Here is a 107,773-nt window from a genome sequence, read left to right as displayed (position 1 = left end):
ACTTCGCCTCGTTCTACCCGAATCCCCGCAAGGCGGACGACGTGATCGCGGCGGTCGGGCTCGAGGAGAAGGCCGATACGCTCATCCGCAAGCTCTCGGGCGGTCAGCGCCGCCGCGTCGACGTGGCCCTCGGCATCATCGGCCGGCCCGAGCTGCTGTTCCTCGACGAGCCGACCACCGGGTTCGACCCCGAGGCCCGCCGCCGCTTCTGGGAGCTCATCCGCTCCCTCCGCGCGGAGGGCACGACGATCCTGCTGACGACCCACTACCTCGACGAGGCCGCCCAGCTGAGCGACCGTGCCGCCGTCATCGCGGGCGGCGTCGTCGTGGCATCCGGCCCGATCGCCGAGCTCGGCGGCGCCGACTCCCGCACGCCGATCGTGCGGTGGCGGGTGAACGGCGAGCTGCGCGAGCAGCGCACGACCGAACCCGGTCTCGTCGTGCGCGACCTGATCGACGAGCTCGGCCGCGAGCCCGACGCCCTCGAGATCATCCGCCCGAGCCTCGAGGACGTCTACCTCTCCCTGCTCGAGAAGCACCTCGGCGAGCACGGCACGACGGATGCCCCGGCCCACACCGCGACGGAGGCGGCACGATGACCACGCAGCAACTCACCCGACCGGCGGCGCCCGCGCGGCTCGCGAACCCGCCCGCCCGCACGCTGGCGCTCGGCCTGGCCCGCGCCCGCTACGAGGTGCGCGCCTACTTCCGCCTCGGCGACACCGTCTTCTTCACCTTCCTCTTCCCCGCGCTGCTGCTCACGATCTTCTCGACCGCGTTCAGTGAGGGCACGTTCGGCAGCCCGGGCAACGAGGTCGACGCGGCGCAGTACTACCTGCCCGGCATGCTCGCCGCGGGCATCCTGCTCAGCGGGCTTCAGAACCTCGGCGTCGACATCGCGCTCGAGCGCAGCGACGGCACGCTGAAGCGCCTCGCCGGCACTCCCCTGCCGGTGACGAGCTACTTCCTCGGCAAGCTCGGGCAGGTGCTCGTCACCGGACTGCTTCAGGCGGCGCTGCTGCTCGCGCTCGCGGCCGTCGTGTTCCGCGTCCCGCTGCCGACGGATGCCGCCGCGTGGGCCACCTTCGCCTGGGTCTTCGTGCTCGGGGTGCTGACGAGCGCGGTGCTCGGCATCGCGATCAGCGCCGTGCCCCGCAGCGGCAAGAGCGCGAGCGCCGTCATCATCCCGATCACGCTCGTGCTGCAGTTCGTGTCGGGCGTGTACCTGCCGTTCGATCAGCTGCCCGAGTGGCTGCAGCAGGTGGCATCCGTCTTCCCGCTGAAGTGGTTCGCGCAGGGCATGCGCAGCGTCTTCCTGCCCGAGGAGTTCGCGGCGCTCGAACCCTCCGGCGAGTGGGACCTCGGGCTCGTCGCGCTGGTCGGCGCCGCCTGGCTCGTCGTCGGGCTCGTGCTGACCCGCTTGACGTTCCGGTGGATCCGCAAGGACAGTTAGCCCGTGCAACAGAACGTCAAGGTGTGGAGCGGCGTCGTCCTCGCGGCGACGGCGCTCTTCGCCGGCGTGATCGTCGCCGCCGACGAGGGCCTCGCGCGCTCGATCGGCGGCGCGGTCGCGCTCGCCCTCTTCCTCGCGACGTGGTTCCTGTTCGGCCGTCGCGGCATCGGCGACGTCGACGGCTGCGGCCAGGACCCCCGCGCATCGACGACGGCGACCGTGCTGACGATCGGGGCGCTCGGCATGGGCGTCGCGAGCCTGCCGGAGCTCGCGCTCATGCAGGGCATCGTCTACCCGCTGGTGTGGACCTACTCGTTGAGCCGCCGCCGGGCGCTCGTCGCCAACGCGGTGAGCGCGGTCGTCGTCTTCGTCGCGTTCGTCGTCGCGCTCGGGCCGGCCGAGGGCCTGTTCAGCGGACTCGTCACCGCGGTCGTGTCGCTCGGCTTCAGCCTCGGCATGGGCTTCTGGATCTCGTCGATCGCCGAGCGCAGCACCCGCCGGCAGGCGCTCATCGACGAGCTCACCGCGACCCGCGAGCAGCTCGCCGAGGCGCACCGCGACGCTGGCGTGCTCGCCGAGCGCGAGCGGCTCGCCCGCGACATCCACGACACCGTCGCCCAGAGCATCACCGGGGTGGTGCTGCTCGCGCAGCGCGCCCGGCGCGAGCAGCAGTCGGCGGATGCCACGCTACCCGAGACCCTCGCCGTGCTCGAGGAGACCGCGCGCGCGGCGCTCGTCGAGGCGCGCTCGGTCGTGGCGGCGCTCGCGCCCGTGGAACTCGGCAGCGGCGGCATCCGCCCCGCCCTCGTGCGACTCGGCGAGCGCTTCGAGCGCGAGACCGGGGTGACCGTGATCGTCGACGCCCCCGAGGGCGCGGAGTTGCCCCGGGAGAGCGAGGTCGTGCTGCTGCGCTGCGCGCAGGAGGCGCTCGCCAACGTGCGGAAGCACGCCCGTGCCCGCCGCGTCACCGTGAGCTTCGGCATCGACGCCGGCCGGGCCGAGGTGATCGTGCAGGACGACGGCGTCGGGTTCGACCCCGCGGCATCCGCGCCCGGCTACGGGCTCGACGGGATGCGGGAGCGGCTCGCGCTCGCGGGCGGGCGCCTCGCGCTCGACAGCGGCGAGGGCGGCACGCGCGTCGCGGCGTCGCTGCCCGTGGCGGCCGTCGCGCAGCCGGAGGTCGCCCGGTGATCCGGGTGCTCGTGGCGGACGATCACCCCATCGTCCGCGGGGGCATCGTCGCGCTGCTCGACTCGGCCGACGACATCGAGGTGGTCGGGCAGGCCGCCGACGGGCTCGAGGCCGTGTCGCTCGCCGCCGGTCTCGAACCCGACCTCGTGCTCATGGACTTGCGGATGCCGGGCATCGAGGGCGACGAGGCGACCGCGCGCATCCTCGCGGCGCGGCCCGAGACGAAGATCGTCGTGCTGACGACGTACGAGTCCGACGAGGCGATCCTCACCGCGATCGAGGCGGGGGCGAGCGGCTACCTGCTGAAGGCGGCGCCGCAGGAGGAGATCCTCACGGGCATCCGCTCGGTCGCGGAGGGCGGCGTCGCCCTCGCGCCGCGGATGGCCGCGCTGCTCGTCAACCGGGTGCGCCGCCCCGTCGGGCCGAGTCTCAGCGCGCGCGAGTCGGAGGTGCTCGCCCTCGTCGCGGAGGGGCTCAGCAATCCGTCGATCGCGAAGCGGCTGTTCGTGTCGGAGGCGACCGTGAAGACCCACCTGGCCCACGTGTTCGAGAAGCTCGAGGTGAGCGATCGCACACGCGCGGTGACCCGGGCCATGGAGCTGGGGCTGCTGCCGCGGCGCTGAACCGGCTGTCGCTGACGGAGGAGTTCTCGCGGTTTCCGGTCCGAAATCGACCGGGAACGCCGATCTCTCCTCCGTTGTCGACCGCGCTACCCGGCGACGAGCTCGCGCAGGCGGATCGCGTCGAACGGGGCGTGCACCTTCGCGTCGTTGTCGAAGTACACGTAGACGTCGAGCCCGGCGTCGCGCCAGGCACGGATGTCATCCGCCCACCGCGTCAGCTCCTCGTCGGTGTAACCGCTCGTGTAGAGCTCCTGCGACCCGTGCAGCCGCACGTAGACGTGGTCGCTCGTGACGTCGGTGAGCAGCGGCCAGCGGCCGGCGGTGTCGGCGACGACGAGGCCGATGTCGTGCTCGCGCAGCAGCTCCGGGACCTCCGGTCGGGTGAAGCTCTCGTGCCGCACCTCGAGGGCGTGCCGGATGGGCTGCTCGGTTTCCGCCTCGAGCACCGTGCCTCCGCGCGGCTCCTTGTCGTAGCGCGCGGCGAGCGTCGCCGCCTCGGTCGTCGTGCGGGGCAGCTGATCGAAGAACGCCGCGAGCACGTCGGGCTCGAACGGCACCCTCTCGGGCAGCTGCCAGAGCACCGGCCCGAGCGTCGGCCCCAGCGCGAGCAGGCCGCTCGCGAAGAAGTTGGCGAGGCCGCCCTCGACGCCGCGCAGCCGGCGCATGTGCGTGATGAAGCGGCCGCCCTTGACGGCGAACACGAAGTCCGCCGGCACCGCCTCGCGCCAGCGGCGGTAGCTTGCCGGGCTCTGCAACGAGTAGAAGGAGCCGTTTATCTCGACGCTGTCCATGCGCTCGGCTGCGTACTCGAGCTCGCGCCGCTGCGGCAGTCCCTTCGGGTAGAACACCCCGCGCCAGGAGGCGTACCGCCAGCCGGAGATCCCGATCCGCACGACGCCCGCCATGCTCCTGCGGTACCCCGATGGGCGGCGGATGCCTCGGGGCGAGCTCACCTGGCGGCGACTGTACGGGAACTGCTGTGCCGCCCGGCTCGAAGCGGCGGTTTCCGTACATTCGGCGCTCCGAGCGTGAGGGGGCTCGGGCATGCACCCTGCATCGGGCGCGCTCGCGCCGGCGGCATCCGACCCCGCCACGAAGCGGCGAGCCCGCCATCGACAGATGGCGGCGTCGGGGGCCGATGGCGAGGTTGCGACGGATGCCTCGCGGCCGGGAGCAGAAGACGGTTGGATGTGCCTGTGGGCGCCAGCACCGGAGGCCGGACGGAGAGCGGGACGAACCGCGCGGTCGTCGCGCTCGGGGTCGCCGCCGTGGTCTCGTGGGCGCTGTCGTACTCGTGGCTAATCGGCGTCGTCGTGCCGATGCCCGCGTTCGAGTACGAGGTGTCGCCGTGGCTCGTCGTCGAGATCGCCGCGGTCGTGCTCGGGGTCGCCGCGGTCGTGGTCGCGCTGGTCGCGGCTGGCAGGGGCGGCACGAGTCGCCGGGCGCGGGTGTGGGCGTGGATCGGCGGTGCCGCCGCCCTGCTCGCCGGCGTGAGCCTCGCGTGGGCGGCGTGAGCGGCTGCTGAGGGGTTGCGTCTCGATACGGCCGCTGCGCGGTCGGGATGAGCGGCTGGTCTCGATATGGCCGCCGCGCCGCCTACTCGACCGACGGGAAACGGGCGAAGCCGACGGGAAAGCCGCCTACCGGCGGGCCGGCGCTACAGGCTGATGCCGATGAGGTTCGGCTCCGGCTCGAGGTGAACCCCGAACTGCGAGAACACGCGGATCTGCACGTAGCGCGCGAGCTCCGAGATCTCCTCCGCGGTGGCGCCGCCCCGGTTCGTGAGCGCGAGGGTGTGCTTCGACGAGACCGCGGCGCGGGAGCCGGGCAGGGCGAAGCCCCGGCCGATGCCGGCGCGCTCGATCAGCCACGCGGCGCTGAGCTTGACCCGGGCCGGCTGCACAGCGCGCGGGGCGGGAACCTCGCCGAGCGGAAGCACGAGGTCCTCGGGCTCCGGATCGACGGGCCAGCGCGGCGCGTCCTCGGGCAGCTTGCGCGCCTCGTTCTCGGGCACGATCGGGTTGGTGAAGAAGGAGCCCGCGCTCACCGAGTCGGTGTCGTCGGCGACGAGCACCATGCCCTTCCTCCGGCGCAGCTCGAGCACCGCCCGGCGCACGTCGGCGAGCGGCACGGTGTCGCCGAGCTGCACCCCGAGCGCGGTCGCGAGCTGCGGGTACGCGACCGGCGTCGAGACGCCGCCGGTGTCGGCGAGGTCGAACTCGACCGCGAGCACGATGCCGCGGCGGCCGCGCTTCAGCGCCGAGGTGCGATAACCGAGGGCGAGGTCGACGGCGCTCAGCATCATCCGGTCGCCGGTCTCGTGATCCAAGAAGTCGATCGCCGCGAGGCTCGACGAGACCTCGGCGCCGTACGCGCCGATGTTCTGCACGGGCGAGGCACCGGTCGACCCGGGGATGCCGGACAGCGGCTCGAGCCCCGCCCAGCCCTGCTCGACGGTGTAGGCGACGAGCGCCTCCCAGTCCTCGCCGGCCTCGACGCGGATGCGGGCACGACCGGGCGCCGCGTCGAGGCGACGGATGCCGCGGGTCTCGACCTTCAGCACGGTGCCGTCGAACCCGTCGTCGCCGACCAGCAGGTTGGAGCCCCCGCCGAGCACGAGCCACTCCTCGTCCGTCGCCCACACCTCGAGGGCGGCGTCGACGAGCTCGTCGGTGGTCGAGGCGCGCACGAGGCGCGCGGCCGGACCCCCGACGCGCAGGGTGGTGAACTCGGCGAGTGACGTCATCGGCGGACGAGCACCTGGGCCTTGCCGAGCACGGTCTGGCCCTCGTACGTCACGGTGAGGTCGACGCGCACCGAGTCATCCGTCACCGCGCCGACCTTGCCGACGACCGAGACGGTCGCGCCGGTGGCGGGGTCGACGACGACCGGGCGGGTGAAGCGCACCTGGTAGTCGGCGACGCGACCGGGGTCGCCCGCCCAGTCCACGACCGGCTGCACCGCGAGCCCCATCGTGAGCATGCCGTGGGCGAGCACGCCCGGCAGCCCGACCGAGGCGGCGACGTCGTCGCGATAGTGGATCGGGTTGAAGTCGCCGGATGCCCCGGCGTACCGCACGAGCGAGTCGCGCGTGAGCTCGTAGGTGGCCTCGGCCACGACGTCGCCGACGGTGGCGTCCTGCACGGAAGTCATGCGTCCCCCCTCACGACGAGCGTCGAGATCGCGGTGACGACGTGCTCGCCCGCCGCGTCGACGATCTCGGACTGCGCCGTCACCATGCTGTTGCCGCCGAGGCTCTTGACGCTCGTCACGGTGAGCGTCGCGGTGAGCTCGTCGCCGGCGACGATCGGGCGGGTGAAGCTGAAGCGCTGGTCGCCATGCACGACGCGCGAGAAGTCGATGCCGGCACCGGGCTCCGCGAGCAGCTGGGCGAGCGTGTGCTCCTGCACGACCACGGCGAAGGTGGGCGGGGCGACGACGTCGGCGTAGCCGGCCGCGCGGGCGGCCTCGGGGTCGAGGGACAGCGGGCTCGTCGCGAAGACGGCGCGGGCGAACTCGCGCACCTTCTCCCGCCCGACGAGGTAGGGCGCGACGGGCGGGAAGGTCCGCCCCTGCAGCTCCGGGTTCACAGGCACCCGACGAGTTTAGAGGCGGCGGCTCCGTCGGAGGGGGCTGGCGCTCCTCCGGGGGCCCCGACGTAGTGTCGAAGAATGCTGCACAGAGACGTCGCCCCGGGCATCCACCGCATCGAGCACGCGGACACCAACTTCTACCTCGTGCAGGACGGTCAGCGCCTGCTGCTCGTCGACGCCGGCCTCGCGAAGTCGTGGCGGCACCTGCTCGACGCCGTGCACGAGCTCGGCCGCCGCGTCGAGGACATCGAGGCCGTCGTGCTGACGCACGGGCACTTCGACCACGTCGGCGTCGCGGAGCGGGTGCGGAAGACGTCGAAGGCGACGGTCTACGTGCATCCCGAGGACGACCACCTCGCCCGGCATCCGTACCACTACCAGCACGAGCACTCCCGCACCGCGGCCATCGTGCGCCACCCGAAGGGACTCGGACCGCTCGGCAAGATGCTCCTCGGCGGCGCGATCGGCATCCAGGGAGTGCGCGACACCCGCTACTTCGGAACCGGGGTCTCGCTCGGCGTGCCGGGGTCGCCGATCGCGATCCACGTGCCCGGGCACACCGACGGCAGCGTCGCGCTGTGGTTCGAGGAGCAGAGCGCACTGCTCACGGGCGACGCCCTCGTGACGCTCGACCCGTACACGGCAGAGAAGGGGCCCCGAACCATCTCGGGCGCCGCGACGAAGAACCATCTGGACGCCCTCGCCTCTCTCACTCATCTGACGGAAACGAACGCCAGACTCGTGCTGCCCGGGCACGGAGAGCCGTGGACCGAGGGCATCGCGTCCGCGGTCGAGCTGGCCCGGACTCCGCACGACTGAGGAGAAGGATCGACATGGCGGAGCAGAACTACCTCGAGGACCCGAAGGTGCGCGAGGTCATCGCCAACGTGAACGCCTCGCACAACCGTCTGCCCGTCGACCAGGTGCTCGCCGTGCTGCACGAGTCGCTGCGCTCCGTCACCCCCGACAGGCAGGAGCCGATCCCTCACCCCGAGGTGACGCGGATCGCCGAGCAGATCAGCGAGGGCACCTGGAAGCAGGTCTGATGGGCTTCGACGAGGACTTCCTCGGCGAACGGATGCCGCTGCCGGCGGCCCCCGGCGACTCGATCACCCTCGACTACGAGCACTTCACCGTCGAGCAGAGCGTCGAGCGACGGCTCGCCTTCTATGCGGCGGTCAACATCGACGGCTCCGCCCTCGTCGAGCTGGAGCGCGGTGACGACTGGCGCCTCGACGAGCGCGCGGGCGACGCCCAGCTCGGGCCGGAGCTGTACGCCCGCAACGACCTCGACCGCGGCCACCTCGTGCGCCGGCGCGACCCGGTGTGGGGGCCGCGGGAGGTCGCCCGGCGGGCGAACTCCGACACGTTCCACTACACGAACGCGGCTCCGCAAGCCGCCGGCTTCAACCAGTCGAAGGAGCTCTGGCTGGGGCTCGAGGACCACATCCTCGAACACGCGCGCCGGTACGACGGCCGGCTGAGCGTGATCACCGGTCCGGTCTTCGCCGACGGCGACCCGCTCTACCGGGGCGCCCTCCTTCCGCGCCGTTTCTTCAAGGTCGCCGCCTGGCACGACGGCAGCGGCCTCGCCGCGACGGCGTACCTGCTCGACCAGTCCACGCTGCTCGCCGGACTGGGCCTGCGCCAGGCGCTGCCACCGCTCGGCGGGTTCCGCACCTTCCAGGTGCCGGTGGCCGAGATCGCCGAGCTGACCGGACTCGCCATGCCAGAGCTGACCGCCGCCGACCGGCTCGTGCCCGCGGGGGTGCGGCCCGGCGCCGGCTGGCGCGAGCTCACCTCCTACGCGGACGTCGCGCTCTAGACGCTGCGCGGGAGCACCGTCAGCACGCGCTGGATGTGGTCGCGGAACTCCTCCATGTAGGTGCGGAGGAACTTCTCGGTGCTCTCGTCGTGGATGGTGCCGTCGTCGCCGTAGATCTCGGGCTTGAAGTAGATGTAGGCCTCCGGCGCGGTCATCTGCCGGGCGTTGCAGAAGCTCAGCACGCCGCGCAGGCTCTGCTGGGCGACGGCCGTGCCGATCTGACCGATCGAGGCGCCGATCACGGCGGCGGGGATGTGGTCGAACGAGTTCTGACCCCACGGCCGCGACGCCCAGTCGATCGCGTTCTTGAGCGCCCCGGGGATCGACCGGTTGTACTCCGGGGTGACGAACAGCACGGCATCCGACCGCCCGATCGCCTCCTTGAGCTCGACGGCGGCGGGCGGGTAGGCGTCGTCGTAGTCGGGGCTGTAGAGCGGGAGGTCGCGGATGCCGATCTCGGTGAACTGCAGCTCCTCGGGAGCGATCCGGATCAGCGCGTTCGCGAGGACCCGGTTGATGGACTTCGAGTAGAGGCTGCCGACGAAGTAACCGACTTGATACGTGCGCACTCTTCGCACGCTATGCCGCCCCACTTCGTCGGGTAAGGGGCTTGCGGATGCCTCAGGGCGCGGGAACGGGTACGAGCCGAGCGCTCGCGACCCGGCGCGCTCCCGCCGCGATCACGGCGACGCTGGCGAGGGACGCGAGCCCGACGATCCCGAGGGCGAGTCCCGCGACGATCCCGTCAGGCCGCACGATCGACTGACCGATCAGCGCCTGGTAGGTCACGAGCGCGATGCCCGCGGCGTAGGCGAGGGTGCCGATCGCGACGAGGCGCACGCGCACGGTGGCATCCGCAAGCGCCGGCACCCGCCGGGCGGCCAGCTCGAGCGCCCAGCAGGCGAGCGGGATGGCCTGCAGCGCGTGCATGCCGACGAAGTGCGGGATGCGCAGGTCGCCGCCGACGGTGCTCCAGCCGAGGATCGGCAGCCCGGGGCCGCCGTCGGGGAGGCCGACGGTGTGAGCGCCGGCGATGCCCCGGAAGTCGGCGAGCTGCGCGGTGGTCGGGGCGGTCATGAGGAACGCGAGGGCCATGCCCGCGAGGCCGAGCACGACGGCCGACCGCACCGCGAGGGAGCGCGCGGGGTCGCCGAGGGGTGCACGGAAGAGGGCGATCGCCACGACGATCTGGGCGACCCAGACGATGCCGATGAGCGTACCCATGCTGCTCCACAGCGCCGTCGCGAGCGGGCTCGAGACGTTGAAGTGGCTCGTCGTGCCGAGCGCGGCCGCGCCGGTGATGATGACGAGTTCGAGCGCGAGCCCCACGGCGGCGACCGTGCCCGCCCACCAGGCGATGCGGCTCCTCCCCGGCAGCAGCGACAGCAGCCAGGCGAGCGTGAGGGCGTAGATGAGCGTCGACAGGGCGAACTTGAGGGGCTTCGCCCACAGGGGCAGGCCGGTGACCTCACGCGGGTCGACGACCAGCCCGACGAGGGCGACGACGGTCAGCGCGGCCATCGCCGCGCCGAGCAGCAGGAGCGGACGGTGGTAGGAGCGGAACGCGGTGACCATGCCTCGACGCTAGGGACGTGCGGGCGCCGGGTCTTTCCCCCGATCGGATGATTCGCGCTCCCCCGATCGGGATGACCCGCGCTCCCCCGGTCGCCCCTGGGCGACGTCGGCGGGACGACGTACAGTGTTCTGCGCAGGGCCGGCTGCTTCGACGTATCGACTCGACTACGGGAAGCAGGAATGTGGGAACCGCCCTGGCCGCCGATCCAGATCAGCGACTGCGAATGGGTCGTCGTGCGTGACGATCCGAGGCGTCCGGCCGCGCTCATCCGGCGCATCGACACCGACCCGCCGCACTTCCGCGTGGTCACCTGGGCCGAGCGGTCGGAGGACCGCCGGCTGGTCGGCCGCTTCACGTCGCTCGCGGCGGCCGACCGGTCGCTGAAGTTCCGCGTGCCCGAGGGTGCCGGCCCCGGCCCGTTCCAGGGCTACCCGAAGTGGGTGCCGCTGCACCCGTGGCACCTCATCACGCAGGTCGACAGGTACCGCGGCTGACGCCGGCGCCCTCCGCTCGCTGAGCATCGGCTGAACGTCCGCCAGCGGAGGTTTGGAGCACGCTCAGGAGTGGGACAGCAGGAGGGACGACCTCGAGAAAGTAGGAGAGCCATGCCTGACGTGCTCGAAGACGGCTTGCGCACCGTCGTGAACTTCGTTCCCCAACTGCTGCTGTTCCTCGTCATCCTGATCGTCGGGCTGATCGTGGCGAAGCTCATCTCGAAGGGCCTCGAGAAGGTGCTCGAGCGCGTCGGCTTCGACCGCCTGGTCGAGCGCGGCGGCGTGAAGAAGGCGCTCGAGAAGTCGCAGTTCGACGCCTCCGACATCATCGCGAAGATCGTCTACTACGCCCTCGTCCTCTTCGTGCTGCAGTTCGCATTCGGTGTCTTCGGCCCGAACCCGGTCAGCGACCTGCTCGAGGGCATCATCGCCTTCCTGCCGCGCATCGTCGTCGCGATCATCATCGTCATCGTCGCCGCCGCGATCGCCGCCGGGGTCAAGACGCTGCTGCAGAACACGCTCGGTGGGCTCTCCTACGGCCGGATCGTCGCGAACATCGCGTCGATCTTCATCATCTTCCTCGGCATCACCGCGGCCCTGAACCAGGTCGAGATCGCCACGACCGTGACCACCCCGGTGCTCATCGCGGTGCTCGCGATCATCGGCGGCATCCTCGTCGTCGGCGTCGGCGGCGGTCTCATCAAGCCGATGCAGTCGCGCTGGGAGACCTGGCTCGCCAAGGCCGAGCAGGAGGCGCCGCGCGCCAAGGCCGAGGCGGATGCCGCGCCGAGCGTGACCGAGCAGGTGCGCCAGGCCGCGCCGACCGCGAAGACCCCGCGCGCACCGCGCAGCCGCAAGACCTCCACCGCGACTCCCCCGCCGCCGCCCGCGGTGGCCGACCGCGTGGACACCCAGACCCCTCCGCCGCCCGTCGACCCGACGACACCGCGCGGCTGAGTGGACGCGACCCGGCGACCCGAACGCCGGGAGCACCACCGAGGGGGCTGGGACCGCGAGGTCCCGGCCCCCTCTACATGTCAGCTCAGCGTGCCGCCCGACACGAGCAGGTCGACGCCCTCGTGGGCGAGCACTGCCTCGACGGCCACGCGCAGCCCGCGCACGAGTTCGGTCAGGTCGGGGGCGAGCGCGTCGTCGCCCGCGAGCTCGGTGGTCGCGGGCACGTGCACGAAGCCGGAGCGGAGCCCCGGCAGCCCCTGCAGCGTGTAGAAGACGTGGTTGCAGACGAACGTGCCGGCCGAGTTCGAGACGGATGCCTGCAGGCCCGCGCCGTGCAGGGCGGCGACGATCGTCTTGATCGGCAGGGTGCTGAACCTCGCCGGAGCGCCGTCGGCCTCGATCGGGACGTCCACCGGCTGCGCGCCGTCGTTGTCGGGGATGCGGGCGTCGTCGACGTTGATCGCGACCCGCTCCACCGTGATGCCGCGACGGTTCGCCGCGAGGCCGGTGGCGATGACGACGTCGGGGTGGTGCTGTTCGATGGCGGCGAGCAGCGCGTCATCCGCGCCGTCGAACGAGACGGGCAGCCGCGCGGCGACGAGCGTCGCGCCGCCGCTCCACTCGCGCACGAGGCGCTCGACCGCCTGCCAGGACGGGTTGACCGGGTCGCCCGCGAAGGGTTCGAAGCCGGTGAGCAGCACGGTGGTCATCGGGCCAACCATAGCCGCCGCGGGGCCGCGCACCGAGGCCGCAACTGGTCGTGTAAGCGCTTTCTTCGAGACGCGAAAGCACGTACCATGGCGACACCGAGCGCGGGGAAAGCGCTTGCTGCACCTCGAGGAGACGTATGACGAAGACGCTCGTCACCGGCGGATCAGGACGCCTGGGGCGCACGGTCGTCGCCGAGCTCGCGGCCGGCGGACACGACGTGGTGCCCGTCGACCGCGTCATCCGCGACGACGGCCCCGCCCGGGAGGTCGCGGTCGACCTCACCGACGAGGACGCGACGCTCGCGCTGTTCGAGGCCGAGCGCCCGGACGCCGTCGTGCACCTCGCCGCCATCGCGGTGCCGTTCTCGGCGCCGGAGGGCGTCATCCTGCGCACGAACGCCGCCCTCGCGATGTCGGTGCTCGGGGCGGCGGCCGCGGTCGGCACCCCGGCGGTGCTCGCCGCGAGCAGCCCGACGGTGATCGGGTACGGCAACCCCCAGGGCTGGCTGCCCGTGCACCTGCCCCTCGACGAGACGCACCCCGTCGCGCCGTGGAACGCCTACGCCCTGTCGAAGCTCCTGATCGAGCAGACGGTGGGCATGTTCGCCCGCAGCACGAGCGGCCAGGTGTGGGGCGCGTTTCGTCCGTGCTTCGTGCTCGCCCCCGAGGAGTGGAAGGGCGCTCCCACCCAGCAGGGGCACACGATCGCCGAGCGATTGGCCGACCCCTCGCTCGCCGTGGTGTCGCTGTTCAACTACGTCGACGCCCGCGACGCGGGGCAGTTCGTGCTCCGCTGGATCGAGGCGGCCCGGCCCGAGCTCAACGGCGAGGTCTTCTTCGTCGGGGCGGATGACGCCCTGTGCACCGGCGACGTGCGCGAACTGCTGACCGCGTCGTACCCGGCACTCGCACCGCTGCTCGCCGACCTGCCCGCCGACGGGCCGCTGTTCACCGCGGAGAAGGCCGAGCGCCTGCTCGGCTGGGCGCCGACGCGGTCGTGGCGCAGCGAACTCGAGCGCGTCACGACCTAGCGGCCGCCGCTAGGCGGGCGACACCCGCAGTACCCGGAGTCCCGCGCGCTCGATCGCGGCGAGCGCGCGAGTGCGTCCGACCCGCCGCCACCGGGCTGCCTGCGGCGGCCGCACCCCGCCCGCCTCGACCTGCAGCAGGATCTCGGCGGCGAGCGGCCGCAGCACCCGGCGCGGCAGCAGCCGGCTCGGTCCGCGCTGGATGACGGCGACCCGCACCGCACGGTCGGTGAGGTACCGGCTCGTCTCGCGCACCGCCTGCGTCGCCTTGTAGAGGTCGGAGCGCGCAGTCTCGTGGCGGAGGGCGAGCACCGCGACGTCGGCGCGCTGTTCGGGAGGCAGGTCGCGCGAGTCATCCGGTTCGAGGATCTCGACCCCGCCCTCCTGGAGCCCGTGCCGGAAGGCCTCGAGCAGCCCCTCGGCGTCGCCGTAGAGCAGCACCCGTGGTGCGCTGTCCTGCGTCGGCGCGGTCACCCCTTCTTCCTACCGCCTCAGCCGAGGGGACGGTGGCGCTGCTGCTGCCCCATCTCCCCATAGGGGTAGTCGGCGGCGGGCGGAGCGCTCACCTCGTCGAGGCGCGACCGCTCGGACTCGTCGAGCTGCACGTCGGCGGCACCGAGGTTGGTCTCCAGCTGCTCGACGGTGCGGGCGCCGAGGATCGGCGCGACGACGCCGGGCCTGCCGCTCAGCCAGGCCAGGGCGACCTGGGCGAGCGGCATGCCGCGGGCCTCGGCGATGTCCTGCACGGCGGCGAGCACGTTCCAGGTGCGCTCCTGCCCGCTGCGCCGGTCGTAGGCCTCGACGCCGCGCTGCGGATCCTCACCGAGCCGCGTGGCTCCCGTCGGCCGCTCGTCGGCGCGGTACTTGCCGGTGAGCCAGCCTCCGCCGAGCGGCGACCAGGGCAGCAGTCCCAGCCCGGCGTCGAGCGAGGCGGGCACGACCTCCCACTCGATCTCGCGCACGAGCAGGCTGTACTGCGGCTGGTTCGACACGAGCGGCACCCGGCTGCCCGCGAGCGCGACGGCCTTGGTCAGCTGCCAGCCGGTGAAGTTCGACAGCCCGGCGTAGCCGATCTTGCCGCTCGCGACGGCGTACTCGAGGAAGCCGAGGCTCTCCTCGAGCGGGGTCACCTGCTCGAACGCGTGCAACTGGTACAGGTCGACGTGGTCGACGCCGAGCCGGGTGAGGCTCGCGTCGAGCGCACGGCGGAGGTGGCGGCGCGAGATGCCCGCGTCGCGCGGTTCGACGCCGACCGGGAACCGGCCCTTCGTCGCGAGGAAGACCGAGTCGCGCCGCGCGGGATCGAGGTCGCGCAGCCAGCGGCCGATGATCGCCTCGGACTCGCCCGCGCTGTAGACGTCGGCGGTGTCGACGAGGGTGCCGCCGTGGTCGAGGAACGTGTCGAGCTGCTGCCGCGACACCTCCTCGGATGACTCCGAGCCGAAGGTCATCGTGCCGAGCGCGTAGGAGGAGACGACCGCGCCGGAGCGGCCGAGGGTGCGGTACTGCATAACCGAGCAGTTCCCCTATGTGGCGAGCAGTACACCGCGAGTGGTGGATCATATGACCGTGAGCGACACTCGCACGGACCGCGGGACGGACATGCTCGTCGTGATGGACGCGCTGCTCTCGGCGCAGGCGCGCTCGCAGCGGGAGAGCCGCGGCGAGTCGCTCAGCGTTCTCGAGCGCTCGGCGTACCGGGCGATCGTGGAGCACTACGACCGCGACGAGCCGCTGACCCCCGCCTCGCTCGGCGTCATCCTCGGGCTGCGCTCCGGGTCGGTGACGGCCCTCGTCGACCGCCTCGAGCAGGCGGGTCTCGTCGTGCGCCACCGCCGCAGCACCGACCGGCGGCTCCGCACGCTCGAGCCGTCGCCGGATGCCGAGACGCGGCTGCCGCTCGACTGGTTCTCGCGGCTCGTGGTGGACGCCGTCGAGGAGCTGCCCGTCGACGAGTGGGAGGTGTTCCTCGGCACGCTGCGCTCGATCATGGAGTCGATCGAGCAGGCGGAGGCGGAGCAGCGACGCGCGCCCCGGGTGTCGCAGAGCGAGCGGCGGTGGGAGATCTCCGGGCGACAGCTCGACAGCCTGAACGAGAGCGGCTGACCCCACTCTCCGACCGCCGGCGCTCTGTGCTGACTTCCAGGCGGTGTTGCCACGGTGAAAGCATGTACCGGGTCTCGTACGCCAACGGCGACTTCTTCACCGACGACCGCATCGCGCTCGCGCTCATCAAGTACGCGAACGTGCTCGCGATTGTCGACTCCGCCGACGTCGTCGAGATCCCCGGCGTCGACACCGACGGCAAGGTGCGGCGCATCCACCTCATCATCGGGCCGGCGAGTCAGATCGTGATGATGGAGACCGACCTCGACCACGTCGAGCTCCCGGTCGACGAGGCGGTGCACAATCTCGCCCGCCGTGCGCGTCAGCGCCTGCCCTCCTCTGAGGGCATCGGCGACTTCGGCCTCGATCCCGCGGATCCCGCCGCGACCACTCAGCCGGGCGAGCAATAGAGTTGCGGCAGGAAACGGCACGGGGCGCAGAGGAGGGGACAGCGCATGGGCACGCTCTCCTATGACGGAGCGACCGTCGAGTTCGACGATCGACTACTCGCGCACCTGCAGATCGTCATCGTGAACAAGTTCCGGCGCAACGAGAGCTTCGCGATCTCGTGGCTGAACTCCCTCGCCGACGGCGACGGGCGCTCGTCGATCTGGCTGACCCCGACGACCCCGGCGTTCTTCCGCTTCGCCGGGTCGCGGGCGATCGCGATCGACCAGAAGTGGGTGCAGGTGCTCAGCGAGTCCGCGAACAGCTCGACGGGGCTGATCGTCGTGGATGCGGAGCAGAAGCTGATGCGCGGCGCCAGCATCGTGCGCTGGCCGTAGCGCCGCGGAAACCAACGGCAGAAACGACAAAAGGCCCGGATCTCCGGGCCTTTTGTAGCGAGGGCGGGACTCGAACCCGCGACACCACGATTATGAGCGAACCTTTATCAGCGGTTTCTGCGGAATTGCCCCTGCGGGTTCTCCCCACGAACGTCTTGGCACTGTCTAGCGGCGCCTGACACCCGTTGCTGTCGAATGTGCGTGATAGGCGCGGGGTGGAATTACTAGATGTCGTCGCCAACCGTGGGTCGAGACGGCAAGGGAGAGCTGCAAACGAGGACGGCCGATGCCAATCAGCGCAGCATTCTCTGGAAGGCGAAGGGCAACTTTTCCCCTGTGAGCGCCTCGAGTGGCTGAGGCTATAACCTCTGCCTCAGCAGTGAAATTGATGACGCCGTGTGCCTCTTTTGCGCACCCTTCTAGCCGACCGCGGGAGGAGGACCCGCCGCTCGAGCCGCCCCTTCAGAGAGCAGGGCGGGCGGATACATTCCGGGGCATAACCGCTCAGAATCCACAGGAACCCCCCGGACGGCAATCCCGAGGTTTTCTTTACTTACGTGCTCGTGGTTCAAGTACCGAGCATGAAGAAGGGCGCCAAGCGACGCCTGCGACGCCGCACGAATGCGTACTGCGCCCACCACCAGACGAACGGGTAGTAGAACACCCACCACATCATGACGAGAGAAGCGGCCATCGGCCACCAGAGCAAAACAATGAGAGCGGTGATCACAGGGCTGCGACGGCGGTACACGAACTGGACTGTATTGGTTGGCCGCCATCGCAAGCGAATCCTCAGCTGGATTGCCCGGACTCCACCACCTTACCCGCACGCAACGAGCCGTGAGTAACGGGCAACGTCAGCGTCGGTGTCCCCAGTTAAGGGGCGCGCAGCAGGGCGGCTACTCCTATGGCGCAAACACATGGGAACGTCGCGCCGTGCGCAGACATCGTCCACCAGCCGATGAATCAGCGCGTGCTCGAGATCGCGTTGGGGAACCATCAGCCGCGCGGTCCTTCACAGGCCCTGGGCGCGGGCTTCAGACGGGACCGCTGAGACGTACACCGAAGCCTCGACCGGCTCGAGCACGAGCGAGCACGGGAGCAGCGCCTCATCGATCGATGTCGAGATTGTGGTCTAGAACGAGCACGCCGTCGCGGTGCGGCGGAAGACACCGACAGGACGGGACGACAAAGCTCGGCTTTGGGGCTCGGGGCGCGAGCACGTTCCGGTAACACAGGGACTCCTCGACGCTCACGATGCGAGTCGAAGTAGCGGCGCGGACCTTCCCACGGGTCCTGCCGCGCGTCGAGATAGCACGCGTTCGCGAGCGTCGTCCTGCAGAATTCAGGCTTTGAGCGAGATAGCCGCCGACCCCCTCAAAGTTTCATCGCACTGCTGCCATGGCGAAAGCTTTTTCGATGCTAGCGTGAGCCACTTCACATGTAATCCACAGGGGTTTTTATGCATCTTGCAATCTCTCGCTGTCTGGCAACGGCCGTTGCTGCCGCCGTTGTCGGCGGCAGCATCATCGCAGGGGCAGCGCCCGCTTCGGCGGCGTCGTCCTCTGCGACTCAGCTACTCAACTTGCTGGTGGTGGCTCCCGCCTCCACCAGTCCGGCGTACAACCGGGACGAATTCCAGCATTGGATCGACGCGGACGGCGACGGTTGCGACACCCGTTCGGAGGTTCTTCAGCAGGAGTCTACGGTTCCCGTGACCTTCTCGTCAGGATGCACTGTTGCGACCGGCCAATGGAATTCCTGGTACGACGGGACTACCTGGACCTTTGCGTCGGACGTCGACGTTGATCATTTCGTTCCGCTCAGCGAAGCATGGTCGTCTGGCGCCTCCGCGTGGACGCCGGAGCAGCGTCGCGCCTTCGCCAACGACCTCGACTTTGGACCTTCGCTCGAAGCAGTGACCGATAACGTCAATCAGTCCAAGAGCGACCGAGACCCCGCACAATGGCTGCCGCCGGTGACGAGCACGCACTGCGATTACGCAAGGAACTGGGTCCAGGTCAAGTACCGGTGGAACCTCACGATCGACACCTCCGAGCGTGCCGCTCTACAGAACCTCCTGGCCGGCCCCTGCGGTTCGGCAGCGATCGAGGTGCCGGCTAGGGTCGACGTTCCCACTCCTACCAATAGCCCCGCCGGTACGGCCACCATCACCGCTGGGCAGCAGCTCATCGGCGGCCAGTCGCTTCGCTCGCCCGACGGCCGCTACGTCCTGGCCTTTCAAACTGACGGCAACCTTGTCGCCTACGCACCGGGCAACCGAATCCTGTTCAGCTCCGACACGTGGGGACACTATGGCGCTGTATTCAAGATGCAGGCCGACGGCAACGCCGTCATCTACGCCAGTAACGGCCGTCCCATCTGGGACTCGAAAACCTGGCGAGACCCAGGCGCGCGTCTGACCGTTCAAAACGACGGCAACACCGTGCTCTACCGCACCAACAACACGGCCGCCTGGTCTACCGGCTGGGACCGCGTTGGCCTACGACCGGGGGACAGCCTGCTCCCTGGGCAGAGAATCACGTCTCCTAATGGTCGGTACCACCTAACGCTGCAGCGCGATGGCAACACCGTTGTATACGCGTCCGCGACTGGTCGCCCGCTCTACTCCGCTGGCTCTTACGGAGCGACGACCCTGCGGATGCAGGGCGACGGCAACCTGGTCGCCTACTACGGCAACGGCGCAGCCGCTTGGAACACCAACACCTGGCGCGAGGGAACCTCCTGGGTGAACATGCAGGACGACGGCAACTTGGTCATCTACCGAGCCGACGGCAGCCCCTCCTGGCGCTCAGGCTGGGATTCCGGCCAGTGGGCCGGGTCTCCTACGCCAGGCACGTATCTGCCCCGCCCCGTCGTCTACACCCCGCCGGCGACGCAACCCCAACCCCAACCCTCGGTCTACTACGCGAACTGCACCGCGGTGCGCAACGCGGGCAGAGCACCTCTGTACCGGGGCCAGCCCGGCTACCGATCCGCGCTCGACCGCGACAACGACGGCATCGCCTGCGAGTGGAGCTAGCTAGTACAGGAGCCCGGCCTCTCGTCCGTCCGCAACTCTGCGGGCGGACGGGAGGCTGAGCCTTCAATGTCGCCCGGCAGCAGACAGGGCAGCAGAGCGCCGCGCCCTCGAAACCTCAGCCGGAGCCAAGGAGACGGGCGGCAAGCGTGCCGCTGCGGCACTCGACGTTGTGTCCGCGGACCAGTGTGCGGGGTGGCGCGACTGTAACGCAAAGAAGCCCCGGAAATCCGGGGCTCCTGTAGCGAGGGCGGGACTCGAACCCGCGACACCACGATTATGAGCCGTGTGCTCTAACCACCTGAGCTACCCCGCCGCGGTCTTGCTGGACCGAGCCCCGAGTCAGGATTGAACTGACGACCTTCTCCTTACCATGGAGATGCTCTACCACTGAGCTATCGGGGCCTGCCGCTCTCGCCTCCCGGCGATTGCAACCGTAAGAGCGTAGCACCCGCGCGAGCGTGTTTCGCACACCGTCACTGGATGCAGAACTCGTTGCCCTCCGGATCCTGGAGCACCCAGTGGTACTCGGGGTGCGGGCCCCACATGCCGTCGACGAGCCGCACCACCGTCGCCCCGAGCGCGACGACGCGGTCCTTCTCGGCGTCGACCTCGGCAGGGGCCGCCCGGCGATCGGGGAAGGTGCGCAGGTCGAGGTGCACGCGGTTCTTGCGCTCCTTCTTCTCGGGCACGCGCTGGAAGAACAGCCGCGGCCCCGAGCCATCCGGACTCTCGGCTATCCACCGGTCGGCGAGCTGGTCCTCGGTCATCCCTGACGAGAGCAGCTGCCGGCGCAGCTCGTCCGGGTACTCGACCGGCGGATAGCCGAGCACGTGCGACCAGAACGTCGCGAGCTCGCGCGGGTTCTCGCAGTCGAAGGTGATGTTCGAAACGGATGCCACAGGGCACTCCTTCCCTCGCCTCCGACGGTAGGACGCACCGGCGACATCCGCCAGGCCGCCGCTACTCCCCCGCGAAGGCCGGCAGCGTCACGCCGCGCAGCTTCCAGGCGGCGAACGCGGCGCCGCCGGAGATGAGGTGCACGCCCGAGCCGGTCTCGAAGAACTCGACGTCGCCGACGATCGGGGTGCCGCCCGTCGGCACCGCGTGCGCGGGCAGCACGACGGTGGTCGCCGCGCGGCTCGCGAACACGAGCACGCTCTCGTCGGCGGTCTCGCGCACGAACACGACGGCGTCGTCCTCGATCCACAGCCAGCGGAGGCCGCCGTCGTTGAGCGAGCCGTGCTCGCGCCGCATCCGGATCATGTCGGCGTAGAGCCCGATGATCGGCTCGGCCTTCTCGGCGTCGTGCCACGGGATCGGCGTGCGCGACGCCTCGCCGTTGAAGCCCTCGAGACCGAACTCGTCGCCGGCGAACACGACGGGGATGCCGGGCATCGCCATCGAGAGCCCGAGCGCGACGGGCACCCGGTCGGCACTCGCGACGGAGCGGAAGCGCGGGGTGTCGTGGGTGTTGAGCGCGTTCATGTTGTGCAGCCGCACCCGCCACGGGAAGCTCGCCGCGAACTGCTTGTGCGCGGTGTAGAACTGGTCGCCCGTGTAGGAGGGCACGCGCTCGTGCGCGAAGCCGATGCCGCCGAGCGCCGGGCTCAGCGGCTCGGCGAGCCAGCCCCACAGCGGGCGGGTGAAGTTCGCGTAGGTCATCGCGCCGTGCCAGGCGTCGCCCTGGAAGTCGAGCGTCGCGTCGTTCGTCGACTCGGCGAGCAGCAGCGTGTCGGGGTCGACGTCGACCATCGTGCGGCGGATGGTCTGCCGCACCAGGTGGTTAAGGTCCTGGTCGAGGTAGCGCCCGGTCATGTTCGCGACGTCGATGCGCCAGCCGTCGAGGTCGTACGGCTCCTGCAGCCACGTGCCGACGACGGAGTCCGGGCCCTCGATGAAGCGGTGGCGCAGCTCCGTGGAGTTCCAGTTGAACTTCGGCAGGCTCGGCACCCCGAGCCAACCGACGTACTTCGTCTGCTCGTCGTCGAGCCAGAGGTAGAACGCGCTCTCGGGAGCCGAGGTGTCGCCGTAGGCCCGGCGGAACCACTCGTGGGCGTCGCCGGAGTGGTTGGAGGTGAGGTCGCCGATCACCTTGAAGCCGCGCTCGTGCGCGGCGGCGGTGAGCCGCACGAGGGCCTCGTCGCCGCCGAGCAGCGGGTCGACCTCGTCGAAGGTCGACGCGTCGTAGCGGTGGTTCGACCGCGCCGGGAAGACCGGGGTCAGGTAGATCGTCGTGACGCCCAGCCGCTCGAGGTGGTCGAGGTGCTCGACGATGCCGTCGAGGTCGCCGCCGTAGAACTGGAACGGCGTCTCGGGCCCGCGCCCGACGACGGGCTCGTCCCACTTCGCGGGGATCGCCCACTCCGGCAGCTCGCGGTCGTCGGCCGCGGCGGAGCGCGCGAAGCGGTCGGGGAAGATCTGGTACAGCACGGTCGAGCGGCCCCACGACGGCGGCTCGGGGTAGGCGATGAGCTTGAAGTCCTCGACGTCGAGGGTCTCCGTCCAGTGCACGCCGGTCGCGTTGACCCACGCGTCGCCGCCGTCCTCGAGCGTCACGAGGAAGCGGTAGCCGTGCACGGGGTTCTCGACCTCGACGCCGGCCTCCCACCACGTCCAGTCGTCGACCGTGGCGACGACGGATGCCTCGCTGTACCGCGGCTCCCGGTCGGGGTTCGATCGCGTGTGCACGCTCTTCACCGCGCCGAACACGGCGGGGATGCGCAAACGCACGCGCACGACGTCGCCGAGCAGCGGCGCCTGGGTGGAGACGTAGAGCGGGGACCCGTCGTGGTGCGGCTCGAGAGCGAGGTTGCGATGCACCCGGAGACGATAGCAACGCGAGGCGAGCGGAGGTTGGGGCGAAAGGCCCCCTGGCGTTCGTCAGGGTCGCTGCGGCTACGTTGGAAACATGTCGAACGAGTGGTGGCGCTCCGCTGTCATCTACCAGGTCTATCCCCGCTCCTTCGCGGATGCCTCCGGTGACGGGATCGGCGACCTCGCCGGTGTCACCGAGCGGCTGCCGCAGCTGAAGGACCTCGGGGTCGACGCCGTGTGGCTGTCGCCCTTCTACACGTCGCCGCAGCGCGACGCGGGCTACGACGTCGCCGACTACACCGACGTCGATCCGCTGTTCGGCACGCTCGACGACTTCGACGCGATGCAGGCCGAGGCCAAGCGGCTCGGCCTCAAGGTGATCGTCGACCTCGTGCCCAACCACTCCTCGAGCGAGCACGAGTGGTTCAAGGCGGCCCTCGCGGCCGAGCCCGGCTCGCCCGAGCGGGCGCGCTACATCTTCCGCGACGGCCGCGGCGAGAACGGCGAGGTGCCGCCCAACAACTGGCTCTCCGTCTTCGGCGGCCCGGCGTGGACGCAGATCACTGACGCCGACGGGAAGCCCGGGCAGTGGTACCTGCATCTGTTCGACGGCTCGCAGCCCGACTTCGACTGGAACAACCCCGAGGTGCACGAGCTGTTCCGCGGGGTGCTGCGTTTCTGGCTCGACCGGGGCGTCGACGGGTTCCGCGTCGACGTGGCGCACGGCATGGTCAAGCAGGAGGGGCTGCCCGACGTGCATCCGCTCGTGCAGCTGGGTGACGACGAGCTCACGGCCGACCTCGAGGAGGACCAGGCCGAGGAGACAGCCGCCGAGAAGGAGACCCTCGTCGCCGAGTTCGCCGCCGAGAGCCCCTACTGGGGCCAGGAGGGCGTGCACGAGATCTTCCGCGACTGGCACAACGTGCTCGCCGAGTACGAGGGCGACCGCGTGCTCGTCGCCGAGGCGTGGGTCTCGCCGCTCGAGAAGCTCGCCAAGTGGGTTCGCCCCGACGAGATGAGCCAGGCGTTCAACTTCGGCTACCTCGAGACTCCGTGGAACGCGGCCGAGGTGCGCGCCGTCATCCGCGACTCCCTCGAGGCGTTCAGCGCCGTCGGCGCCCCGAGCACCTGGGTGCTCAGCAACCACGACGTCATCCGGCACACGACACGCTTCTCCGCCGACCCGCTGCCGCCGCAGGGTGCCGGCATCGGCCCGAAGACCCCGACGAAGCTCGACGAGCAGCTCGGCCTGAAGCGCGGACGCGCCGCGTCGATGCTCATGCTCGCGCTGCCCGGCAGCGCGTATGTGTACCAGGGCGAGGAACTCGGCCTGCCCGAGGTCGTCGACCTGCCCGACGAGGCGCGCGAGGACCCGACGTTCCACCGCACCGGCGGCGAGCTGTACGGGCGCGACGGATGCCGCGTGCCGGTGCCCTGGACCTCGACCGGCGACTCCTACGGCTTCAGCCACTCCGGCCGCTCGTGGCTGCCGCAGCCGCCCGAGTGGGCGACGTACGCGCGCGACGCACAGGAGGGCACCGAGGGCTCCACGCTCGAGCTCTACAAGCAGGCGCTTCGCCTGCGCGCCGAGCACGGCCTCGGCACGGGTTCGCTGACGTGGCTGGACGGCTACCCCGACGCGGTCGTCGCGTTCACGAACGGCGACCTCACCGTGATCGCGAACATCGGCACCGAGCCGGTCGGGCTGCCCGGCGGCGAGATCGTGCTCGACTCCGGCAAGGGGACGCACGGGTCGCTGCCCGCGGACACGACCGTGTGGATCCGCACCGCCTGAGGGGCGCTGCGCCGATCACGCACTCGACCGCGGATCATGCATGCGATCGGGTGCGTGATCCGCGGTCGGGTGCGTGTTTCGTTCGGGCGCGTGCTTCGTTGGGGCGGGCTAGTACTCGCCCGCTCCGCTATGCCGCCACCGAACGGTGACCCCGCCCACTTCTGAGTGCGGGTTCGCAGGTCGAATGCCGGTTAGCAACGGCTCGAGACCGTGCGCGGCCGGGCGCTGCGGCACCCGAACATCTGAAATGCGAGCGTGACGGCATGCTTCCGCGCCAACGACATGCGGCGTCATGCCGTTTACGCGCGCGGATGCCGTCCGCGACCGTATCGGCGACGACTCGTGCCCGTGCGGGGCGGCGCGCCGCCGCCCTCGAGCATCCCGGGCCGCTTGGCCTAACCCGGCAAGGAGACGCCGACCTCCCCGCTCGGGGCTCGGCGGCATCCGCTCGACTAGTTGGCGTTCGCGCTCATCCAGGCGAACGGGTCGACCGGCACGCCGTCGAGGTGAATCTCGAAATGCAGGTGCGCACCAGTCGAGGTTCCGGTGTTGCCGACGTTGCCGACCTGCTGGCCGACGCGGACCGTGTCGCCGACGTCGACCGTGATCGTGTTGAAGCCCATGTGCGCGTAGAGGCTCTGGACGTCCTGGCCGTTGACCTCGTGCTGGATGACGACGTAGTTGCCGAAGCCGCTGTCGGTCTCGGACTTGGTGATGACGACACCGTCGGCGATCGCCTGGATCGGGGCGCCCTCGCCGGGCACGAAGTCGAGGCCCTTGTGGTTCGCGGAGCAGGCGGCGCAGGGGCGGTCGCGCATGCCGAAGCCGGCGCTCATGGGCACGCCCGCGGCGAAGGGCCACTGGATGGTGCCGTAGGGGTTGTTGGTGAACGACCCCTTCTGGTTGTCGATGCGGAACTTCTGCACGAACGACGAGACCGTGTAGTCGTCGCGGAGCGCCGTGGCGGGAGCCGCGCCTCCCGAGGCCTGGATCGTGACACCGGCGGTGGCGCGGGCGGCGCTCGCCTCGGCGACCGAGGTCCCGTCGACGAAGAACGCGTTCGCGGGCAGCGACGTCGCGACGAGCAGGCCGCCCGAGAACAGCATCGCGAGTACGCCGACGAACTTGGAGGCGGTGCGGCGACGACCGCCGACCGGGCGGTGCGGCACCTGCTCGGCGACGCCGATGCCGTGCGGGCGCCGGATGCCGCGGCGCGGCGTGTGCCGGGCACGGCTGCCCTCGTGCAGCTGGCCGCCCTCCTTCTCGCGCACGCGGCGCGAGTGGGCGATGCCGGCGTCGTGGGCACGGGCGGGAGCGGTGGGGTCGACCGGCAGCGTGGCATCCGGGACCTCAGCCTCGGGCGCCTCGGCGGCGGCGACCTGCTCGGCACGGCCGCGAACGGCGGCGCGCTCGCGGCGGGCACGGGTCTCGGCGCGCTCGGCACGCACGTGGGCGGTGGCCGCACGGGCGGCGCGGGCCTCCGCGCGGGACTTCGGGGCCGGCGGGGTCGCGACAGTGGGGATCTCGACGGTGGCGGTGATCGGCTCGCCCGTGTTGAACAGGGCGTCGAGCTCGGCGGTGGTGATCGCGCTGGGCACGTCGGTCTTCTCGGCCGCGGGCACCTCGGCGCGGCGACGCAGCGGGAGCGCCTCAGCCGGCGCGGCGGGAGCGGCCTCAGCAGCGGCGCCGGGCGCGGGCTCCGCCACGACCGCGGCGCGGCGGCCGGCGGGCTGCGGGCGGGTCTCGTCGACCTGCTCCTGCTCCTGCTCGCTCGTCACGTCGACGACGGCGGAGGCGGCTGCGCGCTCGGCTTCGCGCATGGCGCGACGGGAGGGGTAGGTCATCTCGGAGATCGTTCCGTCGGAGCGAGGGGTGGCACCCTCGCCTGCCGTCGCCCGCACGGGGCCGACCTCCGTCGTCATCCCTAGACGCCCTCGCTCAGGAGGGGACGGAGAAGCACCGGGACCGTGGTCGAGGTGCTGAGCATGGCGCTTCTTCCGTACGTGAGGCTGATTGGCAGTGGTGGTTCAGGTCGTTCTCACCGCTCTCTGGGCTGACCAGAGGTAACGGATTGGTAAACGACGCTAACAGAGGTCCGAGGTCGAGCCAAACGCATCGACCGGCGTGTGACCCGATCTGGGGTACCCCGTTCGGGGGACACCGTAGCCTCTCATATCCCGGCGGCGATGATCTCCCGCTCGAGTTCCGCGGCGAGCTCCGCGTGCGTCGCGAGGGTGAACTGGTCGCCCGCGCGGCGCCCCTCGAGCCCCGTGACGCTCGCCCCGGCCTCCTGCGCGATGAGCACTCCGGCGCCGTGGTCCCACGGCTTCAGGCCGCGTTCGAAATAGGCGTCGAGACGCCCGGATGCCACGGCGCAGAGGTCGAGCGAGGCGGCGCCGAGCCGGCGCAGATCCCGCACGCGGGTCATCAGGTTGGCGAACCGGTGGGCCTGGTCGCCGCGCTTCTCGGCCTCGTAGCTGAAGCCGGTGGCGACGAGCGCCTGACCGAGCGGCGGCGCGGGCGGCACGTGCAGCCGGCGCTCCCCCAGGTACGCGCCCTCGCCCCGGGCAGCCGTGTACACCTCGCCGATCGAGGGGTTCACGACGACCCCCGCGAGCGCGGTCCACGTGGCGGGGTCGGGCTCGCCCTGCACGACCGCGATGCTCACGGCGTAGAACGGGATGTCGTAGAGGTAGTTGACGGTGCCGTCGATCGGGTCGACGACCCAGGTGATCCCGCTCGTGCCGCCGGCCGCCCCGCCCTCCTCGCCGAGGAAGCCGTCGTCGGGACGGGCCTCCGCGATGCGGGCGCGGATGAGGTCCTCCGACTCGCGGTCGGCGAACGTCACGACATCCGTGATCGAGCTCTTGCTCTCGGCCACCTCGACGCCCTCGGCACGTCGGCGACGCACGAGCTCCCCCGCCTCGACGGCGATGGCGGTGGCGAGTTCGAGCAACTCGGCGGGCTGGGTCATCTGCGTACTCCGCTCTTCGAGAGAACTGGGCTGTTCGAGGCTGTTCGAGTGGATCGGGCCGTCCGAGTCATCCGGGCTGTCAGAGCGAGCCGGGCTGTTCGGGCGAGGCCGGAACGACGAAGGCGGGCCGGGGCGGACTCTCGTCCGCGCCGACCCGCCTGTCTGCTGGTGGCGAGTGAGGGATTCGAACCCCCGAAGGCTACGCCGGCTGATTTACAGTCAGATCCCTTTGGCCGCTTGGGTAACTCGCCGTGGCGCGCCCAGCCGCGATGGTTCGAGCGACCGAATGCGCTCGACAAGGATACAGGCAGCCGAGGGTGCCCGATGCACACGGGCGCTCTCCGCCCCCGGCGTCCGTTCCCTTACGCTGGAACGCATGGCAGATTCCTCGTTCGACGTCGTCAGCAAGGTCGACAAGATGGAGGCCGACAACGCGCTCAACCAGGCGCGCAAGGAGGTCGAGCAGCGCTACGACTTCAAGGGCGTCGGCGCCTCGATCGAGTGGAGCGGCGAGAAGATCCTCATGAAGGCCGCCAGCGAGGAGCGGGTCAAGGCGATCCTCGACGTCTTCGAGACGAAGCTCATCAAGCGCGGCATCTCGTTGAAGAGCCTCGACGCCGGCGAGCCCTTCCCGAGCGGCAAGGAGTTCCGCATCGAGGCGTCGCTGAAGAACGGCATCGAGTCGGACCAGGCGAAGAAAATCAACAAGTTCATCCGCGACGAGGCGCCGAAGAGCGTCAAGAGCCAGATCCAGGGCGACGAGCTGCGGGTGACGTCGAAGAGCCGCGACGACCTGCAGGCGACCATCGCGCTGCTCAAGGGCGCGGACTTCGACCTCGACCTGCAGTTCATTAACTTCCGCTAGTCCACGCCGTGCCCGAGCAGCCCGACCTCGGCGTCATCCGGGCGGCGATCGACGAGCTCGACGAGCGGATCGTCGCGCTCATCGCCGAGCGGCAGCACCGGGTCGAGCAGGCGGGGCTGGTGAAGCGCGGGCAGGATGCCTCGGCCATCGCCGCGCCCGCGCGGGTCGAGGCGGTCATCGAGCGCGTGCGCGGACGGGCCGAGGCGGCGGGAGCATCTCCGGACGTCGTCGAGGCGGTCTACCGGGCGATGATCGCGGAGTTCATCCGACTCGAGCACGGCGTCGCCGGCACCGACGGCGCGCGCTGAGGCATCCGTCCCGCCCGTTCTGGGGCGAAGGGCGTCCAGCCCGCTCTCCCTAGACTTCGAGCATGGATGCCTGGATCACGACCGCCCTGATCGTGCTCGCCATCCTGGTCGATCTCGCCTTCCGCGTGATTGCGCTCGTGGCCGTGCCGATCAACCGCAAGCCGGCGACCGCGACCGCCTGGCTGCTCGCCATCTTCCTCATCCCCTATCTCGGGTTCCTGCTGTTCCTGCTGATCGGCAGCACGAAGCTGCCCAGCGGGCGGCGCAAGAAGCAGCGCGAGATCAACCGGTTCATCCTCGAGACGACCGAGGGCATCGAGCGCGTGCGCCGCGACGCCCCGTGGCCGCCGTGGTTCGAGACCGTCGTCGACCTCAACCGTCGGCTCGGCGCGATGCCGCTCGTCGGCGGCAACACCGCGCGGCTGCTCCCGAACTATGAGGAGACGATCGCCGAGCTCACCGAGGCGGTGCGGGGCGCGAAGAAGTACGTGCACATCGAGTTCTACATCCTCGCCCTCGACGACACGACGGCCCCGTTCTTCGACGCTATGGAGGACGCCGTCAAGCGCGGCGTGCGGGTGCACGTGCTGCTCGACCACATCGCGACCTGGCGCTACCCCAGCTACCGGCGCACGATCCGCAAGCTCAAGCAGATCAAGGTCGACTGGCGGCTGATGCTGCCGATCAAGCCGCTGCAGGGCAAGTTCCAGCGGCCCGACCTGCGCAACCACCGCAAGCTCCTCGTCATCGACGGCAGCGTCGCGTACACCGGCTCGCAGAACATGATCGACTCCGGCTACCAGAAGCGCGGCAACCGCCGGCGCGGGCTGCACTGGAAGGACCTCATGGTGCGCTTCGAGGGGCCGATCGTCGCCGGCATCGACGCCCTGTTCATCACCGACTGGTACTCCGAGACCGACGAGCTGCTCGTGCGCGAGACCGAGCCGATGCGCCCCGCGGATGCCCCGGACATGCTCGACTGCCAGGTCGTGCCGAGCGGCCCCGGCTTCGAGGGCGAGAACAACCTGCGCCTGTTCAACACCCTGATCTACAACGCGACCGAGCGGGTCGTGCTGACCAGCCCGTACTTCGTGCCCGACGAGTCGATGCTCTACGCCGTGACGACCGCCGCGCAGCGCGGCATCGAGGTGGAGCTGTTCGTGTCGGAGATCGGCGACCAGCCGCTCGTCTACCACGCCCAGCGCTCGTACTACGAGGCGCTGCTGCGCGCGGGCGTGCGCATCTGGCTGTACCGCGCGCCGACGGTGCTGCACGCCAAGCACTTCACGATCGACGACGAGGTCGCCGTCATCGGCTCGAGCAACATGGACATGCGCTCGTTCACCCTCAACCTCGAGATCTCGGTGATGGTGCGCGGGCGCTCGTTCGTCGAGCAGCTGCGCGGCATCCAGCAGTCCTACCGCGAGGCGAGCCGCGAGCTCACGCTCGACGAGTGGCTGAACCGCCCGATGCGCGTCGCCGCGCTCGACAACGTGGCGCGCCTGACGGCGGCGGTGCAGTAGGCCGACTGCTCTCTAACGGAGGAGAAATCGGCTTCGCGAGTCGGAATCCGACCGAAAAGGACGGAATCTCCTCCGTTGGGCGCACCCCCGGTGTCGAGTAGCCCGCGCAGCGGGCGTATCGAGACCCCGGGCAGCGCGAGGGTCTCGATACGAGGCTGCCGCGCTACTCGACCGCCGGGCAGGGTGGCCTAGCGGCTGACCGGCACCGAGCGGCGGCGGCTGATCTCCACCATCTCCTCGCGCGGCACGACCTTGACGCGCTGGCGCCCCTCGGCCTCGCCGAGCGCGAGCTCGTGCTGGTCGAGCGCGTGCCATCCGGAGAGATCGGTGTACTCGATGCCACGGCTCTCGAGCAGCTCGACGACGGATGCCTCGTCGGGCTGCGCCGGGGTCCACCAGTTGCCGCCGTCGTTGACGAGGTTGCGGATGGTCTCCATCGCGTCGGACTTGGTGTGCCCGATGAGTCCGACGGGCCCGCGTTTGATCCAGCCGGTCGCGTACACGCCGTGCACGAGGGCGTTCTCGTCGTCGACGACGCGGCCCTCCTGGTTGGGGATGACGCCGTGCTTGTGGTCGAACGGGATACCCGGCAGCGGCGACCCGAAGTAGCCGATCGCGCGGTAGATGGCCTGGATCGGCAGCTCACGGATCTCGCCGGTGCCGACGACGCCGCCCTGCCCGTCGGGCGCGGTGCGCTCGTACCGGAAGCCCTCGACCCGGTCGGTGCCGAGCACCTCGAGCGGCTTCGCGTAGAAGTGCAGGTGCAGGCGGCGGGAGGCCTGGCCGACCTCGCGCTTGCGCCACTGCGTGAGCACCCGGTCGATGACGGTGATCTGCTTGTTGGTCGCGATCGCGTTGCGCGAGGCCTCGTCGTAGTCGAAGTCCTCGTCGTAGACGATCATGTCGACGTCGCGCAGCTCGCCGAGCTCGCGCAGCTCGAGCGGCGTGAATTTCACCTGCATCGGGCCGCGGCGGCCGAAGACGTGCACGTCGGTGACCGGCGACTTCTTCAGGCCCTCGAAGACGTTCGCGGGGATCTCGGTGGGCAGCAGGTCCTCGGGGTGCTTCGCGAGGATGCGGGCGACGTCGAGCGCGACGTTGCCGTTGCCGATGACCGCGACCTCCTTGGCCTCGAGCGGCCACTCGCGGGGGTAGTCGGGGTGGCCGTCGTACCAGCTGACGAAGTCCGCGGCGCCGTAGCTGCCGGGCAGGTCGATGCCCGGGATGTCGAGGTCGGCGTCCTTCACGGCGCCGGTCGCGAAGATGACGGCGTTGTAGTGCTGCTTGAGGTCGTCGAGCGTGATGTCGCGGCCGTAGAGCACGTTGCCGAAGATGCGGATGTCACCGCGGTCGAGCACCTCGCGCAGCGCGTTGATGATGCCCTTGATGCGCGGGTGGTCGGGGGCGACGCCGTAACGCACGAGCCCGTAGGGCGCGGGCAGGTGGTCGAACAGATCGATCGAGACGTCGAAGTGGCGTTCGGCCTTGAGCAGGAGGTCGGCGGCGTAGATGCCGGCCGGGCCGGCACCGACGATGGCGACGCGCAGTTTCACGGGTGATCCTTTCTGGGGCGGGCGCTCCCGCTCGCCCGGCTCCAGGCCGGACGGGGACGCGCCCGACTCACGACGAGCGTTCGACGATCTGCTCGGCGAAGCGGGTGAGAGCCTTCTTCACGGGCCCCGCGGGAAGGGGGCCGAGTGCGGCGATCGCCTCGTTCGCCCAGCGGTGCGCCTCAGTGAGGGTACGACGAGTTACCTCGTGTTCGCGGAGTTCGGCGATGGAACTGCTGAAACCCTCAGCCGGAGCGTCCGGGTCGAAGGCGGCCTCGACCTCGCGCTCGATGCGGGCGAGGAGGCCGGCGGCGGAGGCATCCGTCTCGGCCTGCTCGCGGAGGTAGAGGAGCGGCAGCGTCGAGACGCCGGCGCGGAGGTCGGTGCCGGCGGTCTTGCCGGTCTTCTCGGGCTGCGGCGAGAGGTCGATGACGTCGTCGATGAGCTGGAAGGCGACGCCGACCTTCTCGCCGAACTCGACGACGGGCTCGCGCAGCGCCTCGTCGGCGCCGGAGAACATGATGCCGACCTCGGCCGCGGTGGAGATGAGCGAGCCGGTCTTGTCCGCGAGCACCTGCAGGTAGTGCTCGATCGGGTTCTCGCCGTCGCGGGGGCCGATGGTCTCGTGCAGCTGGCCGAGGCAGAGCCGCTCGAACGTCTTCGCCTGCAGGCGCACGGCTCCCTCGCCGAGCGAGGCGATGAGCGTCGCGGCGCGGGCGAAGAGCAGGTCGCCCGTGAGGATCGCGACGGAGTTGCCCCACACGTTCTGTGCGCTCGGGACGCCGCGGCGCATCTGCGCCTCGTCCATGACGTCGTCGTGGTAGAGCGAGGCGAGGTGGGTGATCTCGACGGATTTCGCGGCCGTGATGACGTCGTCGGTCGCGCCGGTGCCGAGCTGCGCGGTCAGCAGGGCGAGGGTCGGGCGCACGCGCTTGCCGCCCGCTTCGAAGAGGTAGCGGCTCGTGACATCCGCGAGGTCGTCGGTGAACTGCAGTTCCTCGAGCAGACCCTCCTCGACCTTCGCGAGCCCCTGGTCGATGGCGTCGGCGAAGGCACGCTCCTCGCGGCTGGCGAAGAGCTTCTCGTTGAACCCCAGGGCCGCGCTCAGCGTGCTCTTGCTGCGGCGAGCGAGGGGCACGCTCGGATTCACGGTTCTCAGCCTACTAACGGGGGTCGGAGGATCTGTCGGGTTCTGTCGCGCCCTTATTCGGTGCGCGAACCCTTGGCGGCGGCCCGCTTGCGGACCGAGAGGCGCACCTCCTGGGCGGGCTTGCGTCCACGGTGGAGCGCGACGATGCCCGCGGTGAGGTTGCGGTAGGCGACGCGAGTGAAGCCCGCGCCCCGCAGCCAGCGGCTGAGCTCGAGCTGGTCGGGCCACTCCTGGATCGACTCGCCGAGGTAGGTGTAGGCGTCGGGGTTGCTGCTCGCGACGCGCGAGACGGTCGGCATGACGCGCTTGAGGTAGAAGCCGTAGCCGGCACGGATGAGCGTGGCGGGCGGCTGCGAGAACTCGCAGATCACGACGCGTCCGCCGGGCTTGAGCACGCGGTACATCTCGGCGAGCGCGACCTGCGGCCGGTTGACGTTGCGGAGGCCGAAGGAGATCGTCACGGCGTCGAACTCGTCGTCGCCGAACGGCAGCACCTCGGCATCCGCCTCGACGAACTCGATCTCGGGGTGGCGGCGACGTCCCTCGGCGATCATGCCCGGCGAGAAGTCGACGGCGGTGACCTCGGCGCCGCTCTTGGCGAGCGCGGCGGCGCTCGTGCCGGTGCCGGCGGCGATGTCGAGGATCTTCTCGCCCTTCTCGGGGGCGATGGCCCGGACCGTCGCGAGGCGCCAGATCGCCGCGTTGCCCACGCTCAGCAGCGCGTTCATGCGGTCGTACTTCTTGGCGACTCCGTCGAACATCGCGGAGACCTCCTGGGGCTCCTTGCTCATGTCCGCTCTGGTCACCCCGGAATTCTACAGAGGGGTCGAACGCCTAGGCTTGACGGGTGCCCAGGCTGCGCGTGACGACAGAGCGCATCGACGATCCGGGGCGGATCCTCCGGCGCCTCGACCCCCGGCATCCGCTGCTCTTCCAGCGGCGCGGGCAGGGGCTCGCGGGCGTCGGCGAGGCGCTGCGCCTCACCTTCACCGGGCCCGACCGCATCACGGATGCCGCCGCCGCGTGGCACCGCGTCGTGGCCGACGCCACGGTCGACGACCGCGTCGGCGTTCCCGGAACCGGCCTCGTCGCGCTGGGAGCGTTCGCGTTCTCCGGCCGCTCCGAGGTGTCGAGCGTGCTCGTCGTGCCGCGCGTCACGGTCGGCCGCACCGACGAGGTGAGCTGGGTCACCCGCGTGAGCGTCGACGGCGAGGAGCCGGATGCCGCGGTGCCGCCGCGCACGCCGCTCGGACCCGAGTTCCGCAGTCCGCTGCATCCGGGGCGCATGTCGGCCGACGACTACGAGCGCGCGGTCGCCGCGGCGCTGTCGCACATCGAGCGCGGCGACGTGGAGAAGGTCGTGCTCGCCCGCGACCTCGCCGGCCGGGTGCCGCGCGAGGCGGACCTGCGCCTCGTGCTCGAGCAGCTCACCACCGCCTATCCCGACAACTGGACCTTCTGCGTCGACGGCACCCTCGGCTCGAGCCCCGAGCTGCTCGTGCGCGTCGACCGCGGCGTCGTGCAGGCGCGCGTGCTTGCGGGCAGCACCGCCCGGGGACGCGACGCCGAGTCGGACCAGGCGGCGGCCGCCGCACTCGCCACGAGCACCAAGGACCTCGACGAGCACCGCTACGCCGTCGAGAGCGTGCTGTCGGCGCTGACCCCGCACACGCGCGCGCTCGCGTCGATGGAGCAGCCGTTCACCCTCAAGCTGCCGAACCTGTGGCACCTCGCGAGCGACGTCGAGGGCACGCTCACCGACGGGTCGACCTCGCTCGACCTACTCTCTGCGCTGCATCCGACCGCCGCGGTCGCGGGCACGCCGACGGAGGCCGCGCTGTCGCTGATCGACGAGCTCGAGCCCTTCGACCGCGGCCGCTACGCGGGGCCGATCGGGTGGGTCGACGCGAACGGCGACGGCGACTGGGTGATCGCGCTGCGCTCGGCGCAGGTCTCCCCCGACGGCGAGGTCACCGCGTGGGCGGGTGCCGGCGTCGTGGCGGAGTCGGTGCCCGAGCGGGAACTCGCGGAGACCCGCATGAAGTTCCGGCCGATCGTGGAGGCGTTCGGGTAGAGCGCGGCCGGGACCCCGCCGCCGACGGCATCCGGAGTGCATGGCGGCATGGTGCAGCATGCCGTTTAGCCCGTCGGATGCCGTTGGGTGCGAGGGTCTCGATACGCCCGCTACGTCGGCTACTCGACCGCCGCGGCGGGCAGCCCCTACCGCTCGAGCGGCACCTCGATGAGGGTCGGCGCCGCCGTCGGGCTCAGCGCCTGCTCGAGGTCGCCGCGGTTCTGCACGAGGCGGTACTGCCACCCGTACGCCTCGGCGAGCGCCGCGAACGACACCTGCTGCGGCGTGAGCAGCACCCGCTCGAAGTCCTCGGCGGGTGCGGTCGCGGCGACCTCGAGCCCGTCGAAGATCGTGCCTCCGCGGTCGTTGCCCACGATGACCTGCATCCGCGGCCGTTTCTCCCCGGGCGCCGCGAGCAGCGCGCCCACGTCGTGCAGGGCCGCGAGGTCGCCGAGCAGCACCCGGGTCACGCCTGGCCGCGAGGCATCCGTCTGCGAGGCGAGCGCGATGCCCGTCGCGGTCGCGATCGTGCCGTCGATGCCGGCGAGCCCGCGGTTGGCGTGCACGCGCAGCTTCTTGCCGGGCACGACACGGTCGGCTTCGCGGATGAGGCGCGAGGCGCCGAGCACGAGCCGGTCGTGCGGCCACGTCGCCGCCCACACCGCCTGCACGAGCGCGCGCCGGTCGACGCGGGCGCGCACCCGGGCGAGCTCGGCGCGGCGGAAGTCGGAGTTCGTGGCGCTCTCGTCGGCGCCGACGGCGCGGGTGTCGTCCGCGAGCAGCGCCCGGCTCGCCGCGACCCACCGGCCGGCCCAGCCGCGCGGCTCGGGCTCGCCCTCGTAGGCGAGCGCGTCGACGAAGCGCGCCACCCGGTGCCCCGGGTTGTAGTCGTCGACGCCGGGCGAGCGCACGACGATGACCTCGACGTCGGCGCGGCCGAGCAGCGCCGGGACCTCCCGCGACAGGGTGGGGTGCCCGAACACGATCGCGCGCCGCACCTCGCCGCCGAACTCGGCGAGCACTTCGCGGTACGCGGCAACCAGGTTGGGGCCGAACCGGGCACCCGAGGCGACCTCCGCGAGCAGGGGCGCGCCGAGCGCGTGGGCGAGTTCCTCGGCGGCGGGGCCGGCGCCGGTGCCGGCGATGACGACGGTGCCGGATGCCGGTTCGAGCAGCACGGGCGCCGCGTCATCCGGAGCCGGGGCGGGCGCCGGCGCGACCTCGGGCGTGGGCACGACCGCCGACAGCGGCTCGCGGAAGGCGAGGTTGAGTTGCACGGGTCCGGATGCCGCCTCGGCGAGCGCCCACTGCACGACCTCGGTCGCGGGCGGTGCGTCGGGCGGGGCGGGGAAGTCGCGCGACGCGACGACCGCGGAACCGAACACGCCGAGCTGGTCGGTGGTCTGGTTCGCGCCGATGCCGCGCAGCTCGGGCGGACGGTCGGCGGTCAGCAGCACGAGCGGCGCCCCGGAGTGCCGCGCCTCGAGCACGGCGGGGTGCAGGTTGGCGACGGCGGTGCCGGAAGTGACGACGACGAGCACCGGCGTGCCCGTCTCCGCGGCGAGGCCGAGCGCGGTGAAGCCGCCGACCCGCTCGTCGATGCGCACGTGCAGCGACAGTGCGCCCTGCCGCTCGAGCGCGGCGGCCGCGAGCGCGAGCGCCTGCGAACGGGAGCCGGGGCTCAGGACGACGTGCCGCACCCCCGCCGCGACGAACTCGGCGAGCAGGCTCGTCGCGAAGTCACTGGCGGGTGAGGCGCTGCCGTCACTCCTTGGGCTTGTCATCGTCGAGGTCGGCGAGCTCCTGCTCGAGCCGGCGCAGCCGCTCCTCGCGCTCGCGCTCGTCGGCGAGCTTGCGCAGGAAGTTGGGGTCGTCGTCGGGGGCGACGACGCGGCGCTCGGGCTTGCCGGGGCGCCAGATCTTGCCGAGGGTCAGCCACAGGATGCCGCCGAGCGCCGGCAGCACGACGACGAGCACGGCCCAGCCCCACTTCGGCAGGGCCCGCATGCGGTCGCGCGGCGTCATGAGCACGTCGACGAACGTGTACACGGTGAAGGCCACCGCGATCGCGACGAGTCCGAACACCAGGCGTGCCATGCCCGGAATTGTAGGCCTGCCTGCTTCCCGCCGCTTGTGCGTGCATCACGGTCCGGTCACGGTCCGCACCGCAGCGGCGCAGGGCGGTCGCACCTAAACTGTCGGCCGTGAACTCGTGGGTCGGCTACAGCATCCTCCGCGTCCTGTTCTTCGCGGTGCCGCTCGCCGCCATGCTCCTCACGGGGCTCGAGCCGTGGATCGCGGGCGTGCTCTCGGCGATCATCGCCTTCTGCCTGTCGTACATCCTGCTCGGGCGCCGCCGCGACCGGCTCGTCGCCGACCTGCGCAGCAAGCGCGGCAAGCCGACCACGACCGACGACGAGGCCGCGGAGGACGACGTCGCCGAAGCGCGCACCGACGCGGATGCCGCGGCGGCGCGCTACCGGGAGGGCGAGGAGCTCGGCCCGACCGCGTCAGAACGCGATCGCGGCGGCGAGACCCGCACCGAATAGCAGCACCGTCAGGCTCGTCACCTGCAGCGCGGTGATGAGCTCGCGCGAGGTCTTCGCCGTCAGGGTGATGACGATGGCCGGCACCGCGGCGAGCAGTGCCAGATAGACGTACGGCGCCCGCGCGTAGAAGAGCGCGAAGAACACCAGGATGCCGAACGGCGCCAGCATGAAGAAGGTGTAGAGCACCCGCGCCCAGGTCGGCCCGAGGAGCACCGCGAGCGTGCGCTTGCCGGCGAGGCGGTCCTGGTCGATGTCGCGGATGTTGTTGACCATGAGCACCGCGCAGGCGAGGAACCCGATGGCGACGCCGGCGAGCCAGCTCTCGATGTTGACCGTGCCGAGCTGCACGAACGTCGTGCCGACGGTGGCGACGAGCCCGAAGAACACGAAGACGAAGACCTCGCCGAGGCCGAAGTAGCCGTAGGGCCGCTTGCCCCCGGTGTAGAAGTAGCCCGCGACGATCGCGGCGGCGCCGACGGCGAGCAGCCACCACTGCTCGGTGCGGATGACGATCGCGAGCCCTGCCACGGCGGCGAGCCCGAAGAAGACGAGCGCGACCGTCAGCACGGTGCGCGGCTTCGCGGCTCCGGAACCGGTCAGGCGGGAGGGGCCGACGCGGTGCTTGTCGGTGCCGCGCACGCCGTCGGAGTAGTCGTTGGCGTAGTTGACGGCGATCTGCAGCAGCACCGAGACGGCGAGGCAGGCGAGCGCGAGCTTCCAGCGGTAGCCGCCGGCGACCGCGGCGGCGGCGCTGCCGAGCAGCACCGGGGCGACCGCGACGGGCAGCGTGCGCAGGCGAGCGCCGCCGATCCAGTCCGCGGCCGTCGCCTTGCGCGCGACCGGCGCGTTCGGGCGGCCGCCCGGACGGCCGCTCCTGCCCTTCGCGGCGGGGCGGTTCTGCGGACGGCGGCTCGTCTTGCTTGCTGGCACGCCGAGATTCTAGGCGGGGGCATCCGCGCTCCCGCCGCCGCCCCGCCTGACCGGCCGCAGGGCGGCGGGTGCGAATGCTGGCAGTACGCCCTGTGAGTTTGCGCCGCGGCCGCGTTTGGGAGTGCCATGGAGAGATGAGCACTCCGGTCACGCCCGATACCGCCGAGCACGGTACGGCGCTCAAGCGCGTCATCACGGGTCCCCTGCTGTTCTTCTTCATCGTGGGAGACACGCTCGGCGCCGGCATCTACTCGCTCGTCGGCACGATGGCGGCGGATGTCGGAGGCGTGCTGTGGCTGCCGCTGATCATCGCCCTCGTGGTGGCGCTGCTCACGGCGGGCACCTACGCGGAGCTCATCACCAAGTACCCGCACGCGGGCGGTGCCGCCCGCTACGCGGAGCGCGCGTACAAGAAGCCGTACGTCACCTTCATCGTCGGCTTCCTCATGTGCGCCTCGGGCATCACGACGGCGGCGTCGCTGGCGAACGCGTTCGCGGGCGACTACCTGTCAGCGCTCGTCGACGTGCCCGCGATCCCCGTCGCGATCGCGTTCATCGCCGCCCTGACCCTGATCAACCTCCGCGGCGTCAAGGAGTCGCTCGGCACCAACGTCGGCGCCTCGCTCATCGAGGTGACCGGCCTCGTGATCGTCATCATCGCCGCGGCGATGGTCGTCGCCGCCGGCACCGGCGACCCCAGCCGCGTCTTCCAGTTCAACCCCGAGGTGCCGCCGGTGCAGGGCGCGTTCGCGGCCTCCATCATCGCGTTCTTCTCGTTCCTCGGCTTCGAGGCCGCGGCGAACATCGCCGAGGAGGTCAAGGACCCCTCCCGCGTGTACCCGCGGGCTCTGTTCGCGGCGCTCGGCACCGCCGCCGTCATCTACCTGCTCATCGCCCTCGGCGCGGCCGTCGTGCTGCCGATGGACGAGCTCGCCGGGTCGACCGGCCCGCTCCTCGCCGTCGTGAGCGCGAGCCCGATCGCCGTGCCGGACTGGCTCTTCGCGATCATCGCCCTCATCGCGATCGCGAACGGCGCGCTGCTGTTCATGGTGATGGCGAGCCGGGTGGCCTACGGCCTCGCCGAGTCGGGCCTGCTCCCGAGCGCGTTCGGGCGGGTGCTGCCGAGGCGCCGCACCCCCTGGGTGTCGATCCTCGTGGTCGGCGGCGTCACCGCGGCGCTCACCCTCGTCGGCGACATCGGGCTGCTCGCCGAGACGACCGTGCTGCTGCTGATCCTCGTCTTCATCTCGGCGAACATCAGTGTGCTCGTGCTCAAGAAGGACAAGGTCGACCACAAGCACTTCTCGATCCCGCGGGTCTTCCCCGTGCTCGCGACGCTCGCGAGCCTCGTGCTGCTGACCCAGCAGTCGATGGGCGCCTGGATCGGCGCGATCGGCTACGCGGTGATCGGCACCGTGCTCTACCTGATCGCGCGGGCGACCCGGAAGGGGCGGCCGGCTGAGCTGACGGAGAACGTCAACGGCTGACCGGCCGCGCCCCCGCGTCAGTCGGTGACGTCCTCGGCGTCCTCGAGCGTCTCGGGACGCAGCAGCGCCGCGGCCCCGACGATCTCGAAGCCGAGCACGCGGCCCTCCTCGTCGAGGTCGATGGTGATCTCGCCGCCGGGCACCTCGACGACCAGGCTCTGCGCGGCCTCGTCGTCCTCGATCTCGGGCACGAGGTACACGTAGGCGGCGTCCGCCTCGGTGTCGATCGCGACGTGGGGAACGCTCATGCTGGTGTCTCCTTGTTCTGCGCCAGTGCGGCGATGGACCGGCGGTCGGGCTTGCCCGTCGGGGTCTGTGGAAGCGCGTCGACGGTGATCACGTCGACCGGTCGAGCGGCAGCGCCGAGCGCGTCGCCGACGGCCGAGCGGATGCCGGCCAGGTCGGACGGGCCGGTCGTGACGACGACGGGGCTCTGGCCCCACCGGTCGCTCGGCACCGCCACGACGACGCTGTCGGCGTGGCCCGGCAGCCCGCGGACGACGCGCTCGATCGCGGCGAGCGACACGTTCACGCCGCCGGAGACGATGACGTCGTCGACGCGCCCGGTCACGGTCAGCCGCCCGTCGTCGTCGAGGAACCCGGCGTCGCGGGTGCGGTACCAGCGCTCGCCGGTCTCGTGCGGGAACGCCTGCTCGGTGGCATCCGGCCGCCCGAGGTATCCCTCCGCGAGGGTGGGGCCGCCGAGCTGCACTTCGCCGTCGACGATGCGCACCCGGGTGCCGGCGAGAGGCAGGCCGTCGTAGACGCAGCCGCCGCAGGTCTCGGTCGCGCCGTAGGTGAGGGTCAGCGCGACGCCCTTCGCACCCGCGTCGGCGACGAGCGACCCCGGCGTCGCCTGACCGCCGACGAGGATGCGGCGGAAGCGGCGCAGTGCCTCGACGCCGCGGTCGTCGGCGAGCAGCCGCGCGAGCTGCGCCGGCACGAGCGACGTGTAGCGGTCGGGGGCGTCGAGCCGGGCGGATGCCTCGGCGAACGCGTCGACGGTGAAGCGCTCCCCCTCGACCGCGACGGGAGGGAGGCCGAGCGGACTCGTCACGGCGCGGGTCAGCACGTTGAGCCCCGCGATCGACGCGACAGGCAGGGCCAGCAGCCACTGGCCCGGCACGCCGAGCGCGGCCTCCGAGCCGGCGGCGCCCGAGAGCACGGCCTCGGTGCTGAGCGCGACGAGCTTCGGGTCCGCGGTCGAGCCGCTCGTGCGCACGACGAGCGCGACCTTCTTCTCGACCTCGTCGGGCACCGCGCCCTCGCCGACGTGCAGGGCGGGCCCGCCCGCGAGCGCGTCGCGCAGCGCCGCGTGCACCTCGAGCGCCTCCGCGGTGGGCGGCAGGGTGCGGAGCGGTCGGGTCACGGGATCAGTAGTGCCAGGGGAACGGCGACCAGTCGGGGTCGCGCTTCTCGAGGAACGCATCTCGGCCCTCGACCGCCTCGTCGGTGCCGTACGCGAGCCGGGTGGCCTCGCCGGCGAAGACCTGCTGGCCGACGAGTCCGTCGTCGACGGCGTTGAACGCGTACTTCAGCATGCGGATGGCGGTGGGCGACTTGCCGAGGATCTCCCGCGCCCACTCGACCGCGGTCGTCTCGAGCTCGGCGTGCGGCACGGCCGCGTTGATCGCTCCGGTCTGCAGGGCGCGGGTCGCGTCGTACTCGCGGGCGAGGAAGAAGATCTCGCGCGCGAACTTCTGCCCCACCTGGCGGGCGAGGTAGGCGCTGCCGTAGCCGGCGTCGAAGGAGCCGACGTCGGCATCCGTCTGCTTGAAGCGTCCGTGCTCGAGGCTCGCGATCGTGAGGTCGCAGACGACGTGGAGGGAGTGGCCACCGCCCGCCGCCCAGCCGGGAACGACCGCGATGACGACCTTGGGCATGAAGCGGATGAGCCGCTGCACCTCGAGGATGTGCAGGCGACCGAGCCGGGCGCTGCCCGCGGCATCCGCACCGGCGCCCTCGTACTGGTAGCCGGAGCGCCCGCGGATGCGCTGGTCGCCGCCGCTGCAGAACGCCCAGCCGCCGTCTTTCGGGCTGGGGCCGTTGCCGGTGAGCAGCACGACGCCGACCTTCGGGTTCTGCCGGGCATCGTCGAGGGCCGCGTAGAGCTCGTCGACGGTGTGCGGGCGGAAGGCGTTGCGCACCTCGGGCCGGTCGAACGCGACGCGGGCTATGCGCCCGTCGCTGGAGAGGTGGTACGTGATGTCGGTGAGGGCCTCGAAGCCCGGAACCTCACGCCACAGGGTCTCGTCGAAGAGCTCGGAGACGGGCATGACTCCAGCCTAGGAGAGCAGCGACTGCACCGCGTCGAGCAGCACCCGCGCGACGACGGGGTTGGCGAGCACGGCCACGACCCCGGCGGCGACGGCGAGGCCGACGCGGCGCCCGCGGACGATGGCGACGATCGCGGCCAGCACCGCGACGGCGCTGAGCCCGCCGCACACGACGGCGGTGATCGTGGCGGCCTGCCACGCGCCGCCGAGAGCGAGGGTGAGGCCGGCGGCGTGACCGGCGACGACGAGCACCGCGGCCGCGACGGCGAGCGCGAGGGCGCCGCGGCCGGTGCGGGCACGCCGCTTGCGGGCGGATGGCGCCGGGGTGGCGGCATCCGGCGTCCCGCCTGTCAGGGGTGCGGTGGGCGCTTGTGCTGCGGGCTCGGTGCCCGAGCCTGGCGGCGGTGGCGCGGGCTCGTCGGCACGAGGTGACGGTGCCTGCGCCGAGGGTTTGGCGCCGGCCGGCTCGACGATGCGCGGCGCCGCGGCCTGCTCGTCGGGGTTCGTCACGGGGCCATTGTGCCGGTTGCCGCGGCATCCGTCGGTCCGGTCGCTTCACGGCAGGGCCGCTAGCCGCCTCAGTTACTCCTAGCTGCGAATATCCGCGGCTGGAACTGACAACTGCGGCTGGTAGCACCGCGGACCGCCCGCCGCGCCCTGCGACACTGGGGAGCATGCTCCCCCCGCTCGCGGACGTGCTCGCCGATGCGCACGTCGTCGCCCTTCCCCTGACCACCCGGTTCCGCGGACTCGACGTACGCGAGGCCGTCGTGCTGCGTGGTCCCGAGGGCTGGACCGAGTTCTCCCCGTTCGTGGAGTACGACGACGAGGAGTCGGCTGCGTGGCTCGCTGCCGCCATCGACTTCGGCTGGCGCACCGCGGCGCCGGCCCGCCGCGACGAGGTGCGGGTCAACGCGACCCTGCCCGCCGTGCGGCCGGAGGACGTGCCGGGCGTGCTCGCGCGCTTCCCCGGCTGCCGCACCGTCAAGGTGAAGGTCGCCGAGCGCGGCCAGGGGCTCGCCGACGACGTCGCCCGGGTGGCCGCGGCCCGCGCGCACCTCGGCCCCGAGGGCCGGGTGCGCGTCGACGCCAACGGCGCCTGGAACGTCGACGAGGCGGAGCGGGCGATCCACGCGCTCTCGCCGTTCGACCTCGAGTACGTCGAGCAGCCGTGCGGCTCCGTCGACGAGCTCGCCGAGATCCGGCAGCGCACGAAGTACCTCGGCATCCCGATCGCGGCCGACGAGAGCGTGCGCAAGGCGAGCGACCCGCTGCGCGTGGCCCGCGCCGAGGCCGCGGACGTGCTGCTGCTCAAGGCGCAGCCGCTCGGCGGCATCCGTCGCTCGCTCGCCCTCGCGGCGGAGGCCGGCCTGCCGGTCGTGGTTTCCAGTGCACTGGACACGTCGATCGGCATCTCGATGGGCGCGCATCTCGCGGCCGCGCTGCCAGAGCTCGAGTACGACTGCGGGCTCGGCACGGCGGCGCTACTGGCGGCGGATGTCACGGAGCAGCCGCTGCTGCCCGTCGACGGCGCCATCCCGGTGCGCCGGGTCGAGGTCGCGCCGGAGCTGCTCGAGCGGCACGCGACCGACCCCGAGCGGGAGCGCTGGTGGCTCGACCGGCTCGAGCGCTGCTGGCAGGTGCTCGACGACCGGGTGTGATCGATTGCGGAGGCGTTTCCGCCTCTGCAGGCTCGGAGTCGACGCGGCGGGGTGGGAACGCCTCCGGTATCGACGCGGGGGTCTCGAGATCCCCGCTGCGCGGCTACTCAACCGCGCGGGGGTTTGGCTAGACCAGCGCCGGGTGGCCGATCACAGGCCGCTGTAGGCGTGCAGTCCCTTGAAGAAGAGGTTCACGATCGTGAAGTTGAAGATCACGGCCGAGAAGCCGACGATCGCGAGCCACGCGGCCCGGTTGCCGCGCCAGCCGCGCGTCGCACGGGCGTGGATGTAGCCGGCGAAGAGCACCCAGATGACGAAGGTCCAGACCTCCTTGGTGTCCCAGCCCCAGTAGCGGCCCCACGCGCGCTCGGCCCAGACGGCGCCGGCGATGAGGGTGAAGGTCCAGAACACGAAGCCCACGACGTTGACGCGGTAGGCGAGGTTCTCGAGCGTCTCGGCATCCGGCACCCGCTGCAGCCACGACGGGCCGGCGGTGCCGCGTCCCTCGCGGCGGGCCTGCACGAGCTGCACGACGCTGAGCGCCGCACCGAGCGCGAAGAACGCGGTGCCGAGGATCGCGACGAGCACGTGGATGACGAGCCAGACGCTCTGCAGGGCCGGCGGCAGCGGCACGACGTCGACGTAGAAGCCGACGGTCGCGACGCCGAGCGCGAGGGTCGCGAAGCCCGTGATGTACGCGCCGAGGAAGCGGAGGTCGCGCCACACCTGCACCGCGAGGAAGACGCCGATGATGATGACGGTCGCCGTGATGGCGAACTCGAACATGTTGGCCCACGGCACCCGCGACGCGGCGATGCCGCGGAGGATGACGCTCGCCAGGTGCACCGCGAACGCGAGGGCGGTGAGCGAGAACCCGACGCGCTCGAGCTTCGAGATCGGCGAGCGCTCGGCGTCGGCCGAGGCCTCGGGCTTCGCGTGACCGATCGGATGCCGGCCCGGCACCGTGCCCGCGGACACGAGCACCCGCTCGCTCGCCTCCTTCGTGACCTTCGTGCGGGCGGCGGCGCGCTGCGCGAGGTCGAGCGTGAAGCAGATGAACGCGATCGTGTACACCGCCATGGCGGAGTACACCCCGACGAGCGAGAGGGAGTCGAGGGTCTCGGTCACCCCCGAATTCTACGCCCGTGTAGAGAATCGCCGCCGGGCGGGGCGACGGCCGCCGGGCGTCCTGCGAGGCGAGGTCACACCATCGCGACGAGGCGGCCCCATGGCACCGCGTGACCTCGTCGGTTGGGCGAAATCCCGGGCGAAAAGCCGGTGCTAGGCGCCCGGCTTCTCGAGCGCCTTGCGGTGCCGCTCCGCGACATCCGCCACCGCGCGCTCGAGCCCGGGGTCCTCGCCGCGGGCGAGGCCGGCGTACTCGAGCCGCACTCCCCCGTCCGGCCCCTCGGTGGCCTTGATCCACACGCGGCGGCGCGGGATGAACAGGCTCGTCAGCAGTCCCGCGACCGCGAGCACGGCGAAGATCAGCACCCAGCCCTGGGTCGGGTCGCGGTGGATGTCGAGCGACACGTAGCGGTCGACCTGCTCGAAGGTCACGGTGCCGAGCCCGTTGGGCATCTCGACGGTGTCGCCCTCGGCGAGCACGAGCGACTCGATGTCGGTGCCGCGACCGGTCAGCTGCGTCATGTCGTCGGTCTCGAGCGCGTAGACCGAGCGCGGGATGCCGTCGTCGAGCTGCAGGTCGCCCGTGTAGAGCTGCAGGGTCAGCACGGGATTGCGCAGATCCGGATGCGTCGAGGCGAGCGCGCCCGTCTCGAGCTCGCTGGCCGTCGGGTAGAAGAACCCGATCATGCCGAGCTGCTCGCTCAGCCCGTCGGGCACCTTGACCACGCCGATGCTCGTGAGCTGCGCGTCCTGCGGCAGGAACGGCACGGCCTCGCGGAACACCACATCGCCGTCGGCGTTGCGCACCGTGATCGTCGGCGCGAACCCGTTGCCGAGCAGGTAGATGTCGTTGCCGCCCTCGCGCAGCGGCTCGTTGACCTTGATCGTGCTGTCGACGCCCTCGGGCGCGCCCTGGTCGTACACGCGCACGTTCGCGGTGAAGTCGAGCGGCTGACCGTACGCGTTGAGGTTCTGCTCCTCGTACTCGACGTCGAGGCTGTCGAGCTCGATCCGGTAGGGGTTCAGCGTCTCCTCGCCGAACCAGCGGCCCGGGTTGAACGAGTCGTAGGCGAGCAGCGTGTTGGTGAAGCTCTGGCCCTCGACGATGATCTTCTGCCCGGTGTAGCCGAGCCCGCCGCCGAGGCCGACGCAGATCAGCACGCCGACGAGCGCGGAGTGGAACACGAGGTTGCCGGTCTCGCGCAGGTAGCCGCGCTCGGCGCTGACGCTGTCGCCGTAGCGCTCGGTGCGGTAGCCGGCGCGGCGCAGCACCTGATCCGCGGATGCCACGGCGCCCGCGACATCCGTTCCGCCGAGCTCCTGCGTGCGGAAGCCCTCGAGCCGCTGCAGGCGGGCCGGCGTCTTCGGCGGACGCGAGCGGAGCGCCTGGAAGTGGTGCTTGGTGCGGGGCAGCACGCAGCCGATGAGGGAGATGAACAGCAGCAGGTAGACGGCGGAGAACCACACCGAGCCGTAGACGTCGAAGAGCTGGAAGAAGTCGAGCACGCGGGCGAGCTCGACGTCGTTGTCGTAGTAGGTCTGCACGCCGTTGGGGTCGGCGCTGCGCTGCGGCACGAGCGATCCGGGGATCGCCGCGATCGCGAGCAGCAGCAGGAGGAACAGCGCCGTGCGCATGCTCGTGAGCTGCCGCCAGAAGAAGCGGAGGTAGCCGAGCGGACCGAGCTTGGGCTGGTTCACCGTCGGCGCCGCGCTGCCGACGTAGTCGTCCGGCCGCAGCGGGTCGGTGACGGTGTCAGACGAGCGTGACAAAGGCGAGACCTTCCAGCCAGGAGACGAACATGCTCCACAGTCCCGAGACCATGAGCACGCCGATCGCGACGAGCACGGCGCCGCCCGCGAGGTTGATCGCCCGGATGTGCCGCTTGACCCAGCCGAGGGCGTTCTCCGCCCAGCCGAGTCCGGCGGCGATCGCGAGGAACGGGATGCCGATGCCGAGACAGTAGACGATGCCGAGGAGCGCCCCCCGTGCCGGGTCGGCGCCCTGCAGACTCAGGGCGCTGATCGCGGCGAGCGCCGGGCCGGAGCAGGGGGTCCAGCCGATCGCGAAGATGACCCCGAGCAGCGGCGCCCCGGCGAGGCCGGTGCGCGGCCGCCAGTCGGGCTTGATCGTCTTCTGCAGGAACGTGAACTGCCCGATGAAGACGAGTCCCATCACGATCACGACGAGCCCGGCGATGCGGATGATCGCGTCCTCGTAGCGCAGCACGAACGCGCCGAGGGTGCCGGCGAGGGTCGCGATCGCGACGAAGACGACGCTGAAGCCGAGGATGAACAGCAGCACGCCGAGCAGCAGCCGGCGCCGCGACATCCGCCCCTCCGCCACGCTCGCCCCGCCGAGGAAGCCGAGATAGCCCGGCACGAGCGGCAGGATGCAGGGGCTGAGGAACGAGATCAGTCCGGCGAGCAGAGCCAGCGGAAGCGCGAGCAGCAGCTGACCGGAGTAGACGATCTCGGTGACGGAAGCCACGTACTACGCGCCTTCGGCGAGCGCGTCCGACACGAGCGTGCGGAGAATCGACGGCTCGGTGACCTGACCCGTGATGCGGGCGGCGATGCGCCCCTCCTTGTCGAGCACGAGCGTCGTCGGCACGGCGTTCGGGGCGATGTCGCCGGCGAACGCGAGCTGCACCTCGCTCGTCTGCGCGTCGAGGATCGAGGGGTAGGTGATGCCGAACTCCTCGGCGAACGCGAGCGCGGTCGGCGCCTGGTTGCGCACGTTGACGCCGATGAACGTGGCGCCCTGCGCCGCGAATTCGTCGTTGATGGCCTGCAGGTCGGCGGCCTCAGCCCGGCAGGGCGGGCAGTCGGCGTACCAGAAGTTGACGACGACGACCTCGCCGAGGTGGTCCTCACTCGACCACGTCTCGCCGGTCTCGGTCTCGCCGCCGAAGCTCACGGGCTCACCGCGGTCGGCGGCCGCGACCTCCTGCACGACGCCGTCGCCGGAGATGTAGTTCGCGTCGGTGCCGTCGGCGTACTGCTGGGCGAGCTCGTCGTTCGAACTGCAGCCGGTGAGCAGCAGCGCCGCCGCGACCACCACGGCGGCCGCGTTCCTGAATCGGTTCGTCATACCGCTCCGAAGTCGACGGATGCCGCGAGCAGCTCGGCAGCCGGGTCCTGGTAGTCCACCTCGACGAAGCGGTCGCCGCGGCGCTCGAGGGTGGTGATGCTCGACAGAGCGCAGCGCCGTCGCCGCGGGTCGTGGGCGAGGCGCTTGCCCTGCACGGAACGGGCGACCATCCAGATGGGCAGCTGGTGGCTCACGAGCACGACCTCGCCACCGGGGGCGGCGATCCAGGCGTCCTCGGCGGCCGCGAGCATCCGGGCGGCGATCGACACGAACGGCTCGCCCCAGCTCGGACGGAGCGGGTTCGCGAGGAAGGGCCAGTTCGCCGGGTTCGCGAGCACCTGCGGGCCGAACTGCGCGCGGCGCCCCTCGAAGCGGTTGAACGGCTCGATCAGCCGGTCGTCAGTCTGGATGGGCAGCTTGAACGTGTCGGCCCACGGCTGCGCCGACTCCTGCGTGCGCTGCAGCGGGCTCGAGTAGACGCCGGTGATCTGGCGGCCGGCCATGCGCTTGGCGGCGGACGCGGCCATCTTGTGACCGAGCTCGGAGAGGTGGTAGCCGGGCAGACGGCCGTAGAGCACGCCCTGCGGGTTGTGCACCTCGCCGTGACGCACCAGATGAACGAGTTCGGCAACCACGGCCGTAAGTGTACGGAGCGGTTCTCGGAGCCCGCTCGCTGTGGCCACCCCGCTCACTAGGATTGACGTCCGTGACCGAGCGCACCCTCATCAAGAACCTGGCCGCCCTCGAGGACGGCCCCGTCAGCGTCTCCGGCTGGGTCGAGACCGTGCGGGATCAGAAGAAGGTGCAGTTCGTCGTGCTCCGCGACGAGTCGGGCGCCGTGCAGCTCGTCAACCCGCGCACCGACGACACCGCCGAGGTCGCCGCGACCATCAGCGAGCTCAGCCAGGGCTCCTTCATCACCGTGACGGGCGACCTCAAGCACGACGAGCGCGTGAAGCTCGGCGGCATCGAGGTCAAGATCGCGACGCTCGATGTCGTCTCGAAGGCGATCCCCGAGACCCCGATCGCGGATGACACATCGATCGACAAGCGGCTCGACTGGCGCTTCCTCGACCTCCGCCGCCCCGAGCAGAACCTGATCTTCCGCGTGCAGACGACGTTCGAGCACGCGCTGCGCACCTGGTGGATCGAGAACGACTTCATCGAGATCCACACCCCGAAGCTCATGGCCTCCGCATCCGAGAGCCGTGCAGAGCTCTTCGAGGTGGAGTACTTCGAGGGCAAGGCCTACCTCGCGCAGAGCCCGCAGTTCTTCAAGCAGATGGCGCAGCCCGCGGGCTTCGGCAAGGTGTTCGAGATCGCCCCCGCGTTCCGCGCCGACCCGTCGTTCACCTCGCGGCACGCGACCGAGTTCACGAGCATCGACGCCGAGATCAGCTGGATCTCGTCGCACGAGGACGTCATGAACATGCACGAGGAGCTCATCGTCGCCGGCCTGACCGCGGTCAAGGAGAAGCACGGCGCGGAGATCCAGGAGCTGCTCGGCGTCGAGGTCACCGTGCCGTCGCGCCCGTTCCCGCGCATCCCGCTCGCCGAGGCGAAGCAGATCGTGGCCGACCGCGGCTACGTCGTGCCGCGCGCCGACGCCGACATGGACCCCGAGGGCGAGCGCCGCATCGCCGCCTACGTGAAGGAGGAGTTCGGGCACGAGTTCGTCTTCCTGACGGACTACGACGCGAGCATCCGGCCGTTCTACCACATGCGTCACGAGGGCGACGCGGGCCTCACGAACAGCTACGACCTCATCTTCAACGGCGTCGAGATCTCCACGGGAGCGCAGCGCGAGCACCGCGTCGAACTGCTTGAGGAGCAGGCCCGCGAGAAGGGTCTCGACCCCGAGGAGCTGTCGTTCTACCTCGACTTCTTCCGCTACGGAGTGCCGCCGCACGGCGGCTTCGGCATGGGCCTCAGCCGCGTGATCATGCTGCTGCTGCACCAGTCGTCGATCCGCGAGGTCACGTACCTCTTCCGCGGTCCGACGCGGCTGCTGCCGTAGGGGGCGGATGACTCGGGGCGGGCGCCGGTTGGGTGCTCCGCCTTCGGGTGCTCCGCCTCCGGCGTGGCGTCTCCTGTGTAGCGCCTCCCGGTGATCCGTGTTGCGCAGTTCGTGCCGAGTAATGCACTTGTTACTGCGCAGCTCGGCAGGAACTGCGCAGCTCGCGCGCCCGGCCACGCGGCGCCGGCTCCGGCTCGGGCATCCGTGAGATGCGCGTTCCTCGGTGAGTGGCGAAGTCATGGAAGCGCCAGTCAGCGATGAACGCGCCACTCGCGCCTCGGCGACGGTGCGCGTTCAGCGGGGCGGATGACTCGGGGCGGGCGCACCGACTGTTCACCCTGGGCGTTGCCCGGATGCGGCATGATCACGCCGTGAACATCCTGCTGCCCGCGGTCGCCCTCTTCTGCGCCCTGCTCCTCGCGCTCGTCGCCTTCCAGGTCGCGCTCATCGCCGGCGCCCCGCTGGGGCATCTCGCCTGGGGCGGGCAGGACCGCGTGCTTCCGCGCTCCAAGCGCATCGGCAGCGCCTCGTCGATCGTGATCTACGCGCTCATCGGCTGGGTCGCGCTCGCACGCGTCGGCATCGTGTGGCCCGGCCCGGACAACCCCGTGATCGTCGTCGCGATGTGGGTGATCACGGTCTACCTGGCGCTCGGGATCGTGCTCAACCTGATCTCGCGCAGCAAGCCCGAGCGGCTGCTCATGACGCCCACCGCCGCGGTGCTGGCGCTGCTGGCGTTCGCGATCGCGGCGAGCTGAGGGGCGGCGGGCGCGAGGGTCTCGATACGCCGCTTCGCGGCTACTCGACTGCTGGCTGGTCGGGATCGGTCGGGTACAACGCAGCGTCGCGCAGCACCTGCGGCGTGTGAAGCATCCGCGGATGCCGCGTCGGACGGCAGCGCGGCGGCGCTAGACCTCGAAGTCGATCGCCGCGCGGGAGGCGACGATCTGCTTCATGAGCGCCACGACCTTCAGGTGCTCCGGGTGGTCGCCGTAGGCCTTCAGCGCCGCGGCATCCGTGAACTCGGCGACGAGCGCGAGGTCGGAGTTGCGGTCGATGTCGACGGTGTTCGACGCGACCGTGAACGACTGGATCTCGGGGATCATCGCCGGCAGCGCCTGCAGCGCGGCGGCCGCGCGAGCGCCCTGCTCGAGCCGCTCGGCATCCGTCTCGCCGTTGAACGTCCAGAGCACGATGTGCCGGATCATGCGGTCGCCTCCTGAAGGGCGGCGGTCAGACGCGTGGGGTCGACCCGCCAGATGGTGTGCACGCGGTCGTTGATGAGCACGACGGGGATCTCCTCCGCGTACTCCTCGAACAGCGTCTCGTCGTCGAGGATCGACAGCTCCTCGTAGCTCGTTTCGAAGCCCGCGGACACCCGCTGCACCACCTGGCGCGCGTCGTCGCACAGGTGGCAGCCGGGCTTGCCGACGAGAGTGATGCGGGCGGTCGTCACGCTCCGAGCCTAGAACGGATGCCTCGGCCGGATGCCAGCGAAGGCATTCGAGCGCTCGCCCGGGTCCCGGGCGGACGCCGACCCCGGGTCATCCGGTCCCGGGTACGCCGACCCGGAGTCATCCGGCGCCGGAAACGACGAAAGCGCCGTGCCCTGACGGGCCGGCGCTTCCGAGGAGAAGTAGCGACTACTTCTTGTTGCGACGCTGGTGACGGGTCTTGCGAAGCAGCTTGCGGTGCTTCTTCTTCGCCATGCGCTTGCGACGCTTCTTGATGACAGAACCCATGGGAACTCCACTCGTAATTCGAAACAGACACCCGGTCCGTGTCGAACCGCGGAAAATCTAGCGCCCCATGCTATCAAACCCGCCGCGGCGGTTGAGGCGTGACGCGTTCAGCCCGCGTCGGAGATCCGCGGCTGCACGGCCTGCGCGACCGCGGACTCGGGGATGCGGAAGGAGCGCCCGAAGCGCACGGCCGGCAGTTCGCCGGAGTGCACGAGGCGGTAGACCGTCATGTTCGAGACGCGCATCATCTCGGCGACCTCGGCCACCGTGAGGAAGCGCATCTCCGAGAGATCGCGCGCCATCTCGTGCTCCTTCGCCCCGCCTAGTCCGGAGCCTCGAAGTCCATCCACTCGGGTGTGACGGATGTGACTGAATGCACAGGATAGAGGCTTCTGTGACTGGAGTCCATCCGCCTACTGATCGGTGTGACGCAGCTTCTCCTTCAACTTCTTCGCCGCCGCGGATGCCTCGTGCAGCACCTCCGACGCCTTGGCCTGGGTGTCGGCGAGCGCGCGCCCCACCGCGGAGCCCGCGTCGCCGGGGCGCTGCAGGCTCTCGCGCGCCTGCTGCATGCTCTCCCGCGCCTGCTGGATGTTCTCGCGGGCGAGCTGCAGGTTCTCGCGGGCCTTCTGCAGCGACGGCGGCAGCTGCACGCCGGCCCACGCCGCGAAGACGGCGCTGCCCGCGTCATCCGCGTCCTCCTCGCGCTCGCGGCGCACCGCGGCGGTGTCGATGAACGGGCTGAGCCACGCGTCGATCTCGTAGAGCGGCGTCGCGTCGAGCCGCAGGGTGTGCTCCTCGTCGGTGCCGCCGATGCGCAGCAGGCCCGCGTCCTCGAGGGTCGTCACGCGGGCGAGCGCCGCGTCGTCGGGCACACCGAGGCGGCGGGCGAGCTCGGAGACGGTCATCGTTTCGCCGTCTCCGGTGGCATCCAGCACCTCCCGCAGCGTCGTGCGCATGTCGGGGTCGGCGATCAGCGAGAAGAGGTCGGCCATGGTTTCGACGCTAGCGAGATTGGGCCGGGAGTAGCATGACAACTCGTTCCGGCCACCAGTGGACGAGGAGATCGGCATGCAGGCGCGTCCGGCTGCTCGAACCAACCCCGTCGCCCGGGTGCGCGACCGCTTCGACGACTTCGCCACCGCGAGTCCGTCGCGCTTCGCGATCCTGATCTTCGCAGCGCTGATCGCCGTGACCACGATCCTCCTGCTGCTGCCGATCTCGCGGCGGGGCGAGGGCTCCGCGTCGTTCGCCGACGCGCTCTTCACCGCGATCTCGACGATCTGCGTGACCGGCCTCTCGACCGTCGACATGTCGACTCACTGGACCCCGTTCGGACACGTCGTCATCGTCATCGGCGTGCAGATCGGCGCCGTCGGCGTGCTGACGCTCGCGTCGATCCTCGGCCTCGTCATCTCGCGGCGGCTCGGGCTCAAGCAGCGGCTCATCGCCGCGGGCGACAGCAATCCGCTGCGCATCCACCGCGGACCGGTCGCCGAAGGTCAGGCCGTGCGCCTCGGCGAGATCGGAAACCTGTTGATCACGGTCGCGCTCAGCGTCGTCGTGATCGAGGCCGTCGTCGCCGTGCTGCTGTTTCCGACCGTGCTGCTCGAGGGCTACGGGTTCGCGGATGCCGCGTGGATCGCCGTCTCCTTCTCGATCATGGCCTTCACCAACACGGGCTTCACACTGCACCCCGACGGACTCGCGCCGTTCGCGGCGGACCCGTGGTTCCTCGGGCTGCTCATGGTCGCGGTGTTCCTCGGCAGCATCGGCTTCCCGGTCATCCACGCCCTGCTGCGCCACCCCACGAAGCCGCGCCGATGGTCGCTGCACGTCAAGCTGACCCTGACGACGTACCTCGGGCTCTTCGTGCTCGGCACGCTCGCCTACTTCGTGCTGGAGTTCACCAACCCCGCCACGATCGGCGGGATGGACCCCGGGCAGCGCGTGCTGCAGTCGACGTTCCTGTCGATGATGACCCGCTCGGGCGGCTTCGCGACCTTCGACACCGCCGACCTGCACGGCTCGAGCCTGCTCGTGACCGACATGCTCATGTTCATCGGCGGCGGCTCCGCGTCGACGGCGGGCGGCATCAAGGTGACGACCCTCGCCATCCTGTTCCTCGCCGCCTACGCCGAGGCGCGGGGCAGCGACAGCATGGAGGCGTTCGAGCGCCGCATCCCCTCCGACGTGCTGCGCGTCTCGGTCAGCGTCGTGCTGTGGAGCGCGACGATCGTCGCGCTGGCCTGCATCATCCTGCTGCAGCTGACGAACCAGCGACTCGACTACGTGCTGTTCGACGTGATCTCGGCGTTCGCGACATCCGGTCTGACCACCGGGCTCACCGCCGAGGTGGACGATCCGGGCAAGTACGTGCTCGCCGCGACCATGTTCATGGGCAGGGTGGGTACCGTCACCCTTGCGGCCGCCGTGGCCGCGTCCGAGCGGCGCCAGCTGTACAGGCGGGCGGAAGAGAGGCCGATCGTTGGTTGAGAAGATCCCCCACAACGCCCCCGTGCTCGTGATCGGGCTCGGTCGCTTCGGGGCGGCCACCGCCGGCCAGCTCGACCGGCTCGACCGCGAGGTACTGGCCGTCGACGTCGACGCCGGGCTCGTGCAGAAGTGGTCCGAGCGCGTGACGCACGCCGTCCAGGCGGATGCCCGCAACATCGACGCCCTTCGCCAGATCGGCGCCCAGGACTTCCAGATCGCGGTCGTCGCGGTGGGCTCGTCGATCGAGGCATCCGTGCTCATCACCGCGAACCTCGTCGACCTGAAGATCCCGCAGATCTGGGCGAAGGCGATCAGCTCGTCGCACGGCAAGATCCTGGCCCGCATCGGGGCGAACCACGTGATCTACCCCGAGACCGAGGCCGGCGAGCGCACGGCGCACCTCGTCTCCGGCCGGATGCTCGATTTCATCGAGTTCGACGACGACTTCGCCATCGTGAAGATGTACCCGCCGAAGCCGGTGCGCGGCGTACCGCTCGCGGAGTCGCAGATCCGCCGCAAGCACGGTGTCACGGTCGTCGGCGTGAAGAGCCCGGGCGCCGAGTTCACCTACGCGACGGGCGAGACGGTGATCTCGAACCACGACCTCATCGTGGTGACGGGCCGCTCGAGCGACATCGAGCGCTTCGCGTCGCTGACCGCGTAGGCGCGTCCAGCACCTCGCCGGCGCAGCCGGCGTGTCGAGGCCCAGACGCCGCAGGAGACCGCACCCAACCAATAACCCCGCCAACTGCTGGTGGCGGGGTCGCAGGTCGAGTGCGAGTTCGCGCTCGCCGCGGCGCTACCGCGAGGCCGGAGTGCGCGCCCTGAGCGAGACACCCGGAGGGCTGCGGGAGTACGCGCTACTTCCCCGCTGCGATCTCGCCCGCACGGCGGATCGCCGCGGCGAGCGCCTCGTCGAACGTGTGCGCGAAGTCCGCGCGCTCCATCACCGCGATCGCCTGCTCGGTCGTGCCCTTCGGGCTCGTGACCTTGCGACGCAGCTCGCGGGGCTCCTCGCCTGTCGCCGCGAGCAGCTCCGTCGCTCCGCGGAAGGTCTGGCGCACCATCGTCTGGGCCTGCTCCGCGGTGAACCCGAGGTTGCGGGCGGCGAGTTCGAGCTGCTCGATGAGCAGGTAGACGTAGGCCGGTCCGGACCCCGACACGGCGCTCAGCGCGTCGAGCTGCTCCTCGGGCACCCCGAGCACGGAGCCGACGCACTCGAAGACGGAGCGCGCGAGCGCGGCATCCGTCTCGCTCACCCGGCTGCCGGCGCTGAGGCCGGTGACCCCGAGCCGCACGAGCGACGGGGTGTTCGGCATCGCGCGCAGCACCGGGTTCGGTACGAGCTCCTCCATCGTCGCGAGGCGCACGCCCGCGGCGACGCTGACCACGACGGCCGCCGGGTCGAGCACCGGCGCGAGCTCGCGCAGCAGGTCGGCGATGCCGAACGGCTTGACCCCGAGCACCACGAGCCGGGCGCCGTCGACGGCGCGCGCGTTGGCATCCGGATCCGACTCGGTCGCGTACGAGGTCACGCCCTCTTGCTGCAGTGCGGCGGCCTTGACCTCGGTGCGGTTGGTGACGCGGATGCCTCCCTCGACCTGCACCTCGGGAGCGAGCAGCCCCTGCAGGATCGCGCCTCCCATCGAACCGGCTCCGAGGATCGCGATGGGCGGGAGGGTCAGCGACACAGCGTCAGTCTAGGAGCGGCCCAGGTGGGACGAAGCCTCAGTTGTACGGTGAGAAGGTGAGTGCATCCGGTGGGACCAAGGCGATCATCGCGGCCTTCTCGGCCAACCTCGGAATCGCGGTGACGAAGTTCATCGCGTTCCTGTTCTCGGGGTCGAGTTCGATGCTCGCTGAGAGCGTGCACTCCGTCGCGGATTCCGGCAATCAGCTGCTCCTGCTGCTCGGGGGCAAGCGCGCCCGCCGGGCAGCCGACGCGGAGCATCCGTTCGGCTACGGGCGGGCCCGGTTCGTCTACGCGTTCATCGTCGCGATCATCCTGTTCAGCGTCGGCGGCGTGTTCTCGATCTACGAGGGCGTGGAGAAACTGCTGCACCCGGAGCCGCTCGAGAACGCGTGGCTGCCGATCGTCGTGCTGCTGATCTCGATCGGGCTGGAGAGCTTCTCGTTGCGCACCGCCGTGCGGGAGTCGCGCCCGCACAAGGGCAACGGCACGTGGGTGCAGTTCATCCGGCGCTCGAAGGCCCCCGAGCTGCCCGTCGTGCTGCTCGAGGACATCGCCGCGCTCACCGGTCTCGTGCTCGCCTTCCTCGGCGTCGGGCTCACGATCGTGACCGACAACGCCATCTGGGACGGCATCGGCACCATCTGCATCGGTGTGCTGCTCGTGCTCGTCGCGATCGTGCTGGGCTTCGAGACCGCGAGCCTGCTCGTCGGCGAGGGCGCCACCGCCAAAGACACGCACCGCATCCGCCAGGCCATCGCCGGCACCGCGGACGTCGAGCGCATCATCCACATGAAGACCCTCTACCTCGGCCCCGACGAGCTGATGGTGGGCGCGAAGGTCGCCTTCAACCGCGAGAAGACGATGTCGGATGTCTCGTACTCGATCAACCAGATCGAGGAGGCGGTGCGCGCTGCGGTGCCGGTCGCACGCGTCATCTACATCGAGCCGGACGTGTACGTGGACCCCACCGCGGCGATCCCGGAGACCGACTCGATCATCATCAAGACGACCGACTGAGGCGGTTGGTCCGGCGGTCGCGGCGCGAGCGGCGTATCGAGACCTCGCACGTCGATAGCAGAGGCACTTTGTCTCATCCGCGTCCACTTCCGACGTGAGCGGGGCGGAACGCCTCCGTTGTCGATGCTTCGGGAGGAGAAAGCGCGCGGATCGGTCGGGAATCGACCGAGATCGCGGGTTTCTTCTTCGTTGGCCGCGCCAGCGGGTCTCGATACGCCCGCTGCGCGGGCTACTCGACCACCGAGAGGGGCTGCGAGGCGCCGCCGCTACTCCGCGGTCGGCCGGTGCGCGTCATCCGCGACGCCGCGCCGCTCGCCGAAGAACTCGAGCAGCACGGCGGCGCACTCCTCCGCGAGCACCCCCGCGTACACCTCGACGCGGTGCGGCAGCCGCCGGTCGCGCAGCACGTCGTAGACGCTGCCGACCGCGCCGGCCTTCTCGTCCCACGCGCCGAACACCACGCGGGGGATCCGTGCCGCGAGGATCGCCCCCGCGCACATGACGCAGGGCTCGAGCGTCACGACGAGCGTGGTGTCCTCGAGGTGCCAGTCGCCCGAGGCATCCGTCGCCGCCCTGATCGCCACGATCTCGGCGTGCGCCGTGGGGTCGTGCAGCTTCTCGCGCTCGTTGCGTCCGGTGGCGAGCACGCGCCCGGACGCGTCGAGCAGCACGGCGCCGACCGGCACGTCGTCGGTGCGCAGGGCCGCGGATGCCTCGGCGAGCGCCTGCCGCATCGCCGGCTCGAACTCGCGCACGCCGACCCCTTCCACCGCCCCAGTATCTTGGACCCTATGCGCCTCCACGTCGCCGACCACCCGCTCATCACCCACAAGCTCTCCGTGCTGCGGGACAAGCGGACGCCGTCGCCGACGTTCCGGAACCTCACCGAGGAGCTCGTCACGCTGCTCGCCTACGAGGCGACCCGCAACGTGAAGACCGTGCCGATCACGATCGAGACCCCCGTCACGACGACGCAGGGCGTCGAGATCGCCCGTCCGGCGCCGCTCATCGTGCCGATCCTCCGCGCCGGGCTCGGCATGCTCTCGGGCATGACCGCGCTGCTGCCGACGGCCGAGGTCGGCTTCCTCGGCATGGTGCGCAACGAGGAGACCCTGCAACCCGACATCTACGCCGAGCGCCTGCCCGACGACCTCACCGGACGCCAGACCTTCCTCATCGACCCGATGCTCGCCACCGGCGGCTCGCTCATCGCGGCGATCAAGTACCTGACCGACCGTGGGGCGACGGATGTCACCGCGGTCTGCCTCCTCGGGGCGCCCGAGGGCGTCGCGGCCGTTGAAAAGGCCGTCGACGGGCTCGACGTCACCGTGGTGCTCGGCGCGCTCGACGAGCGCCTGAACGAGCACGGCTACATCGTCCCGGGGCTCGGTGACGCGGGCGACCGCCTCTACGGCACGGTCTGAGGCTCCCGCTTCGCAGGCAGAGGCTCGAGGTTTCCGAGCGCGGCACACGCCTTTCCGCACGGATGCCGCGATGCGTCGCTGCCGCCGTCATCGGGATCCCGCGTTCTGACCAGCACAATCGAGCCGCCCACTGCGCACCTCGAGACTCCGCCGCGCCCTGCTCCGAGCCACGCCGCTCGCTCCGCCGGTTGACGAACCCCCGCAGCGTGGGTAACACTTTGGGGCTATGACCCAGTACGCGCACGCCCTGACCTCCTTCGAGGCTTCCAGGACTGCCGACATGATGATGTCGGCGCGCATGGTCATGTGCTGTCGAATGTGTGCGTGATCCGCACCCTTCGCCCGAGTTCCTCCCACTCCTGAGGACTCCCCCGGTGCTGGAGCATCCGCCGTCGCGTTGACGGCTGCCCGCTCGCACCGGCTCCGCCGTAGCCCGGCTCTCGACAGCACACCCGCCCGCGGTTCCGCGAATCCGCGCCGCGGCGCACCCACCGGAGGATCATCCGCAATGTCTCTCACCATCGACACCCGCAACGCCGCCCGCCCCGACTACACCGCCGCCCGCACGCTCGCCTCGGTCCCGTCGGCTCCCGCCGCCCCGGCCGCGCGTCCCCGCCCCGTGCCGGAGGGCACCGAGGCGCGCGGCTTCGTGCTCTACGTCGGCATCGACGAGGAGAAGGCCGCCGCCGACGGCACCTCGCTCGCCGCGATCGTCGAGGCCATCAAGCGCGTCACCGCCGAGCTCGCGCCGAGCGCGCAGACGCACGCCGCCGTCGCCCTCGCCCCGGCCGGTGCCGGCGGCCGCGACATCGACGTCGTGCGCCTCGCCCTGCAGGACCCCTCGGCGCTCGCCAAGCACCGCGCCCAGACCGAGCCCTCCCCCGAGGACCGCGCGCAGACCGGTGTCGTCATCGACGTCTCGCGCAAGCGCGTGCTGCTCGACGAGGTGCCCGCCGGGCTCACCTACAAGGAGTTCGAGCTGCTGCAGTACCTCGTGCTGCGCGAGGGCCAGACCATCGAGCGCACCGCGCTGATCGAGGCCCTGTGGGCGAACGGCGACGAGGAGAAGCCGAACGAGCGCACGATCGACGTGCACGTGCGCCGCCTGCGCGCGAAGCTCGGCGCCTACGGCGACATCGTCCGCACCGTGCGTGGCGCGGGCTACCGCTTCGACCGTCACGCCGACGTGTCGATCCGCCTGTCGTCGACGCCGAGCCCGGACGTCTTCTGATCCGGATGCCGCCCAGCGCCTGACCCGGATGCCGCTCGGCGTCCGTTCAGGGCGCGACTCAGCCTCTGATCCGGATGCCGCCGGGCTCTGATCGAGGCAGCCGCGGACCCGGATGCCCTTTACCTCGGCATCCGCGGCTTAGCGCCTCCGCCGGCGAGCGCTCACGGCTCGACCGCCGGCACCGACGTCTGCTGGTGGAACGCGAGCTTCCACGTGTCGCCCTGGCGCACGTAGGTGCTCGCGAGGCGACCGGCGAAGGCCTCGGCCTCCGGGCTGCGGAACGCCATCACCCGGTAGTGCAGCACCGCGACGTCCTCCGTGATCGACACGACCGAGGCATCCGTGATGTCGAACCGCTTCCACGGCTCCGACTCCCGCAGCGTCTCGATCACGTCGTCGCGCCCGAGCGCCGAGCCGTTGGCGACCACCATGACCCCGTCCTCGGTCATCAGGTCGCGGTAGAAGTCGGCGCCCGACTCGGTGGTCAGCGCCTCCCAGCCCGCTCGCTCCAACTGCTGCAGATCGTCGATGAGTGCCATGCCTTCGACGCTATCGAGCACCCCTCACATAAGAAACCGGGGCGGGACAAATCCGGGACAATTCCGGGGTTGTGCGCCACCGGCGAACTTCGCTAACGTGATCGATCGCCGACACATTCGAAAGGAGCCTGGCAATGATTATGCACATCGGAATCAGCACCGCCGGCTTCATCGGCGTCTTCCCCGCCTGATCGGTCGAGCTCCCCGCTCGTCACCCGTCAGACGGTGACGATGCTGCTGAAGCTCCCGGTCCCCGCGGCTTCCCCCGCGCACCGGACCCGTCCCGTCCACGACCGCGCCCGGCCCGCCGGTCCTCCCCGCCGCTGATTCGCGGCGTCCTTTTCTCGACGCCTCATAGGCGTTATTCGGCGTGCCCGCACGCCTGTCTGCAGAAAGAATCAAGGTGAATACCGTTATCGCCCCGACGACAAGTCGGACGAACAACACATCCCTGTCCCTGATCCGCCGCATCGACGGTCGGGAGGCCCTGCTCGACCGCATCGCGCTGCGTCTCGGCACCGCGCTCGTCGCGTGGAGCCGTCGCCCCTACGTCGTCGCACCCAATCGCGAGGAGCTCACGCTCCGCCGGGAGCAGCACGAAGCCCGGCTCCAGCGTGAGGCGTACGCGCAGCAGCAGTACCACCTGCTGATCCCGCGTCGTTGATGCAGCCCCACCTCACCGCCGCAGGCGGCACCACCCCGGATGCCGCGGGCCCCGAGTCCTCTCCGATGCCCGCGGCATCCGCTCGTTCAGCCCTACCCTTCCCTCATGCGCCGACTCGCCGCGCTCGCCGTTCCGGCGCTGCTGCTCGCGGGATGCTCGGCGCCCGCCGCTGCCCCGCCCGCGGGCGTCGCGGTCTCTGTGCAGCAGAACCGCAGCGACGTCGCCGCGGGCCGGCTGCAGATCCGGGTCGAGAACACCGGCCCTGAGGAGTTGCGGCTCACCCGCGCGGTCCTCACCGAAGAGCGCTTCGACTCCCCCGCCGTCTGGGAGGGCGACACGACCCTCGCGCCGGGAGCGGCGCGCATGCTGCCGGCGCCCCTGCCCGACGCAGCGTGTGCCACGGATGCCGGGAGCCCGACCGTCGAGCTGACCTTCTCGACTCCGGATGCCGCGGGCACGGTCGCGGTCGCCGCCGCCGACCCCTTCGACATGGTGGCGACGGTCACCGGCGCGGAGTGCACGGCCGCGGAGGTGGCCGAGGCCGCGGACCTCAGCCTGACCGGGCTGCACACCGACGGCGGCGTCGCCGTGTTGTCGCTCGCCATCGCCCCGCGCGCCGACCGGGAGCTCGTCGTCGACTCGGTCGCGCGCACGATCCTGCTGCAGCCGGAGGACGGCTCGGCCGAGTGGACCGTCGACGCGAGCGAGGGCGTGGTCGAACTGCGGGCGGTGCCGGCCCGGTGCGACCCGCATGCCGTGGCGGAGGACAAGGTGGGCACGCGCTTCCGGGTGACGGTCGCCCTCGACGGCGAGCCCGCGACGGTCACGGTCGCGGCATCCGAGGAGCTCAAGCACCGCATCTACGAGTACCTCGGAAACTCCTGCGGCTGGTGACGCCGCGAACCGGCATCGAATCGCCGGAAAGGCTTGCGATCGCATGCCGCTTTCGCGAACAGATGCCGTTCGAGCAACGAGCCGCCAGTAGGCCGGCCGGCCCGCCCGGCGCCAGGCCCCGAGACATCCGCAGAAAAAAGTTCGCACCTCATGTCGATCTCGACCCGCGCCGTTCGACGCCATAGTAAGAGGGCGCAAACGGGCCCCTCGAACGAAGGAGATCGAAATGACCAAGTACATGCTCATCATGCGGAACAGCGCCGAGGCGACGGAGTCCTACAAGGACATCCCGTTCGAGGAGATCATCAACGCGATGGGCGCCTACAACGAGTCCATGATGAACGCGGGCGTGCTGCTCGCGGGCGAGGGCCTCTCCGACGCGAAGGAGGGCTTCGTCGTGGACTTCGGCGGCGAGACCCCGAGCGTCACCGACGGCCCCTACGGCGAGATCCACGAGCTCTTCAACGGCTTCTGGATCATCCAGGTCTCCTCGAAGGAGGAGGCCATCGAGTGGGCGAAGCGGTGCCCGCTCGGCCCCGGCAACAAGCTCGAGGTGCGCCGCGTCACCGACGAGAGCGACTTCGAGGACTTCTCCGACAACGAGTACATCCAGAAGGAGGCCGGCTGGCGCGAGGAACTCGGGACCGTCTGATGGACGTCCGGGCAGGGGTCGACGCCGTCTGGCGCATCGAGGGGGCGCGCATCATCGCGACGCTCGCCAGGATGACGGGCGACGTCGGCCTCGCCGAGGACCTCGCGCAGGAGGCCGTCGCCGACGCGCTCGTGCAGTGGCCCGAGTCGGGCATCCCGCAGAACACCGGCGCCTGGCTCACCGCGATCGCGAAGCGCAAGGCGATCGACCACTGGCGCCGGCGCGAGCGGCTCGACGACCGATACCGCGCGATCGCGCACGACCTCGAGGAGGCGTCGGATGCCGAGTGGCAGCCGATCCCCGACGACGTGCTGCGCCTCGTGTTCACCGCCTGTCACCCCGCGCTCGCCCGCGAGGCGCAGGTCGCCCTGACCCTGCGCACGGTCGCGGGTCTCACGACCGAGGAGATCGCGCGGATGTTCCTCGTCCCCGTCGCGACGGTGCAGCAGCGCATCGTGCGGGCGAAGAAGACGCTCGCGGCGGCGAAGGTGCCCTTCGAGGTGCCCGACCCGAACGAGTGGCCCGCGCGCCTGGCATCCGTGCTCGGCGTCGTCTACCTCGTCTTCACCGAGGGCTACGCGGCGACGAGCGGCGACCGCTGGGTGCGCCGCGAGGTCGCCGACGAGGCGCTGCGGCTCGGGCGGGTGCTCGCCGGGCCGATGCCCCGCGAGCCGGAGGTGCACGGGCTCGTCGCCCTCATGGAGTTCCAGGCGTCGCGCTTCGCCGCTCGCACCGCGCCCGACGGCAGCGCCGTGCTGCTCGAGCACCAGGACCGCACGAAGTGGGACCGGGCGCAGATCGCCCGCGGCCGCGCGGCGCTGGAGAAGGCGGATGCCACGGGCAGGGGCCGCGGCCCCTACGGGCTGCAGGCCGCGATCGCGGAGTGCCACGCCCTCGCCCCGAGCGTTGCCGAGACCGACTGGGAGCGCATCGTGCTGCTGTACGAGGCGCTCGGCCGCCTGGCCCCGAACCCCGTAGTCGACCTCAACCGCGCGGTCGCGGTGTCGATGGCGACCGGCCCGGCGAGCGCGCTGCGCATCGTCGACCAGATCGCGGATGCCGGGCAGCTCGCCGGGTCGCACCTGCTGCCCAGCGTGCGCGGAGAACTGCTCGCGCGACTCGGCCGCGTCGAGGAGGCGCGGTCGGAGCTGACGACGGCCGCGAACCTCGTGCGCAACGAGCGGGAGCGCGACGTGCTGCTAGTAAAGATCGCCGCCCTCGACGCGGGCCGCTGACCGCCGGCGCAGCGCGAGCTCGCGCAGCCCGAGGAACAGCGGGAACGTGAACGCGATCGCGGTGACGAAGCTGCCGATCACGAGCAGCCAGGCGCGCCGGCCCCAGCCGAGGCGCCCACCCTCGACGACCATGAAGATGCTCGCCGCCGTGGCCGCGACCAGCAGGTCGACGGTCGCCGACCCCATCGCCGGGTTGCCGAACAGCGACGCGCCGAGGCTCAGCCCGCGCTCGTCGGTGGCCCACTGCACGTTGAACACCGCGGTGCCGATGAGCCCGGCCGCGGCGAGCGCGAACCAGACGACCGCGAGCACGACGTGATCGCGGCCGCGCCGCGTCATCCTGCTAGCTCCGCCACTCGTGCGGGATGAGCGGCCGTTCCGCGCGTGCCTTGAGCTGCTGCACCGCCCACGAGTTGCCGTCGGGGTCGCTGAACCCGAAGAACGTGCCGCCGTCGCGCTCGTCGATCACGACGATGTCGCTGCACTCGACACCGCGGCTCGCGAGCTGCTCACGGGCCGCGTGCGCGTCGGCGACGACGAGCTGGGTGCCCTTCAGCGAGCCGGGCGCCATCTCCTTCTGCATCGGCAGCGACCCGATGACGATTGAGCAGCCCGACCCGCGCGGGGTCAGCTGCGCGACCTGCATGTACTCGTTGCGCGTGAAGTGGTCGAGGTGGAAGCCCACCTTGTCGCGGTAGAACTCGACGGCCCGCTCGAGGTCCGAGACGGGTACGATCACCACCTCGAGCGTCCAGTCCATCTCGGGCATCCGGGCTCCCTCCGTCTGCCCCGAACGCTAGTGAAGAACGGATGCCTCGGCCAGGGGTGCGTCGTCGCATGTGCGGAGTATCGTGCGGTCCACCGACGAAGGGAGAGCGGATGTCGTTCCAGGCCTACCTCGACACGATCGAGGCCAAGACGGGGCTCACGCCCCGGCAGTTCCTCGAACTCGCCGCCGAGCGCGGCTTCGGACCGGGCACGAAGGCGGGGCCGATCCTCGAGTGGCTGAAGAGCGACTACGAGCTCGGGCGCGGCCACGGCATGGCGCTCGTGCACGTCATCACGAAGGGCGACCGCATCGACGCGAAGCACGTCGGCACCACCGGCACGCACCGCGACGAGAGCGACACCCTCTGGCTCGACGGCGCGGCGACGAAACCACGATGAAGTACACGTTCGACGCCGAGCTCTGGCGGTGGGAGGCCCGGCGGGAGCTCTGGACGTTCCTGAGCGTGCCGCCCGACGAGTCGGAGGAGATCACCGAGGTCGCGGGCGAGCTGCGCGGCGGCTTCCAGTCCGTGCGTGTCGACGTGACCATCGGGTCGTCGCACTGGCGCACGTCTATCTTCGCCGCGGGCACCGAGGACGGGACGTACTGGCTGCCGATCAAGAAGAAGGTGCGGGAGGACGAGGGGCTCGTGCTCGGAGACACCGTCACCGCGACCCTCGAGCTCGTCGACTTCTGAGCGCGTTGGCAGCCCGACGCCGCCCGCTGGCATCCGCGCGACGGCCGAGGTCGGTGGCAGGCCCTACCGTTGACCCGTGACCACCACCGCGCCCGCCAAGCCGGGCCTCGACGTCAAGGTGCTCGTCGCGATCGTCGTGACGGTGCTCGCCTGGGCATCCGCCTTCGTCGTCATCCGCGGCGTCGGCGACGAGATCTCCGGCGGCGCGCTCGCGCTCGGGCGGCTGCTCGTGGGCACGGCGGCGCTGGCACTGCTGCTCTTCAAGACGCGGTGGGTGCGGATGACGCGACGCGACTGGATCTTCGTCGCGGCGTTCGGTCTGCTGTGGTTCGGCGTCTACAACGTCGCGCTCAACATCGCCGAGACAACTCTCGACGCCGGCACGACCGCGATGGTCGTCAACATCGGGCCGCTGCTCATCGCCCTCGGCGGCGGGCTGTTCCTCGGCGAGGGCATCCCCCGCTGGCTCGCGATCGGGGCGGGCGTCGCGTTCCTCGGCGTCATCCTCATCGGCATCGCGACGCGCACCTCGTCGCTCGACCTCGCGGGCGTGCTGTGGGCGCTGCTCGCCGCGTTCACCTACGCGATCGGCGTGCTGTTCCAGAAGCCGCTGCTCGGACGGGTTCCCTCGGCGCAGGTCACCTGGCTCGGCTGCGTGATCGGCGCGGTCGCCTGCCTGCCGTTCAGCGGCGCCCTCCTCGCCGACCTCGCCGACGCCTCGCCGAGCGCGATCGTCGGCATGGTGTGGCTGGGGCTCGTGCCCACCGCGCTGGGCTTCACGACGTGGGGCTACGCGCTGCAGCGGATGCCCGCCGGGCGCCTCGGCGTCACGACGTACATTGTGCCGCCGCTCGTGATCGTGCTCGCGCTCGTGTTCTTCGCCGAGGTGCCGCCCGCCCTCGCGGTGGCCGGCGGCGTGCTCTGCCTGGCCGGCGTCGCGCTCTCGCGCCGCAAGGACCGGCCGCGCGAGGCGGTCTAGCCGCGGCGATCAGGTCAGGTGGTCGTACTTCCCGCTGACCCAGTCGATGTGGCGCTGCGCCGAGTCTTCGATGACGCGCGCCGCCCCGCGGGGCACGTGGTTCTCGAAGTTGCCGTAGACGCGCTCGAACTTCAACTCCGCGAGCTGGTCGGCAATGCGCCGCACGACCGCAGCCGAGAGCGGCAGGTTGTTGGGGTAGCTGCGCATGAAGCTGACGCTCTTGCGGTCGGCGTTGGGGAAGATCGTGTCGCCGGCGAGCAGGATGCTCGCGCCGTCCATCCCCGTCGCCGTGATCACCGCGCTGCCGGGGAAGTGTCCGCCGACCTGCAGGAGGGTGACGCCGGGCACGAGCTCGCGACTGCCCGACCAGTACTCGAGCGAGTCATCCGGCCGCTGCACCCACTCCCGGTCGGCGTCCGCGACGAGCACCGGCACCCCGCCGAGCGCGCGGCTCCACTCGACCTGCACGCCGAACATGTGCGGATGACTCGACGCGATCGCGACCACCGGGCCGAGCTCGCGCACCTGCGCGACGATCTCGTCGTCGAGGTAGCCGAGCGGGTCCCACAGCACGTTGCCCTCGGGACGCACGACGAGCTTCGACCACTGGCCGATCCCGACGCCGGGCTCGGTGCGCAGCGCCACGAGCCCCGGCTCGAGCTCCTGCAGGAACGCGCGGGTGCCGTTCTGCCGCAGCTCGTCGAGCGTGGTCCAGAGCTGACCCTCCTCCGGCACCCACTGCCGCTCGTCGGCGCAGATGGGGCAGACGTCGGGCGTGGTCGCGGTCTCGACCGCGCAGGTGACGCAGAGGGTGACACTCACCCCTTCATGATGCTCTGATCCGCCGGCTCGTCGGCAGCCCCGTTGACATCGGCGCGGAGCGCTGCGTCGAGCGCGCCGCCGAGGTCGCGGTGCAGGTCGTCGACGTGCTCGACGCCGACGCTGATGCGCACGAGCCCCACGGGGATCGTCTGCGCCTCCCCCGCCCACCGGCGACGGCGCTCGAGCGTGGTCTCGACCCCGCCGAGGCTCGTGGCGTGGCGGGCCAGGGAAGTCGCGGCGACGAAGGCGTCGGCCGTGGCGGCATCCGGAAGCACGACCGACAGGATCGTGCCGAAGCCGGGGTAGCGGATGTCGGTGAGCGCGCCGTGGCCCTCGAAGCGGCGCACCAGCTCCTGCGCGTTCTGCTGCGCGCGTTCGAGGCGCAGCGGCAGGGTGCGCAGTCCGCGGAGCGCGAGGTACGCCTCGAGCGGCGACGGGATCGCACCGTGCAGCGAGCGGCGGGTCGTGAGTTCGGCGAGGAGAGCGTCGTCGCGCGTCACGACCGCGCCCATGATGACGTCGCTGTGGCCGGAGATGAGTTTGGTGGCCGAGTGCAGCACGATGTCGGCGCCGAGTTCGAGCGGCTTCTGCAGCATCGGTGTGGCGAAGGTGTTGTCGGCGACCACCAGAACCCCGGCACTCCTCGCGGCGTCGGCGAGCCGAGCGATGTCGGCTACCTCGAGTGCAGGGTTGGTCGGGCTCTCGATCCAGAGCAGCGCCGCGCCGTCGAGGGCGGCGACGACGGCGCCGGTGTCGGCGATGTCCACCTTCGTCACGGCGAAGCGCCCGCGCCCTTCACCGAGGGTCAGCTGCCCGAGCGTGCCCTGATAGGAGTGCCGCGGGACGACGATCCGGCCGCCGATGGGAACCAGATCGAGCACGGCCGCAGTCGCCGCCTGGCCGGAGGAGAATGCGAGGCAGCGGCCACCCTCGAGCGCGCCGAGGGTCTCCTCGAAGGCGGTCCAGTTCGGGTTCCCGTACCGTCCGTACTCGAGGTCGCCGCCGGCGATGTAGGTGGACGCGAGCACCAGCGGCACGTTGAGCGGCTGGTCGGGCTCGTTCGCGGGCCGACCGACGGCGACGGCCAGGGTCTCGGGGTGCAGGTTCTCGTGCGGTGCGCTCACCCCGTAATTGTCGGGCACCCGGGCGGTGCGCGACGAACCGTGACGGTGGTGCCCGTCCGGCGTGGCACGCAGGGCGCGATCCCGGCCGAGAATTCTTCGCCGCCCTGTCGATCACGGCCGGGCTCGCTCGTCATCCCTTCGAGCCGCTGGATCGAGCGGCACCCCACAGGAAGGATGACCCCATGCGTTACACACTGCTGCTGCACTACCCCGAGATGGCCGGGGAGCTCGACGAGGCCGCGATGCAGGAGGGCCAGCGCGCGTTCGCGGCGTACACCGCCGCGCTACAGGGCGCGGGCGCGCTGATCGCCGCCGAGGTGCTGCAGCCCTCGACGAGCAGCACGACACTGCGACAGGTCGACGGCGAGCTCCGCATCCAGGACGGCCCGTTCGCCGACACGAAGGAGCAGCTCGGCGGCACCGTCGTCATCGACGTACCCGACCTCGACGCGGCACTCGACTGGGCGCGGCAGGCTCCGAACATCGCGTGGGGCGCCGTCGAGGTGCGACCGGGCGCCGTCTACACGGTGGAGGGCGAGTGGCGCCCGAACGCCTGACTCAGGAGACGCGGATGGCGCGGGCGGCGGCCGAGCTGGCTGCCCGCGCCTCCTACGGACGCCTCGTCGCCTTGCTCGCGGCGCCGACCGGCGATCTCCAGCTCGCCGAGGACGCAGTGTCGGCCGCCTTCGAACAGGCGCTGCTGACCTGGTCGGAGGTTGGCGTGCCCGACAACCCGGAGGGATGGTTGCTCACCGTGGCCCGCAACCGGCAGCGCGACGTGTGGAAGTCGGCAGCGCAGCGCACCTCCGCTCCGCTCGACGAACGGTTGAGCGCGGACCCGCTCCGCGACGTGGACCCGCTCGCGATCGGGGACAAGCGGCTCGAGCTGCTGTTCGTCTGCGCGCATCCGGCGATCGATCCCGGCATCCGCACGCCCCTCATGCTGCAGACCGTGCTCGGCTTCGACGCGGCCGAAATCGCCGCCGCGTTCGACGTGCCCTCTCAGACGATGGCACAGCGCCTCGTGCGGGCGAAGCGACGCATCCGCGAGGCACGCATCCCCTTCGTCGTGCCCGACCGCCGCGCCATGCCAGAGCGACTTCCCCCGGTGCTCGAAGCGATCTACGGCTGCTACTCCCTCTCCTTCGCCGACCGACGGGATGCCGCGGCGCCCGAGTCGCTCGCGGGCGAGGCGCAGTACCTCGCGGTCACGCTCGCGGCACTCCTCGACGACGAGCCGGAAGCGTGGTCGCTCGCGGCCCTCATCACGCTGTCGCTCTCCCGCGCCCAGGCGCAGCGGACGCACTACGTTCCGCTCGACGAGCAGGATCCGTCGAGCTGGGACGCCGCCCTCATCGAGGAGGGCGAGCGCTACCTCCGCAGAGCCGGCGGCGGGGTTCCCGGACGCTTCCAGCTCGAGGCCGCGATCCAGGCGGTTCACGCCGCGCGGCGGAAGACGGGTGTCACGGACTGGCCGGCCCTCCGCACGCTGCACGAGGCACTCCTCCGCGTCGCGCCCACGCTCGGCGCTCAAGTCGCGCTCGCCGCCGCGATCGCCCGCTCGGACGGACCCGACGCGGGGCTCGCGGCGCTGCCCGTCGACGCGCAGCGCTTCCAGCCGTACTGGGCGGTACGCGCGGCGCTGCTCGCCGAGACGGGAAGGGCCGCAGAGGCATCCGCCGCCTTCGACCGGGCCGCCGCGCTCACGAAGCATGTCACCGTGCGCGCCCACCTCGAGGCGCGCGCTAGAGCCCTCCGGACACCTTGAGCACCGCGCCGGTGGTGTAGCTCGCGTCCGGGGAGAGCAGCCACGCCACGGCGCCGGCGATCTCGTCCGGCCGGCCCGCGCGCCCGAGCGGCACGGTCGGCGCGACCTTCGCGGGCCGCTCGGGGTCGAGATGGAACTCCGTCCACACCGTGCCCGGCGCGACGGCGTTGACCCGGATGCCCGGGGCGAGCTCCTTCGACAGCCCGACCGTCAGCGCCTCGACGCCGGCCTTCGCCGCGGCGTAGTGCACGTACGTGTTCGGTCCGCCGAGGGTCGCGGCCACCGACGAGATGAGCACCATCGCGCCGTCGTCCGTGAGCGCCGGAATCGCCCGCCGCGCGGTGAGCACGGTGCCGAGCAGGTTCACGTCGAGGTCGCGGCGCAGGTCGTCGACGGATACCTCGGCGAGCGGCCCGACCGCGGTGACCGCCCCCGCGTTCGCGACGACCCCGGTGACGGTGCCGAGCGCGGACGCGGCCTCGAAGAGGGCGTCGAGGGATGCGGCATCCGTCGTATCGACAGCGACGGCGAGCGCCCGGCGGCCGGCTGCCTCGACGTCGGCGACCACGGCGTCGGCCGCTGCGCGGTCGCGGCGGTAGCCGACGACGACGTCGTGCCCCTCCTCGGCGAGGCGCCGGCAGACGGCGGCGCCGATGCCCCGACTGCCGCCCGTGACCACCGTGAGAGTCATGCTCCGACCCTAGGCCGCCCCGCGGGGCTCTAAAGTTTCTCAGGTGTCGAAAGTTCTGAGCAGTCTGCCCGTCGGTGAGCGCATCGGTATCGCCTTCTCCGGAGGCCTCGACACCTCCTGCGCGGTGGCGTGGATGCGCGACAAGGGCGCCATCCCCTGCACCTACACCGCCGACATCGGCCAGTACGACGAGCCCGACATCGAGGCGGTGCCCGGCCGCGCAGGCGAATACGGCGCCGAGATCGCGCGTCTCGTCGACGCCAAGGCGGCGCTCGTCGAGGAGGGCCTCGTCGCCCTGCAGTGCGGCGCCTTCCACATCCGCTCCGGCGGCAAGACCTACTTCAACACCACCCCCCTCGGCCGCGCCGTCACGGGCACGCTGCTCGTTCGCGCGATGAAGGAGGACGGCGTCGACATCTGGGGCGACGGCTCCACCTACAAGGGCAACGACATCGAGCGGTTCTACCGCTACGGCCTCATGGCCAACCCGCGGCTGCGCATCTACAAGCCGTGGCTGGATGCCGCGTTCGTCGGCGAGCTCGGCGGCCGCACCGAGATGAGCGAGTGGCTCGTCGCCCACGGCTACCCCTACCGCGACGCGACCGAAAAGGCGTACTCGACCGACGCGAACATCTGGGGCGCGACGCACGAGGCGAAGGACCTCGAGAGCCTGTCGTCGGGCCTCGACATCGTCGAGCCGATCATGGGTGTCGCCTCGTGGCGCGAGGATGTCGAGATCGCCACCGAGGAGGTGTCGGTGCGCTTCGAGGCGGGCCGCCCCGTCGCGATCAACGGCGTGGAGTTCGACGACCCGGTGGCGCTCGTGATGGAGGCGAACGCGATCGGCGGCCGGCACGGCCTCGGCGTCTCCGACCAGATCGAGAACCGCATCATCGAGGCGAAGAGCCGCGGCATCTACGAGGCGCCGGGCATGGCCCTGCTGCACATCGTGTACGAGCGCCTGCTCAACGCGATCCACAACGAGGACACGGTCGCGAACTACCACGCGGAGGGCCGCCGCCTCGGCCGCCTCATGTACGAGGGCCGCTGGCTCGACCCGCAGTCGCTTATGCTGCGCGAGTCGCTCGTGCGCTGGGTCGGCTCGACCGTGACCGGCGAGGTCACCCTGCGCCTGCGTCGCGGCGACGACTACACAATCCTCGACACCGCCGGCCCCGCCTTCAGCTACCACCCGGAGAAGCTCTCGATGGAGCGCGTCGGCGACGCCGCGTTCGGTCCCGAGGACCGCATCGGTCAGCTGACGATGCGCAACCTCGACATCGCGGACTCGCGGGCACGCCTCGAGCAGTACGCCGCGTCGGGCATCATCGGCGGCACGACCGCCGAGCTCGTCGGCACGCTCGAGCCGGGTGCCGCCCACGACATCCTCGATCTCGCCGGCGCCGGCGAGGAGGACACGGAGCTCTCGCGCGCGACGGATGCCGCGTCGGAGCGCGCCGCGTTCGACACCGGCACCGACTAGGCGACGGACCGCACGAACTCCGCGACGGCGTCGGCCGTCGTGGCAAGGTGCTGCGCGTGCGTGAAGCCGCTGAGCTTCGCGCGCGGGCGCAGCTCGTGCTCGCCGTCCTCGAGCCAGAGCAGCCGGATGTTGGGGGCGAGCGCGTAGCCCTCGACCTCCTCCCTCGTGCCGAACTGGTCACGGGTGCCCTGGCAGACGAGCGCCGGCGTCCGCAGCCCGGCGAGGTGCGCCGTGCGCAGCTTCTCCGGCGACCCCGGCGGGTGGAACGGGTACCCGAGGCAGACGAGCCCCGTCACCGCACCCACCTCGTGCAGTTCGTCGGCGACCATGCTCGCGACGCGGCCGCCCATCGACTTGCCGCCGATCGCGACGGGCACGCCGAGCTCCGCGACGACCTCGCGGTACTCGCCGATCAGCGTCTCCGCCTTCGGCGGCGGCTTGCGGGTGCCGGTGCGCCGCGCGGCCATGTACGCGAACTCGAAGCGGGCGACGCGGATGCCGCGGTCGGCGAGCAGCCCGGCCATCCGCTCCATCCACGGCGAGTCCATCGCCGCGCCCGCGCCGTGCGCGAGCACGAGGGTCGGAGCGGTGTCGGGCCCGGTCAGGAGCAGGTCGGTCACCGGCTCAGCCTAGGAGCGCACGAGAGGCTCGACCCCGGCCAGCTGCGGCCCGAGCCCGATGTCGACGAGCACGACCTCTCCCGCGACGTCCGCCGCGGGCGGCAGCAGGAGCCCGGCCTTCAACGCCCCGAGGGTGACCGTGACGTCGGCGCGCAGCACGGGCTCGTGCACGCTGCCGTCGTCGGCGCCCGTGCCGGAGGGCAGGTCGACGGCGACGACGAGGGGGCGGATGTCCCGGCGCGCGAGCACCCCGATCAACCCCGCGACGAGGGATCGGGCGGGCTCCCGCAGGGCCGGGCTCGCGGCCGCGCCGGTACCGAGGATCCCGTCGAGCACGACGTCGCAGCGCTCGGCGTGGGCGGCCGCGTCGGCGCGGTCGACGACTACTGCGCCCGCCTCGCGCGCCGCGGCGAGCCCGCCCTCGTGCAGCCGCTCGCCGAGCGGCACCACGGTCACGAGAGCGCCGTGTTCGGCGAGGGTCGCGGCCGCGTACAGCGCGTCGCCGCCGTTGTTGCCCGCGCCGGCCAGCACCAGCACGCGCCGGCCGACCGGATCGCCGAGGCGGCGGAGTACCTCTCCCGCGAGCCCGGTGGCGGCACGCAGCATGAGCGGCTCCCCCGCGTCGAGCAGTGGCTGCTCCGCGGCGCGCACCTGCGCCGCGCTGTAGCCGTGGGTGAGATTCACAGCTCGCGCCGCATCACGACGCGTCGCTCGCTCGGGCGGCTGACCTCGGTGAAGCCCGCCGCCTCGAACACGCTGCGGCTGCCCACGAAGAGCTCGCCCCACGCCACGGTGGTGTCGGGCGACGTGATCATCGGATACCCCTCGAGCACGGCCGCGCCCCGGTCGCGCGCGAAGTCGACGGCCGCCGCGGCGAGGGCATAGCTGACCCCGAGGCGGCGGAACCCGGCGCGCGTCACGAAGCAGGTGAGCGCCCACACCGAGTCATCCGTCCGGTCCTCGTCGCGCCCGGACCAGACCGTGCGCGAGGTCGACAGGTGCGCGTACTCGGTGCGCGGCGCCACGGCGCACCAGCCGACGGGCTCACCGTCGAGGTAGGCGACGAGTCCGCTCGTCGTGGTCGCGGCCGGGTCGCCGCAGTTCGTCTGCTCGCGATGGCGGGCGGCGCGTTCCTCCACCGGCATCGCACGGAACTCGCGCCCGCGCAGGCGGAACCACTGGCACTGGCAGCGCGGCGGGTCGCCCCGCTCGCCGAACACGAGCTGCAGGTCGTCCCAGCTCGCCTCGTTCGCGGGCACCACCGTGATCGTGCCGTTCGCCACGCCCATCCCGTCAGAGTCGCACCGACGGATGACGCGGGGCAAGAAGTGGCGTCCGCCCCGGCGTAGCCCCGCGCTTATCGAGGCCCGACCGTTTCGGCGATACCGGAGCAGATCTGCGGGCACTCTGCCGATCCGGGCAGGTCTCGTCGAGGCGAGCGGAGGAACGACGAGGGCGGCCTCCACAACGCGAGTTCGAGCGGAGCGGATGGCGCGGCCGGGAAGCCGCGTCAGGCAGCTGAGTTCAGGACTGCGCCGCCGCCTCGGCGTGCAGCGACGCGGGATCGGCGAGGATCGCCTCGAACGCGAGCTCGGCGGCGCCGACAAGCAGGGGCTCCTCGCTGCGGGGCGCGAGCGCGACGGCGACGTCCTCGCGGGGGCCGCGGATCGCCGAGGCGTGCACCGCCTCCGTCAGCTCGGTCGGCCGGGCGAGGAGCAGGATCCGCAGGAACCCGCCGAGCAGGATCATCGACGGGTTGAGCAGCGAGACGACGCTCCGCAGCGCTACGGCGAGCAGTTGTACCTGGCGGTCGACGATCGCGGCGAGCTCCTCCGAGCCCGGCTCCTCGAGGCGGCGCAGCACGACCTCCTCGAGCGACTCGACGTCGTCGTCGGCGAGACCGACCGCGTCGATGAGCTCGCGCCGGGTGACCTCGGCCTCGAGGCATCCGACGACGCCGCAGTCGCACTGCACCCCGTCGGACTTGACGTGCGTGTGGCCGAGCTGCCCGGCGAAGCCGTTGGCCCCGTCGACGAGCCTGCCGCCGCTGACGACCCCGCCGCCGATGCCGCTCGCGCCGCCGTAGAGGTAGACGAGGTCGTTCACGCCACGGCCCTCGCCGAACAGCGACTGCGCGCGCACGCCGACGACCGCGTCGTTCGCGGCCCACACCGGCAGACCGAGCGCCTCGGAGAGCAGCTGCGAGAGCGGCTCGTCGCGCCAGCCGAGGTGCGGGGCGTCGATGACGGTGCCCTCGGCGTCGACGAGCCCGGGGATCGCGAGCCCGACGCCGATGTAGCGCGTCGAGGCATCCAGCCCGCTGCGCATTCCGGCGAAGACCGCGGTGACGATGTTGACGACCTCCTGCGCCGACGGCGGACGCACCGTCGCGAAGCGCACGGATGTCACGAGGTGCCCGCCGAGCGAGACGAGCCCGATCCGCACGGCGTCGAGGTCGGGGTTCACGACGAGCGCGAGCGCCCCTCGGCTCGGCTCGACGAGCAGGCTCGGGCGGCCGAGCTGCCGGGTCTGGTCGAAGGATTCCTCGACGACGAGTCCGAGCTGCACGAGTTCGGCGACGAGAGCGGCGATCGTCGAGCGATTGACGCCGGTCGCGCGGGCGAGCTGGGCGCGGGAGACGCCGCCGGAGGAGTGCACGAGACGGAGCACCGTCGAGAGGTTGTGCCGGCGGACGGCGTCCTGGTTGGTTCCGAGACCGGTCGCGGCCGGGAGACGCCGTACGGCGTCGCCCGACCGCTCCTCGGTGCTACTTGGTGCTGAACGCGGCATCGAAGGCGGCATCCGGCGCGTCGAACGCGAGCCGCCGTACGAACTCGAGAGCCTCGGGGGCTCCCAGCAGTCGATCCATGCCCGCGTCCTCCCACTCGACGGAGATCGGCCCGTCGTAGCCGATCGCGTTGAGAATTCGGAAGCAATCCTCCCACGGCACGTCTCCGTGGCCGGTGGAGATGAAGTCCCAGCCGCGGCGCGGGTCGGCCCAGGCGAGGTGCGAGCCGAGGCGGCCGTTGCGGCCGTTCGTCATGCGGCGCCGGGTGTCCTTGCAGTCCACGTGGTAGATCCGGTCCTGGAAGTCCCAAAGGAACGCGGCGGGGTCGAGGTCCTGCCAGACCATGTGGCTCGGGTCCCAGTTGAGGCCGAACGCCTCGCGGTGCCCGATGGCCTCGAGCGTGCGCACGGTCGTCCAGTAGTCGTACGCGATCTCGCTCGGGTGCACCTCGTGGGCGAAGCGCACGCCGACCTCGTCGAAGACGTCGAGGATCGGGTTCCACCGGTCGGCGAAGTCCTGGTACCCGGCGTCAATCGCCGCCTGGCTCACCGGCGGGAACATCGCGACGTACTTCCAGATCGACGACCCGGTGAAGCCGATGACGGTCTTCACGCCGAGCTTCGCCGCGAGGCGGGCGGTGTTCTTCATCTCCTCGGCCGCGCGCTGGCGCACGCCCTCGGGGTCGCCGTCGCCCCACACGCGGTCGGACAGGATGTCGCGGTGCCGCTGGTCGATCGGGTCGTCGCAGACCGCCTGACCCTTGAGGTGGTTGGAGATCGCGAACAGCTTCAGGCCGTGCCGCTCCAGCAGCTCGAGCCGGCCGGCGACGTACTCGTCGTCGTCCCAGCGCCACGGGTCGAGGTGGTCCCCCCAGCAGGCGAGCTCGAGGCCGTCGTAGCCCCAGCCGGCGGCGAGCCTCGCCACCTCCTCGAGCGGCAGGTCGGCCCACTGGCCGGTGAAGAGCGTGATCGGTCGCGTCATTTCCCTCTCCTTCGAAGGTGGTTCAGGCGGTGGGGGTCCACACGCCGTGGTTGTCGGCACTGCGCTCGACGGCGTCGAGCACCCGCTGCACCTGCAGCCCGTCGGCGAAGCTCGGCCGGGCGGGCTCGCCGGAGACGATGCCCTCGACGAAGTCCTTCGCCTGGTGCGAGAAGCCGTGCTCGTAGCCGATGATGTGCCCCGCGGGCCACCAGGCCGACATGTACGGATGCATCGGCTCGGTGACCGAGATGCGCTTGAAGCCCTGCTGGTCGGCCGGCGCCGTGGCGTCGTAGTACTGCAGGTAGTTCATGTCCTCGAGGTCGAACAGGATCGCGCCCTTCGACCCGGCGACCTCGACCCGGAGGCCGTTCTTGCGGCCCGTGCTGAAGCGTGTGGCCTCGAACGAGCCGATCGCGCCGCCGTCGAAGCGGGCGTTGAAGAGGGCGAGGTCGTCGACGGTGACGTCGCCGTACTCGTCGCCGCCCTTGCCGCTGAGCCCCTGCGACTCGGTCAGCACGGGACGCCGCGGCACGAACGTGTGCAGCAGCCCCGAGACCGCGTCGAGGCGCTGACCGGTGATGAACTGCGCCATGTCGATCGCGTGCGCGCCGATGTCGCCGAGCGAGCCGGAACCGGCGAGCTCCTTCTTCATACGCCATGTGAGCGGCGCGTTCTCGTCGATCAGCCAGTCCTGCAGGTACTGCGCGCGCACCTGGCGGATGTCGCCGACCGCTCCACGCGCGACGAGCTCGCGGGCGAACGTCGCCGCGGGCACCCGCCGGTAGGTGAAGCCGACCATGGCCTGCACCCCGCGCTCGGCCGCGCGCTCGGCGGCATCCGTCATCGCCTCGGCCTCGGCGACCGTGTTGGCAAGCGGCTTCTCGCAGAGCACGTGCTTGCCGGCCTCGAGCGCGGCGATCGCGATCTCGGCGTGCGAGTCGCCGGGCGTCACGATGTCGACGATGTCGATGTCGTCGCGCCGGATGACCTCGCGCCAGTCGACGGACGTCTCCTGCCAGCCCCACTTCTCCGCGGCGGCGGCCGTGCGGGCCTCGTCGCGGCCCACGAGCACGCTCATCTCGGGGGTCGCGGGCAGGTCGTAGAACCGCGGGGCGACCCGCCAGCCCTGCGAGTGCGCGGCCCCCATGAAGCCGTAGCCGATCATCGCAATCCTCAGCGAAGCCATCGGTCGTCTCCTCCTTCTGCCGGCGCGCTCACGCCCGGCTCGTTGTGCGGGAGGTGGGGCCGCGGGTGCCCCACCTCCCTGCGATTGTCGACGATCAGGACGCGAAGGCCGTCGGCAGGTACTGCTCGACGTTCTCCGCGGTCACGACCGGCGCGTTGAGCACGATGCGGGCGGGCACCTCGACCTCGACCAGGTCGCTCATGGCCTTGCCCTGGGCGATCAGACGGGCGAGACGGATGCCGTCGGCAGCCTGCGTCGACGGGTAGATGACCGTCGCCTCGAGCACGCCGTCGCCGGCCTGGATGGCCTCCATGGCGTTGCGCGAACCCGCGCCGCCGACCATGAAGAACTCGTCGCGGCCGGCGGCCTCGATCGCGGCGAGCACGCCGAGACCCTGGTCGTCGTCGTGGTTCCAGATGGCGTCGATCTGCGGGGCGGAGGCGAGCAGCTGCGAGGTCGCGGCCTCACCGCCCTGCACCGTGAAGTCCGCGGCGACGCGGTTGGAGACCTCGAGGCCGCAGTCGGACAGCGCGTCGGCGAAGCCCTGGCTGCGGTCCTGGGTCAGCGGGAGCGAGTCGATGCCCGCGATCTCGGCGACGACGGCGTCGGGGTTGTCGCCCAGGCGCTCGCAGATGTAGGTGCCGGCGCTGACGCCCATGCCGTAGTTGTCGCCGAGGATCGTCGTGCGCGCGGCGAAGGGGCTCGAGAACTCACGGTCGACGTTGATGACGGGGATGCCCGCCTCCATCGCCTGGATCGCGACCTCGGTGAGGGCGGCGCCGTCGGTGGGCAGGAGGACGATCGCGTCGACACCGTCGTTGATGAAGGTCTCGACCTGGCTGATCTGCAGGTTGGCGTCGTTCGTGCCCTCGGCGACGACGAGCTCGACGTCGTCGTAACGCTCGGCCTCGGCGAGCGCCGCCGAGTTGATCGCGCCGAGCCAGCCGTGGTCGGCGGCGGGACCGGAGAAGCCGATGCGGACGGTGTCGCCGCTCTCCTGGTTGCCCTCGGCCGAGTTGTTGGTGGGCTGGGTGCTGGTGCTGCCTTCGCTGCTGCTGCAGCCGGCGAGCAGGCCGATCGCGGTGATCGCCGCGCCCGACGCCAGAAGCAGGCGTCGGCGCGAGGTGCGGGTGATGTGCATTGGTTTCTCCTCATCGAGTGACATTGCAGAACGTCGATGAGGCCTCGGTGATCCGGCCGTGGTGCACAGCCGCGTCCCCATTGACGTTTGACGCAACATAACAGCACCGCCGCGGCGAGGGAAGGGGTAGTTCCGCGACTTTCTCCACTGGCGCGGCCGAAGCCGAATGAAGAAGTTGCGGGCGACGCAATCTCGAAACCCGTTGACGCTGAGCCGCGCACCTCGTTATGTTGCCCGCATGATCAATGTCGACCATGGAACGCCTCTGCTCGAGGTCCGCGGCTTGACGAAGAGTTTCGCCGGGGTCCAGGCGCTTCGTGGAGTCGACCTCGAGATCCGCCCTGGCGAGGTGCACTGCGTGCTCGGCCAGAACGGCGCCGGTAAGTCCACGCTCATCAAGACCCTCGCCGGCGCGCACCGTCCCGACACGGGCGAGATCGTCTGGCGCGGCGAGACGGTGACCCTCGACCACCCGACCGAGGCCCTCGCGCTGGGCATCGCGACGATGTACCAGGAACTCGACGTCGTCGACGGTCTCTCGGTGGCGGAGAACATCTTCCTCGGCCACGAGCAGGCCACCGCAGGCGTCTATCACCGGCGCTCCGCCAACCGCACCGCCCGGGAGCTGATGACCCGCCTCGGTCACGCGTCGATCGCGCCCACCCGCGAGGTCGGCTCCCTCTCGCCCGCCAACAAGCAGATCGTGAGCATGGCCCGCGCGCTGTCGCACGACATCCGGCTCATCATCATGGACGAGCCGAGCGCGGTGCTCGACTCCGAGGAGGTCAAGAACCTCTTCCGCGTCGTGCGCGAGCTCACCGCGCAGGGCATCGCCGTCGTCTACATCTCGCACCGGCTCGAGGAGATCCGCGAGATCGGCGACCGCATCACGGTGCTGAAGGACGGCGCGAGCGTGGCGAGCGGCCTCGAGGTCGCCGACACCCCCACGCACGAGCTCATCCGCCTGATGACCGGCCGCTCGGTCGAGAACGTGTTTCCCGCGAGCCCCGGGGTGCCGTCGGGAGCGGACGTCGTGCTCGAGGTGAACGACCTCAGCCTCCCCGGCGTGTTCTCCGACGTGAGCTTCCAGGTGCGGGCGGGCGAGATCGTCGGCCTCGCCGGGCTCGTCGGCTCCGGCCGGTCGGAGATCCTCGAGACCGTCTACGGCGCACGCAAGGCCGACGGCGGAACCGTCCGCGTCGCCGGAAAGACGCTGCCCCGGGCATCCGTTACCGCCGCGGTGGAGGCCGGGATCGGCCTCTCGCCCGAGGAGCGGAAGAGCCAGGGGCTGCTGCTCGACGAGCCCATCTACCGCAACGTCACGCTGTCGAGCTTCCAGCGCTTCGCCAAGCTGTCGGTGCTCGACGAGCGCCGCGAACGTGCACTCGCCCGCGAGCAGATCGACGCGCTCGAGCTGCGACCCGCGGACCCCGACCGGCGCACCGGCACGCTCTCCGGCGGCAACCAGCAGAAGATCATGCTCGCCCGCTGGCTCGTGCACGGCACGAAGGTGCTGCTGCTCGACGAACCGACCCGCGGCGTCGACGTCGGCGCACGGGCGGAGATCTACGCGCTGATCCGGCGCCTCGCCGACGCGGGCACCGCCATCGTCGTCGTCTCGAGCGAGATCGAGGAAGTCCTCGGCCTCGCCGACCGTGTGCTCGTCGTGGCGGAGGGCTCCGTGCTCGCCACCGTCGACGCCGACGCCATCACCGAGCACGGAGTGCTCGATCTCGTCATGAAGGGAAGTGCCGCGTGAGCGTGCAGGAGAAGGTCGACGCCAAGGGTGGCGCGACCGAGAACAACGACCGGAACGTCCTGAGCAAGGTGTTCGGCGGGTCGGTGGGGCGCAACCTCGGCCTCGTCATCGCACTCGCGCTGCTCGTGGTCGTCGGCGCCGTCACGGCGGGCGACCGCTTCACCAACGTCGACAACTTCCTGACGATCGTGCGGTACGCCTCGGTCATCGGGGTGATCAGCATCGGCATCACCTTCGTCATCATCGCCGGCGGCATCGACCTGTCGGTCGGGTCGGTGATGGGGCTCTCGACGGTCGTCGCCTCCCTCACCGCGGTACAGGCCGCGGCGACGCAGAGCTCGTGGCTGCTCATGGTGGTCGTCGCTCTGGCCGTCGGCGCGCTCGCCGGGCTCATCAACGGCATCGTCATCGCCTACGGCAAGGTCGTGTCGTTCATGGCGACCCTCGCCATGCTGGTCGGCGCGCGCGGTCTCGCCGAGCTGTTCTCCGAGCGGCGCACGCTCATCGTGAGCAACCGCGACTTCCTCGCGTTCTTCCGCTCCGACCTGCTCGGCGTGCCGATCCTCATCTGGATGTTCGCGGTCGTGGCCGTGCTCGGCTGGTTCCTGCTCAACCGCACGACGTTCGGCCGCCGCACGGTCGCCATCGGCGGCAACATGGAGGCTGCGCGCCTCGCCGGTGTGAAGGTGAACCGCCACCTCGTCTGGCTGTACGTGCTCTCGGGCGCGACGGCGGGCATCGCGGCGGTCATGATGATGGGCCGCACGACCGTCGGCACCTCGACGCACGGTCTGCTCTACGAGCTCGACGCGATCGCCGCGGTCGTCGTCGGCGGCACGCTGCTCGTCGGCGGTCGCGGCACGATCGTCGGCACCATCTTCGGCGTGCTGATCTTCTCGACGCTCACCAACGTGTTCACGCAGAACAATCTGTCGACCTCGGTTCAGGCCGTCGTCAAGGGCGTGATCATCGTCATCGCGGTGCTGCTGCAGCAGCGCTTCGCCGCCCGCCCCGGTGGTCGCGGGGGCCGGTCGAAGAAGCGGAACACGACGCCGCAGCTCGACAGCGCGGCGCAGCAGCAGTCGGCCTGACGCCATGAAGAGGGGCCCGGATGCATCCGGGCCCCTCTTCACACGTCCATGAGCCAGTCGAGCCGGTCGAGGTCGCGCCGCACCTCCGCGATCCGCCGGTCACGATCGCGTCGGTACTCCTCGTCCACGACGATGCGCGGCTGGGCGGCGAACTTCGCCTGCATGACCTCGTCGAGGGCCGAGTCCCGGGCGATCGCGAGCTGGCCGCGGAGGTAGTCGCGGTCGTCCGCCAGCTCGCGCAGGCGCTCGATCATCCGCCGGTCGGCCGCGCGGCGCAGCTCGAGCGTCGGCACGTCCTGCTGCCGGTAGTCGTCGTGCCATCCGGCACGGCCGGAGCGGCGCCGGGCGCGCTTGATGGTCTTGTCGAGGAACTCGACGTCCTGCTGGCGCTCGTCGATGAGGTTGTCGATCTCGAACGCGAGAGCGGCCAGCAGGTCGCCCTCGTCCCATGCCTCGCGGTCGCGCAGCGCGCGCACGATGATGAGGTTCTTCATCGTCAGCCGGAAACCGGCGCTGACGATCAGCAGTCCCTCGTCGGCGGAGTTCTCGACCTCTGCGGCGTCGGGACCGCCCGCGGGCGGAGACGACCGAGCCATGCTCAAATCGTACGAGCCCGACCTCCGAGTCCCGTGGCGGCTAGTCTTCGATCACTTCCCCGCAGCGTGATCGAAGGAGATCGTCGTGCGCAGCCCCTTCCCGGATCTCACGATCCCCGACGGCTCGGTCTTCGAGTACCTGTTCGGCGACCTCGGCGACGACGCCGACCGGGTCGTGCTCGTCGACGGCGAGTCGGGCGCTCCGACGACCCTCGCCGAGCTGCGCCGTCAGGTCGAGCGGCTGGCGGGAGCGCTCGCCGCGCGCGGCATCCGGCCCGGCGACGTCGTCGCCCTGCACAGCCCGAACGTGCCCGAGTTCGCGACCGCGCTGCACGGCATCCTGCGCGCTGGCGCCGCCGCCACGACCGTGAACGTCGCCGCGGACGCCGAGGAGTTGGCGGATCAGCTGCGCGACTCCGGCGCGTCGCTGCTGTTCACGGTCGGCGCCCTCCTGCCACAGGCCTCCGAGGCCGCCCGCGCGGCCGGCCTCGCGCCCGACCGCCTCGTGCTGCTCGACGGCGGCGAGGGGCACGCGACCCTGCACGACTTGCTCGCAGAGGACGCACCGGCTCCGGATGTCTCGCTCGATCCGGCCACGCACGTCGCCGTCATCCCCTACACCTCCGGCACCACCGACCATCCGATGGGCGCCTGCCTCACGCACCGCAACCTGATCGCCAACGTCGAGCAGATGCGCGCGGTCAACGACGCCTCGGCCGCCGACGTCGTGCTCGCGTCACAGCCGTTCTTCCACATCTACGGGCTCACGGTGCTGCTCAACCTCGCCGTGAAGCTGCGGGCGCAACTCGTCACGATGTCGGGGTTCGACGTGCCGCGCTTCCTCTCCCTCATCGAGCGGTACCGCTGCACCTACGTGTCGGTCGCGCCGCCCGTGGCCGTCGTGCTCGCGAAGCATCCGCTGGTCGACGAGCACGACCTCTCGAGCGTGCGCGAGGTGTTCTTCGGCGGCGCCCCGCTCGACGAGGGGCTCGCCGCCCAGGTGGAGGAGCGCCTCGACGTCGACGTGCGGCAGGGCTACGGGCTCACCGAGGCGAGTCCCGTGACGCACGTGGTGCCCTCCGACCGCGACGACATCTCGCGCGGCTCGATCGGGCTGCCGGTGCCGAATACCGAGGCGCGGCTCGTCGACCTCGACAGCGGCTTCGACGTCGAGCGGCCGCTGTCAGGGGCGAGCCGCGTCGGCGAGCTGCTCGTGCGCGGGCCGCAGGTCATGCTCGGCTACCTCGGCGACGCCGACGCGACCCGGCGGGTGCTCGACGACGACGGCTGGCTGCACACCGGCGACATCGCCCGCATGGGCGAGCAGGGCGAGTTCTACGTCGTCGACCGGTTGCGCGAGTTGATCCGGGTCGACGGCGAGCACGTCGCGCCGGCCGAGCTCGAGGCGCTGCTGCTGCAGCATCCGGAGATCGCCGACGCGGCGGTCGTGGGGGCGACGGATGACGCGGGGCGGGAGTTCCCGAAGGCGTTCGTGGTGCGGGCCCGCGACTCGGCGCTCGACGAGCAGGCCGTGCTCGAGTTCGTGGCCGAGAACGCCGACGAGCACAAGCGGGTGCGCGCCGTCGCGTTCGTCGACGCCGTGCCGAAGTCGGCGTCGGGGAAGATCCTGCGGCGGCACCTGCGGGGGCTCTGACCGACCGAGCCGAAGGGCCCGCTGCTCCGAACACCGCCCGACAGCGCCGGAACCGACCAGCCGTAGCTTCTCGCAGGTTGGCGCTGCATTAGTTTGGTCATGACCCGGGGAGGCGCGGTGCAGGCACGGCAGGAGCGCATGCTGCGCGCCGTGGCATCGGCCGGGGTCAGCACGATCGCGACCGCGTGTGCGCACAGTGCCGGCGGTGGGCACGTGCCCGAGCCGCTGATGCTCGCGACGGTGTTCGTGCTCGGCGTGCTGCTCTGCTTCGGGCTCGCGGGTCGCCGCGTCACCCTCCCCCGCCTGCTGCCGGGTGTCGCCGCCACGCAGCTGCTGCTCCACGCCGTGTTCACCGCGGCCGAGGGCACCGGGGGCGCGTCGGTGCCGGCGAGGCACGTCGTGCACCACGTCGAGAGCCTCGCCGCGACCGAACTCGTCGTCGCCGACGGCCACAACGACGGGATGCTCTGGGCCCACGTCGCCGCGGGGCTCGTCACGCTGCTCACGCTGCACGCCGGTCTCGGCGCGGTGCGGCAGCTGCTGCGCGCGGTCGCGGTGCGCGTCGTGGCGGTGCTCGCCCTCGTGCTCGGCGTCGAGCTGGGCGCGGGTCGCCTCGTGCGGCGGACGGGCGCGAACGACGCCCCGGCCGCGCTCGCCTCGCTGATCAGCGCGGCGACCAGGAGCCTGCGCGGACCGCCGAGCGCTCACGCCTCGCACTGACCGCGTCCTGCCGAACGGGCGGACGCGGCCTCCGTCGGCGCGCCGACGGTTCCCCTCCGCTTCTCGCACGCATCGCCGTGCCCTTCGAAAGGTTCCCATGCGCTCGCGCGCCCTGTTTTCCACCCTCGCCGGCACCGCCGGTTTCGCACTCGCCCTCGCGGCGCCCCTGCCCGCCTCCGCCCACGTCGAACTCGACGCCACCTCGACCGTGCCCGGGCAGATGAGCGTGCTCACCTTCGCGGTGGGGCACGGTTGCGCCGGCTCGGCGACGACCGCCCTCACGATCGGGTTCCCCGCCGAGGTGCCCACCGTCACGCCGACCGTCAAGCCCGGCTGGGACATCGCCGAGGAGAAGACCGACGCCGGCACGACGGTCACCTACACGGCGCAGACCCCGCTCGACGACGGCCTGCGCGACACGGTCGAGGTCTCGGCGCTGCTCCCGCTCGACGGGCGGCCCGGCGACGTGCTCGCCTTCCCGACTCTGCAGACGTGCGTCGAGGGATCGACCGACTGGAGCGAGGTCGCCGACGGCGGCACCGAGCCCCAGCATCCGGCCCCGACCCTGACCCTCTCGGCCGCGGAGACGCTCACCGCCTCGGCCGCGGAGACGGAGCAGGCCGCGGCTCCGGCCGAAGAGCCCGTCGACCGGACCGCGCGCTTCCTCGGCGCGGGAGCGCTGCTCGCGGCGGTCGTCGCGGTGGTCGTGCTCACCGTCACGCTGCGCCGCACGTCGGGAGCCCGCGGATGACGCTGAGCGCGCCGCCCCACGGGACCGCGCCCGCTCCGCAGCGCGCCCGGCCGGCGCCGTGGCTGGGGCCGCTGCTGCTGCGGCTGCACTTCTACGCCGGGATCCTCGTGGGGCCGTTCATCCTGGTCGCCGCGCTGAGCGGCGCAGGCTACGCCCTGACGCCGGCGCTCGAGCAGGCGGTCTACGACGAGAAGCTGCACGCCCCCGTGTCGGGGCCCGCGCTGCCCCTCGCCGATCAGATCGCGGCCGCCGAGACGGTCGTGGGCGACGACGGCGCCCTCGTCGCGGTGCGGCCCGCGCCCGAACCCGGCGACACGACGCGCGTGATGTTCACCGCCGAGGGGCTGCTCGACGGGCAGACTCGCGCGATCTTCGTGGACCCGGCGACCGCCGAGGTGCGCGGCGACCTCGCGGTCTACGGCACGAGCGGAGCGCTGCCGCTGCGAACGGCGATCGACCAGTTCCACCGCAGTCTCGGCCTCGGCGAGGTCGGTCGCGCCTACAGCGAGCTGGCCGCGAGCTGGCTCGGCGTCGTCACGCTCGTGGGGCTCGCGCTGTGGGTCCAGCGCTGGCGCACGGCGCGACGGAGGAGAGATCTCGTGCGGCCGGACCGCAAGGCCAGGGGCTACCGACGCATCTTTTTCTGGCACGCCTCGACCGGGGTCTGGCTCGCGCTCGGCGCCCTGTTCCTCTCCGCGACCGGCATCACGTGGTCGCAGTTCGGCGGCGCGAACGTCTCCGACCTGCGGTCGACGCTCGGCTGGCAGACGCCAACGCTCGACACCGCGCTCGACGGCTCGACGGCGGGCGGCGGCGAGCACGCGGGGCACCACGGCAGCGCGCAGGGATCGTCCGCGGACCTCGATCCCGCGACCTTCGACGAGGTGCTGGCCGTCGCGCAGACAGTGAACGTGAACACCGGGCTCGTTGAGATCAGGCCACCCGCGGACGCGGCGAGCGCGTGGACGGTCACCGAGATCAAGCGCAGCTTCCCGACCCAGGTCGACTCGGTGGCCGTGGACGGCACCACGCTGCAGGTGACCGACCGCACCGACTTCGCGGACTACTCCCTACCCGCGAAGCTCGCCCGCTGGGGTATCGACACCCACATGGGCTCGATGTTCGGTCTGCCGAATCAGCTGCTGCTCGCGGCCGCCGCGTTCGGGATCGCCGCGATGGTGGTCTTCGGCTACCTCATGTGGTGGAAGCGCCGTCCGACGCGCGGGTTCGGAAAGCCGGTTCAGGCGGGCGCGCTCGCCCGTGCGCCCTGGTGGGGCGTGCTCGCGGTCCTCGCCGTGGGCGCCGTCGTCGGGCTCTTCCTGCCCCTGCTCGGGCTGAGCCTCGTCGCGTTCGTGCTCGCCGACGCGCTCTTCGCCGCGACGCGCACGCGCACCGGCTGACATACGAAGAGGCGGGGAGCGCCATGCTCCCCGCCTCTTCGATCGTCTCGGCCGTCTAGTCCGCGTAGCTCGCCATCAAGGCGCGGATGTCGATGGGCTGAGTGGCATCCGGATCGAACGTCTCGGCGTCGTTCACAGTCCGACTCCCGTCGTCGCGAAGACCATCATGGCAACGGCGCTCACGGTGGCGACGAGCGCCGAGGACGCCATCACCAGGAGGGTGCGCTCCCGGGAGAGCTCCTCGATCTCGGTGAAACGGACCGTACCGGTCTGTGCGGTGCTTGCTCGCTTGGTCATGGCCCCGTCCTTTCCCTCGTCTCTGAAGTGTCTCGTCTATCTAGCATTTAGTCAAGCGAGGTTTTGTTGTCCGGCTGCTCAAAAAGGGGAGCGGCGGACCGGCCTGGCGAAACGTCGCCAGGTTGTCGCCCTTCATTCGGGGCCCTGCCCGTCATCGGTAGCCCTCGGCCTGCGCTCCCGGCTACCGGCGGCGACAAATGGACACCTCTGCGACGGTCGACCGGCCGTGGTGTTAGCGTGGGGCCACCGGACGCCGCACCAGCGGTGGTCTCGACGACGAACCAGCACAGGGCTGGCCGCGAGCGGCACCAGGGTGTCCGGGGATAGAGCAGTCGAGGCGCCTACGCGGTAGACCCCGACAGGAATCAGGCCGCGCCGTGGCCATCATGTCTCCGTTCTCCTTCGGAACCCCGACCTTCTCGCTACGCCGTCCGCAGCGCCGTGACGTGAGTCCCCTCGGACACAACGTCACCCTCGGGCGCGAGTGCCTCGGACTGAGCATCCCGCAGCTCGCCGCCGCCACCGGCGGCGTCGTGTCGGTGAGGACGATCAGCGCTCTCGAATCGGGTCGCCTGAGCGACCTCCGCACCGCCGAGCTCATGGCACTCGCCGACGCGCTGGAGGTGTGGCCGCATGAGCTCTGTTCGGAACTCCAGCACTACTACGCCTGAGCCATCGGGCGCCGAACCGCTCGCCGCGATGAGCCTCTCCACCGCACGGATGGGCACAAGCGAACGGTCGCGCCGGCGGCTCAACGCCTCGGTGGTCGTGATCGGTCTCTCGGCGCTCGCGGCATCGGCGAGCGCCGTGACGCTCATGGTCTGGGCGACGGTCGGACCGCTCTAGCCGCCTACGGCGTCAGAATCAGGGCCTCGCCCTGCCCGCCGCCGCCGCAGAGGCCCGCCGCCCCCACACCCCCGTCGCGGTGCACCACGTGCGCGAGGTGAAGGGCGAGCCGGGCACCGGATGCACCGACCGGATGCCCCAGGGCGATCGCGCCTCCCGCACGGTTGATGCGCTCGGGCTCGATCCCGAGGTCGTCGGCCGACTGCAGCACGACCGACGCGAACGCCTCGTTGATCTCGATCGCCGTGAGATCCGCGACGCTGAGTCCCTGCCGGTCGAGGGCACGCTTGATCGCGTTCGCCGGCTGCGAGTGCAGTGACCGGTCCGGGCCGGCGACCTGGCCGGCGGAGCCGATCTCGGCGAGCCACGCGACGCCGTGCGCCCTCGCCCAGCCCTTGCTCGCGACGACGACCGCGGCGGCCCCGTCGGTGATCTGCGACGCGTTGCCGGCCGTGACGCTGCCGCTCTCGCGGAACGCGGGCCGCAGCCGGGCGAGTACCTCCGTCGTCGTATCGGGGCGGATGCCGTCGTCGTCGGTCACCACGATCGGCTCGCCGCGTCGCTGCGGCAGCTCGACCGGGGCGATCTCGACCGCGAGCTCGCCGCTCGCCCGCGCGGCGTCCGCCCGCTGCTGCGACAGCGCCGCGTACTCGTCCTGCCGCTCGCGCGGGATTGCGAGCCGCTCGTTGCCCTCGTCGGTCGCCCGCCCCATGAGCAGGTGGTCGAACGGGTCGAGCAGACCGTCGTAGTAGAGGGAGTCCTCGAGGCTGCGGCTGCCGAGTCCGAACGGTTCGCGCGACTTGAGCAGCAGGTGCGGGGTGTTGGTCATCGACTCCTGACCGCCGGCGACGACGACGGATGCCTCGCCGGTGCGGACCAGCCGGGCCGCGTCGATCACCGCGGTGAGCCCCGACAGGCAGAGCTTGTTGATCGTGATCGTCGGCACGTCCCAGCCGAGTCCGGCGCCGATGCTCGCCTGCCGCGCAGGCCCCTGGCCTGCCCCGGCCTGGATCACCTGACCGAGGATGACGGTGTCGACGGCATCCGCGGGCACGCCGGTGCGCTCGAGGGCGGCGCGGATCGCGTGGGCGCCGAGCTCCGCGGCCGACAGGGCGGCGAAGGCGCCGTTGAACTTGGCGAACGGAGTGCGGGCGCCGCCGAGGAGCACGGGGGTGGTGTCGTCGCTCATGGGTCTCCTGCTCAGGCGAAGGCGGAACGGCCGGTGATCTCGCGGCCGAGGATGAGGGCCTGCACGGTCTCGGTGCCCTCGTAGGTGTGGGTCGCCTCGATGTCGGCGAAGTGCCGGGCGACGCGGTTGCGGAGGAGGATGCCGTTGCCGCCGAGCAGGTCGCGCGCATCCGCGGCGATCGAGCGGGCGGTGCGGGTGGCGCTGTACTTCGCGAGAGAGGCCTGCGGCCCGCGCAGCGCGCCGTCCTCGGCGAGGGTGGTAAGTGCCATCAGCAGGGTCTGCAGCTGGGTGAGCTCGCTCGCCATCCGGGCGAGCCGCTCCTGCACGATTTGCGCGGCGGCGAGCGGCCGCCCGAACTGCTGCCGCTGGCCGGCATAGTGCACGGCGGCCTCGTAGCAGGCGGTGGCGTGGCCGAGCGCCGACCAGGCGACGCCGAGCCGGGTCTCGACGAGGATGCGCGAGGTGTCCTTGAAGGTGTTCGCGCCGGGCAGCCGGGCGTCGGCGGGCACGAAGACGTCGTCGAGCCGCACGTGGGTCTGCCAGATCGCGCGCAAGGCGACCTTGCCGGTGATGGTCTCGGCGCGGTACCCCGGAGTCGACTGCGGCACGAGGAACGCGTGCACGGCGCCGTCGTCGCCGCGGGCCCAGACGACAGTCACGCCGCCGACGCCGCCGTTGCCGATCCACTTCTTCTCGCCGTTCAGCACGAAGCCGCCGTCGACACTCGTCGCGGTGGTCTCGAGCGCGACGGAGTCCGAGCCGTGGGTGGGCTCGGTCAGCGCGAAGGCGCCGAGCTCCTCGCCGCGGGCGAGCGGGCCGAGCCACCGCTCCCGCTGCTCGGGCGAGCCCAGCATCGAGATCGTGCGCATCGTCAGCCCGCCCTGCACGGCGAGCATCACCCCGACCGACCCGTCGCCGCGGGTGAGCTCGGCCTGCACGAGGCACGCGGCGAGCAGGCTCTGCCGGGCGAAGCCGGGCACGTCGATCCCGTCGCGCAGCAGGTCGAGTTCGCCGAGCCGTCGCACGAGGTGCAGTGGATACTCCGCGCGGTCCCAGTACGCGTCGATGACGGGCAGCACCTCGTCCTGCACGAAGCGCCGCGCGCGGTCGCGGTACTCCCGGGCATCCGCCGGCAGGTCGCGGAAGACGCCCGCCAGGTCGGGGTCGAGCGGCTCGGTGAGCCGGTAGTCCGGTTCGGCGACCCCGACGCTTCCGCGAGGTCGCTCGGTCGTCGTCCCAGTCATCCGTCCTCCTCGACGCCGCTCGGTGATCGAGACGCTACCTCAGCGGATGCCGCCGCGCTGGGTCGTCACGCCTTGGGCCCGCCGGCGACGTAGAGCACCTGGCCCGACACGAACGAGGCCTCGTCGGAGGTGAGGAAGGAGGCCGCCGCGGCGATGTCCTCGGGCACCCCGGTGCGCCGAACGGGGATCTCCTTCGCCACCTCGACGAGGTAGTCCTCGAACGGCACGCCGACCCGCTCGGCGACCGCGCGGGTCATCTCCGTCGCGATGAATCCGGGCGCGATCGCGTTCGCGGTGATCCCGAAGGGCCCGAGCTCGATCGCGAGCGTCTTCGTGAAGCCCTGCAGCCCGGCCTTCGCGGCGGAGTAGTTGGCCTGGCCCCGGTTGCCGAGCGCGCTGGTCGACGACAGGCTGACGATCCGCCCCCACTTCGCCGCCACCTGATGCGTCTGCACCGCCCGGGTCAGCAGGAAGGCGCCGCGCAGGTGAACCGCCATGACGGCGTCCCAGTCGTCCTCGCTCATCCTGAACAGCAGGTTGTCGCGCAGGATGCCGGCGTTGTTGACGAGCACGGTGGGCGGGCCGAGTTCGGCGGCGACCCGCTCGACCGCGGCCGCCACCTGCGCGGCATCCGTCACGTCGGCCCCCACGCCGATCGCGCGGCCGCCCGCCTCGGCGATGCGCGCGACGGTGTCGCGCGTCGACTCCTCCGTCAGGTCGAGCACCGCGACGGCGCGACCGTCGGCGGCGAGCCGGGTCGCGATGGCGGCGCCGATGCCGCGGGCGGCGCCCGAGACGAGGGCGACGCGCTGCTCCCCCGGCATCCGGCTGCTACCCGGCATCCGTCTGGTCCCCCGCCCGCTCGAGACGCAGCGTCACCCCGCGCACCTCGGGTCCGACGACGGTGCCGACGATCTTCTCGCCGAAGCGGTCGTACTTGCGGTGGTACTCGGCGTCGAGGTCGGCGTGCACGGCATCCGCCGCATCCACGTGCTCGAAGCGCACGTCGCCCTCGACCCCGCCCGCCCGCACGTATCCGCTGCCGCTCTCGACGGCGCGGCGGTACCAGCCGCTCTCGGGACCGTAGGCGGAGCGCACGTAGAGCCCGTCGCCCACCCGCACGACCCAGATCGGGATGAGCTTGCGCAGCTCGCCGCCCGGCCCGCGCGAGGTGATCTCCAGTTCCTCCGCCGCCCCGATCGCCGCCAGTTCGTCGCCGGTCCACTGCTCCGCCATGTCGCTCCCCTCCGAGGTCCGTTCCCGTCCAGTCTGTCGGCTCCGGCCGCCGGGGCTAGCGTTGCAGCACGAGTACTTCGAAGGAGAGGGCATGACCGCGAGCATCCGCGACGTTCACGAGCGACGACGCCTCGGCACGGACGGTCCGGAGGTGACGGGCATCGGCATCGGCGGCAGCCCGCTCGGCGGCGGACGGATGCGCGACCTGTACGGCCACGACACCGCGGCGAGCGACGCCGTCGACACCGTGCTCGCGGTTCTCGAGGGGCCCTTCAACTTCCTCGACACCTCGAACAATTACAGCGAGGGCGAGAGCGAGCGCCGGATCGGCGAGGCCATCGCCCGGCGCGGGGGTTTGCCCGAGGGCTTCGTGCTCGCGACGAAGGTCGACGGCGACCCCTCGCGGGGCGACTTCAGCGCCGCGCGGGTGCGCGACTCCATCGCGGAGAGCATCGACCGCCTCGGCGTCGACCGTTTCCCGCTCGTGCACCTGCACGACCCGGAGCACTTCCTCGACGTCGAGACGGCACTGACGGAGGACGGCCCGGCGCGCGCCGTCGTCGAGCTCAAGGAGCAGGGCGTCGCGGCGAGCATCGGCATCGCGGGCGGCACCGTCAGCGAGATGCTCGGCTACGTGCGGTCGGGCCTCTTCGACGTGCTCCTCACCCACAACCGCTACACGCTGCTCGACCGCTCGGCTCGGCCGCTGCTCGAGGAGGCGCGCGAGCGCGGCATGGGGGTGCTCAACGCGGCGCCGTTCGGCGGCGGCATCCTCGCGAAGGGCCCGTCGGTGCTCGACCGCTACGCCTACGGCATGGGCTCGCCGGAGCAGCTCGACGCGGCCCGGCGGATGGAGCGGGCGTGCCTCGCCCGCGACGTGCCGCTCGCCGCGGCCGCCCTGCAGTTCTCCACGCGCGACGCGCTCGTCGACTCGACGATCGTCGGGGTGTCGAACCCGAGGCGCCTGCAGGAACTCGAGCGCTACGCGAGCATCGAGGTGCCCGACGACCTGTGGGACGAGCTCGAGCGGTTGACGCCGCCCGAGGAGAGCTGGATCCGCGACTAGGAGACGGCGGCGAGGGCCCTCGTGCGTCTCGTCCACAGCGTCACCGCGATGACGAGTGCAACCCCGATCACGGTCAGAACGCCGGAGGCGGCGAAGACCCCGCGGTAGCCGAGCACGCTCGCCCCCGCGATGCTGATGATCGGCCCCGCCAGCACGCCGCCGAGGCGGACTGTGTTGGTGAAGAGGCTCGAGGCGAGCCCGGGCTTCGGGATGATCTGCTGGAACAGCGACAGCCCCACGCCCTCGAGCGAGGCGAAGAACCACGCGTTCAGCACCTGCAGGGCGACGAGCAGGATCGGCCCCGTGACGGAGAAGCCCATGCACGTGAAGTAGACGGCACCGACCACGCAGCCCTGCACGACGAGCGCCCACGCCGGGAACCGCTCGGTGAGCCGCGCCACCAGCAGCAGCGCGGGGATCTCGAGCCCGGCGGAGACGCCGAGGGTGATGCCGGCCCACTCCACGCCGAGGCCGAGCGACCGCGTCGTGAACAGCGCCATCGACGTGACCGCCGCGCTGTTGCTCGCCTGCAGCACGACGAAGGCCAGCACGATGACCGCGATCTTCGCGCGACCGAGCGCTTCGAACTCCTCCTCGAGGTCCTCGCCCACCCGATCGCCGCTCGTGGCGGCGGGGCGGCGCTCCGACCGCAGCATCATCAGCGCCGTGAGCACGTTGAGCGAGGCGATCACGAGGATGGCGCCGAGCTCCGCCCGCGCACCGAACGCGGCGATCAGGAACGTGGCGAGCGGCGGCCCGCCGACCCACGCCAGCGAGAACAGGGCACGCGCACGCACGACATCCGCAGGTCTCCCGCCCGCCTTGCGCAGCTGGGCGAACAGCAGCGGAACCCCGCCCGCCGCGGGACCGCCGAGCAGGGCGAGCGCGAGCACGACGACCGTCAGCGACGCGGTCGAGAACAGCACGACCGCGAGCGCGAGCGCCGAGATCCCGCTGACGACGACCCAGCGCAGGTAGTCGCTGCGCCGGTCGGCGACGCGCGCGACCACGAGCGACCCGACGAGCCCGCTGATGTTGTAGACGGCGAGGATGCCACCGACCTGCGCCGCCGTCGCGCCGAACAGCTCGACGAGCAGGAACGCCAGTGCGGGATTCAGGAACGAGAACTGGAAGCCCCACAGGAACATCGCCAGAGGAGGCAGCATCCGCTTCTGCACGCGATCACCCGGCCCTTCCACCTGTCTCCGGCCCACAACGGTGAACGAGCCCGAACCAGCTTGCCATTCATGAGGAGTGCTCGCTGCGGACCGGGACGCCGGAATCAACCCCCCCGGCCGATCTCGGATGAATTGCGGCCGACGAGGGTAAGCAGGAAACATGAGACACGTCACGATCGCCGACAAGTCACTGCTGATCGGCGACGAGGCGGCGGCCGCCCTGCTGCAGTACGCGGCCCTCATGGGCAAGCTCGGCTCGAGCGACGTCGTCGAACTCTCGGCGATCGGCGCCGACGGCGAGACCGTCGAGGCCTCGTTCCTGCTCAACAGCGGGACGGTGCTGATGGTCGAGAGCTCGCGCTCGAAGCTGCCGGAACCCGACAACGACGCATCGACCGCCTACATGAACGACCGGCTCGCGTTCTACTCGGCCGACCCTCAGACGATGGGATACCCGCAGGTCGACGACGACGAGGATCAGGCGTCATGACATCGGATCGATTCGGATGCAACGAATCCTCAGTTCCTTCTATAGTCTCTGTTCGCCCCCTCGTCGGGGCCGCTGGAAGCCACTAGGAGCACTCGAACGATGACGGATGCCGGGCAGGAGAGTCAGGTCGTCGACCTCGTCGCGGCCGTCCACCGCCTTCGGCAGGCCGACGCCGACCTCAGCGATCGCCGCCGCGAGGTGACGGGACGAGGGCACACCGACACCCGGGCCCTCGATCTCATCCGCGCCGCCGAGGCGGAATCGCTGCCGCTGACGCCCAAGGAGCTCGCGGCGCAGCTGCGCATCTCGACCGCCTCCACCACGATCCTGCTCGACCGGCTCGCCCGCGACGGGCTCGTGGAGCGTCGGCCGCACCCGCGCGACCGGCGCTCGATCCACATCCACCCGACCGAGGGTCGGGAGAACGACACCGTCGATCCGGTGCCCGACGTCATCGCCGGCGCCGCCGACGGGCTGAGCGAGGAGGAGCGGGCGGTCGTCGTGGGCTACCTGCTGCGCCTGTCGGAGGCGCTCGAGGCGTCCTATCGCCCCGCAGAGGCGAGCCAGCAGCCGTCCCGGCGGCAGCCGATCACCTGAGAGCAGCGCCGCGGCTCTGAGAAGCGCTCATAAACTGGGGTGTGGTCACATCGACGTCGGTCCCCCCGTCCGCACCGAGACGCCTCGGTCTCGTCGCCGCGGTGCTGATCGCCGCCACGCTCGGCGGCTGTGCGGTGAACGAGGAACCCGCCACGAGCGGTGAGGGACTGCAGGGCGCGATTGTCGGCGCCGGGTCCTCGGCTCAGGCCATCGCGCAGGAGGTGTGGATCGCCGACTTCCAGACGCAAAACCCCGGCGTGCGCATCGACTACGACGCGGTCGGCTCCGGCGCGGGCCGCGAGCAGTTCATCGACGGCGCCACCGACTTCGCGGCGTCCGATGCCGCGCTGAGCGACGACGACCTCGAGCGCGACTTCGCGTCGTGCGCGCCCGGCTCGAAGGCGATCGACCTGCCGGTCTACGTCTCCCCGCTCGTGCTGATCTTCAATCTCGAGGGGGTGCCCGAACTGGGCCTCGACGCCGCGAGCATCGCCGGCATCTTCTCCGGACGGATCACCGCCTGGAACGACCCCGCGCTCGTCGCCCTCAATCCCGGCGTCGCCCTGCCCGAACTCCCGATCGCCGCGGTGCACCGCTCCGACCCCTCGGGCACGACCAAGAACTTCGCCGACTACCTCCACCAGAACGTGCCGGATGTCTGGACCGACGAGCCCGCCGACGAGTTCCCGTACCCGGGCGAGGCCGCGCAGGGCAACTCCGGCATCGTGAACGCGGTGATCTCGGGCAACGGTACGATCGGCTACGTCGACGCCTCCCGCGCCGGCGACATCCCGGTGGCGTCACTCGCGGTCGGCGACTCCTTCGTCGACTACTCAGCCGAGGCGGCATCCGCGATCCTCGACGTGTCACCGCTCGCCGAGCGTCCGAACCCGTTCGACCTCGTGGTCGAGGTGGACCGCACGAGCACCGCGGAGGGCGTGTACCCGCTCGTGCTCGTGAGCTACATCATCGCGTGCGAGGAGTACGAGGACCCGGCCCTGTCGGAGCTCGTGCGGCAGTACATCGCCTCGACGATCAGCGACGAGGGCCAGCAGGCCGCGGCGGAGGTCGCTGGGTCTGCGCCGCTGTCGGCGGAGTTCGCGGCGCGGATCGCGGAGGCGGCGGCGTCGATCCGCTGATCCGCGTGGCCGCCGCCGGCCCAGGCATCCGGGGATGCGTGCCCTAAGGGAGGAGAAACAGCCAGTTCCGGTCGAATCCGGACCGGAACGGCCGATATCTCCTTCGTCAGGCGCACCCGAACGTCAGGACCCGAGTACAGGTTCCTAGTCCCTCCGCGCGGCGCGTGCCCCTACGGCGCGAGCAGCGCCGCCACCGCCACGAGTGCCGGCACGCTCAGCACCGTCGAGAGCAGCACGCTGTCGCGCGCCACGATCTCCCCGCGCTCGTACCGTTGCGCGTAGTTGAACACGTTCTGTGCCGTCGGCAGCGCCGCGAGCACGACCACGCCGAACAGCGCGGCGTCGCCGAGGTCGAGCAGGAACCGTCCGGCGAGGAACGCCACGACGGGCATCACCGCGACCTTGAGCAGCACCGCGAGCAGGATGTCGCGGCGGCCGGTGCCGGGCGCGAGCAGGCGGGAGCCGCTCAGTGACATCCCGAACCCGATCAGCATGAGCGGCACCGCGCCGCCGCCGACGATGCGGAAGGGTTCGAGCACCGGATCCGGCAGCGCGAACCCGGGGAAGGCGAGGCCGACCAGCGCGACGGTCACCCCGAGCAGCGACGCGACGATGATCGGGTTGGTCACCGGCTGCAGCAGCACCCGCCGCACCGAGACGCGTCCCCGCGTGGACGCGTCGAGCAGCGTCAGCGCGATCGGGGTGAACACCAGCAGCTGCAGCAGCAGCACCGGCGCCGAGAGCGCCGCGCTGCCGAGCACGTACACCGCGATCGGGATGCCGATGTTGTTCGCGTTCACGTAGCCGGCGCACAGCGCGCCGATCGTCACGGCGCCGACCGACCTGCGCCAGACCAGCGCGGACACCGCGACGTGCAGCAGCATCGGCACCACTGCGGCGATCGCCGAGGCGAGCAGCACCTCCGAGAACAGCACATGCACGTCGGCCTCGGCCAGCACAGTGAAGAGCAGGCACGGCGACAGCACGAAGAACACGATGCGGCTCAGCACGGTCCTCGCGCCGTCGCCGAGGATCCCGAGACGCCCGACGACGTAACCGATCGCGATGATCGTGCCGATGACCGCGAAGCCGGTGAGTACTCCGCTCATCGTGGCCATTCTCCCCGTCGCACGACAGGGGTTCGGTCACGGCAGCGGCGCCGGGGCCCTTGCCGCCCCCGGCGCCGCGCGTGACCCGTCAGTGAGCGACGGGGGTCTTGTCGTTCTCCCGGTCGGCCTGCTTGGCGTGCCGGCGGGCGACGAGGCGGCGGGTGAGCGAGGGCCCCGCCGCGAGCAGGGCCGCGAACACGAGGATCACGACGCTGATCGGGTGCTCGAACAGCACGAGGAAGCTGCCCTGACCGATCGCCGACGTCTGCACGAGGGACTTCTCGAACAGCGGACCCAGCACCAGCCCGAGCACGAGCGGGGCCATGGGCAGGTCGACCTCCTTCATGATCCAGCCGATGATGCCGAACACGAAGACGATGAGGACGCTGAAGAAGTTGTTGCTCACCGCGTAGGCGCCGACGAAGCTCGTCAGGAGGATGATCGGGTACAGGTAGCCGTACGGGATGCGCAGCATCTGGCCGAACACGGGGGCGAGCGGCAGGTTCAGCACGAGCAGCAGCACGTTGCCGATGAAGAACGACACGAGCAGTCCCCAGATCAGGGTGGGCTGCGTCTCGAACAGCAGCGGTCCGGGCTGCAGGCCGTAGATCGTGAAGGCGCCGAGCAGCACAGCCGTCGTGCCACCGCCCGGGATGCCCAGCGCGAGCGTCGGCACGAAGTTGGCGTTCGCCGCGGCGTTGTTCGCGCTCTCGGGGGCGGCGACGCCCTCGATCGCTCCCTTGCCGAACTGGTCGCGATTCTTCGAGACCCGCTTCTCGATCCCGTACGACATGAACGACGCGAGCGTCGAGCCGGCCCCGGGGAGGATGCCCAGGATGAAGCCGACGCCGCTGCCGCGGAGGATCGGACCGACGCTGCGCTTGAGCTCCGACCGCGTGATCATGAGGTCGCGGAACTTGGTGCGGATCGGTGCGGCGGCGCCGACGCGGATCTGGTGCAGCACCTCACCGACGGCGAAGAGACCGATCATCACCTCGACGAACGGGATGCCGCTCAGCAGGTCGACGTTGCCGAAGGTGAACCGGGCGCTCGAGAATCCGGTCGCGACGCCGACCGTCGAGATGAGCAGGCCGAGCGCCGCCATCATGAGGCCGCGGGAGAACGCCCCGCCGGCGAAGCTGACGACGATCACGAGTCCGAGGATCATGATGGCGAGGTTCTCGACGGGCCCGAACTGCAGGGCGAGGTTCGCCAGCGGCGGCGCGAGTGCCATCAGCAGGGCGAGCGAGATGATCGCCGCGATGAACGATCCGATCGCGCTGATGGACAGTGCCGCGCCGGCCCTGCCGTTGCGGGCCATCTTGTAGCCGTCGAGTGTCGTCACGACACTCGCGGCCTCTCCCGGTGTCGAGATCAGCACCGAGGTGATCGTGCCGCCGTACTGCGCGCCGTAGTAGATGCCGGCGAGCATGATCAGCGCCGTGACGGGCTCGAGGGTCAGCGTGAGCGGGATGAGGATCGCTACGCCGGTGGTCGAGCCGAGGCCCGGCAGCAGGCCGATGACGGTTCCGGCGAAGACGCCGATGAAGCACCAGAAGATGTTCTCGGGCGTGAACGCCGTCTGGAACCCGAGAATGAGGTTCTCGATCATGGGTCAGAACCCTCCGAAGACACCCTCGGGCAGCGGCACCCGAAGGAACGTGACGAAGATCAGGTAGACGACGACGCACGTGACGACCGTGACGAGGAGCGACGGCAGCCACTTGCGGCGCTCCACGAAGACGGCGATGACGAAGAGCATCAGTCCGAAAGCGGGGATGAATCCCAGCACCTGCACGAGGGCGAGGGTCGCGACGAGGACGCCGAGCACGATGGCGAGCATCCGCGTGCGCTGACTCTGCGTGCGGCCGAAGATGTCCACGTCGGACTCGGCGGCCAGGTCGGCCGCGAGCTCCTCGTCGGCTCCCGCGACCTCCTTCAGCGGGTCGTGCTCGGGCACGCGCTTGAGGCGCCCCATGACGTCGAGCACCGCGAACAGTGCGACGAGGGATCCGGCGAACACCGGAAGGAACCCGGGGCCGACCTCGCCACCGTCCACGAACATGCCGTAACCGGTGCCGCCGAGGACGGCCGCGATCCCGATGACCGCGAGAACGATGCTGGCGCCGAGGCCGGCTCTCCGGGCTGTGATCATTCCGCGAACACCTTCTCCAGGTCGGCGCTGTTGCCCTCGAGGTACTCGACGAACTCGTCGCCGTAGACCGCGTTGGCCTGCATCACGTTCTCTTCGATGTAGCTGTCGTAGGCGTCGGTCTCGGCAAACGCCTGAGCGGCCTCGATCCAGTACTCGCGCGCCTCGTCGCTGATGCCACCGGGAGCGATGAAGCCGCGGAACTGCGCGAACGAGACGTCGACACCCTGCTCCTTGGCGGTGGGGATGTCGGCGAGCGCCTCGTACTCGTAGCGCTCCTCCGAGAAGGCGCAGAGCGCCTTGAGGTCGCCGGACTCGAGCTGGCCGAGCACCTCGGAGGGGTTGAGCGACGCGACGTCGACCTGGCCGCCGAGCAGCCCCGCGAGCACCTCGGAGCCGGATTCGAAGGGGACGCGGTCGAACTCGACGCCTTCCGCGTCCTCGACGAGCGTGAACACGATCTCGTCGAGGCTCGTCGCGCCGGAGACGGCGGCGACGACCCGGTCGCTGGACGCCGCGTCGACGACGTCTGTGCAGGTCTCCCACTCCGAATCGGCGGGCACGACGAGGAGGGTGTAGTCGTCACCGAGCTTCATGATCGGCGTGAAGCTCTCGTAGGAGAACTCAACGTCCTGGGTCAGGGGCAGGGCGAGAAGCGCGGTCTCCGAGGCGAGCAGGTAGTTGGGGTTGCCCTCCTGCCCGAGGAAGAACGAGTAGCCGACGGCGCCGGAACCGCCCTCGCGGTTCTCGACGCTGATGTTGAGGCTCGTGCCCTCCTCGAGTCCCGCTGCGATGGCGCGACCGGACTGGTCACTGCCGCCGCCCGCACTGAAGGGGACGATCATGCGGACGTCGCCTGACGGCTCGCCCGAGGACGAGGCGCTCGCTCCGCCTCCGGCGCAGGCGCCGAGGGTGAGGATGGCAGCCGTGCCGAGAGCTGCTGCTCCGACTGTTCTGGACTTCATTGTCTCTCCTGTGATCGCGGGGCCTCTGTGACCCGTCGTGGAAATCCTATCGGATATTTGATTCAGCGCGAAGCGCCGGTGCGAGGTCGAAGGGAAGCCGTTGCTTCGTCCAGTACCTCGGCGAACGCTCGGGGGTCGTGGGCACGACGCCCGAGGAAGAGGCCGTCGACGTCGGGCAGCTCGGCGAGCAGGCCCGGTCCGGCGGTCCCTCCGTAGATGACGAATGCGGGCGCACCGTGCTCGTCGGCGAGGGCGACCCGGATGCCGGCGACGACGTCGTTCACGTAGGCGGGGTCCGCCGGGCGCTCCGCGCCGATCGCCCACACGGGCTCGTAGGCGAGAGCGACCCGCGACAGTTCCGCTTCCCTGTTCCGCAGTGCGTCGAGCGTCTGCTCCACGACCAGGCGCACGGCCTGTGCCGCGGGCACCCGCTCGGTCTCCCCCACGCACAGCAGCGGCTGGAGGCCGGCATCGAGTGCGGCGGCCGCTTTCCGTGCGACGACCTCGTCCGTCTCCGCGAACAGTGCGCGGCGCTCCGCATGACCGATCTCCGCCATGCGCACACCGAGTTCCGCGAGCAGCCTCGGCGAGGTCTCACCCGTGAGCGCCCCCTCCCCCCATGCGATGTCCTGCGCCCCGATGAGCGCGCCGAGCGGCGCGAGCCGTTCGACCGCTGCGGGGAGCACGGGATCGCTGGGGATGACGAAGACCTCGACGCCGTGCGCATCGTGTTCCTCGAGCACTCGCGCGATGTCGTCGAGCCACTCGAGCGACCGGTGCCAGCCGAAGTACGCCTTCGTGCTGACGCCGAGGTGGAGGGCGGGGGCGGCCGTCATCCGCGGACCGGCATGCGGCGGGACGCGATGGCGACCGCCAGGTCGAACGCGTGCTCCGTCGCGCCGGGGTCGGCGATGCCCTTGCCCACGATGTCGAACGCGGTGCCGTGCGCCGGCGTCGCGATGACGACCGGGAGGCCGCCCTGGATGGTGACGCCGCGGTCGAAGCCGATGAGCTTCATGGCGACCTGACCCTGGTCGTGGTACATCGTGACGACCCCGTCGAAGTCGCCGCGCTTGGCGGCAAGGAACACCGTGTCGGAGGGGAAGGGGCCCTTGGCGTCGATGCCCTCGGCGACGGCGGCCTCGATGCCGGGAGCGATCTCGTCGATCTCCTCGCGGCCGAAGTTCCCGTTCTCGCCGGCGTGGGGGTTCAGCGCGGCGACCGCCAGCCTCGGCGACCCCAGCCCGGAGTCACGGAGCGTCTCGTGCAGAAGCCGGATGGCATCCGTCACGGCGGGAGCCTTGATGCGGGCCGCGACCTCCGAGAGGGCGACGTGGCTCGTGACGCGCGCGGTGGTGAGTCCGGGAAGGATGTTGAGCTCGCTCGTGACGCCGGTGTGACCGAGCTCCTTCGCGAACCAGCGCAGTTCGTCCTCCTCGTGCATGCCCGCGAGGTGGAGACTCGTCTTGTTGAGCGGGGCGAAGACGATCGCGCCGATCTTGCCCTCGCGGGCCAGCGCGAGGCCGCGCAGCAGCTGGTGCTTGACCCGCTGTCCCGCCTCGACGCTCACCTGCTTGGGAGGGATAGGGGTGGTCGGCGCGGTGCCGTCGTCGAGGACGACGGCGAAGCCCGGCGTCGGCTCGTCGGCGATCGGGATCTCGACCCCGGCGGCGGCGGCCGCCGCCTCGACCTCGCTGCGGTCGGCCAGCACGTAGACCTCGGCCTTCTGCAGGGTCTCCGGGCGCGCGAGCAGCTTGGCGGCGAGCTCGGGACCGACGCCGGCGGGGTCGCCGAGGGTCAGGGCGATGGCGGGACGCGCGGTCATGCGGAGGCTCCTTCGTAGGCGCAGATGGCGGCGACCTTCGGCGCCGAGGCGGAGGTGGGGTCGAAGCGGAGGTCGAGCCATTCCCGCACGAGCTTGCGCGCGAGTTCGAGGCCGATGACCCGCTGACCCATCGTGAGCACCTGGGCGTCGTTGCTCAGCACGCTGCGCTCGACAGAGTAGCTGTCATGCGCAGTGACGGCGCGGATGCCGGGAACCTTGTTGGCGGCGATGGCCACGCCGAGGCCGGTGCCACAGATCAGCAGAGCACGGTCGGCATCGCCGGCGGCGACGATGCGGGCCGCCTCGACGGCGACGTGCGGATAATCGGTGGCGCCGTCCTCGGCGACTCCGACGTCCACCACCGACGCGACGCGCGGGTCGTTCTCGAGCTCGGCCTTGAGGGCGGTCTTGTAGTCGTAGCCGGCGCTGTCACTGCCGACGACGAGGCGCAACTGTTCTGTCACGTGCTTCGTCCTTTCACTCACTGGCGGGCGAAGGCGGCGGGCGCCGCCTCCGCGATGGTCTGCGCGACGCGGGCGAGAGAGATCGCCCCGGCATCCGGATGCCCGATGCTCTTCTCGGCCAGGGGCCGAGCGCGGCCGAGCCGCGGCCGGAGGTCGGCGGTCGCCGCGGCGGCCGCGGACGCGGAGGAGGCGGCCTCGCGCCAGGCCTCGCCGAGACTCGCGCCGCGCTCGAGGGCCGACGAGAGGGTGGCCACGAGCGGCGCGAAGGCGTCGATCATCGTCTTGTCGCCGACTTCGGCGCCCCCGAGGGCGCGCATGGCGTCGAGGGCTGCGCCGGTGGCGTCAGCGATCGCGGTCTCGTCGACGGATGCCGAGCGGGCGAGCGTCGCCCCGGCAGCCTGCAGCGCGACTCCCCACAGTGCGCCCGAGGTGCCTCCGGCATGCTCGGACCAGGCGTCGCCCGCCTCGATGAGCAGGGCGCCGATCCCGAGTCCGTCGGCCGCGGCCTGCTCGGCGGCCTGCGTTGCGGCGACGATTCCGCGGGCCATGCCGATGCCGTGGTCGCCGTCGCCCGCGATCGCGTCGATCCGGCCGAGCTCCTCCTCGGACTCGAGAAGCATCGAGCGCACCGCCTGGGTGACCGACAGCGCAGCCGAAGCGGCGGCGCGGTGTCCCTCGGGCTCCGCTACGTGCTGGTGAACGCCGCGTGCCCGCTCGTGCCCCTCGGTGTCGACCGGGGCGCTGATCGCACCTCGGCGGAACGCGGGGGTGTCGGCGGGAGCGGCCCACAGCTCGAGCAGTTCGGCGTCGGGCCAGAACAGGGTGAGCGAGACGCCCGCCATGTCGAGACTCGTGACGAGCTCGCCGCACTCCGGCTGCAAGACCGCCACCCCACGCTCGGTCAGCACGTCGACGACGTCCCCGAACAGCACGAAGAGCTCGTCGTACTTGATCGATCCGAGCCCGTTGAGCAGCACGACCGCTTCGTCGCGCGCTCCCTCGGGTCGCTCGGTGAGCAGACGATCGACCAGCAACTCCGCGAGAGCGCGAGCCGAGGGAAGAGGCTGCTCGGAGATGCCGGGCTCGCCGTGGATGCCGAGACCGACCGACATGACGCCCTCGGGAACGGTGAACAGGGGCTCGCTGGCCCCGGGCAACGAGCAGCCGCTGAACGCGACGCCGAACGAGCGGGTGCGCGCGTTGGCCGCGATCGCGACGCGCTCCACGCCGTCGAGGTCGTAGCCCGCCTCGGCCGCGGCTCCCGCGACCTTGAACACGACGAGGTCGCCGGCGACACCGCGACGGCGTTCGATCTCTTCGCGGGGCGCGCTGGCGATGTCATCCGTCACGCGCACGGTGCGAACGTCGATGTGCTCGGCGCGGAGGCGCTCCTGCGCCTGCGTGAAGTTCAGCACGTCGCCCGCGTAGTTGCCGTAGGTGAGCAGCACCCCTGCGCCCCGCTCGACGTCGCGGGCGACACGGTAGACCTGCCCGGCGGAGGGCGAGGCGAACATGTTGCCGCACGCGCTGCCGGAGGCGAGCCCTGGTCCCACGAGACCAGCGAAGGCGGGGTAGTGGCCGGAGCCGCCGCCGACGACGACGGCGACCTGGCCGTCGGGGATGACGGTGGAACGCACCACTCCTCCGTCGACGCGGCGCACGTAGCGCGAGTTGGCGGCGACGAAGCCCTTGAGGGCCTCGTCGGCGAAGCTGGTCGGATCGTTGTAGAGGCGGGTCATCCCACGTGCTCCTTCAGTACGTCGGCGGACTGGACGGCACCGAGCGCGGGCTCGGAGGGCAGAAGAGTGCGCAGGTAGCGCATGTTGCGGGCGCTGATGCCGAGGCCGTCGCCCCCGTAGTGCTCGCAAGTGATGACCCCGTCGAAGCCGAGGGCGACCGCGTCCCGGATGGCCGTGCGGTAGTCGACGACGCCGAGCTCGAGCGGGGCGGGGGTGGTGACGATGGCGCCGGTCAGCGGGTCCTCGTCGCGGGTGTAGTTCTTGACCTGCCAGTAGTTGGCGTAGGGCAGCGTCTTCGCGAGCATGTCTTGCCAGCGCTCCACGGGACGGTGCAGACGGAGGAGATTGCCGATGTCGGGATTGATCCCGACGTTCGGCAGATCGACGTCCTCGATGAACCGCACCGCGCTGTCGGCGGTGCCGAAGAAGGTGTCCTCGTAAAGCTCGATCGACACGAGCAGCCCGGCGTCGGCCGCGTGCCGGCCGAGCTCGCTGATCCTGGCCACGGCTCGGGCCCACGCGGTGGGGTCGTCGACGTCGTCGGCCGCCCCCGCCGCATTCCAGAACCAGAGCTGTTCGCGCTGCGCCGCCGTGAGCGGCTGGTGGAACCCGATGGAGAGCACGCCCGCACCGAGTTCGGCCGCCGCGTCGATCGTGCGGTGCGCATAGGCGAGGTTCTCCGTCCCGGCGACGGGATCGGCGACGCTCCGCCGCGTGATCGACACGGCGGGCACCGTGAGGGAGAGATGCCGCAGGGCCGAGGCGAACTCGGCGTGACGGGCGGGGGTGAGGTCGCCGATCCGCAGCCAGCTGTCGGTGAGATCGACGTTGTCGAAGCCGACGCGACCGACTTCCGACAGGGTCTCGACCCAGCTCTCGACGGGGGCGTCCTGCACGGAACTCCCGTCGCGCAGCGTGCCCGGGAACTGCAACAGGGCAGCGGCAATCGGCCAGGTTTCAGCGGTGTACGCCATGTCACTCCATCGTGCGGATCGTGTTTCCTATAGGAAATAGTAGCGCACGAGGACGCGCGGAAGCGAGCGTTCGCGACGGCCGCTCGTCAGGCGGTGGGAAGCGTGCTCGCCTCGGCGATAGCGCGCTGCTTCACGGAGCAGACGTGGTCGTGCATGGCCGTGAACGAGGCGTCACCGTCGGCGGCGGCGATCGCGTCGATGATGCGCTCGTGCTCGCTGACGGCAGCGTCGGCATCGCTGACGTCGAGACCGCCGAACAGGCGGAAACGCTGCACGTGTCCGCCGAGGGCGGTGTACGAGGCGAGGAGGAAACGATTGCCGGCACCCTCGGCGATGAGCCGATGGAACCGCTCGTCCGCCTGCCAATAGGACGCGAGGGACTCGCCCTTGCGCTCCCGGTAACGGGAGAGCGCGCCGTTGGAGTCGCGCAGTCCGCGCACCAGGTCGGCGTCGCCTGCGGCTCCCGCCATCCGCGCGAGCTGCGGCTCGAGGGCGATGCGCGCCTCCATCAGTTCCGCCAGCTCGTCGGGGCTGAACAGAGGCGCGACCCGATATCCCCGCAGCGCTTCACGCACGACGAGTCCGGTCGACTCCAGACGAGCCAGCGCTTCGCGGATCGGAGTCTGCGAGATGGACAGCTCCCGCGAGAGCGCGTCGATGTTGAGGCTCTCGCCGGCGGCGAGACGGCCGTCGACGAGGCTCGTCATGAGCGTCTCGTAGACGTGATCGGCGAGCACCTGGCGCGCCGGTGCCCGATCGAACCTCGACGCCGCTGCCACGTCGCGATCCTATATGGCTGCGCACCGGAAGCGACCGGATGCTCAGCGGCACTGGGCGGGGAATGACGCACAGCGAACGGTGGTTGACATGTCAACAACCGGTACGTTGCGATCGGCACGGTTACGAAGGAGCATCATGAACGGGATCGAGTTCGGCATCGACAGCTTCGGCGATCGGCCGAGAGACGACGAGGGCCGCGTGATGTCGCACGCGCAGGCGATCCGCGCCACGGTCGACGAGGCCGTGTTGGCCGATCAGGTCGGCATCGACGCGGTGGCTCTCGGCGAGCACCACCGACCCGAGTACGCCATCTCCACTCCCGAGACCGTCCTCGCCGGAATCGCCACCCGGACCTCTCGCATCCGGCTCGGGTCCGGTGTCACCGTGCTGAGTTCGGACGACCCCGTGCGCGTCTTCCAGCGCTTCGCGACGGTCGACGCCCTCTCGAACGGACGGGCTGAAGTCATCCTCGGCCGTGGCTCGTTCACCGAGTCGTTCCCGCTCTTCGGCTTCGACATGGCCGACTACGACGTCCTCTTCGAGGAGAAGATCGACCTCTTCCACCGGCTGCTCGACGAGGGTCCCGTCACCTGGCACGGCACCACGCGGGCCGCTCTCGACGGGGCAGAGGTGTACCCGAAGACCGAGTCGGGACGATTGAAGACCTGGGTGGGCGTCGGGGGCTCGCCGCAGTCCGTCATCCGCACGGCCCGCTACGACTTCCCGCTCATGCTCGCGATCATCGGCGGCGCCCCTGCCCGCTTCGCGCCGTACGTCGATCTGTACCGACGAGCGGCGGAACAGCTCGGCACGACGGCGCACCCTGTCGGCATGCACTCCCCCGGCTTCGTCGCCGAGACCGACGAGGAGGCCAAGCGGCTCTTCTATCCCGGCTACCGCGAGATCCGCGACCGCATCGGCGCGCTGCGCGGGTGGCCACCGCTGCGCCGGGAGGAGTTCGACGCGGAGGTGGCCGAGGGCTCGCTCTACGTCGGCTCCCCGGAGACGGTGGCGCGGAAGATGGCGAGCGCGATCCGGGCTCTCGACGTCGGCCGCTTCGACCTCATCTACTCCTCTGCCGGAACAGTCTCGGCCAGCGCGCGACTGCGAGCGGTCGAGCTCTACGGCACGCGTGTCATCCCGCTCGTGCGCGACCTGCTCGCCGAGCAGAGCACCTCCGTGGCGGTGGTCCGATGAGCACGGTCGGAATCCTCGGCGCGGGCAAGGTCGGCACAGTGCTCGCGCGGCTCGCCGTCGCGGCGGGGCACCGGGTGCTCGTCGCCGGCTCCGGCGATCCGGCGAAGATCGCGCTGACCGTCGAGGTGCTGGTGCCGGGCGCGGAGGCCGTGTGGGCGGCGGATGCCGCGACCCACAGCGACGTCGTGATCCTCGCCCTTCCGCTCGGCAAGTACGAAACCGTGCCGGTGGAGCAGCTCGCCGGCAAGCTCGTCATCGACGCCATGAATTATTGGTGGGAGGTGGACGGCATCCGCGACGACCTGGGAGACCCCCGGCTCTCGACGAGCCGATTGGTGCAGGAGCACCTGCCCGAGGCCACGGTCGTCAAGGCGTTCAACCACATGGGCTACCACGACCTCGACGGAGAGGCGCGCGGAGCAGGGGCGCCCGGGCGCAAGGCCATCGCGGTCGCGGGCGACGACGAGCCTGCGGTGACAGCGGTCTCCGCGCTGGTCGACGAGCTCGGCTTCGATCCGGTGCGGGCCGGCGGGCTCGACGACGGCATCCTGCTCCAGCCGGGGATGCCGACCTTCGGCGCGAATCTGCCGGCGCCTCAGCTCGAAGCACTGATCGCGGAACAGTCGACTGAAGAGGAGAGCGTGACTCGAAGCTGAGCCGCCCCGCGCTTCCGGTCGCCCTGTTCAAGCAAGGAGCGAGTGCGCGCGACCGCGGAGATCGCTAGCGTCATCTCCGAACACCGGAGTTTCCAGGAAGCAGGGCAGCATGAGCGATTACGCGGTCATCGATCCGTCGACGGGTGAGCGGGTCGAGGAGTTCGAGGTCATCTCGGAGCAGGACCTCGCGTCCGCGATCGGCAGCGCACACGAGGCGTACACGACGTGGAGTCGCACCACGACCGCGGAGCAGCGGGCAGCGCTGATCCGCCGGGTCGCCGAACTGCACGTCGAGCGCAAGGACGAGCTCGCCGAGATCATCGTGCGGGAGATGGGCAAGCCCCTCGCCCAGGCCGTGGGCGAGGTCGAGTTCGCCGCGGACATCTACGCCTACTACGCCGACAACGGCCCCGGCTTCCTCGCCGACGAACCCATCCAGGTCGACGA

The 107,773-nt window shown here is 71.1% G+C and carries 122 protein-coding genes and 3 tRNA genes (1 of these 125 cut by a window edge); 56 read left to right on the top strand and 69 right to left on the bottom strand.

Features of this window, described 5'->3' with window-relative positions; all coding sequences use genetic code 11:
* The 4 genes in view from JUB10_RS04610 to JUB10_RS04595 are tightly spaced (at most 3 nt apart) and all read left to right on the top strand, a layout consistent with a single transcriptional unit that may run on beyond the window.
* A protein-coding gene (locus tag JUB10_RS04610) for an ABC transporter ATP-binding protein (RefSeq protein ID WP_207454519.1) crosses the window boundary here: on the top strand, nt 1-599 show its 3' portion. Its footprint begins 304 nt before the window's first position; the window shows 599 of its 903 coding nt (coding positions 305-903); the start codon falls outside the window, past its left edge; the stop codon is at nt 597-599.
* A complete protein-coding gene (locus tag JUB10_RS04605; RefSeq protein ID WP_207454518.1) occupies nt 596-1,453 on the top strand; it encodes an ABC transporter permease in 858 nt (285 codons plus the stop codon). Before JUB10_RS04610 ends, JUB10_RS04605 begins: the two co-directional genes overlap by 4 nt.
* A 3-nt stretch (nt 1,454-1,456) precedes the next feature.
* Nucleotides 1,457-2,644, top strand: a complete 1,188-nt coding sequence (locus JUB10_RS15005) for a sensor histidine kinase (RefSeq protein ID WP_207454517.1) — start codon at nt 1,457-1,459, stop codon at nt 2,642-2,644.
* Entirely contained in the window at nt 2,641-3,267 is a 627-nt protein-coding gene (locus JUB10_RS04595; protein WP_207454516.1) for a response regulator, read from the top strand. The genes JUB10_RS15005 and JUB10_RS04595 overlap by 4 nt, the downstream gene beginning before the upstream one ends.
* Before the next feature lie 86 nt (nt 3,268-3,353).
* Here the strand turns inward: JUB10_RS04595 and JUB10_RS04590 are convergent, their stop codons facing one another.
* Entirely contained in the window at nt 3,354-4,172 is an 819-nt protein-coding gene (locus tag JUB10_RS04590) for a DUF72 domain-containing protein (protein WP_207454899.1), read from the bottom strand.
* A gap of 291 nt (nt 4,173-4,463) precedes the next feature.
* On the opposite strand from JUB10_RS04590, the gene JUB10_RS04585 reads away from it, so the two are divergent.
* Nucleotides 4,464-4,781, top strand: a complete 318-nt coding sequence (locus tag JUB10_RS04585) for a hypothetical protein (protein WP_207454515.1) — start codon at nt 4,464-4,466, stop codon at nt 4,779-4,781.
* 143 nt (nt 4,782-4,924) lie between these two features.
* Here the strand turns inward: JUB10_RS04585 and JUB10_RS04580 are convergent, their stop codons facing one another.
* The 3 genes from JUB10_RS04580 to JUB10_RS04570 are packed head-to-tail and all read right to left on the bottom strand — an operon-like array spanning nt 4,925 to nt 6,863.
* Entirely contained in the window at nt 4,925-6,013 is a 1,089-nt protein-coding gene (locus tag JUB10_RS04580) for a UDP-N-acetylmuramate dehydrogenase (protein ID WP_207454514.1), read from the bottom strand.
* Nucleotides 6,010-6,420: a MaoC family dehydratase gene (locus JUB10_RS04575; protein WP_207454513.1), complete on the bottom strand. Its 411-nt coding sequence runs from the start codon at nt 6,418-6,420 to the stop codon at nt 6,010-6,012. The genes JUB10_RS04580 and JUB10_RS04575 overlap by 4 nt, the downstream gene beginning before the upstream one ends.
* Nucleotides 6,417-6,863: an FAS1-like dehydratase domain-containing protein gene (locus JUB10_RS04570; protein ID WP_207454512.1), complete on the bottom strand. Its 447-nt coding sequence runs from the start codon at nt 6,861-6,863 to the stop codon at nt 6,417-6,419. The genes JUB10_RS04575 and JUB10_RS04570 overlap by 4 nt, the downstream gene beginning before the upstream one ends.
* Before the next feature lie 75 nt (nt 6,864-6,938).
* Here JUB10_RS04570 and JUB10_RS04565 point away from each other — a divergent pair, with 75 nt between their 5' ends.
* From JUB10_RS04565 to JUB10_RS04555, 3 genes are read left to right on the top strand one after another with little or no spacing between them, the layout of a single operon-like run.
* Nucleotides 6,939-7,679 carry an MBL fold metallo-hydrolase gene (locus JUB10_RS04565; RefSeq protein ID WP_207454511.1) on the top strand — a complete coding sequence of 247 codons (741 nt, stop codon included), beginning with the start codon at nt 6,939-6,941 and terminating at the stop codon, nt 7,677-7,679.
* Between the two features lie 14 nt (nt 7,680-7,693).
* A complete protein-coding gene (locus JUB10_RS04560) occupies nt 7,694-7,906 on the top strand; it encodes a hypothetical protein (RefSeq protein WP_207454510.1) in 213 nt (70 codons plus the stop codon).
* Nucleotides 7,906-8,685, top strand: coding sequence for a DNA/RNA non-specific endonuclease (locus JUB10_RS04555; RefSeq protein WP_207454509.1), 780 nt, complete (start codon nt 7,906-7,908; stop codon nt 8,683-8,685). The genes JUB10_RS04560 and JUB10_RS04555 overlap by 1 nt, the downstream gene beginning before the upstream one ends.
* On the opposite strand, the gene JUB10_RS04550 is transcribed toward JUB10_RS04555, so the two are convergent.
* Both JUB10_RS04550 and JUB10_RS04545 read right to left on the bottom strand, forming a co-directional pair.
* Nucleotides 8,682-9,254 (bottom strand): NADPH-dependent FMN reductase, encoded by a 573-nt coding sequence (locus tag JUB10_RS04550; protein WP_207454508.1) that lies wholly within the window; start codon nt 9,252-9,254, stop codon nt 8,682-8,684. The two genes, JUB10_RS04555 and JUB10_RS04550, sit on opposite strands and share 4 nt — an antisense overlap.
* A gap of 52 nt (nt 9,255-9,306) precedes the next feature.
* A complete protein-coding gene (locus tag JUB10_RS04545; protein ID WP_207454507.1) occupies nt 9,307-10,260 on the bottom strand; it encodes a hypothetical protein in 954 nt (317 codons plus the stop codon).
* A gap of 180 nt (nt 10,261-10,440) precedes the next feature.
* Between JUB10_RS04545 and JUB10_RS04540 the strand changes: the two genes are divergently transcribed.
* Nucleotides 10,441-10,755 (top strand): hypothetical protein, encoded by a 315-nt coding sequence (locus JUB10_RS04540; protein WP_207454506.1) that lies wholly within the window; start codon nt 10,441-10,443, stop codon nt 10,753-10,755.
* Nucleotides 10,756-10,866: 111 nt separating this feature from the next.
* On the top strand, nt 10,867-11,712 hold the full coding sequence (locus tag JUB10_RS04535; protein ID WP_207454505.1) for a mechanosensitive ion channel family protein: 846 nt from the start codon (nt 10,867-10,869) through the stop codon (nt 11,710-11,712).
* An 80-nt stretch (nt 11,713-11,792) separates the two neighbouring features.
* Here the strand turns inward: JUB10_RS04535 and pcp are convergent, their stop codons facing one another.
* Entirely contained in the window at nt 11,793-12,422 is a 630-nt protein-coding gene (gene pcp / locus JUB10_RS04530) for a pyroglutamyl-peptidase I (protein ID WP_207454504.1), read from the bottom strand.
* Nucleotides 12,423-12,559: 137 nt separating this feature from the next.
* On the opposite strand from pcp, the gene JUB10_RS04525 reads away from it, so the two are divergent.
* Nucleotides 12,560-13,453 (top strand): NAD-dependent epimerase/dehydratase family protein, encoded by an 894-nt coding sequence (locus JUB10_RS04525; RefSeq protein WP_207454503.1) that lies wholly within the window; start codon nt 12,560-12,562, stop codon nt 13,451-13,453.
* A 9-nt stretch (nt 13,454-13,462) separates the two neighbouring features.
* Here JUB10_RS04525 and JUB10_RS04520 read toward each other — a convergent pair whose 3' ends face one another.
* Nucleotides 13,463-13,924, bottom strand: a complete 462-nt coding sequence (locus tag JUB10_RS04520) for a hypothetical protein (protein ID WP_207454502.1) — start codon at nt 13,922-13,924, stop codon at nt 13,463-13,465.
* A gap of 17 nt (nt 13,925-13,941) precedes the next feature.
* Nucleotides 13,942-14,961 carry an aldo/keto reductase gene (locus JUB10_RS04515; protein ID WP_207454501.1) on the bottom strand — a complete coding sequence of 340 codons (1,020 nt, stop codon included), beginning with the start codon at nt 14,959-14,961 and terminating at the stop codon, nt 13,942-13,944.
* Nucleotides 14,962-15,019: 58 nt separating this feature from the next.
* Here JUB10_RS04515 and JUB10_RS04510 point away from each other — a divergent pair, with 58 nt between their 5' ends.
* The 3 genes from JUB10_RS04510 to JUB10_RS04500 all read left to right on the top strand — a co-directional run bounded on the left by JUB10_RS04510 (nt 15,020) and on the right by JUB10_RS04500 (nt 16,341).
* Entirely contained in the window at nt 15,020-15,556 is a 537-nt protein-coding gene (locus JUB10_RS04510; protein WP_207454500.1) for a MarR family winged helix-turn-helix transcriptional regulator, read from the top strand.
* Between the two features lie 62 nt (nt 15,557-15,618).
* The gene (locus tag JUB10_RS04505) at nt 15,619-15,966 is read left to right on the top strand and encodes a hypothetical protein (RefSeq protein WP_207454499.1); all 348 of its coding nucleotides are present in this window, start codon (nt 15,619-15,621) and stop codon (nt 15,964-15,966) included.
* A 45-nt stretch (nt 15,967-16,011) separates the two neighbouring features.
* The gene (locus tag JUB10_RS04500; protein ID WP_207454498.1) at nt 16,012-16,341 is read left to right on the top strand and encodes a DUF7882 family protein; all 330 of its coding nucleotides are present in this window, start codon (nt 16,012-16,014) and stop codon (nt 16,339-16,341) included.
* Between the two features lie 568 nt (nt 16,342-16,909).
* On the opposite strand, the gene JUB10_RS14840 is transcribed toward JUB10_RS04500, so the two are convergent.
* Nucleotides 16,910-17,035 carry a hypothetical protein gene (locus JUB10_RS14840; RefSeq protein WP_278250307.1) on the bottom strand — a complete coding sequence of 42 codons (126 nt, stop codon included), beginning with the start codon at nt 17,033-17,035 and terminating at the stop codon, nt 16,910-16,912.
* Between the two features lie 768 nt (nt 17,036-17,803).
* Between JUB10_RS14840 and JUB10_RS14530 the strand changes: the two genes are divergently transcribed.
* The gene (locus JUB10_RS14530; RefSeq protein ID WP_242682159.1) at nt 17,804-19,384 is read left to right on the top strand and encodes an excalibur calcium-binding domain-containing protein; all 1,581 of its coding nucleotides are present in this window, start codon (nt 17,804-17,806) and stop codon (nt 19,382-19,384) included.
* Nucleotides 19,385-19,623: 239 nt separating this feature from the next.
* Here the strand turns inward: JUB10_RS14530 and JUB10_RS04485 are convergent.
* From JUB10_RS04485 to JUB10_RS04470, 4 genes are all read right to left on the bottom strand, one after another.
* Nucleotides 19,624-19,697, bottom strand: a tRNA-Met gene (locus JUB10_RS04485).
* Between the two features lie 17 nt (nt 19,698-19,714).
* Nucleotides 19,715-19,786 (bottom strand) — tRNA-Thr (locus JUB10_RS04480).
* Between the two features lie 71 nt (nt 19,787-19,857).
* Nucleotides 19,858-20,283, bottom strand: a complete 426-nt coding sequence (locus tag JUB10_RS04475) for a VOC family protein (protein WP_207454497.1) — start codon at nt 20,281-20,283, stop codon at nt 19,858-19,860.
* Nucleotides 20,284-20,344: 61 nt separating this feature from the next.
* Nucleotides 20,345-22,204, bottom strand: a complete 1,860-nt coding sequence (locus JUB10_RS04470; protein ID WP_207454496.1) for a glycoside hydrolase family 13 protein — start codon at nt 22,202-22,204, stop codon at nt 20,345-20,347.
* Nucleotides 22,205-22,292: 88 nt separating this feature from the next.
* Between JUB10_RS04470 and JUB10_RS04465 the strand changes: the two genes are divergently transcribed.
* Entirely contained in the window at nt 22,293-23,993 is a 1,701-nt protein-coding gene (locus JUB10_RS04465) for a glycoside hydrolase family 13 protein (protein WP_207454495.1), read from the top strand.
* Between the two features lie 452 nt (nt 23,994-24,445).
* On the opposite strand, the gene JUB10_RS04460 is transcribed toward JUB10_RS04465, so the two are convergent.
* The 3 genes from JUB10_RS04460 to JUB10_RS04450 form a co-directional block, all read right to left on the bottom strand.
* Nucleotides 24,446-25,837: a M23 family metallopeptidase gene (locus JUB10_RS04460; protein WP_207454494.1), complete on the bottom strand. Its 1,392-nt coding sequence runs from the start codon at nt 25,835-25,837 to the stop codon at nt 24,446-24,448.
* Between the two features lie 326 nt (nt 25,838-26,163).
* Nucleotides 26,164-26,967 carry an inositol monophosphatase family protein gene (locus tag JUB10_RS04455; RefSeq protein WP_207454493.1) on the bottom strand — a complete coding sequence of 268 codons (804 nt, stop codon included), beginning with the start codon at nt 26,965-26,967 and terminating at the stop codon, nt 26,164-26,166.
* Nucleotides 26,968-27,133: 166 nt separating this feature from the next.
* Nucleotides 27,134-27,218, bottom strand: a tRNA-Tyr gene (locus JUB10_RS04450).
* Nucleotides 27,219-27,343: 125 nt separating this feature from the next.
* On the opposite strand from JUB10_RS04450, the gene JUB10_RS04445 reads away from it, so the two are divergent.
* The 3 genes from JUB10_RS04445 (at nt 27,344) to cls (ending at nt 29,663) form a co-directional block, all read left to right on the top strand.
* Nucleotides 27,344-27,832: a YajQ family cyclic di-GMP-binding protein gene (locus JUB10_RS04445; protein ID WP_207454492.1), complete on the top strand. Its 489-nt coding sequence runs from the start codon at nt 27,344-27,346 to the stop codon at nt 27,830-27,832.
* Between the two features lie 8 nt (nt 27,833-27,840).
* A complete protein-coding gene (locus JUB10_RS04440) occupies nt 27,841-28,140 on the top strand; it encodes a chorismate mutase (RefSeq protein WP_207454491.1) in 300 nt (99 codons plus the stop codon).
* Between the two features lie 62 nt (nt 28,141-28,202).
* Nucleotides 28,203-29,663 (top strand): cardiolipin synthase, encoded by a 1,461-nt coding sequence (gene cls / locus JUB10_RS04435; protein WP_207454490.1) that lies wholly within the window; start codon nt 28,203-28,205, stop codon nt 29,661-29,663.
* Nucleotides 29,664-29,851: 188 nt separating this feature from the next.
* On the opposite strand, the gene JUB10_RS04430 is transcribed toward cls, so the two are convergent.
* The 3 genes from JUB10_RS04430 to ubiE form a co-directional block, all read right to left on the bottom strand.
* On the bottom strand, nt 29,852-31,216 hold the full coding sequence (locus JUB10_RS04430; protein ID WP_307859093.1) for an FAD-dependent oxidoreductase: 1,365 nt from the start codon (nt 31,214-31,216) through the stop codon (nt 29,852-29,854).
* Nucleotides 31,217-31,283: 67 nt separating this feature from the next.
* Nucleotides 31,284-32,363, bottom strand: a complete 1,080-nt coding sequence (locus JUB10_RS04425; RefSeq protein ID WP_207454489.1) for a polyprenyl synthetase family protein — start codon at nt 32,361-32,363, stop codon at nt 31,284-31,286.
* Between the two features lie 53 nt (nt 32,364-32,416).
* Entirely contained in the window at nt 32,417-33,169 is a 753-nt protein-coding gene (ubiE, locus tag JUB10_RS04420; protein ID WP_307859092.1) for a bifunctional demethylmenaquinone methyltransferase/2-methoxy-6-polyprenyl-1,4-benzoquinol methylase UbiE, read from the bottom strand.
* A 41-nt stretch (nt 33,170-33,210) separates the two neighbouring features.
* Here ubiE and JUB10_RS04415 point away from each other — a divergent pair, with 41 nt between their 5' ends.
* Nucleotides 33,211-34,437, top strand: coding sequence for an isochorismate synthase (locus tag JUB10_RS04415; protein WP_207454488.1), 1,227 nt, complete (start codon nt 33,211-33,213; stop codon nt 34,435-34,437).
* Nucleotides 34,438-34,583: 146 nt separating this feature from the next.
* Here JUB10_RS04415 and menD read toward each other — a convergent pair whose 3' ends face one another.
* Nucleotides 34,584-36,221, bottom strand: coding sequence for a 2-succinyl-5-enolpyruvyl-6-hydroxy-3-cyclohexene-1-carboxylic-acid synthase (gene menD, locus JUB10_RS04410; RefSeq protein ID WP_207454487.1), 1,638 nt, complete (start codon nt 36,219-36,221; stop codon nt 34,584-34,586).
* Entirely contained in the window at nt 36,202-36,534 is a 333-nt protein-coding gene (locus tag JUB10_RS04405) for a PLD nuclease N-terminal domain-containing protein (protein ID WP_207454486.1), read from the bottom strand. Before JUB10_RS04405 ends, menD begins: the two co-directional genes overlap by 20 nt.
* A gap of 107 nt (nt 36,535-36,641) precedes the next feature.
* Between JUB10_RS04405 and JUB10_RS04400 the strand changes: the two genes are divergently transcribed.
* On the top strand, nt 36,642-36,986 hold the full coding sequence (locus tag JUB10_RS04400; protein WP_207454485.1) for a DUF4229 domain-containing protein: 345 nt from the start codon (nt 36,642-36,644) through the stop codon (nt 36,984-36,986).
* Here JUB10_RS04400 and JUB10_RS04395 read toward each other — a convergent pair.
* Nucleotides 36,948-37,916: a 1,4-dihydroxy-2-naphthoate polyprenyltransferase gene (locus tag JUB10_RS04395; protein ID WP_207454484.1), complete on the bottom strand. Its 969-nt coding sequence runs from the start codon at nt 37,914-37,916 to the stop codon at nt 36,948-36,950. The two genes, JUB10_RS04400 and JUB10_RS04395, sit on opposite strands and share 39 nt — an antisense overlap.
* Nucleotides 37,917-38,050: 134 nt before the next feature.
* Here JUB10_RS04395 and JUB10_RS04390 point away from each other — a divergent pair, with 134 nt between their 5' ends.
* Complete coding sequence (locus JUB10_RS04390) at nt 38,051-39,403, top strand: APC family permease (RefSeq protein WP_207454483.1); 1,353 nt, start codon at nt 38,051-38,053, stop codon at nt 39,401-39,403.
* Between the two features lie 17 nt (nt 39,404-39,420).
* Here JUB10_RS04390 and JUB10_RS04385 read toward each other — a convergent pair whose 3' ends face one another.
* From JUB10_RS04385 to JUB10_RS04370, 4 genes are read right to left on the bottom strand one after another with little or no spacing between them, the layout of a single operon-like run.
* Nucleotides 39,421-39,651, bottom strand: coding sequence for a DUF2283 domain-containing protein (locus JUB10_RS04385; RefSeq protein WP_207454482.1), 231 nt, complete (start codon nt 39,649-39,651; stop codon nt 39,421-39,423).
* Nucleotides 39,648-40,772 (bottom strand): AMP-binding protein, encoded by a 1,125-nt coding sequence (locus JUB10_RS04380; protein WP_307859091.1) that lies wholly within the window; start codon nt 40,770-40,772, stop codon nt 39,648-39,650. The genes JUB10_RS04385 and JUB10_RS04380 overlap by 4 nt, the downstream gene beginning before the upstream one ends.
* A gap of 4 nt (nt 40,773-40,776) precedes the next feature.
* Complete coding sequence (locus JUB10_RS04375) at nt 40,777-41,679, bottom strand: 1,4-dihydroxy-2-naphthoyl-CoA synthase (RefSeq protein WP_207454480.1); 903 nt, start codon at nt 41,677-41,679, stop codon at nt 40,777-40,779.
* Between the two features lie 9 nt (nt 41,680-41,688).
* Nucleotides 41,689-42,189: a hypothetical protein gene (locus JUB10_RS04370; RefSeq protein ID WP_207454479.1), complete on the bottom strand. Its 501-nt coding sequence runs from the start codon at nt 42,187-42,189 to the stop codon at nt 41,689-41,691.
* A gap of 164 nt (nt 42,190-42,353) precedes the next feature.
* Here JUB10_RS04370 and JUB10_RS04365 point away from each other — a divergent pair, with 164 nt between their 5' ends.
* Nucleotides 42,354-43,340, top strand: coding sequence for an o-succinylbenzoate synthase (locus JUB10_RS04365; RefSeq protein WP_207454478.1), 987 nt, complete (start codon nt 42,354-42,356; stop codon nt 43,338-43,340).
* Between the two features lie 150 nt (nt 43,341-43,490).
* On the opposite strand, the gene ccsB is transcribed toward JUB10_RS04365, so the two are convergent.
* From ccsB to JUB10_RS04340, 5 genes are all read right to left on the bottom strand, one after another.
* Nucleotides 43,491-44,468, bottom strand: a complete 978-nt coding sequence (ccsB, locus tag JUB10_RS04360) for a c-type cytochrome biogenesis protein CcsB (RefSeq protein ID WP_307859090.1) — start codon at nt 44,466-44,468, stop codon at nt 43,491-43,493.
* 153 nt (nt 44,469-44,621) lie between these two features.
* Nucleotides 44,622-46,238, bottom strand: coding sequence for a cytochrome c biogenesis protein ResB (resB, locus tag JUB10_RS04355; protein ID WP_242682158.1), 1,617 nt, complete (start codon nt 46,236-46,238; stop codon nt 44,622-44,624).
* Nucleotides 46,222-46,956: a cytochrome c biogenesis CcdA family protein gene (locus tag JUB10_RS04350; RefSeq protein ID WP_207454477.1), complete on the bottom strand. Its 735-nt coding sequence runs from the start codon at nt 46,954-46,956 to the stop codon at nt 46,222-46,224. Before JUB10_RS04350 ends, resB begins: the two co-directional genes overlap by 17 nt.
* A 3-nt stretch (nt 46,957-46,959) precedes the next feature.
* Nucleotides 46,960-47,559, bottom strand: coding sequence for a TlpA family protein disulfide reductase (locus tag JUB10_RS04345; protein ID WP_207454476.1), 600 nt, complete (start codon nt 47,557-47,559; stop codon nt 46,960-46,962).
* Nucleotides 47,556-48,194: a histidine phosphatase family protein gene (locus JUB10_RS04340; RefSeq protein ID WP_207454475.1), complete on the bottom strand. Its 639-nt coding sequence runs from the start codon at nt 48,192-48,194 to the stop codon at nt 47,556-47,558. Before JUB10_RS04340 ends, JUB10_RS04345 begins: the two co-directional genes overlap by 4 nt.
* Before the next feature lie 71 nt (nt 48,195-48,265).
* On the opposite strand from JUB10_RS04340, the gene aspS reads away from it, so the two are divergent.
* Nucleotides 48,266-49,576 (top strand): aspartate--tRNA(Asn) ligase, encoded by a 1,311-nt coding sequence (gene aspS, locus JUB10_RS04335; protein WP_207454474.1) that lies wholly within the window; start codon nt 48,266-48,268, stop codon nt 49,574-49,576.
* 371 nt (nt 49,577-49,947) lie between these two features.
* A complete protein-coding gene (locus JUB10_RS04330; protein ID WP_307859089.1) occupies nt 49,948-50,334 on the top strand; it encodes a hypothetical protein in 387 nt (128 codons plus the stop codon).
* A 150-nt stretch (nt 50,335-50,484) separates the two neighbouring features.
* Here JUB10_RS04330 and JUB10_RS04325 read toward each other — a convergent pair whose 3' ends face one another.
* Together JUB10_RS04325 and JUB10_RS04320 are read right to left on the bottom strand one after the other, a co-directional pair.
* Nucleotides 50,485-50,784: a Dabb family protein gene (locus tag JUB10_RS04325; protein WP_207454472.1), complete on the bottom strand. Its 300-nt coding sequence runs from the start codon at nt 50,782-50,784 to the stop codon at nt 50,485-50,487.
* Nucleotides 50,781-51,032: a glutaredoxin family protein gene (locus JUB10_RS04320; RefSeq protein ID WP_207454471.1), complete on the bottom strand. Its 252-nt coding sequence runs from the start codon at nt 51,030-51,032 to the stop codon at nt 50,781-50,783. Before JUB10_RS04320 ends, JUB10_RS04325 begins: the two co-directional genes overlap by 4 nt.
* Before the next feature lie 31 nt (nt 51,033-51,063).
* Between JUB10_RS04320 and JUB10_RS14835 the strand changes: the two genes are divergently transcribed.
* The gene (locus JUB10_RS14835; protein ID WP_278250306.1) at nt 51,064-51,189 is read left to right on the top strand and encodes a hypothetical protein; all 126 of its coding nucleotides are present in this window, start codon (nt 51,064-51,066) and stop codon (nt 51,187-51,189) included.
* A 30-nt stretch (nt 51,190-51,219) separates the two neighbouring features.
* Here the strand turns inward: JUB10_RS14835 and JUB10_RS04315 are convergent, their stop codons facing one another.
* From JUB10_RS04315 to JUB10_RS04305, 3 genes are all read right to left on the bottom strand, one after another.
* Entirely contained in the window at nt 51,220-51,318 is a 99-nt protein-coding gene (locus tag JUB10_RS04315) for a 30S ribosomal protein bS22 (protein ID WP_003792170.1), read from the bottom strand.
* A 107-nt stretch (nt 51,319-51,425) separates the two neighbouring features.
* On the bottom strand, nt 51,426-51,620 hold the full coding sequence (locus JUB10_RS04310) for a helix-turn-helix domain-containing protein (RefSeq protein WP_207454470.1): 195 nt from the start codon (nt 51,618-51,620) through the stop codon (nt 51,426-51,428).
* Nucleotides 51,621-51,731: 111 nt separating this feature from the next.
* Entirely contained in the window at nt 51,732-52,313 is a 582-nt protein-coding gene (locus tag JUB10_RS04305) for a winged helix-turn-helix domain-containing protein (protein WP_207454469.1), read from the bottom strand.
* Nucleotides 52,314-52,389: 76 nt separating this feature from the next.
* On the opposite strand from JUB10_RS04305, the gene JUB10_RS04300 reads away from it, so the two are divergent.
* Both JUB10_RS04300 and JUB10_RS04295 read left to right on the top strand, forming a co-directional pair.
* Complete coding sequence (locus JUB10_RS04300; protein WP_207454468.1) at nt 52,390-53,814, top strand: TrkH family potassium uptake protein; 1,425 nt, start codon at nt 52,390-52,392, stop codon at nt 53,812-53,814.
* Nucleotides 53,807-54,478, top strand: coding sequence for a potassium channel family protein (locus JUB10_RS04295; RefSeq protein WP_207454467.1), 672 nt, complete (start codon nt 53,807-53,809; stop codon nt 54,476-54,478). Before JUB10_RS04300 ends, JUB10_RS04295 begins: the two co-directional genes overlap by 8 nt.
* A 196-nt stretch (nt 54,479-54,674) precedes the next feature.
* Here JUB10_RS04295 and proC read toward each other — a convergent pair whose 3' ends face one another.
* A complete protein-coding gene (gene proC, locus JUB10_RS04290; protein WP_207454466.1) occupies nt 54,675-55,505 on the bottom strand; it encodes a pyrroline-5-carboxylate reductase in 831 nt (276 codons plus the stop codon).
* 56 nt (nt 55,506-55,561) lie between these two features.
* Between proC and JUB10_RS04285 the strand changes: the two genes are divergently transcribed.
* Nucleotides 55,562-56,524, top strand: coding sequence for a cation diffusion facilitator family transporter (locus JUB10_RS04285; RefSeq protein ID WP_207454465.1), 963 nt, complete (start codon nt 55,562-55,564; stop codon nt 56,522-56,524).
* 266 nt (nt 56,525-56,790) lie between these two features.
* Here JUB10_RS04285 and tadA read toward each other — a convergent pair whose 3' ends face one another.
* Nucleotides 56,791-57,258 (bottom strand): tRNA adenosine(34) deaminase TadA, encoded by a 468-nt coding sequence (gene tadA, locus JUB10_RS04280; RefSeq protein ID WP_207454894.1) that lies wholly within the window; start codon nt 57,256-57,258, stop codon nt 56,791-56,793.
* A gap of 57 nt (nt 57,259-57,315) precedes the next feature.
* Here tadA and upp point away from each other — a divergent pair, with 57 nt between their 5' ends.
* Both upp and JUB10_RS04270 read left to right on the top strand, forming a co-directional pair.
* Complete coding sequence (gene upp / locus JUB10_RS04275; RefSeq protein ID WP_207454464.1) at nt 57,316-57,948, top strand: uracil phosphoribosyltransferase; 633 nt, start codon at nt 57,316-57,318, stop codon at nt 57,946-57,948.
* A gap of 508 nt (nt 57,949-58,456) precedes the next feature.
* Nucleotides 58,457-59,179 (top strand): winged helix-turn-helix domain-containing protein, encoded by a 723-nt coding sequence (locus tag JUB10_RS04270; RefSeq protein WP_207454463.1) that lies wholly within the window; start codon nt 58,457-58,459, stop codon nt 59,177-59,179.
* Nucleotides 59,180-59,340: 161 nt separating this feature from the next.
* Here the strand turns inward: JUB10_RS04270 and JUB10_RS04265 are convergent, their stop codons facing one another.
* Nucleotides 59,341-59,718, bottom strand: coding sequence for a nuclear transport factor 2 family protein (locus JUB10_RS04265; protein ID WP_207454462.1), 378 nt, complete (start codon nt 59,716-59,718; stop codon nt 59,341-59,343).
* A gap of 403 nt (nt 59,719-60,121) precedes the next feature.
* Here JUB10_RS04265 and JUB10_RS04260 point away from each other — a divergent pair, with 403 nt between their 5' ends.
* From JUB10_RS04260 to JUB10_RS04245, 4 genes are all read left to right on the top strand, one after another.
* Nucleotides 60,122-60,382: a hypothetical protein gene (locus JUB10_RS04260; protein ID WP_207454461.1), complete on the top strand. Its 261-nt coding sequence runs from the start codon at nt 60,122-60,124 to the stop codon at nt 60,380-60,382.
* Nucleotides 60,383-60,487: 105 nt separating this feature from the next.
* Nucleotides 60,488-61,276 carry a hypothetical protein gene (locus JUB10_RS04255; RefSeq protein ID WP_207454460.1) on the top strand — a complete coding sequence of 263 codons (789 nt, stop codon included), beginning with the start codon at nt 60,488-60,490 and terminating at the stop codon, nt 61,274-61,276.
* A gap of 226 nt (nt 61,277-61,502) precedes the next feature.
* The gene (locus JUB10_RS04250; RefSeq protein ID WP_207454459.1) at nt 61,503-61,928 is read left to right on the top strand and encodes a YciI family protein; all 426 of its coding nucleotides are present in this window, start codon (nt 61,503-61,505) and stop codon (nt 61,926-61,928) included.
* The gene (locus tag JUB10_RS04245) at nt 61,928-63,163 is read left to right on the top strand and encodes an RNA polymerase sigma factor (RefSeq protein ID WP_207454458.1); all 1,236 of its coding nucleotides are present in this window, start codon (nt 61,928-61,930) and stop codon (nt 63,161-63,163) included. The genes JUB10_RS04250 and JUB10_RS04245 overlap by 1 nt, the downstream gene beginning before the upstream one ends.
* Here JUB10_RS04245 and JUB10_RS04240 read toward each other — a convergent pair.
* Together JUB10_RS04240 and JUB10_RS04235 are read right to left on the bottom strand one after the other, a co-directional pair.
* Nucleotides 63,128-63,502 carry a DUF2834 domain-containing protein gene (locus tag JUB10_RS04240; protein WP_207454457.1) on the bottom strand — a complete coding sequence of 125 codons (375 nt, stop codon included), beginning with the start codon at nt 63,500-63,502 and terminating at the stop codon, nt 63,128-63,130. The genes JUB10_RS04245 and JUB10_RS04240 overlap by 36 nt on opposite strands.
* Nucleotides 63,503-63,506: 4 nt before the next feature.
* Entirely contained in the window at nt 63,507-63,932 is a 426-nt protein-coding gene (locus JUB10_RS04235; protein ID WP_455905760.1) for a VOC family protein, read from the bottom strand.
* 110 nt (nt 63,933-64,042) lie between these two features.
* Between JUB10_RS04235 and JUB10_RS04230 the strand changes: the two genes are divergently transcribed.
* From JUB10_RS04230 to JUB10_RS15000, 3 genes are all read left to right on the top strand, one after another.
* Nucleotides 64,043-64,330: a DUF4287 domain-containing protein gene (locus tag JUB10_RS04230; RefSeq protein ID WP_207454456.1), complete on the top strand. Its 288-nt coding sequence runs from the start codon at nt 64,043-64,045 to the stop codon at nt 64,328-64,330.
* A complete protein-coding gene (locus JUB10_RS04225; RefSeq protein WP_207454455.1) occupies nt 64,327-64,629 on the top strand; it encodes a DUF1905 domain-containing protein in 303 nt (100 codons plus the stop codon). The genes JUB10_RS04230 and JUB10_RS04225 overlap by 4 nt, the downstream gene beginning before the upstream one ends.
* A 76-nt stretch (nt 64,630-64,705) precedes the next feature.
* Nucleotides 64,706-65,608 carry a DMT family transporter gene (locus JUB10_RS15000; protein ID WP_307859088.1) on the top strand — a complete coding sequence of 301 codons (903 nt, stop codon included), beginning with the start codon at nt 64,706-64,708 and terminating at the stop codon, nt 65,606-65,608.
* A gap of 9 nt (nt 65,609-65,617) precedes the next feature.
* On the opposite strand, the gene JUB10_RS04215 is transcribed toward JUB10_RS15000, so the two are convergent.
* On the bottom strand, nt 65,618-66,430 hold the full coding sequence (locus tag JUB10_RS04215; RefSeq protein ID WP_207454454.1) for an MBL fold metallo-hydrolase: 813 nt from the start codon (nt 66,428-66,430) through the stop codon (nt 65,618-65,620).
* Nucleotides 66,427-67,554, bottom strand: coding sequence for a trans-sulfuration enzyme family protein (locus JUB10_RS04210; RefSeq protein WP_307859087.1), 1,128 nt, complete (start codon nt 67,552-67,554; stop codon nt 66,427-66,429). The genes JUB10_RS04215 and JUB10_RS04210 overlap by 4 nt, the downstream gene beginning before the upstream one ends.
* A 182-nt stretch (nt 67,555-67,736) precedes the next feature.
* Between JUB10_RS04210 and JUB10_RS04205 the strand changes: the two genes are divergently transcribed.
* On the top strand, nt 67,737-68,111 hold the full coding sequence (locus tag JUB10_RS04205) for a YciI family protein (protein WP_207454453.1): 375 nt from the start codon (nt 67,737-67,739) through the stop codon (nt 68,109-68,111).
* Nucleotides 68,112-68,125: 14 nt separating this feature from the next.
* On the top strand, nt 68,126-69,322 hold the full coding sequence (locus JUB10_RS04200; RefSeq protein WP_207454452.1) for an RNA polymerase sigma factor: 1,197 nt from the start codon (nt 68,126-68,128) through the stop codon (nt 69,320-69,322).
* Here the strand turns inward: JUB10_RS04200 and JUB10_RS04195 are convergent.
* Nucleotides 69,300-70,013, bottom strand: a complete 714-nt coding sequence (locus tag JUB10_RS04195) for an SDR family NAD(P)-dependent oxidoreductase (RefSeq protein WP_207454451.1) — start codon at nt 70,011-70,013, stop codon at nt 69,300-69,302. The two genes, JUB10_RS04200 and JUB10_RS04195, sit on opposite strands and share 23 nt — an antisense overlap.
* Nucleotides 70,014-70,056: 43 nt before the next feature.
* Here JUB10_RS04195 and argG point away from each other — a divergent pair, with 43 nt between their 5' ends.
* Nucleotides 70,057-71,496 carry an argininosuccinate synthase gene (gene argG / locus JUB10_RS04190; protein WP_207454450.1) on the top strand — a complete coding sequence of 480 codons (1,440 nt, stop codon included), beginning with the start codon at nt 70,057-70,059 and terminating at the stop codon, nt 71,494-71,496.
* On the opposite strand, the gene JUB10_RS04185 is transcribed toward argG, so the two are convergent.
* From JUB10_RS04185 to JUB10_RS04155, 7 genes are all read right to left on the bottom strand, one after another.
* A complete protein-coding gene (locus JUB10_RS04185; protein WP_207454449.1) occupies nt 71,493-72,116 on the bottom strand; it encodes an alpha/beta fold hydrolase in 624 nt (207 codons plus the stop codon). The two genes, argG and JUB10_RS04185, sit on opposite strands and share 4 nt — an antisense overlap.
* 9 nt (nt 72,117-72,125) lie before the next feature.
* Nucleotides 72,126-72,800 carry an NAD(P)H-hydrate epimerase gene (locus tag JUB10_RS04180; protein WP_307859086.1) on the bottom strand — a complete coding sequence of 225 codons (675 nt, stop codon included), beginning with the start codon at nt 72,798-72,800 and terminating at the stop codon, nt 72,126-72,128.
* Complete coding sequence (locus JUB10_RS04175; protein ID WP_207454448.1) at nt 72,797-73,405, bottom strand: GNAT family N-acetyltransferase; 609 nt, start codon at nt 73,403-73,405, stop codon at nt 72,797-72,799. Before JUB10_RS04175 ends, JUB10_RS04180 begins: the two co-directional genes overlap by 4 nt.
* A gap of 235 nt (nt 73,406-73,640) precedes the next feature.
* Nucleotides 73,641-74,906 carry an ROK family transcriptional regulator gene (locus tag JUB10_RS04170; RefSeq protein WP_207454447.1) on the bottom strand — a complete coding sequence of 422 codons (1,266 nt, stop codon included), beginning with the start codon at nt 74,904-74,906 and terminating at the stop codon, nt 73,641-73,643.
* Nucleotides 74,884-75,885, bottom strand: coding sequence for a sugar phosphate isomerase/epimerase family protein (locus JUB10_RS04165; protein ID WP_207454446.1), 1,002 nt, complete (start codon nt 75,883-75,885; stop codon nt 74,884-74,886). Before JUB10_RS04165 ends, JUB10_RS04170 begins: the two co-directional genes overlap by 23 nt.
* A gap of 22 nt (nt 75,886-75,907) precedes the next feature.
* Nucleotides 75,908-77,071 carry a Gfo/Idh/MocA family protein gene (locus JUB10_RS04160; RefSeq protein ID WP_242682156.1) on the bottom strand — a complete coding sequence of 388 codons (1,164 nt, stop codon included), beginning with the start codon at nt 77,069-77,071 and terminating at the stop codon, nt 75,908-75,910.
* A gap of 94 nt (nt 77,072-77,165) precedes the next feature.
* Nucleotides 77,166-78,212 (bottom strand): substrate-binding domain-containing protein, encoded by a 1,047-nt coding sequence (locus tag JUB10_RS04155; RefSeq protein WP_207454445.1) that lies wholly within the window; start codon nt 78,210-78,212, stop codon nt 77,166-77,168.
* 283 nt (nt 78,213-78,495) lie between these two features.
* On the opposite strand from JUB10_RS04155, the gene JUB10_RS04150 reads away from it, so the two are divergent.
* The gene (locus JUB10_RS04150; RefSeq protein ID WP_242682155.1) at nt 78,496-79,971 is read left to right on the top strand and encodes a sugar ABC transporter ATP-binding protein; all 1,476 of its coding nucleotides are present in this window, start codon (nt 78,496-78,498) and stop codon (nt 79,969-79,971) included.
* Nucleotides 79,972-79,973: 2 nt separating this feature from the next.
* Nucleotides 79,974-81,062, top strand: coding sequence for an ABC transporter permease (locus JUB10_RS04145; RefSeq protein WP_374191692.1), 1,089 nt, complete (start codon nt 79,974-79,976; stop codon nt 81,060-81,062).
* Between the two features lie 38 nt (nt 81,063-81,100).
* Here JUB10_RS04145 and JUB10_RS04140 read toward each other — a convergent pair whose 3' ends face one another.
* Complete coding sequence (locus tag JUB10_RS04140) at nt 81,101-81,658, bottom strand: hypothetical protein (RefSeq protein WP_207454442.1); 558 nt, start codon at nt 81,656-81,658, stop codon at nt 81,101-81,103.
* 85 nt (nt 81,659-81,743) lie between these two features.
* Between JUB10_RS04140 and JUB10_RS04135 the strand changes: the two genes are divergently transcribed.
* The 4 genes from JUB10_RS04135 (at nt 81,744) to JUB10_RS04120 (ending at nt 86,183) form a co-directional block, all read left to right on the top strand.
* The gene (locus JUB10_RS04135; RefSeq protein WP_307859085.1) at nt 81,744-83,312 is read left to right on the top strand and encodes an AMP-binding protein; all 1,569 of its coding nucleotides are present in this window, start codon (nt 81,744-81,746) and stop codon (nt 83,310-83,312) included.
* Nucleotides 83,313-83,411: 99 nt separating this feature from the next.
* Nucleotides 83,412-84,032: a hypothetical protein gene (locus tag JUB10_RS04130; RefSeq protein ID WP_207454441.1), complete on the top strand. Its 621-nt coding sequence runs from the start codon at nt 83,412-83,414 to the stop codon at nt 84,030-84,032.
* Between the two features lie 97 nt (nt 84,033-84,129).
* Nucleotides 84,130-84,783: a YcnI family copper-binding membrane protein gene (locus JUB10_RS04125; protein ID WP_207454440.1), complete on the top strand. Its 654-nt coding sequence runs from the start codon at nt 84,130-84,132 to the stop codon at nt 84,781-84,783.
* The gene (locus JUB10_RS04120; RefSeq protein ID WP_207454439.1) at nt 84,780-86,183 is read left to right on the top strand and encodes a PepSY-associated TM helix domain-containing protein; all 1,404 of its coding nucleotides are present in this window, start codon (nt 84,780-84,782) and stop codon (nt 86,181-86,183) included. Before JUB10_RS04125 ends, JUB10_RS04120 begins: the two co-directional genes overlap by 4 nt.
* A 132-nt stretch (nt 86,184-86,315) precedes the next feature.
* Here the strand turns inward: JUB10_RS04120 and JUB10_RS04115 are convergent, their stop codons facing one another.
* The gene (locus JUB10_RS04115; protein ID WP_207454438.1) at nt 86,316-86,480 is read right to left on the bottom strand and encodes a hypothetical protein; all 165 of its coding nucleotides are present in this window, start codon (nt 86,478-86,480) and stop codon (nt 86,316-86,318) included.
* A 446-nt stretch (nt 86,481-86,926) separates the two neighbouring features.
* Here JUB10_RS04115 and JUB10_RS04110 point away from each other — a divergent pair, with 446 nt between their 5' ends.
* On the top strand, nt 86,927-87,151 hold the full coding sequence (locus tag JUB10_RS04110; RefSeq protein ID WP_207454437.1) for a helix-turn-helix domain-containing protein: 225 nt from the start codon (nt 86,927-86,929) through the stop codon (nt 87,149-87,151).
* Between the two features lie 49 nt (nt 87,152-87,200).
* Nucleotides 87,201-87,326, top strand: coding sequence for a hypothetical protein (locus JUB10_RS14830; RefSeq protein WP_278250305.1), 126 nt, complete (start codon nt 87,201-87,203; stop codon nt 87,324-87,326).
* Between the two features lie 4 nt (nt 87,327-87,330).
* Here the strand turns inward: JUB10_RS14830 and JUB10_RS04105 are convergent, their stop codons facing one another.
* From JUB10_RS04105 to JUB10_RS04090, 4 genes are all read right to left on the bottom strand, one after another.
* Nucleotides 87,331-88,515 (bottom strand): acetyl-CoA C-acyltransferase, encoded by a 1,185-nt coding sequence (locus JUB10_RS04105; RefSeq protein ID WP_207454436.1) that lies wholly within the window; start codon nt 88,513-88,515, stop codon nt 87,331-87,333.
* A gap of 11 nt (nt 88,516-88,526) precedes the next feature.
* Nucleotides 88,527-89,759 carry an acyl-CoA dehydrogenase family protein gene (locus tag JUB10_RS04100; RefSeq protein ID WP_207454435.1) on the bottom strand — a complete coding sequence of 411 codons (1,233 nt, stop codon included), beginning with the start codon at nt 89,757-89,759 and terminating at the stop codon, nt 88,527-88,529.
* Nucleotides 89,760-89,824: 65 nt separating this feature from the next.
* Nucleotides 89,825-90,601, bottom strand: coding sequence for a 3-oxoacyl-ACP reductase FabG (fabG, locus tag JUB10_RS04095; protein ID WP_242682154.1), 777 nt, complete (start codon nt 90,599-90,601; stop codon nt 89,825-89,827).
* A complete protein-coding gene (locus tag JUB10_RS04090; RefSeq protein ID WP_207454434.1) occupies nt 90,591-90,995 on the bottom strand; it encodes a DUF2255 family protein in 405 nt (134 codons plus the stop codon). Before JUB10_RS04090 ends, fabG begins: the two co-directional genes overlap by 11 nt.
* Before the next feature lie 91 nt (nt 90,996-91,086).
* Here JUB10_RS04090 and JUB10_RS04085 point away from each other — a divergent pair, with 91 nt between their 5' ends.
* Complete coding sequence (locus JUB10_RS04085; protein WP_207454433.1) at nt 91,087-92,061, top strand: aldo/keto reductase; 975 nt, start codon at nt 91,087-91,089, stop codon at nt 92,059-92,061.
* Here the strand turns inward: JUB10_RS04085 and JUB10_RS04080 are convergent.
* The gene (locus JUB10_RS04080) at nt 92,058-93,227 is read right to left on the bottom strand and encodes an MFS transporter (RefSeq protein WP_207454432.1); all 1,170 of its coding nucleotides are present in this window, start codon (nt 93,225-93,227) and stop codon (nt 92,058-92,060) included. The genes JUB10_RS04085 and JUB10_RS04080 overlap by 4 nt on opposite strands.
* Nucleotides 93,228-93,399: 172 nt before the next feature.
* Between JUB10_RS04080 and JUB10_RS04075 the strand changes: the two genes are divergently transcribed.
* The 3 genes from JUB10_RS04075 (at nt 93,400) to pstS (ending at nt 95,465) form a co-directional block, all read left to right on the top strand.
* On the top strand, nt 93,400-93,729 hold the full coding sequence (locus tag JUB10_RS04075) for a hypothetical protein (RefSeq protein ID WP_207454431.1): 330 nt from the start codon (nt 93,400-93,402) through the stop codon (nt 93,727-93,729).
* A 99-nt stretch (nt 93,730-93,828) separates the two neighbouring features.
* Nucleotides 93,829-94,326, top strand: a complete 498-nt coding sequence (locus tag JUB10_RS04070; RefSeq protein ID WP_207454430.1) for a MarR family winged helix-turn-helix transcriptional regulator — start codon at nt 93,829-93,831, stop codon at nt 94,324-94,326.
* 41 nt (nt 94,327-94,367) lie between these two features.
* The gene (pstS, locus tag JUB10_RS04065) at nt 94,368-95,465 is read left to right on the top strand and encodes a phosphate ABC transporter substrate-binding protein PstS (RefSeq protein ID WP_207454429.1); all 1,098 of its coding nucleotides are present in this window, start codon (nt 94,368-94,370) and stop codon (nt 95,463-95,465) included.
* A gap of 170 nt (nt 95,466-95,635) precedes the next feature.
* On the opposite strand, the gene JUB10_RS04060 is transcribed toward pstS, so the two are convergent.
* The 10 genes from JUB10_RS04060 to JUB10_RS04015 form a co-directional block, all read right to left on the bottom strand.
* A complete protein-coding gene (locus JUB10_RS04060; RefSeq protein ID WP_207454428.1) occupies nt 95,636-96,574 on the bottom strand; it encodes an AEC family transporter in 939 nt (312 codons plus the stop codon).
* An 88-nt stretch (nt 96,575-96,662) separates the two neighbouring features.
* Nucleotides 96,663-98,186, bottom strand: coding sequence for a tripartite tricarboxylate transporter permease (locus JUB10_RS04055; RefSeq protein ID WP_207454427.1), 1,524 nt, complete (start codon nt 98,184-98,186; stop codon nt 96,663-96,665).
* 3 nt (nt 98,187-98,189) lie between these two features.
* Nucleotides 98,190-98,729 carry a tripartite tricarboxylate transporter TctB family protein gene (locus JUB10_RS04050; protein ID WP_207454426.1) on the bottom strand — a complete coding sequence of 180 codons (540 nt, stop codon included), beginning with the start codon at nt 98,727-98,729 and terminating at the stop codon, nt 98,190-98,192.
* On the bottom strand, nt 98,726-99,691 hold the full coding sequence (locus tag JUB10_RS04045; protein ID WP_207454425.1) for a tripartite tricarboxylate transporter substrate binding protein: 966 nt from the start codon (nt 99,689-99,691) through the stop codon (nt 98,726-98,728). Before JUB10_RS04045 ends, JUB10_RS04050 begins: the two co-directional genes overlap by 4 nt.
* Nucleotides 99,692-99,753: 62 nt before the next feature.
* Complete coding sequence (locus tag JUB10_RS04040; protein ID WP_207454424.1) at nt 99,754-100,527, bottom strand: triose-phosphate isomerase family protein; 774 nt, start codon at nt 100,525-100,527, stop codon at nt 99,754-99,756.
* Nucleotides 100,524-101,516: a 4-hydroxythreonine-4-phosphate dehydrogenase PdxA gene (locus JUB10_RS04035; protein WP_207454423.1), complete on the bottom strand. Its 993-nt coding sequence runs from the start codon at nt 101,514-101,516 to the stop codon at nt 100,524-100,526. The genes JUB10_RS04040 and JUB10_RS04035 overlap by 4 nt, the downstream gene beginning before the upstream one ends.
* Entirely contained in the window at nt 101,513-101,980 is a 468-nt protein-coding gene (locus JUB10_RS04030) for a ribose-5-phosphate isomerase (protein ID WP_207454422.1), read from the bottom strand. The genes JUB10_RS04035 and JUB10_RS04030 overlap by 4 nt, the downstream gene beginning before the upstream one ends.
* Nucleotides 101,981-101,997: 17 nt before the next feature.
* The gene (locus tag JUB10_RS04025; protein WP_207454421.1) at nt 101,998-103,719 is read right to left on the bottom strand and encodes a dihydroxyacetone kinase family protein; all 1,722 of its coding nucleotides are present in this window, start codon (nt 103,717-103,719) and stop codon (nt 101,998-102,000) included.
* Nucleotides 103,716-104,693 carry a sugar phosphate isomerase/epimerase family protein gene (locus JUB10_RS04020; RefSeq protein WP_207454420.1) on the bottom strand — a complete coding sequence of 326 codons (978 nt, stop codon included), beginning with the start codon at nt 104,691-104,693 and terminating at the stop codon, nt 103,716-103,718. Before JUB10_RS04020 ends, JUB10_RS04025 begins: the two co-directional genes overlap by 4 nt.
* 86 nt (nt 104,694-104,779) lie before the next feature.
* On the bottom strand, nt 104,780-105,472 hold the full coding sequence (locus tag JUB10_RS04015; RefSeq protein WP_307859084.1) for a GntR family transcriptional regulator: 693 nt from the start codon (nt 105,470-105,472) through the stop codon (nt 104,780-104,782).
* 136 nt (nt 105,473-105,608) lie between these two features.
* Here JUB10_RS04015 and JUB10_RS04010 point away from each other — a divergent pair, with 136 nt between their 5' ends.
* The 3 genes from JUB10_RS04010 to JUB10_RS04000 form a co-directional block, all read left to right on the top strand.
* Nucleotides 105,609-106,670 (top strand): LLM class flavin-dependent oxidoreductase, encoded by a 1,062-nt coding sequence (locus tag JUB10_RS04010; protein ID WP_207454419.1) that lies wholly within the window; start codon nt 105,609-105,611, stop codon nt 106,668-106,670.
* Nucleotides 106,667-107,326, top strand: coding sequence for an NADPH-dependent F420 reductase (locus tag JUB10_RS04005; RefSeq protein ID WP_207454418.1), 660 nt, complete (start codon nt 106,667-106,669; stop codon nt 107,324-107,326). Before JUB10_RS04010 ends, JUB10_RS04005 begins: the two co-directional genes overlap by 4 nt.
* A gap of 109 nt (nt 107,327-107,435) precedes the next feature.
* On the top strand, nt 107,436-107,773 hold a 338-nt coding region (locus JUB10_RS04000), incomplete at its 3' end, for an aldehyde dehydrogenase family protein (protein ID WP_207454417.1).

This window comes from Desertivibrio insolitus (assembly GCF_017355965.1).
GTDB lineage: Bacteria > Actinomycetota > Actinomycetes > Actinomycetales > Microbacteriaceae > JAFIQW01.
This window is presented reverse-complemented; position numbering and strand designations above follow the sequence as displayed.

What these genes read in the sequence shown, in the direction of transcription:
- JUB10_RS04605 (WP_207454518.1), top strand. Translation starts at nt 596, where the DNA reads ATGACCACGCAGCAACTCACCCGACCGGCGGCGCCCGCGCGGCTCGCG.
- JUB10_RS04590 (WP_207454899.1), bottom strand. Translation starts at nt 4,172, where the DNA reads ATGGCGGGCGTCGTGCGGATCGGGATCTCCGGCTGGCGGTACGCCTCC.
- JUB10_RS04580 (WP_207454514.1), bottom strand. Translation starts at nt 6,013, where the DNA reads ATGACGTCACTCGCCGAGTTCACCACCCTGCGCGTCGGGGGTCCGGCC.
- JUB10_RS04575 (WP_207454513.1), bottom strand. Translation starts at nt 6,420, where the DNA reads ATGACTTCCGTGCAGGACGCCACCGTCGGCGACGTCGTGGCCGAGGCC.
- JUB10_RS04565 (WP_207454511.1), top strand. Translation starts at nt 6,939, where the DNA reads ATGCTGCACAGAGACGTCGCCCCGGGCATCCACCGCATCGAGCACGCG.
- JUB10_RS04560 (WP_207454510.1), top strand. Translation starts at nt 7,694, where the DNA reads ATGGCGGAGCAGAACTACCTCGAGGACCCGAAGGTGCGCGAGGTCATC.
- JUB10_RS04555 (WP_207454509.1), top strand. Translation starts at nt 7,906, where the DNA reads ATGGGCTTCGACGAGGACTTCCTCGGCGAACGGATGCCGCTGCCGGCG.
- JUB10_RS04545 (WP_207454507.1), bottom strand. Translation starts at nt 10,260, where the DNA reads ATGGTCACCGCGTTCCGCTCCTACCACCGTCCGCTCCTGCTGCTCGGC.
- JUB10_RS04540 (WP_207454506.1), top strand. Translation starts at nt 10,441, where the DNA reads ATGTGGGAACCGCCCTGGCCGCCGATCCAGATCAGCGACTGCGAATGG.
- JUB10_RS04535 (WP_207454505.1), top strand. Translation starts at nt 10,867, where the DNA reads ATGCCTGACGTGCTCGAAGACGGCTTGCGCACCGTCGTGAACTTCGTT.
- pcp (WP_207454504.1), bottom strand. Translation starts at nt 12,422, where the DNA reads ATGACCACCGTGCTGCTCACCGGCTTCGAACCCTTCGCGGGCGACCCG.
- JUB10_RS04525 (WP_207454503.1), top strand. Translation starts at nt 12,560, where the DNA reads ATGACGAAGACGCTCGTCACCGGCGGATCAGGACGCCTGGGGCGCACG.
- JUB10_RS04515 (WP_207454501.1), bottom strand. Translation starts at nt 14,961, where the DNA reads ATGCAGTACCGCACCCTCGGCCGCTCCGGCGCGGTCGTCTCCTCCTAC.
- JUB10_RS04505 (WP_207454499.1), top strand. Translation starts at nt 15,619, where the DNA reads ATGTACCGGGTCTCGTACGCCAACGGCGACTTCTTCACCGACGACCGC.
- JUB10_RS04500 (WP_207454498.1), top strand. Translation starts at nt 16,012, where the DNA reads ATGGGCACGCTCTCCTATGACGGAGCGACCGTCGAGTTCGACGATCGA.
- JUB10_RS14840 (WP_278250307.1), bottom strand. Translation starts at nt 17,035, where the DNA reads ATGGCCGCTTCTCTCGTCATGATGTGGTGGGTGTTCTACTACCCGTTC.
- JUB10_RS14530 (WP_242682159.1), top strand. Translation starts at nt 17,804, where the DNA reads ATGCATCTTGCAATCTCTCGCTGTCTGGCAACGGCCGTTGCTGCCGCC.
- JUB10_RS04465 (WP_207454495.1), top strand. Translation starts at nt 22,293, where the DNA reads ATGTCGAACGAGTGGTGGCGCTCCGCTGTCATCTACCAGGTCTATCCC.
- JUB10_RS04460 (WP_207454494.1), bottom strand. Translation starts at nt 25,837, where the DNA reads ATGACCTACCCCTCCCGTCGCGCCATGCGCGAAGCCGAGCGCGCAGCC.
- JUB10_RS04455 (WP_207454493.1), bottom strand. Translation starts at nt 26,967, where the DNA reads ATGACCCAGCCCGCCGAGTTGCTCGAACTCGCCACCGCCATCGCCGTC.
- JUB10_RS04445 (WP_207454492.1), top strand. Translation starts at nt 27,344, where the DNA reads ATGGCAGATTCCTCGTTCGACGTCGTCAGCAAGGTCGACAAGATGGAG.
- cls (WP_207454490.1), top strand. Translation starts at nt 28,203, where the DNA reads ATGGATGCCTGGATCACGACCGCCCTGATCGTGCTCGCCATCCTGGTC.
- menD (WP_207454487.1), bottom strand. Translation starts at nt 36,221, where the DNA reads ATGACAAGCCCAAGGAGTGACGGCAGCGCCTCACCCGCCAGTGACTTC.
- JUB10_RS04405 (WP_207454486.1), bottom strand. Translation starts at nt 36,534, where the DNA reads ATGGCACGCCTGGTGTTCGGACTCGTCGCGATCGCGGTGGCCTTCACC.
- JUB10_RS04390 (WP_207454483.1), top strand. Translation starts at nt 38,051, where the DNA reads ATGAGCACTCCGGTCACGCCCGATACCGCCGAGCACGGTACGGCGCTC.
- JUB10_RS04385 (WP_207454482.1), bottom strand. Translation starts at nt 39,651, where the DNA reads ATGAGCGTTCCCCACGTCGCGATCGACACCGAGGCGGACGCCGCCTAC.
- JUB10_RS04375 (WP_207454480.1), bottom strand. Translation starts at nt 41,679, where the DNA reads ATGCCCGTCTCCGAGCTCTTCGACGAGACCCTGTGGCGTGAGGTTCCG.
- JUB10_RS04365 (WP_207454478.1), top strand. Translation starts at nt 42,354, where the DNA reads ATGCTCCCCCCGCTCGCGGACGTGCTCGCCGATGCGCACGTCGTCGCC.
- JUB10_RS04345 (WP_207454476.1), bottom strand. Translation starts at nt 47,559, where the DNA reads ATGACGAACCGATTCAGGAACGCGGCCGCCGTGGTGGTCGCGGCGGCG.
- JUB10_RS04325 (WP_207454472.1), bottom strand. Translation starts at nt 50,784, where the DNA reads ATGATCCGGCACATCGTGCTCTGGACGTTCAACGGCGAGACGGATGCC.
- JUB10_RS14835 (WP_278250306.1), top strand. Translation starts at nt 51,064, where the DNA reads ATGCCAGCGAAGGCATTCGAGCGCTCGCCCGGGTCCCGGGCGGACGCC.
- JUB10_RS04315 (WP_003792170.1), bottom strand. Translation starts at nt 51,318, where the DNA reads ATGGGTTCTGTCATCAAGAAGCGTCGCAAGCGCATGGCGAAGAAGAAG.
- JUB10_RS04310 (WP_207454470.1), bottom strand. Translation starts at nt 51,620, where the DNA reads ATGGCGCGCGATCTCTCGGAGATGCGCTTCCTCACGGTGGCCGAGGTC.
- JUB10_RS04305 (WP_207454469.1), bottom strand. Translation starts at nt 52,313, where the DNA reads ATGGCCGACCTCTTCTCGCTGATCGCCGACCCCGACATGCGCACGACG.
- JUB10_RS04300 (WP_207454468.1), top strand. Translation starts at nt 52,390, where the DNA reads ATGCAGGCGCGTCCGGCTGCTCGAACCAACCCCGTCGCCCGGGTGCGC.
- tadA (WP_207454894.1), bottom strand. Translation starts at nt 57,258, where the DNA reads ATGCGGCAGGCGCTCGCCGAGGCATCCGCGGCCCTGCGCACCGACGAC.
- upp (WP_207454464.1), top strand. Translation starts at nt 57,316, where the DNA reads ATGCGCCTCCACGTCGCCGACCACCCGCTCATCACCCACAAGCTCTCC.
- JUB10_RS04270 (WP_207454463.1), top strand. Translation starts at nt 58,457, where the DNA reads ATGTCTCTCACCATCGACACCCGCAACGCCGCCCGCCCCGACTACACC.
- JUB10_RS04265 (WP_207454462.1), bottom strand. Translation starts at nt 59,718, where the DNA reads ATGGCACTCATCGACGATCTGCAGCAGTTGGAGCGAGCGGGCTGGGAG.
- JUB10_RS04255 (WP_207454460.1), top strand. Translation starts at nt 60,488, where the DNA reads ATGCGCCGACTCGCCGCGCTCGCCGTTCCGGCGCTGCTGCTCGCGGGA.
- JUB10_RS04250 (WP_207454459.1), top strand. Translation starts at nt 61,503, where the DNA reads ATGACCAAGTACATGCTCATCATGCGGAACAGCGCCGAGGCGACGGAG.
- JUB10_RS04245 (WP_207454458.1), top strand. Translation starts at nt 61,928, where the DNA reads ATGGACGTCCGGGCAGGGGTCGACGCCGTCTGGCGCATCGAGGGGGCG.
- JUB10_RS04240 (WP_207454457.1), bottom strand. Translation starts at nt 63,502, where the DNA reads ATGACGCGGCGCGGCCGCGATCACGTCGTGCTCGCGGTCGTCTGGTTC.
- JUB10_RS04235 (WP_455905760.1), bottom strand. Translation starts at nt 63,932, where the DNA reads ATGCCCGAGATGGACTGGACGCTCGAGGTGGTGATCGTACCCGTCTCG.
- JUB10_RS04230 (WP_207454456.1), top strand. Translation starts at nt 64,043, where the DNA reads ATGTCGTTCCAGGCCTACCTCGACACGATCGAGGCCAAGACGGGGCTC.
- JUB10_RS04225 (WP_207454455.1), top strand. Translation starts at nt 64,327, where the DNA reads ATGAAGTACACGTTCGACGCCGAGCTCTGGCGGTGGGAGGCCCGGCGG.
- JUB10_RS04205 (WP_207454453.1), top strand. Translation starts at nt 67,737, where the DNA reads ATGCGTTACACACTGCTGCTGCACTACCCCGAGATGGCCGGGGAGCTC.
- JUB10_RS04200 (WP_207454452.1), top strand. Translation starts at nt 68,126, where the DNA reads ATGGCGCGGGCGGCGGCCGAGCTGGCTGCCCGCGCCTCCTACGGACGC.
- JUB10_RS04195 (WP_207454451.1), bottom strand. Translation starts at nt 70,013, where the DNA reads ATGACTCTCACGGTGGTCACGGGCGGCAGTCGGGGCATCGGCGCCGCC.
- JUB10_RS04175 (WP_207454448.1), bottom strand. Translation starts at nt 73,405, where the DNA reads ATGGGCGTGGCGAACGGCACGATCACGGTGGTGCCCGCGAACGAGGCG.
- JUB10_RS04170 (WP_207454447.1), bottom strand. Translation starts at nt 74,906, where the DNA reads ATGCCGCGTTCAGCACCAAGTAGCACCGAGGAGCGGTCGGGCGACGCC.
- JUB10_RS04165 (WP_207454446.1), bottom strand. Translation starts at nt 75,885, where the DNA reads ATGACGCGACCGATCACGCTCTTCACCGGCCAGTGGGCCGACCTGCCG.
- JUB10_RS04160 (WP_242682156.1), bottom strand. Translation starts at nt 77,071, where the DNA reads ATGGCTTCGCTGAGGATTGCGATGATCGGCTACGGCTTCATGGGGGCC.
- JUB10_RS04155 (WP_207454445.1), bottom strand. Translation starts at nt 78,212, where the DNA reads ATGCACATCACCCGCACCTCGCGCCGACGCCTGCTTCTGGCGTCGGGC.
- JUB10_RS04140 (WP_207454442.1), bottom strand. Translation starts at nt 81,658, where the DNA reads ATGGCTCGGTCGTCTCCGCCCGCGGGCGGTCCCGACGCCGCAGAGGTC.
- JUB10_RS04130 (WP_207454441.1), top strand. Translation starts at nt 83,412, where the DNA reads ATGACCCGGGGAGGCGCGGTGCAGGCACGGCAGGAGCGCATGCTGCGC.
- JUB10_RS04125 (WP_207454440.1), top strand. Translation starts at nt 84,130, where the DNA reads ATGCGCTCGCGCGCCCTGTTTTCCACCCTCGCCGGCACCGCCGGTTTC.
- JUB10_RS04120 (WP_207454439.1), top strand. Translation starts at nt 84,780, where the DNA reads ATGACGCTGAGCGCGCCGCCCCACGGGACCGCGCCCGCTCCGCAGCGC.
- JUB10_RS04115 (WP_207454438.1), bottom strand. Translation starts at nt 86,480, where the DNA reads ATGACCAAGCGAGCAAGCACCGCACAGACCGGTACGGTCCGTTTCACC.
- JUB10_RS14830 (WP_278250305.1), top strand. Translation starts at nt 87,201, where the DNA reads ATGGGCACAAGCGAACGGTCGCGCCGGCGGCTCAACGCCTCGGTGGTC.
- JUB10_RS04105 (WP_207454436.1), bottom strand. Translation starts at nt 88,515, where the DNA reads ATGAGCGACGACACCACCCCCGTGCTCCTCGGCGGCGCCCGCACTCCG.
- JUB10_RS04100 (WP_207454435.1), bottom strand. Translation starts at nt 89,759, where the DNA reads ATGACTGGGACGACGACCGAGCGACCTCGCGGAAGCGTCGGGGTCGCC.
- fabG (WP_242682154.1), bottom strand. Translation starts at nt 90,601, where the DNA reads ATGCCGGGTAGCAGCCGGATGCCGGGGGAGCAGCGCGTCGCCCTCGTC.
- JUB10_RS04090 (WP_207454434.1), bottom strand. Translation starts at nt 90,995, where the DNA reads ATGGCGGAGCAGTGGACCGGCGACGAACTGGCGGCGATCGGGGCGGCG.
- JUB10_RS04085 (WP_207454433.1), top strand. Translation starts at nt 91,087, where the DNA reads ATGACCGCGAGCATCCGCGACGTTCACGAGCGACGACGCCTCGGCACG.
- JUB10_RS04080 (WP_207454432.1), bottom strand. Translation starts at nt 93,227, where the DNA reads ATGCTGCCTCCTCTGGCGATGTTCCTGTGGGGCTTCCAGTTCTCGTTC.
- JUB10_RS04075 (WP_207454431.1), top strand. Translation starts at nt 93,400, where the DNA reads ATGAGACACGTCACGATCGCCGACAAGTCACTGCTGATCGGCGACGAG.
- JUB10_RS04070 (WP_207454430.1), top strand. Translation starts at nt 93,829, where the DNA reads ATGACGGATGCCGGGCAGGAGAGTCAGGTCGTCGACCTCGTCGCGGCC.
- JUB10_RS04060 (WP_207454428.1), bottom strand. Translation starts at nt 96,574, where the DNA reads ATGAGCGGAGTACTCACCGGCTTCGCGGTCATCGGCACGATCATCGCG.
- JUB10_RS04055 (WP_207454427.1), bottom strand. Translation starts at nt 98,186, where the DNA reads ATGATCGAGAACCTCATTCTCGGGTTCCAGACGGCGTTCACGCCCGAG.
- JUB10_RS04050 (WP_207454426.1), bottom strand. Translation starts at nt 98,729, where the DNA reads ATGATCACAGCCCGGAGAGCCGGCCTCGGCGCCAGCATCGTTCTCGCG.
- JUB10_RS04045 (WP_207454425.1), bottom strand. Translation starts at nt 99,691, where the DNA reads ATGAAGTCCAGAACAGTCGGAGCAGCAGCTCTCGGCACGGCTGCCATC.
- JUB10_RS04040 (WP_207454424.1), bottom strand. Translation starts at nt 100,527, where the DNA reads ATGACGGCCGCCCCCGCCCTCCACCTCGGCGTCAGCACGAAGGCGTAC.
- JUB10_RS04035 (WP_207454423.1), bottom strand. Translation starts at nt 101,516, where the DNA reads ATGACCGCGCGTCCCGCCATCGCCCTGACCCTCGGCGACCCCGCCGGC.
- JUB10_RS04025 (WP_207454421.1), bottom strand. Translation starts at nt 103,719, where the DNA reads ATGACCCGCCTCTACAACGATCCGACCAGCTTCGCCGACGAGGCCCTC.
- JUB10_RS04020 (WP_207454420.1), bottom strand. Translation starts at nt 104,693, where the DNA reads ATGGCGTACACCGCTGAAACCTGGCCGATTGCCGCTGCCCTGTTGCAG.
- JUB10_RS04010 (WP_207454419.1), top strand. Translation starts at nt 105,609, where the DNA reads ATGAACGGGATCGAGTTCGGCATCGACAGCTTCGGCGATCGGCCGAGA.
- JUB10_RS04005 (WP_207454418.1), top strand. Translation starts at nt 106,667, where the DNA reads ATGAGCACGGTCGGAATCCTCGGCGCGGGCAAGGTCGGCACAGTGCTC.